At 48.0% G+C, this 115,343-nt stretch carries 106 protein-coding genes, 1 tRNA gene and 4 pseudogenes (2 of these 111 only partly in view); 80 read left to right on the top strand and 31 right to left on the bottom strand.

The window, feature by feature from the left end; translation table 11 throughout:
- The 9 genes from TX85_RS20365 to gntK all read right to left on the bottom strand — a co-directional run.
- On the bottom strand, positions 1-73 hold the 5' portion of the coding sequence (locus tag TX85_RS20365) for a DUF4367 domain-containing protein (protein ID WP_049895116.1). The gene continues 890 nt to the left of window position 1, outside the view; 73 of the gene's 963 nt are visible here — the first part of the coding sequence; it begins with the start codon at positions 71-73; the stop codon falls past the left edge of the window.
- Positions 63-641 carry a sigma-70 family RNA polymerase sigma factor gene (locus tag TX85_RS20360; protein ID WP_049895115.1) on the bottom strand — a complete coding sequence of 193 codons (579 nt, stop codon included), beginning with the start codon at positions 639-641 and terminating at the stop codon, positions 63-65. The genes TX85_RS20365 and TX85_RS20360 overlap by 11 nt, the downstream gene beginning before the upstream one ends.
- 163 nt (positions 642-804) lie before the next feature.
- The gene (gene gyrB, locus TX85_RS20355; RefSeq protein WP_044481593.1) at positions 805-2,715 is read right to left on the bottom strand and encodes a DNA topoisomerase (ATP-hydrolyzing) subunit B; all 1,911 of its coding nucleotides are present in this window, start codon (positions 2,713-2,715) and stop codon (positions 805-807) included.
- 37 nt (positions 2,716-2,752) lie between these two features.
- On the bottom strand, positions 2,753-3,001 hold the full coding sequence (remB, locus tag TX85_RS20350; protein WP_044481592.1) for an extracellular matrix regulator RemB: 249 nt from the start codon (positions 2,999-3,001) through the stop codon (positions 2,753-2,755).
- A 16-nt stretch (positions 3,002-3,017) separates the two neighbouring features.
- A complete protein-coding gene (recF, locus tag TX85_RS20345; protein WP_044481591.1) occupies positions 3,018-4,130 on the bottom strand; it encodes a DNA replication/repair protein RecF in 1,113 nt (370 codons plus the stop codon).
- A 51-nt stretch (positions 4,131-4,181) separates the two neighbouring features.
- Positions 4,182-4,406, bottom strand: a complete 225-nt coding sequence (gene yaaA, locus TX85_RS20340) for a S4 domain-containing protein YaaA (protein WP_044481590.1) — start codon at positions 4,404-4,406, stop codon at positions 4,182-4,184.
- An 18-nt stretch (positions 4,407-4,424) separates the two neighbouring features.
- Entirely contained in the window at positions 4,425-5,567 is a 1,143-nt protein-coding gene (gene dnaN, locus TX85_RS20335) for a DNA polymerase III subunit beta (protein ID WP_044481588.1), read from the bottom strand.
- 260 nt (positions 5,568-5,827) lie between these two features.
- Positions 5,828-7,174, bottom strand: a complete 1,347-nt coding sequence (dnaA, locus tag TX85_RS20330) for a chromosomal replication initiator protein DnaA (protein WP_044481587.1) — start codon at positions 7,172-7,174, stop codon at positions 5,828-5,830.
- A 446-nt stretch (positions 7,175-7,620) separates the two neighbouring features.
- Positions 7,621-9,171 (bottom strand): gluconokinase, encoded by a 1,551-nt coding sequence (gene gntK / locus TX85_RS20325; protein WP_044481585.1) that lies wholly within the window; start codon positions 9,169-9,171, stop codon positions 7,621-7,623.
- A gap of 339 nt (positions 9,172-9,510) precedes the next feature.
- Between gntK and rpmH the strand changes: the two genes are divergently transcribed.
- The 12 genes from rpmH (at position 9,511) to TX85_RS20265 (ending at position 21,199) form a co-directional block, all read left to right on the top strand.
- On the top strand, positions 9,511-9,645 hold the full coding sequence (gene rpmH, locus TX85_RS20320; RefSeq protein ID WP_044481584.1) for a 50S ribosomal protein L34: 135 nt from the start codon (positions 9,511-9,513) through the stop codon (positions 9,643-9,645).
- A gap of 185 nt (positions 9,646-9,830) precedes the next feature.
- On the top strand, positions 9,831-10,181 hold the full coding sequence (gene rnpA / locus TX85_RS20315) for a ribonuclease P protein component (protein ID WP_044481582.1): 351 nt from the start codon (positions 9,831-9,833) through the stop codon (positions 10,179-10,181).
- A 75-nt stretch (positions 10,182-10,256) separates the two neighbouring features.
- Complete coding sequence (locus TX85_RS20310) at positions 10,257-11,156, top strand: YidC/Oxa1 family membrane protein insertase (RefSeq protein ID WP_374705696.1); 900 nt, start codon at positions 10,257-10,259, stop codon at positions 11,154-11,156.
- Complete coding sequence (jag, locus tag TX85_RS20305) at positions 11,153-11,893, top strand: RNA-binding cell elongation regulator Jag/EloR (protein WP_044481580.1); 741 nt, start codon at positions 11,153-11,155, stop codon at positions 11,891-11,893. The genes TX85_RS20310 and jag overlap by 4 nt, the downstream gene beginning before the upstream one ends.
- A gap of 101 nt (positions 11,894-11,994) precedes the next feature.
- On the top strand, positions 11,995-13,374 hold the full coding sequence (gene mnmE / locus TX85_RS20300; protein ID WP_044481579.1) for a tRNA uridine-5-carboxymethylaminomethyl(34) synthesis GTPase MnmE: 1,380 nt from the start codon (positions 11,995-11,997) through the stop codon (positions 13,372-13,374).
- Between the two features lie 532 nt (positions 13,375-13,906).
- Positions 13,907-15,793 carry a tRNA uridine-5-carboxymethylaminomethyl(34) synthesis enzyme MnmG gene (gene mnmG, locus TX85_RS20295; protein ID WP_044481577.1) on the top strand — a complete coding sequence of 629 codons (1,887 nt, stop codon included), beginning with the start codon at positions 13,907-13,909 and terminating at the stop codon, positions 15,791-15,793.
- A gap of 4 nt (positions 15,794-15,797) precedes the next feature.
- Entirely contained in the window at positions 15,798-16,520 is a 723-nt protein-coding gene (gene rsmG, locus TX85_RS20290; RefSeq protein ID WP_044481576.1) for a 16S rRNA (guanine(527)-N(7))-methyltransferase RsmG, read from the top strand.
- A 300-nt stretch (positions 16,521-16,820) separates the two neighbouring features.
- Entirely contained in the window at positions 16,821-17,639 is an 819-nt protein-coding gene (gene noc / locus TX85_RS20285) for a nucleoid occlusion protein (RefSeq protein WP_044481575.1), read from the top strand.
- A gap of 164 nt (positions 17,640-17,803) precedes the next feature.
- A complete protein-coding gene (locus TX85_RS20280; RefSeq protein WP_044481574.1) occupies positions 17,804-18,565 on the top strand; it encodes a ParA family protein in 762 nt (253 codons plus the stop codon).
- Complete coding sequence (locus tag TX85_RS20275) at positions 18,558-19,403, top strand: ParB/RepB/Spo0J family partition protein (RefSeq protein ID WP_044481573.1); 846 nt, start codon at positions 18,558-18,560, stop codon at positions 19,401-19,403. The genes TX85_RS20280 and TX85_RS20275 overlap by 8 nt, the downstream gene beginning before the upstream one ends.
- Positions 19,404-19,520: 117 nt before the next feature.
- Complete coding sequence (locus TX85_RS20270; RefSeq protein WP_044481572.1) at positions 19,521-20,675, top strand: aminotransferase class V-fold PLP-dependent enzyme; 1,155 nt, start codon at positions 19,521-19,523, stop codon at positions 20,673-20,675.
- 23 nt (positions 20,676-20,698) lie between these two features.
- Positions 20,699-21,199, top strand: a complete 501-nt coding sequence (locus TX85_RS20265) for a DUF4446 family protein (RefSeq protein WP_044481571.1) — start codon at positions 20,699-20,701, stop codon at positions 21,197-21,199.
- Here the strand turns inward: TX85_RS20265 and yyaC are convergent.
- Positions 21,171-21,791 carry a spore protease YyaC gene (gene yyaC, locus TX85_RS20260; RefSeq protein WP_044481570.1) on the bottom strand — a complete coding sequence of 207 codons (621 nt, stop codon included), beginning with the start codon at positions 21,789-21,791 and terminating at the stop codon, positions 21,171-21,173. The genes TX85_RS20265 and yyaC overlap by 29 nt on opposite strands.
- A 122-nt stretch (positions 21,792-21,913) precedes the next feature.
- Here yyaC and TX85_RS20255 point away from each other — a divergent pair, with 122 nt between their 5' ends.
- From TX85_RS20255 to TX85_RS20240, 4 genes are all read left to right on the top strand, one after another.
- Entirely contained in the window at positions 21,914-22,159 is a 246-nt protein-coding gene (locus TX85_RS20255; protein WP_044481569.1) for a DUF3343 domain-containing protein, read from the top strand.
- 67 nt (positions 22,160-22,226) lie between these two features.
- Positions 22,227-23,123, top strand: a complete 897-nt coding sequence (locus tag TX85_RS20250; RefSeq protein WP_044481567.1) for a mechanosensitive ion channel family protein — start codon at positions 22,227-22,229, stop codon at positions 23,121-23,123.
- Positions 23,124-23,181: 58 nt separating this feature from the next.
- On the top strand, positions 23,182-23,424 hold the full coding sequence (locus TX85_RS20245) for a DUF951 domain-containing protein (protein ID WP_044481566.1): 243 nt from the start codon (positions 23,182-23,184) through the stop codon (positions 23,422-23,424).
- Positions 23,425-23,614: 190 nt separating this feature from the next.
- Positions 23,615-23,705 (top strand) — tRNA-Ser (locus TX85_RS20240).
- A gap of 360 nt (positions 23,706-24,065) precedes the next feature.
- Here TX85_RS20240 and TX85_RS20235 read toward each other — a convergent pair.
- Positions 24,066-24,263, bottom strand: a complete 198-nt coding sequence (locus TX85_RS20235) for a YjzC family protein (RefSeq protein WP_044481565.1) — start codon at positions 24,261-24,263, stop codon at positions 24,066-24,068.
- Positions 24,264-24,392: 129 nt separating this feature from the next.
- On the opposite strand from TX85_RS20235, the gene TX85_RS20230 reads away from it, so the two are divergent.
- From TX85_RS20230 to TX85_RS20140, 19 genes are all read left to right on the top strand, one after another.
- Complete coding sequence (locus TX85_RS20230) at positions 24,393-25,898, top strand: RCC1 domain-containing protein (protein ID WP_044481564.1); 1,506 nt, start codon at positions 24,393-24,395, stop codon at positions 25,896-25,898.
- Between the two features lie 145 nt (positions 25,899-26,043).
- Positions 26,044-26,328 carry a 30S ribosomal protein S6 gene (gene rpsF, locus TX85_RS20225; RefSeq protein ID WP_044481563.1) on the top strand — a complete coding sequence of 95 codons (285 nt, stop codon included), beginning with the start codon at positions 26,044-26,046 and terminating at the stop codon, positions 26,326-26,328.
- 41 nt (positions 26,329-26,369) lie between these two features.
- Positions 26,370-26,849, top strand: coding sequence for a single-stranded DNA-binding protein (ssb, locus tag TX85_RS20220; RefSeq protein ID WP_044481561.1), 480 nt, complete (start codon positions 26,370-26,372; stop codon positions 26,847-26,849).
- A gap of 20 nt (positions 26,850-26,869) precedes the next feature.
- Complete coding sequence (gene rpsR / locus TX85_RS20215; protein WP_044481560.1) at positions 26,870-27,139, top strand: 30S ribosomal protein S18; 270 nt, start codon at positions 26,870-26,872, stop codon at positions 27,137-27,139.
- Between the two features lie 588 nt (positions 27,140-27,727).
- Complete coding sequence (locus TX85_RS20210) at positions 27,728-28,744, top strand: ABC transporter ATP-binding protein (protein ID WP_044481558.1); 1,017 nt, start codon at positions 27,728-27,730, stop codon at positions 28,742-28,744.
- Positions 28,731-29,660 (top strand): ABC transporter ATP-binding protein, encoded by a 930-nt coding sequence (locus TX85_RS20205; protein WP_044481557.1) that lies wholly within the window; start codon positions 28,731-28,733, stop codon positions 29,658-29,660. Before TX85_RS20210 ends, TX85_RS20205 begins: the two co-directional genes overlap by 14 nt.
- Positions 29,661-29,665: 5 nt before the next feature.
- The gene (gene opp4B, locus TX85_RS20200; protein ID WP_044481556.1) at positions 29,666-30,625 is read left to right on the top strand and encodes an oligopeptide ABC transporter permease; all 960 of its coding nucleotides are present in this window, start codon (positions 29,666-29,668) and stop codon (positions 30,623-30,625) included.
- 26 nt (positions 30,626-30,651) lie between these two features.
- Positions 30,652-31,557 carry an ABC transporter permease gene (locus TX85_RS20195; RefSeq protein WP_044481713.1) on the top strand — a complete coding sequence of 302 codons (906 nt, stop codon included), beginning with the start codon at positions 30,652-30,654 and terminating at the stop codon, positions 31,555-31,557.
- Positions 31,558-31,575: 18 nt separating this feature from the next.
- The gene (locus TX85_RS20190) at positions 31,576-33,441 is read left to right on the top strand and encodes an oligopeptide ABC transporter substrate-binding protein (protein WP_044481555.1); all 1,866 of its coding nucleotides are present in this window, start codon (positions 31,576-31,578) and stop codon (positions 33,439-33,441) included.
- Between the two features lie 810 nt (positions 33,442-34,251).
- Entirely contained in the window at positions 34,252-35,337 is a 1,086-nt protein-coding gene (locus TX85_RS20185; protein WP_049895113.1) for an LCP family protein, read from the top strand.
- A 361-nt stretch (positions 35,338-35,698) separates the two neighbouring features.
- Positions 35,699-36,127: a CBS domain-containing protein gene (locus TX85_RS20180; RefSeq protein WP_044481554.1), complete on the top strand. Its 429-nt coding sequence runs from the start codon at positions 35,699-35,701 to the stop codon at positions 36,125-36,127.
- Positions 36,128-36,227: 100 nt separating this feature from the next.
- Positions 36,228-36,530, top strand: a complete 303-nt coding sequence (locus TX85_RS20175) for a MazG-like family protein (protein WP_187375180.1) — start codon at positions 36,228-36,230, stop codon at positions 36,528-36,530.
- A 6-nt stretch (positions 36,531-36,536) separates the two neighbouring features.
- Positions 36,537-37,454 (top strand): DUF2232 domain-containing protein, encoded by a 918-nt coding sequence (locus tag TX85_RS20170; RefSeq protein ID WP_044481552.1) that lies wholly within the window; start codon positions 36,537-36,539, stop codon positions 37,452-37,454.
- A 14-nt stretch (positions 37,455-37,468) separates the two neighbouring features.
- Positions 37,469-39,451 (top strand): DHH family phosphoesterase, encoded by a 1,983-nt coding sequence (locus TX85_RS20165; RefSeq protein ID WP_044481551.1) that lies wholly within the window; start codon positions 37,469-37,471, stop codon positions 39,449-39,451.
- Entirely contained in the window at positions 39,448-39,891 is a 444-nt protein-coding gene (rplI, locus tag TX85_RS20160; RefSeq protein ID WP_044481549.1) for a 50S ribosomal protein L9, read from the top strand. The genes TX85_RS20165 and rplI overlap by 4 nt, the downstream gene beginning before the upstream one ends.
- Position 39,892: 1 nt before the next feature.
- Positions 39,893-41,254: a replicative DNA helicase gene (gene dnaB / locus TX85_RS20155; RefSeq protein WP_044481547.1), complete on the top strand. Its 1,362-nt coding sequence runs from the start codon at positions 39,893-39,895 to the stop codon at positions 41,252-41,254.
- 264 nt (positions 41,255-41,518) lie between these two features.
- Positions 41,519-42,805: an adenylosuccinate synthase gene (locus tag TX85_RS20150; RefSeq protein ID WP_044481546.1), complete on the top strand. Its 1,287-nt coding sequence runs from the start codon at positions 41,519-41,521 to the stop codon at positions 42,803-42,805.
- Positions 42,806-43,113: 308 nt separating this feature from the next.
- Positions 43,114-43,782, top strand: a complete 669-nt coding sequence (locus TX85_RS20145) for a hypothetical protein (protein ID WP_233500807.1) — start codon at positions 43,114-43,116, stop codon at positions 43,780-43,782.
- A 208-nt stretch (positions 43,783-43,990) separates the two neighbouring features.
- Positions 43,991-45,574 carry a M23 family metallopeptidase gene (locus TX85_RS20140; RefSeq protein WP_044481545.1) on the top strand — a complete coding sequence of 528 codons (1,584 nt, stop codon included), beginning with the start codon at positions 43,991-43,993 and terminating at the stop codon, positions 45,572-45,574.
- Positions 45,575-45,667: 93 nt separating this feature from the next.
- Here the strand turns inward: TX85_RS20140 and TX85_RS25510 are convergent, their stop codons facing one another.
- The 4 genes from TX85_RS25510 to TX85_RS20120 form a co-directional block, all read right to left on the bottom strand.
- Positions 45,668-46,720: an efflux RND transporter periplasmic adaptor subunit gene (locus TX85_RS25510; RefSeq protein ID WP_049895111.1), complete on the bottom strand. Its 1,053-nt coding sequence runs from the start codon at positions 46,718-46,720 to the stop codon at positions 45,668-45,670.
- Complete coding sequence (locus tag TX85_RS20130; protein ID WP_044481544.1) at positions 46,713-49,823, bottom strand: efflux RND transporter permease subunit; 3,111 nt, start codon at positions 49,821-49,823, stop codon at positions 46,713-46,715. Before TX85_RS20130 ends, TX85_RS25510 begins: the two co-directional genes overlap by 8 nt.
- A gap of 71 nt (positions 49,824-49,894) precedes the next feature.
- Complete coding sequence (locus tag TX85_RS20125; RefSeq protein ID WP_222860720.1) at positions 49,895-51,325, bottom strand: sensor histidine kinase; 1,431 nt, start codon at positions 51,323-51,325, stop codon at positions 49,895-49,897.
- Entirely contained in the window at positions 51,249-51,941 is a 693-nt protein-coding gene (locus TX85_RS20120; protein WP_044481542.1) for a response regulator transcription factor, read from the bottom strand. Before TX85_RS20120 ends, TX85_RS20125 begins: the two co-directional genes overlap by 77 nt.
- 188 nt (positions 51,942-52,129) lie before the next feature.
- Here TX85_RS20120 and yycF point away from each other — a divergent pair, with 188 nt between their 5' ends.
- The 5 genes from yycF (at position 52,130) to TX85_RS20095 (ending at position 57,798) form a co-directional block, all read left to right on the top strand.
- Positions 52,130-52,846 carry a response regulator YycF gene (gene yycF, locus TX85_RS20115; protein ID WP_044481541.1) on the top strand — a complete coding sequence of 239 codons (717 nt, stop codon included), beginning with the start codon at positions 52,130-52,132 and terminating at the stop codon, positions 52,844-52,846.
- A 7-nt stretch (positions 52,847-52,853) separates the two neighbouring features.
- Positions 52,854-54,677, top strand: a complete 1,824-nt coding sequence (gene walK / locus TX85_RS20110) for a cell wall metabolism sensor histidine kinase WalK (protein ID WP_044481706.1) — start codon at positions 52,854-52,856, stop codon at positions 54,675-54,677.
- Positions 54,674-55,966, top strand: coding sequence for a YycH family regulatory protein (locus tag TX85_RS20105; protein ID WP_044481539.1), 1,293 nt, complete (start codon positions 54,674-54,676; stop codon positions 55,964-55,966). The genes walK and TX85_RS20105 overlap by 4 nt, the downstream gene beginning before the upstream one ends.
- A gap of 266 nt (positions 55,967-56,232) precedes the next feature.
- On the top strand, positions 56,233-56,973 hold the full coding sequence (gene yycI / locus TX85_RS20100; RefSeq protein WP_044481538.1) for a two-component system regulatory protein YycI: 741 nt from the start codon (positions 56,233-56,235) through the stop codon (positions 56,971-56,973).
- 18 nt (positions 56,974-56,991) lie between these two features.
- Complete coding sequence (locus TX85_RS20095) at positions 56,992-57,798, top strand: MBL fold metallo-hydrolase (RefSeq protein ID WP_044481537.1); 807 nt, start codon at positions 56,992-56,994, stop codon at positions 57,796-57,798.
- Here TX85_RS20095 and TX85_RS20090 read toward each other — a convergent pair.
- Positions 57,767-57,976, bottom strand: a complete 210-nt coding sequence (locus TX85_RS20090; RefSeq protein WP_044481705.1) for a hypothetical protein — start codon at positions 57,974-57,976, stop codon at positions 57,767-57,769. The two genes, TX85_RS20095 and TX85_RS20090, sit on opposite strands and share 32 nt — an antisense overlap.
- A gap of 557 nt (positions 57,977-58,533) precedes the next feature.
- Here TX85_RS20090 and TX85_RS20085 point away from each other — a divergent pair.
- The 14 genes from TX85_RS20085 (at position 58,534) to gtfA (ending at position 77,801) form a co-directional block, all read left to right on the top strand.
- A complete protein-coding gene (locus tag TX85_RS20085; protein WP_044481536.1) occupies positions 58,534-59,796 on the top strand; it encodes a S1C family serine protease in 1,263 nt (420 codons plus the stop codon).
- A gap of 116 nt (positions 59,797-59,912) precedes the next feature.
- A complete protein-coding gene (locus tag TX85_RS20080) occupies positions 59,913-61,700 on the top strand; it encodes a glycerol-3-phosphate dehydrogenase/oxidase (RefSeq protein WP_044481535.1) in 1,788 nt (595 codons plus the stop codon).
- A 1,380-nt stretch (positions 61,701-63,080) separates the two neighbouring features.
- Positions 63,081-64,238 (top strand): iron-containing alcohol dehydrogenase, encoded by a 1,158-nt coding sequence (locus TX85_RS20075; RefSeq protein ID WP_044481534.1) that lies wholly within the window; start codon positions 63,081-63,083, stop codon positions 64,236-64,238.
- A gap of 84 nt (positions 64,239-64,322) precedes the next feature.
- Entirely contained in the window at positions 64,323-66,074 is a 1,752-nt protein-coding gene (locus TX85_RS20070; RefSeq protein ID WP_044481533.1) for a sigma-54-dependent transcriptional regulator, read from the top strand.
- Positions 66,075-66,149: 75 nt separating this feature from the next.
- On the top strand, positions 66,150-67,511 hold the full coding sequence (locus tag TX85_RS20065; protein WP_044481532.1) for a four-carbon acid sugar kinase family protein: 1,362 nt from the start codon (positions 66,150-66,152) through the stop codon (positions 67,509-67,511).
- Positions 67,511-68,506: a 4-hydroxythreonine-4-phosphate dehydrogenase PdxA gene (gene pdxA / locus TX85_RS20060; RefSeq protein ID WP_044481531.1), complete on the top strand. Its 996-nt coding sequence runs from the start codon at positions 67,511-67,513 to the stop codon at positions 68,504-68,506. Before TX85_RS20065 ends, pdxA begins: the two co-directional genes overlap by 1 nt.
- A 68-nt stretch (positions 68,507-68,574) precedes the next feature.
- Positions 68,575-69,465 carry a 4-hydroxy-tetrahydrodipicolinate synthase gene (dapA, locus tag TX85_RS20055; RefSeq protein WP_392391855.1) on the top strand — a complete coding sequence of 297 codons (891 nt, stop codon included), beginning with the start codon at positions 68,575-68,577 and terminating at the stop codon, positions 69,463-69,465.
- 183 nt (positions 69,466-69,648) lie between these two features.
- On the top strand, positions 69,649-71,226 hold the full coding sequence (locus TX85_RS20050) for an extracellular solute-binding protein (RefSeq protein ID WP_044481529.1): 1,578 nt from the start codon (positions 69,649-69,651) through the stop codon (positions 71,224-71,226).
- A gap of 155 nt (positions 71,227-71,381) precedes the next feature.
- Positions 71,382-72,275 (top strand): ABC transporter permease, encoded by an 894-nt coding sequence (locus TX85_RS20045; RefSeq protein WP_199558844.1) that lies wholly within the window; start codon positions 71,382-71,384, stop codon positions 72,273-72,275.
- Positions 72,276-72,290: 15 nt separating this feature from the next.
- Complete coding sequence (locus tag TX85_RS20040) at positions 72,291-73,163, top strand: carbohydrate ABC transporter permease (RefSeq protein WP_044481527.1); 873 nt, start codon at positions 72,291-72,293, stop codon at positions 73,161-73,163.
- 79 nt (positions 73,164-73,242) lie between these two features.
- Entirely contained in the window at positions 73,243-74,355 is a 1,113-nt protein-coding gene (locus TX85_RS20035) for a sialidase family protein (protein WP_044481702.1), read from the top strand.
- Between the two features lie 117 nt (positions 74,356-74,472).
- Positions 74,473-75,321 carry an AraC family transcriptional regulator gene (locus TX85_RS20030; RefSeq protein WP_044481526.1) on the top strand — a complete coding sequence of 283 codons (849 nt, stop codon included), beginning with the start codon at positions 74,473-74,475 and terminating at the stop codon, positions 75,319-75,321.
- Between the two features lie 40 nt (positions 75,322-75,361).
- Entirely contained in the window at positions 75,362-76,318 is a 957-nt protein-coding gene (locus tag TX85_RS20025; RefSeq protein ID WP_044481525.1) for a carbohydrate kinase family protein, read from the top strand.
- 13 nt (positions 76,319-76,331) lie between these two features.
- Positions 76,332-77,801, top strand: coding sequence for a sucrose phosphorylase (gene gtfA, locus TX85_RS20020; RefSeq protein WP_044481523.1), 1,470 nt, complete (start codon positions 76,332-76,334; stop codon positions 77,799-77,801).
- Between the two features lie 405 nt (positions 77,802-78,206).
- On the opposite strand, the gene TX85_RS20015 is transcribed toward gtfA, so the two are convergent.
- Positions 78,207-78,665, bottom strand: coding sequence for a MarR family winged helix-turn-helix transcriptional regulator (locus TX85_RS20015; RefSeq protein ID WP_044481522.1), 459 nt, complete (start codon positions 78,663-78,665; stop codon positions 78,207-78,209).
- A 190-nt stretch (positions 78,666-78,855) separates the two neighbouring features.
- Here TX85_RS20015 and TX85_RS20010 point away from each other — a divergent pair, with 190 nt between their 5' ends.
- Together TX85_RS20010 and TX85_RS26040 are read left to right on the top strand one after the other, a co-directional pair.
- Complete coding sequence (locus TX85_RS20010) at positions 78,856-79,344, top strand: glutathione peroxidase (RefSeq protein WP_044481520.1); 489 nt, start codon at positions 78,856-78,858, stop codon at positions 79,342-79,344.
- A gap of 276 nt (positions 79,345-79,620) precedes the next feature.
- A complete protein-coding gene (locus tag TX85_RS26040) occupies positions 79,621-79,788 on the top strand; it encodes a CxxH/CxxC protein (protein ID WP_018750397.1) in 168 nt (55 codons plus the stop codon).
- 167 nt (positions 79,789-79,955) lie between these two features.
- Here TX85_RS26040 and TX85_RS20005 read toward each other — a convergent pair whose 3' ends face one another.
- Positions 79,956-81,305 (bottom strand): MFS transporter, encoded by a 1,350-nt coding sequence (locus TX85_RS20005; RefSeq protein WP_044481519.1) that lies wholly within the window; start codon positions 81,303-81,305, stop codon positions 79,956-79,958.
- A 114-nt stretch (positions 81,306-81,419) separates the two neighbouring features.
- A pseudogene (locus TX85_RS27720) lies at positions 81,420-81,615 on the bottom strand (alpha/beta hydrolase); the annotation flags it as partial.
- 444 nt (positions 81,616-82,059) lie between these two features.
- Between TX85_RS27720 and TX85_RS26035 the strand changes: the two are divergent.
- Positions 82,060-82,468: pseudogene (locus TX85_RS26035) on the top strand (23S rRNA (pseudouridine(1915)-N(3))-methyltransferase RlmH).
- Positions 82,469-82,554: 86 nt separating this feature from the next.
- On the opposite strand, the gene TX85_RS19995 reads toward TX85_RS26035, so the two are convergent.
- Together TX85_RS19995 and dgt are read right to left on the bottom strand one after the other, a co-directional pair.
- Positions 82,555-83,244: a hypothetical protein gene (locus TX85_RS19995; protein ID WP_044481518.1), complete on the bottom strand. Its 690-nt coding sequence runs from the start codon at positions 83,242-83,244 to the stop codon at positions 82,555-82,557.
- Between the two features lie 13 nt (positions 83,245-83,257).
- The gene (dgt, locus tag TX85_RS19990; RefSeq protein ID WP_049895104.1) at positions 83,258-84,694 is read right to left on the bottom strand and encodes a dGTP triphosphohydrolase; all 1,437 of its coding nucleotides are present in this window, start codon (positions 84,692-84,694) and stop codon (positions 83,258-83,260) included.
- A gap of 822 nt (positions 84,695-85,516) precedes the next feature.
- Between dgt and TX85_RS19985 the strand changes: the two genes are divergently transcribed.
- The 5 genes from TX85_RS19985 to TX85_RS19970 all read left to right on the top strand — a co-directional run bounded on the left by TX85_RS19985 (position 85,517) and on the right by TX85_RS19970 (position 91,073).
- On the top strand, positions 85,517-86,149 hold the full coding sequence (locus TX85_RS19985) for a hypothetical protein (protein ID WP_044481516.1): 633 nt from the start codon (positions 85,517-85,519) through the stop codon (positions 86,147-86,149).
- A gap of 3 nt (positions 86,150-86,152) precedes the next feature.
- Complete coding sequence (locus tag TX85_RS19980) at positions 86,153-87,370, top strand: 7-cyano-7-deazaguanine synthase (protein WP_158297358.1); 1,218 nt, start codon at positions 86,153-86,155, stop codon at positions 87,368-87,370.
- Entirely contained in the window at positions 87,357-88,103 is a 747-nt protein-coding gene (locus tag TX85_RS19975; protein WP_044481515.1) for a TatD family hydrolase, read from the top strand. Before TX85_RS19980 ends, TX85_RS19975 begins: the two co-directional genes overlap by 14 nt.
- Positions 88,104-88,817: 714 nt before the next feature.
- The gene (locus TX85_RS26030; protein WP_071784230.1) at positions 88,818-89,078 is read left to right on the top strand and encodes a restriction endonuclease; all 261 of its coding nucleotides are present in this window, start codon (positions 88,818-88,820) and stop codon (positions 89,076-89,078) included.
- Between the two features lie 249 nt (positions 89,079-89,327).
- Positions 89,328-91,073, top strand: coding sequence for an Imm51 family immunity protein (locus TX85_RS19970; RefSeq protein WP_071784229.1), 1,746 nt, complete (start codon positions 89,328-89,330; stop codon positions 91,071-91,073).
- Positions 91,074-91,175: 102 nt separating this feature from the next.
- Here TX85_RS19970 and TX85_RS19965 read toward each other — a convergent pair whose 3' ends face one another.
- The gene (locus tag TX85_RS19965) at positions 91,176-91,721 is read right to left on the bottom strand and encodes a putative periplasmic lipoprotein (protein ID WP_044481514.1); all 546 of its coding nucleotides are present in this window, start codon (positions 91,719-91,721) and stop codon (positions 91,176-91,178) included.
- 322 nt (positions 91,722-92,043) lie between these two features.
- Between TX85_RS19965 and rlmH the strand changes: the two genes are divergently transcribed.
- Genes rlmH through TX85_RS19950 form a run of 3 tightly spaced genes read left to right on the top strand, consistent with a single transcriptional unit; the run spans position 92,044 to position 94,053 of the window.
- Entirely contained in the window at positions 92,044-92,523 is a 480-nt protein-coding gene (gene rlmH, locus TX85_RS19960) for a 23S rRNA (pseudouridine(1915)-N(3))-methyltransferase RlmH (protein ID WP_044481513.1), read from the top strand.
- Positions 92,524-92,557: 34 nt separating this feature from the next.
- Entirely contained in the window at positions 92,558-93,322 is a 765-nt protein-coding gene (locus tag TX85_RS25500; protein WP_049895101.1) for a helix-turn-helix domain-containing protein, read from the top strand.
- A 29-nt stretch (positions 93,323-93,351) separates the two neighbouring features.
- Complete coding sequence (locus TX85_RS19950; RefSeq protein WP_044481512.1) at positions 93,352-94,053, top strand: transglutaminase-like domain-containing protein; 702 nt, start codon at positions 93,352-93,354, stop codon at positions 94,051-94,053.
- A gap of 107 nt (positions 94,054-94,160) precedes the next feature.
- Here TX85_RS19950 and TX85_RS19945 read toward each other — a convergent pair whose 3' ends face one another.
- Together TX85_RS19945 and TX85_RS28005 are read right to left on the bottom strand one after the other, a co-directional pair.
- The gene (locus TX85_RS19945; RefSeq protein ID WP_233500806.1) at positions 94,161-94,307 is read right to left on the bottom strand and encodes a hypothetical protein; all 147 of its coding nucleotides are present in this window, start codon (positions 94,305-94,307) and stop codon (positions 94,161-94,163) included.
- A gap of 382 nt (positions 94,308-94,689) precedes the next feature.
- Positions 94,690-94,815: a hypothetical protein gene (locus TX85_RS28005; RefSeq protein ID WP_262362702.1), complete on the bottom strand. Its 126-nt coding sequence runs from the start codon at positions 94,813-94,815 to the stop codon at positions 94,690-94,692.
- A 183-nt stretch (positions 94,816-94,998) separates the two neighbouring features.
- Here TX85_RS28005 and TX85_RS19940 point away from each other — a divergent pair, with 183 nt between their 5' ends.
- The 7 genes and pseudogenes from TX85_RS19940 (at position 94,999) to TX85_RS19915 (ending at position 104,545) form a co-directional block, all read left to right on the top strand.
- Positions 94,999-95,373, top strand: coding sequence for a GntR family transcriptional regulator (locus TX85_RS19940; RefSeq protein ID WP_044481511.1), 375 nt, complete (start codon positions 94,999-95,001; stop codon positions 95,371-95,373).
- A 2-nt stretch (positions 95,374-95,375) separates the two neighbouring features.
- Complete coding sequence (locus TX85_RS19935) at positions 95,376-96,239, top strand: ABC transporter ATP-binding protein (protein ID WP_044481510.1); 864 nt, start codon at positions 95,376-95,378, stop codon at positions 96,237-96,239.
- A 1-nt stretch (position 96,240) separates the two neighbouring features.
- Complete coding sequence (locus TX85_RS19930; protein ID WP_044481509.1) at positions 96,241-96,867, top strand: ABC-2 transporter permease; 627 nt, start codon at positions 96,241-96,243, stop codon at positions 96,865-96,867.
- Positions 96,868-96,900: 33 nt separating this feature from the next.
- A complete protein-coding gene (locus TX85_RS19925; protein ID WP_148444391.1) occupies positions 96,901-98,202 on the top strand; it encodes a TraB/GumN family protein in 1,302 nt (433 codons plus the stop codon).
- A gap of 117 nt (positions 98,203-98,319) precedes the next feature.
- Positions 98,320-98,469: pseudogene (locus TX85_RS27080) on the top strand (DNA-binding response regulator); the annotation flags it as partial.
- Positions 98,464-98,712: pseudogene (locus tag TX85_RS19920) on the top strand (FtsX-like permease family protein); the annotation flags it as partial. The pseudogenes TX85_RS27080 and TX85_RS19920, both read left to right, overlap by 6 nt.
- A gap of 364 nt (positions 98,713-99,076) precedes the next feature.
- On the top strand, positions 99,077-104,545 hold the full coding sequence (locus TX85_RS19915; RefSeq protein ID WP_044481507.1) for an S-layer homology domain-containing protein: 5,469 nt from the start codon (positions 99,077-99,079) through the stop codon (positions 104,543-104,545).
- A 60-nt stretch (positions 104,546-104,605) separates the two neighbouring features.
- Here TX85_RS19915 and TX85_RS19910 read toward each other — a convergent pair whose 3' ends face one another.
- Positions 104,606-105,220: a DUF2306 domain-containing protein gene (locus TX85_RS19910; protein ID WP_044481506.1), complete on the bottom strand. Its 615-nt coding sequence runs from the start codon at positions 105,218-105,220 to the stop codon at positions 104,606-104,608.
- Positions 105,221-105,262: 42 nt separating this feature from the next.
- Positions 105,263-105,460, bottom strand: coding sequence for a hypothetical protein (locus TX85_RS19905; protein WP_044481505.1), 198 nt, complete (start codon positions 105,458-105,460; stop codon positions 105,263-105,265).
- A 220-nt stretch (positions 105,461-105,680) separates the two neighbouring features.
- Here TX85_RS19905 and TX85_RS19900 point away from each other — a divergent pair, with 220 nt between their 5' ends.
- Together TX85_RS19900 and TX85_RS19895 are read left to right on the top strand one after the other, a co-directional pair.
- On the top strand, positions 105,681-106,388 hold the full coding sequence (locus TX85_RS19900) for a response regulator transcription factor (RefSeq protein WP_044481504.1): 708 nt from the start codon (positions 105,681-105,683) through the stop codon (positions 106,386-106,388).
- The gene (locus TX85_RS19895) at positions 106,366-107,439 is read left to right on the top strand and encodes a sensor histidine kinase (protein WP_044481502.1); all 1,074 of its coding nucleotides are present in this window, start codon (positions 106,366-106,368) and stop codon (positions 107,437-107,439) included. Before TX85_RS19900 ends, TX85_RS19895 begins: the two co-directional genes overlap by 23 nt.
- On the opposite strand, the gene TX85_RS25495 is transcribed toward TX85_RS19895, so the two are convergent.
- Positions 107,379-108,002, bottom strand: a complete 624-nt coding sequence (locus TX85_RS25495) for a GNAT family N-acetyltransferase (protein WP_049895097.1) — start codon at positions 108,000-108,002, stop codon at positions 107,379-107,381. The two genes, TX85_RS19895 and TX85_RS25495, sit on opposite strands and share 61 nt — an antisense overlap.
- 176 nt (positions 108,003-108,178) lie before the next feature.
- Positions 108,179-108,574 carry a hypothetical protein gene (locus tag TX85_RS25490; protein ID WP_049895095.1) on the bottom strand — a complete coding sequence of 132 codons (396 nt, stop codon included), beginning with the start codon at positions 108,572-108,574 and terminating at the stop codon, positions 108,179-108,181.
- A 138-nt stretch (positions 108,575-108,712) separates the two neighbouring features.
- Here TX85_RS25490 and TX85_RS19880 point away from each other — a divergent pair, with 138 nt between their 5' ends.
- The 4 genes from TX85_RS19880 (at position 108,713) to TX85_RS19865 (ending at position 111,204) form a co-directional block, all read left to right on the top strand.
- Positions 108,713-109,060, top strand: a complete 348-nt coding sequence (locus TX85_RS19880; RefSeq protein WP_044481692.1) for a helix-turn-helix domain-containing protein — start codon at positions 108,713-108,715, stop codon at positions 109,058-109,060.
- 37 nt (positions 109,061-109,097) lie between these two features.
- Positions 109,098-109,820, top strand: a complete 723-nt coding sequence (locus TX85_RS19875; RefSeq protein WP_044481501.1) for a restriction endonuclease — start codon at positions 109,098-109,100, stop codon at positions 109,818-109,820.
- 377 nt (positions 109,821-110,197) lie between these two features.
- Entirely contained in the window at positions 110,198-110,668 is a 471-nt protein-coding gene (locus tag TX85_RS19870) for a hypothetical protein (RefSeq protein ID WP_044481500.1), read from the top strand.
- Positions 110,665-111,204, top strand: coding sequence for a hypothetical protein (locus TX85_RS19865; RefSeq protein WP_044481499.1), 540 nt, complete (start codon positions 110,665-110,667; stop codon positions 111,202-111,204). Before TX85_RS19870 ends, TX85_RS19865 begins: the two co-directional genes overlap by 4 nt.
- An 82-nt stretch (positions 111,205-111,286) precedes the next feature.
- Here TX85_RS19865 and TX85_RS19860 read toward each other — a convergent pair whose 3' ends face one another.
- The 3 genes from TX85_RS19860 to TX85_RS28000 form a co-directional block, all read right to left on the bottom strand.
- The gene (locus tag TX85_RS19860) at positions 111,287-111,967 is read right to left on the bottom strand and encodes an RloB family protein (protein WP_044481498.1); all 681 of its coding nucleotides are present in this window, start codon (positions 111,965-111,967) and stop codon (positions 111,287-111,289) included.
- The gene (locus TX85_RS25485) at positions 111,967-113,241 is read right to left on the bottom strand and encodes an AAA family ATPase (protein WP_049895094.1); all 1,275 of its coding nucleotides are present in this window, start codon (positions 113,239-113,241) and stop codon (positions 111,967-111,969) included. Before TX85_RS25485 ends, TX85_RS19860 begins: the two co-directional genes overlap by 1 nt.
- A 543-nt stretch (positions 113,242-113,784) precedes the next feature.
- Entirely contained in the window at positions 113,785-114,480 is a 696-nt protein-coding gene (locus tag TX85_RS28000) for a toll/interleukin-1 receptor domain-containing protein (RefSeq protein ID WP_044481496.1), read from the bottom strand.
- Positions 114,481-114,632: 152 nt separating this feature from the next.
- On the opposite strand from TX85_RS28000, the gene TX85_RS28095 reads away from it, so the two are divergent.
- Both TX85_RS28095 and TX85_RS19835 read left to right on the top strand, forming a co-directional pair.
- Positions 114,633-114,992: a type 1 glutamine amidotransferase family protein gene (locus TX85_RS28095; protein ID WP_316244900.1), complete on the top strand. Its 360-nt coding sequence runs from the start codon at positions 114,633-114,635 to the stop codon at positions 114,990-114,992.
- 339 nt (positions 114,993-115,331) lie between these two features.
- Positions 115,332-115,343: the start of an ABC-F family ATP-binding cassette domain-containing protein gene (locus TX85_RS19835; RefSeq protein ID WP_044481495.1), read on the top strand. It continues 1,728 nt past the right edge of the window; the window shows 12 of its 1,740 coding nt (coding positions 1-12); the start codon lies at positions 115,332-115,334; the stop codon falls past the right edge of the window.

The following is a 115,343-nucleotide window of genomic DNA, read 5'->3' as shown; positions in this document are numbered from 1 at the left end:
ATGGCATTTTTCCATGGTTCAGGTAATCGTCCAAGCTATTCGTAAAAGCGTCGGCTGAAGTGTTAGGCTTCATTGTAATCCTCCCTTTCAAGTTCCTTTTTTAATTTTTTCATAGACCTAAATAAAATGACGCCCACATTCGATTCGGAGCTATTCATGATCTTGGCGATCTCAACATTCTTAAGCCCGGCTCCAAACCGCAGAGCAACCATCTGCCTTTCTTTATCCGTCAATACGGATAAGGCCTGAATCAAGCTGAGTTCGGACTCCTTGTTGATGACAGCCGCCTCAGGTCCGGATTGCTTCGAATCCTTCTCTTCGATGGCCTCCAAAGAACAAGTATTGTGTCTTTGAGAAGCTCGAAAGTGGTCAGTTAACGTGTTTTTGGCAATCGTGAAAATCCAGACTTCCAAAGGACGCCGGCCTGGCTGAAAGGTATGATATTTCGCCACGATTTTTTCAAAAACTTGACTGGTGATATCCTCCGCGGTATAACGATTGCCGGTTCGGTAACTGACATAATTGAAAATTCGCTCGTAGTAGGCCTCGAAAACCTCGGAAATACTAGTCTTTGATTGTTGTTTGCAAGTCATCTCGGGATTTGCAGCCTCCGTACGGAACCATGCGCGCTGCTGGTGCATTTTTTGCCTCCTTTGTTGCAGAGTGAGGGATTTGATCAAATCGCCAACACCTGTAAATACGTCGGCGTTCTCCATTCATTACATCCAAGTATAAAAAACCGCCGATATGGGATAGTTTGTCAACAGTCCCACATCGGCGGTTTCTTGAACTACAAGTATGATATTAAATATCCAGATTCCTAACGTTACGAGCATGCTCGTTGATAAAATCACGCCGTGGCTCGACATTATCGCCCATCAGCGTATCAAAGATGGCATCTGCTTGAATCGCGTCCGAGATTGATACCTGCTGCATGGTGCGGCTCTCCGGATCCATAGTTGTCTCCCACAGCTGATCCGGATTCATTTCGCCCAGACCTTTATACCGCTGTACATTAAACTTGGCATTCTCGCCAAATTCAGCAATGATCTCGTCGCGTTCCTTCTCGGAACCGGCATAGCGGACAACCTTGTTGCGCTCTACTTTAAAGAGCGGCGGCTGTGCGATGTATACGTAGCCTGCTTCGATAATCTTGCGCATGTAGCGGAAGAAGAAGGTTAACAGCAAGGTCCGAATATGCGCGCCATCGACATCGGCATCCGTCATGATAATCACTTTGTGATAACGAGCCTTGGAGATATCGAACTCTTCGCCAATCCCTGTACCAAGCGCTGTAATAATCGCCCGAATCTCGGCATTGCCAAGGATCCGGTCCAGACGCGCCTTCTCTACGTTCAGAATTTTACCCCGCAGCGGCAAAATCGCCTGGAAATGACGATCACGGCCTTGCTTGGCGGATCCGCCCGCAGAGTCCCCTTCGACAATGTAAAGCTCACTGATGGAAGCATCCTTCGAGGAACAGTCCGCCAGCTTGCCCGGCAGGGCGCTGACTTCAAGGGCACTCTTGCGCCGTGTCAGTTCCCGCGCCTTCCGAGCAGCTTCGCGCGCCCGGGACGCCTGAAGCGCCTTCTCAAGCACACGCCGCGAAACGGCCGGGTTCTCTTCCATGAACTCCTGCAGCTTCTCTGCAAACAGCGATTCTACGACACCGCGTACTTCACTGTTGCCAAGCTTCGTCTTCGTCTGTCCTTCGAATTGCGGCTCCGGAATCTTCACCGAGATAATCGCGGTCAGACCTTCACGCGCGTCATCCCCGGTCAGATTGGAGTCATTTTCCTTGATCATGTTGTTCTTACGCGCATAATCATTAATAATCCGCGTCAAGGCACTCTTGAAGCCGGATTCATGCGTCCCGCCCTCATGCGTATTGATATTATTCGCAAAGGAGAAAATATTCTCCGTGTAGCTGTCATTGTATTGCAGTGCAATCTCTACTTGAATCATGTCCCGCGAGCCTTCAACATAAATCGGATCCTCATGAAGCAATTCACGGTTCTGGTTCAAGAACTTCACGTATTCCTTGATGCCGCCCTCGTAGTGGAAGGACTCTGATGTGCCGGTCCGCTCATCGGTCAGCGAAATATTGATTCCCTTGTTCAGGAAAGCAAGCTCCCGAATCCGGCCCAGCAAGATATTGTAATCGAATACGGTTGTCTCTGTGAAAATTTCTTTATCTGGGTAGAAGGTGGTTGTTGTACCGGTCAGTGCGGAATCGCCCACGATTTTGACATCGTACTGCGGAATTCCCCGGTGGTACTCCTGCTGATAAACATGGCCATCGCGTTGTACCTTGACCACGACCTTCTCGGACAGGGCGTTCACAACCGAGACACCTACGCCGTGCAGACCGCCGGACACTTTGTATCCGCCACCGCCGAATTTCCCCCCCGCGTGAAGTACGGTCATAACCACTTCAAGGGAGGATTTTTTCAGTTTGGGATGCTCTCCGACCGGAATTCCCCGCCCGTTATCAATGACGGTAACGCTATTATCATGATGAACGAAAACATCGATTTTATTTGCAAAGCCTGCCAAGGCCTCGTCAATACTGTTATCGACGACTTCCCATACCAAGTGGTGCAATCCACGGGCACTGGTAGAACCGATGTACATACCAGGACGTTTGCGGACGGCCTCCAGGCCTTCCAGCACCTGTATCTGGCTCTCATCATAAGATTGCTCGTTCATAGACATGCCTTCACCTACTTCTCTATTTTCTGGTTCAACAGAATTACATCATCGACTGGATGCTGCTTTTCTTCTTCAATGTGGCCGAAGATATGGGCGAATAATAGACCATGGTCGGAGTCACGACGATGGATTTGGGCTCTTCCTCTCCGATTCGGAGTACCTGCTTCTCCTTCACTGCATGACTTACAAATAGCTTGGATACCTTCGAGGATTTCTCAATAGACACATCAAAGATGGCTATAACCTCGGAAGACAACACAACCTTCTCTCCGCCCAGATGAATGTACACCCGCAACCCTCCGTTCCTATCGATGAACTTGTCCTTCTTGAACATGAAAAATGCTGGCGTCCTGAAGACGACTGGCATTCAAACTCTCAATGCCGGTCGCTGTAATGAACGTCTGCACTTTGCTTTGAAAGGTCTCAATCAGTTGAGTCTGGCGATAGGGATCAAGCTCTGACAATACATCGTCAAGGAGCAGAATCGGGTATTCACCGATCTCCTCATGAATCAGCTCGATCTCTGCCAGCTTTAGTGACAATGCCGTCGTCCGCTGCTGCCCTTGGGAGCCAAAGCTCTGTGCTTCATTTCCATTGATATAAAAGGCCAAATCATCACGATGCGGCCCCGCAAGCGTCATTCCGCGGCGGATCTCCTGATCTCTCATCTGTGATAACTTTATCATAAATTGCTCCAATAGGACAGCTTCATCTTCTTCATCCGCAACTCCGAAGGAAGGCAGATAGGACAATTGAAGGGCTTCTCCGCCGCCGGTTATCCCCTCATGAATCTGCTGTGCCCACCGTTGCAGTTTTCTTATAAATTGTTTCCTTTTTCTGATAATTTTAACACCATGCTCTGCCAATTGCTCGTTCCATACCTCCAGCATGACCGTTAAATTGGAGCCGGAATGGAACGCTTGCTTAAGCAGATTATTCCGCTGGATGAGCACCTTCTGATACTGCTGAAGATGATACAGATAGCTGGGCTGCACCTGTCCGATCTCCATATCGAGAAAACGGCGCCTCACTCCGGGCGTTCCCTTCACGATCTCAAGGTCCTCCGGTGCAAACATGACCGCATTCAGACTGCCGACAAAATTACTCAGCTTCCGTTGCTCCAATCCGTTCAGACTGGCCCGCTTGCCTTGCTGGGAGAAGCGAAGCTCCAGCTGGATTTTGCCGTATTTGCGCTCCACCTCAGCTTGAACGGAGGCGGAGTCCTTGCCGAAGCAGATGAGCTCCTTATCCTTCGACGTCCGGTGCGACTTCGTCAAGGCCAATACGAGTAATGCCTCCAGCAGATTTGTCTTGCCTTGGGCATTGCGCCCAATCAATAAATTGACGCTGCCGAAAGATTCCATGGACAGCGTCTCATAATTGCGGTAATTCGATAAGGTTAGTGAATTGACATACACGCGATTCCAAAGCCTCCTTCAGACACCGTATGCGACTTCGGATCCGATCTCTTATGCTTCCTCGCTGCGAACGACTTGAAAGGCTCCGGCATCTTCCACTTCTACCACATCACCGTTATAGAGCTTCCGGCCGCGGCGCAGCTCAGCTTCGCCATTCACTTTAACAGCACCATCCTGAATGAGCGCCTTAGCCATGCCGCCCGTAGAAATGCAATCGGCCAGCTTGAGAAATTGATCCAGTTTGATATATTCGCTTGAAATTTGTACGCTCTGCATTGATGCCAGCTTCCTCTCTTAGTTGGTCGTCCGATAAGGGAGAATGAGATACAGGCTCTGGGTATCATCCATCGGCTTGATAATAATCGGGCTCATTGCCCCGGTAAATCCGATATGGAGCTGCTCGCTCTCTACGACCTTAAGCACATCCAGCATATATTTGGAGTTAAAGGAGATTCTTACCTGTTCTCCTGTGAACTCCGCCAGATCCAGTTGCTCGGTTACCTTGCCCAGCTCTGAAGAGCTTGAAGAAATCTCAACGGATCCATTGTCCATGGTCTGCAGACGAACGATATTGGTCTTCTCTTCGCGGGACAGGAGGTAGGCACGGTCGATCGAATCGCTTAGCTTCTTCGTATCCAGAACCAGTTCTGTCTTGTAGGTCGTCGGAATAATCTTGGAGGTATCCGGATAGGTTCCGTCCAGAATACGGGTATAGAACAGGACGCGGTCAATTTTGAACAGTACCTGGTTGTCGGCCACGACGATATCGACAATTGTATTTTGATCCGGAACGATCTTGCTCAGCTCATTGAGTGTTTTACCAGAAATGACAATGTTACTGAATCGAACCTGATCGTCATTGCTCAGTTCAGCGGTTCTGCTGGCAAGCCGGTGGCGGTCTGTAGCCACGAATTTGAACTGATTCTCGCTCAGACTCCAGAGGACCCCGGTCAGAATAGGGGAGGTCTCATTGGAGGAAATCGAGAAGACGGTCTGTTTGATCATATTCTTGAGCAGATCGCCCGGCATCGAAATGACTTGGTTCTCTTCAATGCTTGGCAGCACAGGAAATTCTTCCGGGTCCAAACCAACCATTTGAATATCGGTAGAGCCGGAACGGATTTGCGTCTTGAAGCCTTCTTGAACCTCCATCTCGATTTCGGCTGAAGGCAGCTTCTTAATCATTTCCACAAAAAACTTCGCAGGCAACACAACGCTGCCCGGACGCTCTACTTGGACGATTTGTTTATTCTGGTCTTCCGCAGGAATAAAGGCTTGAATGGAAATGTCGGTATCGCTGGCTGTAAGCGTCATTCCCTGAAAATTAACCTCCAGCTTGATCCCGGTCAGAATCGGGATCGTTGTCCGGCTTGAGATGGCCTTGGCCACATGCTGGATGGATTCATTTAAATCATGCTTTAGTACGCGGATCTTCATAAATTCAACTCCTAAACATAATCTTATTCAATTTCCTCATAATTGCCGAGTGCCCGGCATAAGATGAAATATGTACTCAGGCTGGAGGCTTGTCCCTCCGTTTTTTAGAGTGCGGCGAAAGCCGTGTTCCTCATGATGATGTATATCTTTTAATTAATAGAAGAAGTAGTAGGGGCCCTGAATATGTGGATAAGAGGGCAGACTATATGAAATGAAGCCTATCCACATGTGAATATCATGTGCATAGGCTTATAGCTTATTCAGGATGAGTTTTTGATTTTCTCTGTCAAGTTGTTAATAACTTTATAGAGATCCTGATCGGATTTCAACTGCTGAGATATTTTCTCATGGGCATGAATGACGGTCGTATGGTCGCGCCCCCCGAACGCATCGCCAATCTTGGGCAGCGAGAAGTCCGTTAATTCCCGGGACAGATACATCGCAATTTGCCGCGGGAAGGCGATAGCCTTGGTTCTCTTGCGAGCCTTGAAGTCTTCCAGCCGCAGGTTGTAATATTCTCCGACGCGCTGCTGGATATCCTGAATGGTGATCATCTTCGGCCGGCTGGAAGGAATAATATCCTTAAGCGCTTCGGCGGCCAGATGGGTCGTAATATCCTGATTGATCAGGGAGGAGTATGCGACGACGCGGATCAGCGCGCCTTCGAGCTCCCGAATGTTGGTATCGATCTGGTTCGCGATGTACATCATCGCTTCATTCGGAATGTCCAGATTTTCCGCCTTGGCCTTCTTGCGCAAAATGGCAATCCGCGTCTCCAGATCAGGAGGCTGAATATCGGTAATCAGTCCCCATTCAAACCGGGATCTGAGCCGCTCCTCGAGGGTTGGAATTTCTTTTGGCGGACGGTCACTGGAAATGATGATCTGCTTGCGTTCTTCATGGAGCGCATTGAAGGTATGAAAAAATTCCTCTTGCGTCGATTCTTTGCCGGCAATGAATTGAATATCGTCGATTAATAGAATATCAATATTGCGGTATTTGTTGCGGAAGCTCTCAGCGCGGTTATCTCGGATGGAATTGATGAATTCATTAGTGAATTTCTCGGATGAGATATAAAGGACTTTGCTGCTTGGATTGTGCTCAAGAATGTAATGCCCGATCGCATGCATTAAGTGAGTCTTGCCAAGACCTACGCCTCCATAGAGGAATAGCGGATTATACGCACGCGCAGGCGCTTCGGCGACAGCCAGCGATGCCGCGTGAGCGAACCGGTTGCCGGAGCCGATGACGAAGGTATCGAACGTATATTTCGGATTCAGCATATTGGAACCGTTTTCCTCTACCTGGACGGGTGCAGGAGGCTCTTTGAATACGGGAGTTTGCTCAGGAATAGCGGATTCCTCGATCACAAAGGAAACATCTACCTGCTTGCCAAGGTATTCAAAGACAGTGGTTGCAACAAGCTTCGTGTACCGGCTCTCCAGCCATTCTACCGCAAAGGTGGTGGGTGCCGAGATGACGATCGAACGGTCGCTTAGCGAGACGATCTTAGTTGCTTTAAACCAGGTATCGAAGCTCGGCTTGCTGAGTTTGGTATTAATGATGGATAAAATATGCTGCCATATATCAGACGTATGGCTATCCACAGACGGTCACTCCTTTTACATCTTCCACTTGTGGCATAAGCCATGCAGAAAAGGGTCGAAAAAACAACAATAATGGGGATATTTATCCCCATAAGTCAGAAAAGTGGAATAATTATAAACATGGATAAACTCGAATTGTTCACAATCTTATCCACAGCCTGTTAATAATTATTCCGCTTTAATTTAGATATTCACAACAAAAGCAATATAATCATAGCAAAAGAAGGCCTATATTTCAATGAATTGCTGAACTTTATCCACAAATTCAATAACTTGTGTACAATTTTAATTCACACCACTACATATTGTTTATAAATTGTTTAATATTCGACAGAATCACTTCGGTTCTCAAAAATATTATGCACAGGTTGTCCGGAATTGTATAAAAAGAGGGAAGAACGATCCCGGGTGTACTTGGGATCGTTCTTCCCTCTTTGCTAGATCTACTAGTCGTTGGAGCTGCGCCGTTGAAATTCGGCGATCGCTTCATATTCTTCTTCCAATTTGCGTGAAATGCGGATAAAGATCGGCAGCAGCTCCTTATAGATCGCCGCGTGTTCCTTAGCCGGAATATGCTTGTAGGTGCTGCCCACCATAGAGGTGACGACATCCAGTGAATCGATATCGCCGAGGGCATAAAGGCCGAGAACGGCCGCTCCCAGGCAGGAGCTCTCAATTTCCTCCGGCACGGTGACCTGTTGATCGAAGATGTCCGCCATGAGTTGACGCCATAGGGGGGATTTCGCAAATCCGCCTGTGGCGAGAATCGCTTGAGGTCTGCCGATGATTTCCTCCATCGCAAGGAGAACGGTATATAAGTTGAAGATGACGCCTTCAAGCACAGCCCGAATCATATGCTCCTTATGATGATGGAGGGTGAGACCGAAGAAGGATCCGCGGGCATCAGGATTCCATAAGGGAGCGCGTTCACCGGCGAGAAAAGGGTGAAATAGCAACCCCTCGGAGCCGTGAGGAACATTTTCCGCAATTTTTGTAAGCACGTCGTAAGCACTGATGCCAAGACGTTTGGCCGTTTCTACTTCTGCGGAGGCAAATTCATCGCGAAGCCAGCGGAGCACGCTGCCGCCGTTGTTCACCGGACCGCCGATCACCCAATGCTTATCGGTTAAGGCATAGCAGAAAATTCTGCCCTTCGGATCGGTCCGGGGTTGATCGACAACCGTCCGAATCGCTCCGCTAGTACCGATCGTGACTGCCACTTCTCCCGGACCAATCGCTCCGACTCCCAGATTGGACAAGACGCCATCGCTTGCACCGATTACAAAGGGGGTGGAAGGGAGAAGTCCCATTTTTTCCGCAAAAGACGGGTCGATGCCCCTGGAAATATGGGTAGTAGATACGATTTCGGATAAATGTCCGGCTGTGATTCCAGCCATATGCAAGGCCTCTTCATCCCATGCTTGCTGCTCCAGATTCAGCAGCCCCGTACAGGAGGCGATCGACAGGTCCACCAGATACTGTCCGAACAGCTTGAACCAGATATATTCTTTTAAGGAGATAAATTTGGAGGTCTGGCTGAAGAGCTCGGGAAGCTCATGACGCAGCCAGATCAGCTTGCACAGTGGAGACATGGGATGAATCGGTGTCCCTGTCCGCAGATATAGTTCATGCCCCTCCGGATTGTTCCTTAATTGCTTCGCCCAGGCGACACTGCGATTGTCCGCCCAGGTGAGACAGTTCATCAGCGGTTTCCCATTTTCATCCATAGGAATAACGCTGTGCATGGCCGAACTGAAGGATACGAGCCTCAATTGCTCGGGCGAAGCGCCGCTTTGCGCCATAACTTGACGTATGCAAGACACTACAGCGCTGAATATGTCCTCCGGATCCTGCTCCGCCACGTCGGAAGAGGGGGTATGAAGCGGATAGCCCTCATTGGCAGAGGAGAGGATGGCTCCATTGGCCTCGAATAAGACCGCTTTTGTGCTGGTTGTGCCGATATCTACGCCGATCATCAACGAACGCTCATCAATCATATGTTTTCCCCATTTCTAACTATAGTTTGCCTATGCTCATGCTTGTATACAAGATATTTCACCTTCATCATAAAGGCTTTATTAACAGGTGTAAACCGCGGAAAAGAGCATATTTTTACTTTTCCACATGTGTATAACTATATTTTATGAATGAAAACACTAATTAAGCTGTGGAAAACCCGATTTTTGCCTATCCACAGAGGTTTTGGAGAGGGAGAAGATATGCCGGGATCAGTTGACTTTTTATGGGGGTTATGATTAAATGTATAAAGGCATTTTCTGTGGATATGAAAATGGTAAATATACAGTAAGTGATTCCTGCTTAAGGGGGTGCAATAAATGAAACCGACTTTCAAACCAAACGTGAGCAAGCGCAGCAAGGTTCATGGTTTCCGCAAAAGAATGAGCACGAAAAATGGCCGCAAGGTTCTCGCTGCTCGTCGTCAAAAAGGCAGAAAAGTATTGAGTGCGTAAAGCGTACGTGCATGAAGACCACTGCGGTGGTCTTTTTTTACATTATGAGTAGATGTTAATTTCCCCGGGGTCTTACGCGGCGTCGCATAAGGAATTGGTTTACCGGCCTATGCCGTTGGTCAATAATGATGGAAGGACGATCGGGCCGGCGGGTTGGGGTTGATTGACTTGAGGAGAATGGACCTGTGCATAGAAAGCTCAGATTAAGGAATCGATCCGATTTCGGCCGGGTATACCGATACGGGAAATCGTTCGCCAATCGTCAGCTTGTTGTCTATTATTCGTCCAGGCATGATGTTGAACGGTTTCGGCTCGGGGTATCCGCCAGCAAGAAAATCGGCAATGCCGTGGTTCGGAACCGGATGAGACGCGTCCTGAAGGAGATTGTAAGATTGCATCAGCATGAGATTAAAGACCATGTCGATCTGATCTTGATTGTCCGGAACGGGGCTGTAGGAATGGAGTTCAAGGAGTTGGAAAAAAGCGTGCTGCACGTACTGCGAAAAGCCTCGCTGCTCAAGGCTTTCAGGCAGTAAGCATGCTTGTTTCTTTGTCCATGTAAATATGTTATGATTTACGAGTAATGGAAAGGTTAAGAGAGGGGTTTTCAAGTGTCGCGTATTTTGAAGAGCAACAGGAAGTGGCTTCTGCTCCTGCTTATGATCGGCCTGGTAGTTATGTTGTCGGGTTGCGGTCAACCTGCTGATTATGTCTCAACCACAGCAGACATGAAAGAAAGTACTTCATGGTGGACATCTAATGTAGTGTACTATTTTTCGTTGGCCCTGGATACGTTTGCAGATTGGTTCGGTGGAGCGTATGGACTAGCTATTCTAGTCATGGTACTTATCGTTCGTACTTTGATCCTGCCGCTTACGCTTAAGCAGGTGAAGAGCTCGAAGGCGATGCAGGCGATTCAGCCTGAGCTGAATAAGATCCGTGAAACGTATAAGGACAATCCTGAGAAGCAGCAGCAAGAGACGATGAAGCTGTTCCAGGAAAATAAAGTGAACCCGATGGCCGGCTGTTTTCCGTTGATTATACAGATGCCGGTATTCATTGCGCTATATAACTCTATTTACCATAACTCAGCGATTCGTGAGCACTCTTTCTTGTGGCTTCAGTTGGGTGAGCCGGACAAGCTCTATATTCTCCCGCTGATTGCGGCATTAACAACCTTTATCCAAACCAAAATGATGTCAAATATGCAGCCGCAAACCGGCAATATGCAGGGCATCAATCCGATGAAATTTATGATGTATGTGTACCCTGTGCTGATCTTCGTAATGGCATACAATTTTGCCGCGGCACTTCCGTTGTACTGGATTTTCAGTAACTTGTACACGATCGTACAAAACTTTTTCATTTATCGGAAGAAGAATCCGGTAGTAGCACTCAATAACGATGCGGCTGTAATTCATTCCGGCAACAAGTCCAAAAAGGGCGGTTCGAACTTAAAAGCCGGTCATCCCGGCAAAAGTGGTGCCAAGGAGGCCAAAAAATCGAAATGAGAACGATAGTGACGTCAGGAAAAACCGTTGAAGAAGCTGTAAGACAAGGGTTGGCCAAGCTCGGCGCTACCGAGGATCAAGTCACCGTGAATGTGTTAGAGCAGCCGTCAAAAGGATTCCTTGGACTGATCGGCGCGAAGGATGCGAAGGTTGAATTGACCTTGCAGTCCGAAGCGGTGCCAGGTTCAGTTCCGCCGCAAGTAAGAACACCGGAGACGGAGAAGGTCAGAAATTCTGATTTGGGTTCCAGAGAAGAGATTCGGTCTGGTCCAGAGGTTGACTCAGACCCTTATGAAGCGGCGGCGTCATTTATTCGTGACGTCAGTGATAGCATGGGCATTGAAACTGAGGTGGAGATAGTCCATCAGAAGGATATTACTGTATTAAACATTAGCGGCAACGATCTCGGCGTCCTAATCGGACGCCGGGGGCAGACGCTGGATTCCTTGCAATACCTGGCTAATATTATTGCTAACCGTTATTCGGACTCATATATCCGTATCATTCTGGATGCCGAGAATTTTCGGGAGCGGCGGAGAAAGACGCTGGAGGATCTGGCCGTGAGGCTTGCAGGGCGGGTCGTTCGCACCCGCAAGGATGTCGTGCTTGAACCGATGTCCCCTCAAGAGCGTAAGGTGATTCACTCCAAGCTCCAGGATCATCCAGAAGTAAAAACCTACAGTAAAGGCGAGGATCCGAACCGCCGAGTCATTATTACGCTGAAGCAGAGCAAATGATGAATGAGACGCAATGACGTTTTGCCCTGGCAAATGTCATTGCTTTTCTTTTAGTTGGGGACTCAACTATCAAATTTTTGAATATTCGAGGTGACAACTATATGCTTAGCGATACAATCGCTGCGATTTCAACAGCGGTCGGCGAGAGCGGCATCGCCGTTATCCGGGTAAGCGGCCCGGAAGCCATCGACGCGGTGGGGCGTTTGTTTCGCTCCCGGTTACCGTTAACGGAGGCGGAAAGCCACACGGTACATTATGGCTTTATCATTCGTCCGAAGACCGGAGATAAGCTGGAAGAGGTGCTGGTCTCCGTATTTCGGGCTCCGCGTTCCTTTACGACCGAGGATGTCGTTGAGATCAGTACGCACGGTGGGATTATTTCAGTGAAGCGGGTCATGGACCTGCTGCTGGAGCAGCCCGACATCCGGCTGGCTGAGCCGGGAGAGTTTACGAAGAGAGCCTTCTTGAACGGAAGAATTGACTTGTCTCAAGCGGAGGCGGTCATTGATTTGATTCGTTCCAAGTCAGACCGGGCTTTCTCGGTCGCACTCAAGCAGGTGGATGGCGAATTGTCGCGCAAGATTCATCAGCTTCGGCATGCTTTAGTGGAGACGCTGGCGCATATTGAGGTGAACATCGATTATCCCGAGCATGATGTAGAGTCCATGACCACCGCGTTTATTAAAGCGAAGTGTGACGAGGTCACGCAAGGAATTGAAGGCTTGCTGCGGACGGCAGAACAAGGGAAGGTACTTCGCGAAGGGATTACGACAGCGATCGTGGGCCGGCCTAATGTAGGGAAGTCCTCCCTCCTGAATGCTCTTGCGCGTGAGAACAAAGCGATTGTGACGGATATCCCCGGAACGACGCGGGATGTCATTGAAGAATATGTTACAATTAACAATATTCCATTGAAATTGCTGGATACGGCGGGAATTCGGGAGACGATGGATATCGTCGAACAGATTGGCGTGGAGCGGTCCCGTGCCGCAGTGCTTGAAGCGGATCTGATTCTCCTGGTTCTGAATGGAGCCGAGCCGCTGCATGAGGATGAATTGCAATTAATGGAGCAGCTGCAAGGGCGCTCTGTGCTTGTGTTATTGAACAAAATCGATTTGCCGCAGCAATTGGACCGGGCAAGGGTGTTGAATTATTTCCCGGAAAATGCAGTTGTGGAGCTGTCTGCGAAGCAACTGGAGGGGCTGGATCATTTGGAGGATGCCATCTCCCGACTGTTCTTCGGCGGAGAGCTTGAATCCGGAGATCTGACGTATGTGAGCAATGTGCGCCATATCGCCCTGCTCAAGAAGGCGCGTCAATCGCTTGCGGATGCGTATGAGGCGGCCGATGCGGGCATACCAATTGATATTATGCAGATCGACGTAAGGTTGGGATGGGAGCAGTTGGGTGAAGTAATCGGAGATTCCGCTCCGGATGCGCTGATAGATCAAATTTTCTCCCAATTTTGTTTGGGAAAATAAGGATGGAGAAGTTGAACTAAAAACTCTGCTGTGGGAGGCAATGTATGAAGTGTGCTTACGATAGCTGTTGCTTTATGCTTCAGAAGGAGAGTGTCCCAAAAGTAAACTTTGGAACACCTACACCAACAAAAAAGGATGATTATTCCTGCACTGAAAGTTTGTAGTGCCCTCCGGCACCATAGATGCCGGATGACAAGCCCTGTATTAAAGGTGGATGAATTTGAGTGAGGATCTGCATGAGCTACTATAATAGTGCATCACGGTGCACTATAAAGCCGAATTAAAGAGTCCTGCGTAGGAAAGGCATAAGTGTGAAGGGTGCTGAAGAAGCGAAAGCGTTCGCCTTTGTGAGCGGGTTTCTTCCTTGCTATATTTATCCAATCAAGAAATCCGCGAGCAACAGCGATCGTAAGCACCCTTCACACGTTGCCCCTAGCACGCAGAATCATTAACAAGAGACTTATAAGGCAGACCCTTTGCACGTTGCTTTTATAGTTCAACATGAGAATAAAGAATTGGAGGTTGATTGCATATGGGATATGTTGCCGGCAGCTATGATGTGATTGTCGTTGGTGCGGGACATGCCGGCTGTGAAGCTGCGTTGGCGGCTGCCCGGATGGGCTGCAGCACCTTAATGGTGACGATAAATCTGGACATGGTTGCCTTTATGCCATGTAATCCGTCGATTGGCGGACCTGCAAAGGGACATGTAGTACGTGAAATCGATGCGCTGGGCGGGGAAATGGGCCGGAATATCGATAAGACATTTATTCAAATGCGGATGCTGAATACCGGCAAAGGGCCGGCTGTACATGCCCTGCGGGCGCAAGCCGATAAGTTCTCCTATCAGCATGAGATGAAGGAGACGCTGGAGCGAGAGCCGAACCTGACGCTCCGTCAGGGAATGGTTGAGGAGCTGTTGGTCGAGGACGGCGTATGCGTGGGTGTGGAGACCAAGACAGGTGCTCAATACCGGGCTAAGGCGGTCGTTCTGACAACCGGAACCTATTTGCGCGGAAAAATTATTATGGGCGAGCTGATGTACGAGAGTGGACCGAACAATCAGCAGCCTTCGCTGCGCCTCTCTCATCATTTGAAGGAGCTGGGCTTTGATCTGGTGCGCTTCAAGACAGGCACGCCGCCGCGGGTGCACGGGGATAGCATCGACTTTTCCCAGACCGAAATTCAGCCTGGCGATGAGAAACCTAAATTTTTCTCTTATGAGACAAAGGGATCGGAAAATGAGCAATTGCCTTGCTGGCTGACCTACACGTCTGCCGAGACCCATGATATTATCAATGCAAATCTGCATCGCGCACCGATGTTCTCAGGCGTTATTGAAGGTACTGGACCGCGGTACTGTCCTTCTATCGAGGACAAAATTGTCCGCTTTGCCGATAAGGAAAAGCATCAGATTTTTCTTGAACCAGAGGGTCTGAATACGAAGGAGTATTATGTGCAGGGCTTCTCGACAAGCATGCCGGAAGAGGTTCAGCTGAAAATGCTCCGTTCCGTTCCGGGCTTACAGAACGCCGAGATGATGCGCAACGGTTATGCCATTGAGTATGATGCTGTTGTGCCGACACAGCTATGGCCTTCACTGGAGACGAAGCGTCTGCCAGGACTGTTCACGGCCGGACAGATTAACGGAACGTCCGGTTATGAGGAAGCGGCCGGACAGGGGATTATGGCTGGGATTAATGCTGCCCGTAAGGTACAAGGAAAGGAGGCGGTTATTTTAGACCGTTCGCAAGGCTATATCGGCGTCCTGATTGATGATTTGGTTACAAAGGGGACCAATGAGCCTTACCGGCTTCTGACCTCTCGAGCCGAATATCGTCTGCTGCTTCGCCATGATAATGCCGATCTGCGTTTGACCCCGCTGGGCCATGAGATTGGATTGATTACGGACGAACGGTACCATGCCTTTTTAGACAAAAAGGAGAAGGTTGAACGGGAGATTCAGCGGCTTCAAGTAACCAAGATCAAGCCGTCAGAGATTAATGATCTGCTGGAAGCTATCGGCTCGGCTCCGATTCAGGATGGCAGCAATCTGTTAACGATTCTCCGTCGTCCCGAAGTGGCCTATGATTTGATCGGCGAGCGGTTTCCATCAGAGGCTCCTTTGGATGCGGAAATGCGTGAACAGGTAGAGATCCAGATCAAATATGCCGGTTATATAGAGAAGCAATTGATTCACGTAGAGAAATTACAAAAAATGGAAAAGAAAAGAATACCTGAATCGATTGTCTATGAGGATATTCAAGGCCTGGCAATGGAAGCCAAACAGAAGCTGGCTAAAATCCGTCCGATCTCCATTGGGCAAGCTTCACGGATCTCCGGCGTTACTCCTGCGGATATATCCATTCTGCTGGTGTATCTGGAGCATTATAATCGGGTAACCGCGGCGGGAGGATAAGCTATTGGATGAGATTCAACTCCAATTTCAACAATTGCTGGCTGAACAAGGAATTACTTTAACAGAGCTGCAATTGCGGCAATTTGAGGATTATTATCAGGAACTGGTTAGTTGGAATGAGAAAATGAACCTGACAGGAATCACCGAACGACAACAGGTATATATCAAGCATTTTTATGATTCCTTGTCGCTTTCCTTCTATTTAAATATGGATGAGGTTTCAAACCTGGCGGATATCGGTTCGGGGGCAGGCTTCCCTGGGATTCCGCTTAAGATCTGTTTCCCTCATATTCAATTAACCATCGTGGATTCTCTGAACAAGCGGATTCAGTTCTTGCAGCATGTATGTGATAAGCTTGGACTTGAGCAAGTGCAGCTTCTGCATAGCCGGGCTGAGGATGCTGCGCGTCTGGACCATATGAGAGACCGCTTCGATCTGGTTACGGCCAGAGCGGTTGCACGGATGGCGGTACTGAATGAATTCTGTCTTCCTTTTACCAAGAGTAACGGGGTGTTCGCTGCCATGAAGGGAAGCGACCCTTCCGAGGAATTGCATGAGGCGAAACGCAGTCTGAAGGAATTGAACGCTAAGCTGCGTAAAACCTATTCATTCTCTTTACCGCTGGAAAATTCGGACCGCCATATTATTGTTATCGAGAAAAGCGGTGCAACCCCGAGAAAGTATCCTAGAAAAGCGGGGACGCCGCTTAAGTCGCCGCTTGTATAGTCCATTGAATCAGCCTCTTACCTAAATGTTCCACGTGAAACATCAGGGTAGGGGGTTTTATTTCTGTAATTAGGCATTCAAACCTATTTATTTATTTTTCATATAGAAGAGAATAGGATTATAGTGAAAAAAGTGGTAGAATAGAAGATAGCTGAAATCGATCTATTCTATAGAAGAATTTTGCAAGAATGTTGATTGCTAGACTCTTTAAAGAACCGGGATCGGTACAATAACAGACGATATTGCAACAGAGCAATCGGACGGCTTATGTCACTTTTAAATTAGGTGGTAATCTGTGGAATGAAAGAACAATTCACGAGACTGTTCGGCATGACCGAACGTGCGGAAGTCGATGAAGTAAAACAAATCCCGGTAGGGGACATCGTAGGAAGTCCCTATCAGCCGCGGTCCATCTTTGATGATGAGAAAATTGATGAGCTGTGTCAGACGATCCGAACACATGGGGTTATTCAACCGATTGTAGTTCGCTTCCGGAATGACAAGTATGAAATCATTGCCGGAGAACGAAGATGGCGCGCTGTCAAAAAGCTGGGCTTGGCGACAATTCCAGCTATTCAGCGGGAATTCAACGATTCACAGGCTGCTTCCATTGCCTTGATCGAGAATTTGCAGCGTGAAGGTCTTACTGCAATTGAAGAGGCCTTAGCTTATCAGAACCTAATTGATCTGCACCAATTAACTCAAGAGAGCCTGGCACAGAGATTGGGCAAGAGCCAATCAACCATCGCTAACAAAATTCGGCTGCTTAATCTTCCTGAAGGAGTAAAGAACTCCTTAATGGAACGCAAAATCACGGAAAGGCATGCGAGAGCATTGCTTTCTCTTGATTCGGAAGAACTGCAATTAAAGGTCCTTGAGGAAATTATCCAGAAGGAATTGAATGTGAAGCAAACAGAGGCGCGAATCGCTTTTTATAAGGAAGTAGCCAAGAACAAGAAAGCATCCAGACGCATTTCGTTCACGAAGGATGTTCGGCTGGCCTTGAATACGATTCGTCAATCTATCGACATGGTATCCGGATCAGGAATGGCGATCAAGACATCCGAGAAGGATCATGAAGATCACTATGAAATTGTCATTCAAATTCCGAAAAGATAAAAGAAGGACTACTGACCTTAACTTTGGGCTTGAAGGTCAGTTTCTTTTTTTGAAAACCGCATGAGACATCGCCAGGAATACTGTGGTCTTTTTGTAGCAACAGCTTGGTGATCGCATAATGAAATCTACAAGAAGATTCTTCTATTATACTGAGGTGAAATGGATTGTCTAAAATAATTGCCATAGCAAATCAGAAGGGTGGGGTCGGCAAAACGACGACCTCAGTCAATTTGGGTGCCGGCCTTGCGACAGTTGGAAAACGGGTGCTTCTTATTGATATTGACCCTCAAGGGAATACGACAAGCGGTGTCGGGATTAATAAAGCCGATGTTCCAAATTGTATTTATGATGTGTTGATTAATGAAGTGCATCCGAAGGAAGCTATTATGCAAACAGAAATTGATGGGCTCGATATTATTCCGGCGACCATTCAATTGGCTGGTGCAGAAATTGAGCTTGTTCCTACGATTTCTCGTGAGGTTCGATTAAAGAAGTCCTTGCAGCAAGTCAGACATTTATATGATTACATTCTAATTGATTGCCCGCCTTCACTTGGAATCCTTACGATTAACTCGTTAACCGCAGCCGATTCGGTGCTTATTCCGATTCAGTGCGAATACTATGCGCTTGAAGGCTTGAGCCAATTATTGAATACGGTAAGACTTGTACAGAAGCATCTGAATACGTCGCTGCAAATTGAAGGTGTGCTGCTGACCATGTTCGATGCGCGTACGAACCTGGGCATTCAGGTTATTGAAGAAGTGAAGAAGTATTTCCAACAAAAAGTCTACAAGACAGTCATACCAAGAAATGTACGCCTTAGTGAAGCTCCTTCTCACGGTCAATCGATTATTACTTATGATCCGAGATCCAAGGGCGCAGAGGTGTATTTAGAGCTGGCAAAGGAAGTGATTTCCTATGAGTAAGCGGTTGGGAAAAGGGCTGGATGCCTTAATTCCATCTCTATCCGTTCAGGATGATGACAAGGTGATCGAGATTCCTTTGAATCAGCTTCGGGCGAATCCTTACCAACCTAGAAAGACTTTCGATGAAGAAGCTATTCGTGAATTGGCAGAATCGATTCGCCAGCACGGTGTAATTCAGCCCATCATTGTTCGCAGTGTACTCAAAGGGTATGAGATAATTGCAGGGGAGCGTCGTTTCCGGGCATCGCAATATTGTGGAAATGCAACCATTCCTGCAGTCGTAAGAACATTTTCCGATCAACAGGTCATGGAAATTGCGCTGATCGAGAATTTGCAGCGTGAAAACTTGAATGCTATGGAAGTCGCTGTGGCTTACCAGAACCTGATGGATACCTTCCAGCTTACGCAAGAGGAATTGTCGCTGAAGGTAGGTAAGTCCAGATCGCATATCGCTAACTTTTTGAGACTCCTGTCATTACCGGACGAAGTGAAGGAATATGTTTCACGTGGAACATTGTCTATGGGCCATGCCCGGGCGTTGGTTGGAATAAAGGATAATGGAAAGATTAAACAGCTGGCGAAGCAATGTATCGAGCATGAGTGGAGTGTACGGGAGCTTGAGGATGCTGTCCAGCAGTTGGACAAGCATAAGCAAGATAAAGTGAAGGCTGTAAGCAAGAAGCGTGACCCTTACATGGAAGAAGTGGAAGAGAGCTTGCGGGAGCGCTATAAGACGACCGTAAAGATCAAGTCTAATAAAGAGAAGGGCAAGATTGAAATTAACTTTTATAGCAAACAGGATTTGCAGCGCTTGCTTGATTTATTGAATCTCAATTGAATCTGGATGTAAAAATGACATACTCACTTGATGGACATGTTAATGGAGTGTCTGTGAATGGGAGTATGTCATTGTTACGAATGAACCGATTAAAGGGTCCAAAAGGTGGGTAACGATATGAAAACTGGATCTCCCATATACCTTGATCATGCGGCCACTTCATGGCCCAAGCCAGAGCGTGTAAGCCAGAGTATGTTGGAAATACTAAACGGACCGGCAGCCAATTCCGGCAGGGGAAATTATCGGATGGCTATGAATGCGGGAAGATCCATCCTGCAGACCCGAACCGCACTGGCTCAATTACTGCAGGTTGATAATGCTAACGATATTGTATTTACCTCTAATACAACTGAAGCATTGAATTTGGCTATTAAAGGCTGTCTGCGTGAAGGAGACCATGTCGTCGCAACGATGGTCGAGCATAACTCTGTACGCAGGCCGTTAGAATATCTCAAGCGCATTAAAGGAATCCAAGTAGATTATATTCCGGTAAGCGCGCAAGGAATATTAGATTTAGCTGAACTGAAGGAACGGGTTACCCCGCAGACCAGACTCGTCGTCTGTGCTCATAGCTCTAATCTGCTGGGCTCGATTCTCCCCGTGGAAGAAATCGGAAAAATTGCTCATGCTGCAGGGGCGCTGCTGCTGATAGATGCTGCTCAGACCATTGGCTGTTATCCGGTGGATGTGAAGCAGACAGGTGCTGATATGATTGCTTTTCCAGGGCATAAGAGCTTGCTTGGTCCGCAGGGGACCGGAGGGCTGTACATTCGCCCGGATCTGGAATTGGAGCCATTGCTTCACGGCGGCACTGGGAGTCAGTCAGAGGCTGTAGAAATGCCAAAAGTGCGTCCAGACCAATACGAAGCCGGAACGCTCAATACGGTAGGCATTGCCGGTTTAGGCGCAGGTGTCAGGACGGTTATGGAGTACGGGATAGAGAAGATTTATCAGCATGAATGGCAGTTAACCCAACAGCTGATGCAGGGCTTGCTTGAGATTAAAGGACTAACGTGTTTGGGTCCGGAATTAGGCGTGCCGCGCACCGGACTGGTAGCCTTTACGCTGGAAGGATGGGATGCCGCCGAAGTCGCATTCCGTCTGGACCGGCAATATCAAATTTCCGTTCGGGCCGGATATCATTGTACTCCGCTTGGCCATATGAGCGCAGGGACTACAGGCCGCGGAGCGGTTCGGGCTAGTGTCGGGTATTCAACTACGGTGCAAGAGATAGAAGCACTGATATCAGCAATGAAGCAGATTGCACAGTGATATTTTAACTAGGGGAGATTCAAATGCAGGAGTGGAATGCACTTTTATTGGACCAAATGATCTGGATCGTAATGGGATTCGTGGTGATCCTCCTCTGGCTGCTACTCTGGAACCTGATTCAGGGCAGCAAGCTTCGGGGAATGCGTAAACGATACAATCAAATGATGGCTGGAACAGGGATTGAGGATCTGGAAGGCTTACTAATTGATCTGAAGAATCAGCAGGCTCTCCTTGAAGAGAATCAGAACGATCATAACCTGCAGCTTGAACGTATTAATCACTTGCTGCCGAAGCAAAAGGCGAAGATTGGAATCAAGCGCTATAATGCATTTGGTGAACGTGGAAATGAGTTGAGCTTCTCCGCCGCCTTCGTGGATGATCAGAAAAATGGAATCATTATCACCGGCCTATACAGCAGAGACGGTTCTTATGTCTATGCTAAACCGCTGGAGCATGGGCAGTCCAGCTATGCGCTCTCCTCGGAAGAAGAGGAAGCTATTGCCCTTGCCGGTAACGAGGCCTAAATCCGCAGTGCCATTCTTGGATCGCCGTATATAAGGAATTGGAAATTATTTCCGATAATCGCATAACTAGACTAAGCCGGGTATTTTGCAGCACGAAATACTCCATAAAGCCGCCGACATTGACGATGCCTGTTAGATGGATATCGCCGACCGGCGGTAATTCTTTATTAACGCCTGCTCCCGGGCGGAGAGGGCCTTGTACAACTTGAATGGAGCCAACGCTGGAGGTTTGACCCAGGCAGGCATCAATCCCTATAATGAAAGGATTCCGAAAGCTTTGATTGATTTTTTCCAAGGTATCTTTTAAATTCATAGCATGGACCGGTTCTTCAAGCGTCCCGAACAGATGGAACAGCTTGCCCGACTGATTCAGCTTCGCAAGTGAGGTTCCAACGAGGGGGCCGAGGCAGTCGCCTGTGGAACGGTCTGTTCCAATGCAGATAACGATCATTTCTTGCCCATGGCTAATCTTGGTGAAGTGAAGAAGAAGACGGTGAATAATCGCGGCATGGATATCCGGTTCGGTATGAGGCATTTTCAGATAAGGGATTTCTTGTGATGGTGCTGTTATGGCTGGTTGAATAGATGACATGGAATCTTCCTTCCTTAATCAAGAATGAAGTAGCCCTTGGAATATTAGTAGATAGTATATGGAAATCATTGAGAATATATACTCGGACTAAAGTCTCGGATTGAAACAGAGGAGGAGAATGGATGGAGAACAGCCTAGTGATGGCATTTGACTCCACACAGCAGGCGCTGCGGGCAGAGATGCTGTTAGAATATGCGGAGATTGAGATTGATCTGTGCCCTACGCCGAAGGAGATTACCGCAGGATGTGCCTTATCCATTCAGTTCGGTTCAGAGAATCTGGAGAGGGTCACGGAGATTGTTCATGACCAATCCGTGGAGATCAGGGGGATTTTCAGACGATCCGCTTCCGGGTATGAAGAGCTATAAGTTGAACTATAAAAGCTACGTAAAAAGGGTAGTTCAGCTTAGATAGCTATGAAGGAGGAGAGGCGGAATGAGGTTTGCAAATTGGCGTTTGCAACAATCGACGGGTGTCATCGATGAGGCTATGAGCTTCAAAAATAAGGTCTGGGATTGGTTAACGAATACGGGCATGTGGGAAACTGTGCTGTTCTCAGCCCTTCGTATCTTACTGATCCTTATCCTGACCCGCTTTGTGATTAAACTGTTGTTCCGTGTAATAGACCGTTCCTTGGAACGTCAGGAGAAGGGGCGGATGCAGGTCAATCCTCGGAGATTTATAACGGTAGGGGAGCTGCTGAAAAATGTGGTCTCGTTTGCAGGGAACTTTGTGATGGTCATGCTGATCCTGGGGGAGCTAGGCGTGCAGCTGGCGCCGTTAATTGCCGGAGCCGGGGTGCTTGGGCTGGCGATTGGTTTTGGTGCGCAAAATCTGGTGAAGGATGTGATCACAGGCTTCTTTATCATCCTGGAGGATCAATTTGCCGTAGGTGATGTCGTTCAAATCGGCACGCTGAAGGGGACGGTTGAAATGATCGGCCTTCGCTCCACGAGACTGGTTAGCTGGACCGGGGAGGTGCATATTGTTCCGAACGGCTCGATTACGAATGTAACGAATTACTCGATTGGAACGGCGCTTGCTGTGGTCGATTTGCCCTTCAGCAATAGCCGAAAGCTGGAGGATACCATCGAGCTGCTAAAGAAGGCTATGCTGGAGCTGAAGGACAGCAGCAGCCTGGCTAATAGGGTTCCAACCGTACTAGGTGTACAATCGTTGACAGCAAGCGAGTATGTTATTCGCATAGCAGCGGACTGTCCGCCGGGAGTACGTGCTGATCTGGAGCGTGAGATTCAGATGTATGCGAAGGAAGCACTCGAAGAAGAGGAGGCTCTTCGTCTTACTGCCGAGGCCGAAAAGACTGCTGAATAGATCAACATATGGTACGCTGTATTTAAGGTTGTTAAATGATGAGAAGGGGGAGAGGACGATGGAACGTAAAGTTTTTCAATTAGGTGACATTGTATTAATGAAGAAAAACCACCCTTGCGGGAGCAATGAAATGGAAATCATTCGAATGGGGATGGATATCCGGATTAAATGTGTCGGCTGCAAGCATAGCGTTTTGGTGCCGCGGGCCAAGTTCGAAAAGAATATGCGGAAGGTAATCCGGTCTGCTGCCGAGTCCTCCGCGGATCCTTCTGACGCTGACGCCGGGACTGAAAACAGCTAATCCGACCATAGTGTGAAGGGTTGTGAAGTAAAGGCTTTCAGCAAGAAAGGTTATTAGCAACTCTTCCCACTATTGCTAACGGACATTTTGAACGATTAGCCGACTTTTTCGTTTCCATACGACTGGCGTTGACTATGAATTCAACTTGCAATCCTAAAAAAATCATGATACAATCATTCTTGCTTGCTGTGGAGAGGTACCCAAGAGGCCCAAGGGGGTTGACTCGAAATCAATTAGGCGTCGCAAGGCGTGCGTGGGTTCGAATCCCACCCTCTCCGCCATTTTACTTCTATATAAGAACATGACCTTTGCCGTTAGGCAGGGTCTTTTTTTATGTCTATGCAAGCCAAAAGGACCCTTTCGGGTCCTTTATGGTTGACGGTATGCTTAATGGGAATTCTTCTCTCACAACCCAAGAAACTTCGATGTGTGCGTATGCAGCTCGAATGAGTGAAGAGGGGTCTTCCTTATCCGAGATCTTGGCTTCTGTCACGAAGTGAATAAGACTCCAGAAATGATGTTACCATCGGACACCTCCAACGGAACCACACCTCTCTTTGCATCACCGTCTGATTGTATTATGTGCAGAATACAGGGTTCTATACACGAAAGTTTTAAAAACAGTTCTTTCAGCAAACAGCTTAGTGTACGCGTGCTTTCTCGGCCTTTTTCCACTTTCTGTCCTTATTCGAGGTTTCCGGAAACGTCTCTCCGCGCTCCAAGGTAACCCGCTTGGGGTTCTGAATTTGGGTATGGAAGCTGCGCGCTTCACTGACTTCTACATAAACGCCCGGGTTCGGCGCTTTGTCGCCCGGCTCGAATTCCGTTTGCTCGCCCACTTTGTTGTTCCTCCTTTCTGCCCCGAAGAGGGGAATCAAATATATTGTTTGTAATGCAGGGTTAATCATGTACAAGTAAGAACCGATAATTATTTACATACATAAATTTGGCAGAGGGGATGATTGAACATGGGAAAACGCACGAGGGGAATGATCATTATGGTCATCATAGCGCTCGTTATTCCGCTGATATCGGATAATCAGGTACAAGCCATTGGTGCAGGAATTGGAATCTTCGCTCAACGAAATGAAGACAACTCCATTCTGGTGGAAGGATTGGCTGAGGCCTCATCTTTGAACATCGAGTTAAGGGACGAGGATGAAAAGGCCTTCTTCTCCGCTACAGTACAGGTAAATAAAGAGGGGTATTATTACCTTGTCACGCCTGCTTTTAAAGAAGAGGTGTTCAAGGAATCCAGGCTCTCCAAATACAATTACGGTATAGGGGTTTATGTGACCATACCGGGAGGAGCACAGGCTGCGACGACTTTGCCGGATTACCGGGACCGTTACGAAACGCCAAGCCGCTATGAAAAATATCGAGAGGGCTATCAAGAACCAACACCCGTAAAGTTTGAACAATATGGAGTAGGATCCCAAGCCATCATTGCCAAGGATCCAACCCAGTTGAAAGCTGTAGATTCACCCGTATCCGTAGCCGCCAGTGAAGCCCATACCTTGGCACTCGGGAAGGATGGTCAGCTTTATGGTTGGGGGAAGAATACGAACCACGAAATTAGCGAAAGCGAAATGCCGGTTCTTCCGCCGACGCTCATTACCACCAACTCAAAGATCCGGAAAATCGAAGCGGGGGAGAAATTCTCCTTATATATTACAACGGATGGAGAACTATACGGTTGGGGAGATTTGAAGGATCTCGGCATAAAGACCGTTACCGGGACACCGACCAAGATTACTTTAATTAGTGAGCCGATTGCCGATATGAATGCTTTTAATCGAGGAGTAGCACTCCTGACTAATGACGGGAATGTTTATCAGTTAGGCGGAGTTGGTTGGGCTAATGAGGATGCGCGTGAATTCATACATAATCATTACAGGAAAATATTAATCCAGGATGCAGTATCGGTATCCATGAGCAACCTTAAAGGCTACGCTTTAAAGAAGGACGGAACCTTATGGAGTTGGGATAATTCCATTGTGGAAGGGCAGACGACCAAAGCTGAACAAATTGCCGGGTTCAAGGATATCCAAAAGTTTGATGCAGCCAATACAAATAATGAATATATCGTTGCCATAGACAAAAATGGCGAGTTATGGGGATATGGAGACAATTCAGCGAGACAGCTTGGTCAGAAGGTTCCTTCCCAATTGAACAAACCGACGAATATTACGAATATGGCACTAAGATACAACAAGCAAACAGGCTGGAGCGCGGCCGGCAAAAGCCTGAATTATACCTCGGTTACATTAACGGTAAACGGCGTCCTGCTGCTTACCCAAAACAAGGAATTGTTGACGTACAATACTTATCCGCGGCTTGGAGACTTGAACAAAAACGTAAGCTTTATTGAAAATACGAGCCGGAATATCTTTTGGATCAGCGGAGGAAAATTATGGGTTTGGGGATATGACAATACGTATGGTCAACAAGGTATTGGAGTCAAAGTAAAGTAACTTTAAAGTAGAGATTTTCAGCAACCTAATCTAGGTTCTTGCACGGCGGTTCCCGATTTGATATACTACTATGGTGCGAGTTTAGACTCGCTCCTTGCTCCATGTGTAACAGGATGGGGCCATAGTCCATAAGGAGGTGAACCAAATGCGCAAATACGAATTGATGTACATTATTCGTCCTGATCTTGAACAAGAAGCTGTTCAAGCGGCAGTCGAAAAATTCCAAGGCATCATCCAAAACGGCGGCGAAATTACAAAGCATGACGTGATGGGCAAACGCCGGCTTGCGTATGAGATTAACAAGATCCGTGATGGAGTTTACGTTCTCGTAAACTTTACTGCAGCTCCAGAAGTAGTTGCTGAGCTTGAGCGGATTCTGAAGATTTCCGACGAGGTTATCCGTTATCTCATTACTAAAGACGTTGCCTAATCCGTAACTGAGTAATTTAATGCCCGAAGGAGGGGATTTGATTGTTGAACCGTGTCATTCTGATTGGACGACTTACCCGGGATCCGGAGCTGCGTTATACACCATCCGGTGTGGCTGTAACTCAGTTTACCATTGCGGTAGACAGACCGTTTACTTCGCAAGGTGGAGAACGTGAGGCGGATTTCATTCCGGTAGTTACCTGGAGACAGCTTGCGGAGACTTGCGCAAATTACTTGCGTAAAGGTCGCTTGACTGCTGTGGAAGGGCGAATTCAAGTTCGGAATTACGAGAATAACGAAGGTAAGCGTGTATACGTCACTGAGGTTATTGCTGATAATGTCCGTTTCTTGGAATCGAACCGCGAAGGTGCATCAGGTGGCGGAGGACCGCGTGAGGAAGCTCCATTTGCTGGCGGCGGCAATGCCGGGCGCAGCAATAATAATAACTCCTCCCGCAACAACGATCCATTCTCCGATGACGGGAAACCGATCGATATTTCGGATGACGATTTGCCATTTTAATTTGGAAAGGACTGAAAAGCATGAGCTTCAAACAAAGAGAAGGCGGAGACGACAAGAGACCGGCTCGCCGCGGCGGCCGTAACAAGCGTCGTAAAGTGTGCTACTTCACTGCGAACAAAATTACTCACATTGACTATAAAGACATCGAGCTGTTGAAGAAATTCATCAGCGAGCGTGGTAAGATTTTGCCACGTCGTGTAACAGGCACTAGCGCAAAATACCAACGTCTGTTGACCGTTGCTATCAAGCGTTCGCGTCAAATCGCATTGCTGCCATACACTACTGAATAGTATAAGCTGCTCAAATAAAAAGCTGACCTGTACAGAACGTACATGGTCAGCTTTTTTGTGTTTAAAGCAACAGCTTTTAAAGGCTGAATCTGTTGCTCTTCGGTGGACTCCTTACACTTTAATCCAAAACAGTATAAATTAATCACTTCAATATTCTAAGCCCATTTTGATCGGTTTTTAAGGTTAAAAAATGTCCTCCATCCGTGGACTATCGTCTCTTTAGGGGATCTAAAAATGAATGAATATACATTACATGAATTTTACAATTCAAGTAACCTTTTAAAGAGATAAATAAAAAAAGGTAGGCGATAAAGTGGAAAAGTACTTGGAATATTAGCTGACATAGAGTATATTATTTATTAAATTCAAGCAATCCCAAATTTTTACGTGATGATTTAGAACAAATCAATGTAAAAATTTTTTTAATTCAATTTTGACCAGTGGTTATTTATTCATATTAATGAATATTAATAAACTATTGAATACCTCCTCTTATAGACATTCATCGGCTAATTACTACATCAAAACCTTAAATCTATTAATTATCGATTAAATTCGTCAAAATTCTTCTTTGTTAGGGTGATTAATTTGAGCGAAGAGTTGTTGAAAATTGAGAATTTAACCACCTCTTTTCGGATTGATGATGATTATTATGCAGCTGTGGATGACGTTTCACTCACGGTTAGAAAGAATGAGATCCTAGCGATTGTAGGAGAGTCGGGTTCTGGCAAAAGTGCGCTTGCCTACTCGATTATGGGCCTGCATACCCGGGCAAGAATGGAAGGGCGTATCTATTTCGGGGAGCAAAATCTCGTTGGAATGCCTGCGAATCAACTGAACAAATTGCGCGGGAAGGATATCAGCATGATTTTTCAAGACCCCTTATCTGCACTTAATCCTCTAATGACCGTCGGTAGACAAATTGAAGAAGTCATATTGCTTCATCAGCCTGCATCAGGTAAAGCGGAGCGGAAAAGGCAGGCGATTGAGCTGCTTGACAAGGTTGGCATTCCTCGTCCTGAAGTCACCTACCTGCAATATCCGCATGAGCTTTCCGGAGGGATGAGGCAGCGTATTGTCATAGCCATTGCTATCGCAAACGGACCGAAGCTGCTCATTGCTGACGAACCGACAACCGCACTCGATGTAACGATCCAATTGCAAATTCTCGATCTGATTCGAGAACTGAAGAATGACATGGAAGCCGGGATTATCTTAATCACTCATGATCTTGGGGTTGTCGCCGAAATGGCCGACCGCGTTGCGGTCATGTATGCCGGACAGATTGTTGAGGTAGCAGATATCTATACCCTGGTGACTAACGCAAAGCATCCCTATACCAGGTCTCTGCTGAACTCGATCCCGACCGTAAACGAAGTGAAGTCTAAATTACATGTTATTCAGGGGATTGTCCCGTCATTAAAAAATCTTCCTCGGGAAGGCTGCCGCTTTGCTCCGCGGATTCCCTGGATCGAGTCCGAGAAGCATGAAGCACATCCGGAGATGCATGAAATAGCGGAGGGACATTTTGTCCGCTGTACATGCTACAGACATTTTTACTTTCCGGCTCATTCGGAGGAGGATAGCGAACATGTCCATTCTTGAAATCAAAGATTTGAAGGTGCACTATCCAATTCGGGGAGGCATCTTTAGAACTGTTGTTGATCATGTAAGAGCGGTGGATGGCGTTAATATGACGATTGAGGCAGGTCAAACCTACGGCTTGGTAGGAGAGTCGGGCTCCGGGAAAACAACGATGGGCCGGGCTGTGATCGGACTAAATCATATTTCCAGCGGAAGCATCAAATTTGAAGGCAAGGAAATTGGGCATATCAAAGGCCGTAGCCGCTTTGGACGAGATATTCAGATGATATTCCAGGATCCATACTCGTCTTTAAACCCGAAGAAGCGGGTAGGGGATATCATTGCAGAGCCGCTGCGCAATTTTGAAAAGCTGTCTCCGCAAGAGGAGAAGAAGCGCGTCCACGAGTTGTTGGAGCAAGTGGGACTAAGCCCGGAATCCTTTTTAAAGTATCCCTATCAGTTCTCGGGAGGGCAGCGACAACGTATCGGGATTGCAAGAGCGATTGCCTTAAGGCCTAAGTTGATCATCGCCGACGAGCCCGTCTCTGCTCTGGATGTATCGGTGCAAGCGCAGGTCCTGAACTTTATGAGGGAGATTCAAAGGGAACTCAACCTGACCTTTTTATTTATAAGCCATGATCTAGGGATTATCCGACATATGTGCGACAAAATCGGGATTATGTACAAGGGACGATATGTGGAGGAGGGGACGGCCAATGATATCTTTGAAAGTCCTCAGCACATCTATACCAAGCGTTTGATCGCAGCGATTCCAGATATTGATCCTAGCCATCGGGAGCAGCAGGTAGAGTTCCGTCGCTCTGTCCAAGAGGAGTACAAGGAAGCTCACCGGAGATATTTTGACGAGAACGGATTGGTTTATCCCTTAAAGCCGGTTTCGGACACACATTTCGTGGCGCTGCCTCAGAAAGGTTGAAAGATATGTGGAAGACAATTGTTCGAAGAGTACTCATTATGATCCCTCAGATCTTCATTTTAAGTATCGTGCTTTTCTTAATGGCAAAGGCCATGCCGGGGGATGCCCTTACCGGATTGATTGATCCGAGCCTCGACCCGGATGCTCTTGCGGCGATGCGAGAGAAGCTGGGGCTGAATAATCCGTGGTATGTGCAGTATTGGGACTGGATATCGAATGCGGCGCAAGGCGACCTGGGCAACTCGTTCAAGTATAAAATGCCGGTTACCGAGCTGATTTCCCAGCGTGTCTCCAATACGTTGTGGCTGGCGCTTGCAACGCTCATTCTGACCTACTTGATCGCCATTCCTCTCGGCATCATTAGCGGCCGCTACAATGATACTTTTTTCGATCGCATTATTTCGGGATACACCTATATCGGCTTCGCAATGCCGCTGTTCATATTTGGCTTGCTGATGCTGTGGTTCTTCGGATTTTACTTGGGATGGTTCCCTACTGGAGGCTCTGTGAATCCTAGAGCAACGGAAGGGGTTGGGTATGTCTTAAGCAAGATTTATCATCTGCTGTTGCCTGCACTGAGTATGGCGCTGATCGGAGTAGTTAGTACCGTGCAATATCTCAGGAACGAAATCATTGACACGAAGCAGAAGGATTTTATTATCACCGCCAGAGCAAAGGGAGCCTCCGAATCCCGTGTCTACAACCGTCATATTTTTAGAAATTCCTTGCTCCCGATCGCCGCATTTCTAGGCTTTGAAATTACCGGACTTATTGGGGGGACGGTATTTATCGAGTCCATATTTGCCTATCCGGGAATGGGGCAGCTCTTTATCCAATCGATTGTGGGGCGTGACTTTAGTGTAGTTATAGCCGTTGCATTGTTGTTTGGGATAGCATCGATCGTTGGTGCGCTTATATCGGATATTATTCTAAACATTGTGGATCCTCGTATTCGCATAAAATAATTTAGGAAAAATTCGGGGTGAAAGAAATGGCGAATGCAAATGCGGAATTGATCCAGCCAGAGGACTATAGCAAGAGCCCGTCAGGCTGGCGCGTACTGTGGCGAGAATTGGTTCGGGATAAGGTAGCCCTAGTCTCTTTACTATTTTTGGGCCTCATTATTGTGGTGGTCTATGGGGTATCCCTATTCCTTGATCAGAAGGAAGTGGTAAAGGTAGACCTCTTCGCCCTATACCAGCCGCCTTCCGCAGATTTCTGGCTAGGTACGGACTACGGCGGACGGGATGTATTCGGGCAATTGATCATCGGTGCCCGCAATTCCATCACGATCGGTGTAGTAGTCACCTTGCTGGCAGGATTAATCGGACTTGTGGTTGGACTTGTAGCCGGTTATTTCGGTGGTCATGTAGACAACGGGATCATGAGAGTGGTGGACTTCTTCATTATTCTCCCTTTCACCATGATCGTTATTATCTTCGTAACCATCGTTCCCAAATATAATATTATTCAATTTTGCTTGATTATGACCAGCTTCTTATGGATGAGCAAGGCGAGGTTAATTCGTTCCAAAACCTTGCAGGAAAGAGAACTGGAATATGTACAGGCATCAAGAACCTTAGGCTCTTCTAATTTAAGAATTATGGTCATGGAGGTGCTGCCGAATTTAACCTCGATTATCATCGTTTCAATGACTCTGAGTTTGGCGGGAAATATTGGACTTGAATCAGGACTTTCCTTCCTTGGATTTGGTTTCCCTGAAAGCACGCCAAGTCTGGGAACCCTGGTTGGCTATGCCAGAAATCCTCAGACACTGGAGTCCAGATGGTGGATTTGGTTACCTGCATCATTACTGATCTTGGCAATGATGTTGAGTATAAATAATGTCGGCCAAGCGCTGAAGCGCGCGACAGATGCAAGACAAAGAAAAGGATAAAAAGGGAGGAATCTATCCATGAAAAAGTCGAGTTGGTCAAGGTCATGGCAAGTCGTGTTAATGCTAACCTTAGTGTTGGCTTTGGCGGCATGCAGCTCCAATGGGGGAAACAATTCAGCAAACCCGGGAACTGGAAATAACACGCCTTCAGAGAATACGTCCAATCAAGGTGAGAACAGCACCGACGACGGCAAGCCAAAGGCGGATGCTGACGGCAATTTTAATATCGCTGATTTTTCCAACGTGAAGACAAACCGCGGAGAGCCGATTCAAGGCGGCAGCATCACCTTCGGTTTGGTAGGGGACTCCCCGTTTGAAGGCACGCTTAATTTCAACTTCTATTCCGGAGCTCCGGATGCGGAAGTCCTTGAATGGTTCGATGAAGGCTTGCTGACTTGGGATTCCAACTATGTGTATACCAATGATGGAGCTGCTACCTATGAAGTATCGGAAGACGGACGGACCTTTACCTTCACTATCCGCGATAACGTGAACTGGCATGACGGTGTTCCGGTAACGGCTGAAGACTGGGAGTTCGCTCATGAGGTCATTTCCCATCCGGATTACAATGGCCCTCGGTATGGCTCTGATTTCACCAATATCGAAGGGGTTGTAGAGTATCATGAAGGCAAGGCAGACAAGATTTCAGGGATTAAGGTGCTTAATGATAAGCAACTTCAAATCACCTACATTAAATCTACGCCTTCCTTGCTGACAGGCGGGGTTTGGATTTATCCATTAGCCAAGCATATCTTCAAGGATATTCCAGTAGCTGATATGGCCGCTTCTCCACAAATTCGTCAGAACCCGATCGGTATTGGCCCGTTCAAGGTGGAGAGCATTGTTCCGGGCGAATCGGTTGTCTATAAGAAGAATACCGATTACTGGCGCGGCGAGCCGCTCCTGGATGAAGTGATTCTGAAAGTAATCCCTGCAACGACTGTTGTTCAAGAGTTGAAGAGCGGCGGGGTTGACCTCGTAAGTGATTTCCCGGTTGACCAATATCCGGATAACGCGGATATGTCCAACGTCGAATTCCTGGGTATTATCGACCGTGCCTATTCCTATATCGGCTTTAAACTTGGAACATGGGATGCCGAGAAAAAAGAAATTGCTATGAATCCAAATGCAAAAATGGCGGATGTAAACTTGCGTAAAGCCATGTGGCAGGCGGTCGACAATGACCAGGTAGGCAAGAAATTCTACAAAGGTCTTCGTTGGGGCGGAACGACACTAATTCCACCTTCACATCCTGATTTCCACGATGCTTCCAATCCAGGCGTAACCTTTGATATTGAAGCAGCGAAAAAAACTTTGGACGATGCGGGCTATGCCTATGACGGCGAATGGCGTACAAACCCGGACGGATCTCCGCTGGAAATCAATTTTATTTCGATGACAGGCAGTGACATTTCCGAGCCGTTGGCTCAATACTATGTACAGTCCTGGGCTGCCATTGGTCTGAAGGTTAACCTTGAAATGGTAGAATTTAATACGTTCTATACCAAGGTTGGCTCAGAAGGTACAGATGACCCGAACGTAGATGTGTACATGGGTGCATGGACAGTAGGTATTGACGTAGATCCAACAGGTCTGTACGGACACGATGCGCTGTATAACTTCCCGCGTTGGGAATCTGAAGAAAATGATCGTTTGCTGGCAGAGGGCGTATCTGAGAAAGCTTTTGATGTTGAATATCGGAAACAAGTTTATAAAGAATGGCAGCAATATATGGTAGAACAAATTCCGGTATTCCCTACCTTATATCGTTCCCTCTTGTCTCCGGTGAATGAACGAATCGTCAACTATGCGATTGGCGATGGAACCGGCTTCTATCGTTACAACATCGGTGTAACTGAAGATAAGCCTGTCGTCGCAAAATAATTTTTCGTTCAACTCATTTAGAACCCTTCAAGGGCACTAAAAAGGGGCTGTCCCAAAGACTTGATCTGCGGGAGGGCCCCTTCGGCATGCAAGCAGGAGACTATGCACAGCCTTGGGCTAAGCGCGAATGGAAGCTTTCGTGATAGCTTATGCACGACGTCATGACCTACCGCGCCTAAAGTTGCGCCTCCCCTCACGATGCTTCAACCTTGCGCCGAAACTTTGCCTGTCCTGCCAGTACGGAAGTCTTTCTCCGAAATTAACTTGTCCCACCGCATTCCGGTTTTGCCCCGAACTTCAAATCGCCTACAGGACGGTATGACTACTTCATTCTGCTCATGCTCATCCGGTCGCAATATCGCAATTTAATGAAATTACTTCCCTTAAAATCTTCATTCGACGCACGAACCCACTTTTAGTGAAAAAACTTACCTTAGATCGCCAGTAACTAGCCAAACCCGTGTATTAGTCAACTTTAAGTACAAAAATTTCACTATATACGCATTTCTATTATTTCCACTGAATTTAAGGTAACTTTTTTCACTGCATGCGTAAGAACCACATTTTCATGTGATCGACCGATCAAAGGGCAACGCAGAATCATCAACTTGCCTGCTTTGTATTTCTGTGCTCTAGCGGAATTAGAGGCCGTCATTTAGGGATTTGACCCCTGCACTGCCAATATCCGACGCGGTAACTTTGTTGAATCGAAAATCGTCTGTATGGTATAGTACGAAACGGTAGGATATTTACATGTGAGGACCATATCAGATTCTTCATGAGATACATTACCTGGATGGAGGCATATATATGAAAGAAAGCAAAAAACGGACGTCCCCGAAGAAGAGAAGCGGTATGCAAAAAGCGTTGATCGTGCTGCTCGTTCTCGTAATTGCCGGGGCAGGCGCATTTGTATTCCGCAAGCCGCTTGCTGTTATGGCATTTGATTTGTTCTTATCCGGTCAGGTGGAGAAGAAGCTGGAGCAATCCTACTCTCCGCTTGAAGAAGAGCAGCAGCAGCCGGTGATTGTGGTAAAAGAGGAGAAAATGGAGCCGTTCAGCATGCTCTTGCTTGGGGTAGACCAACGGGCAAATGAACCGGCCCGCTCAGATACGATGATCTATGCGGTTGTCCGGCCGGAGGAGTCGAAGGTGCTGTTGGTGTCGATTCCGCGGGATACGTATACCGAGATTATCGGCAAGGATAAGGAAGACAAGATCAATCATGCTTACGCCTTTGGCGGCGAGAAGATGACGAAGGATACGGTAGAGAATTTCCTTGGCAGCCCGGTAGATTATTATGCGGCGATCAATTTTGAAGGCTTGAAGCAGGTTGTCGATGCATTGGGCGGTATAGAGCTTCCGATTACGAAGGACATTGTGAACAAGCAGAAGGATCACGAGAAATTCACGATTAAAGCAAATAAACCATTGTATGAAGGACAAGAGGCGCTTAACTACGTTCGATACCGGGAGGACAGCGACTTCAACCGGACCAAGCGGCACCAGATCTTCCTGAATGCGATTGTGGACCGGATGCTGAAGCTGGATCAAGTGTCCAAAATCCCAAGTTTGATGGATATGATGGGTGAGAACTTCAAGACGGATATGCTGCCAAGCGACATTATTGAACTGTCGAAGAAGGTGCTGCTGGGCCCATCTCCGACGATTGAGGGCTTTACCATTATGGGAGAAGGCTTCCGTAAGAATGGGATATACTATGATGCGGCTGACGAAGAAGATCTGGAATTCGCAAAGCAAATGATCGCCAGCTGGAGCAATCCGGACACCGAGCCGCAGGAGTTGCTGCTCCCTGCAGATGCGGAGAAGGATGCAGCATCTTCGAGCACAAACAATGCGAGCAATACGTCAGCAACGGACACAACCAGTCAATAATCGGCAACATTCGAAATCCCCTATACAGGCCTTGATATGTTAGACTGAATATAGCACTTATAGAGGAAGTTCAAAAAGTCATCTTTTGATCACGAAGTAATTCAGGAGGTTAATTCGGCATCGAATCTTGCGTTCACCCTCGAAGTCCGGTACTCATGTAGAGTTTGCCTACACTCCGTTCCTCCTTCTTCGGGTTCTCGCAACCTTCTCGGTGCTGAAAAGCTGACTTTTTGAACACATGCTTATCTAAATAAATGATCTCTCGGCAGTCCGGTATACCGGCTGCCGATTTCGCGCCATGGCCTCAAGCGCCGCTCATATGCAGAACAGGCACGCGAATTAAATGAGGAGGGCTTTTTAAATGAATATTGCGTTTTTCTTACTTCCGAAGAATGATGTTGTGACCGTTACAATGGATTCGACGCTGAGGCAAACGCTCGAACGGATGGAGTTCCACAGGTACACAGCCGTACCTATTCTGGGACGGGATGGAGTCTACGTCGGGACCGTCACCGAAGGCGATCTCCTGTGGTACATGAAAAATTCTGACGGCAAGGTGACATTTGAGAACGCTTCAAAATTTTATCTGCGGGAAATCCCGCTGAAGCTGAACATCAAGCCGGTATCCATTGATGCCGATATGGAGGACCTGATCAATCTGGCGAAGGTTCAGAACTTTGTGCCCGTCGTCGACGATATGGGCCGGTTCATCGGCATTGTCCGCCGCAGTCAGATTATTGAGTACTGTGAGCGATTTGTGTCCAGAAATACCGGAGTGCCCGGGATGTAATATTCGATGCGTAATCGGCCCCTCGTTGCTTCTCTTGAGGGGCATGCTTTATGCTATAATGTAGAATAATGCTTTTTTGGGAGGGTGAAGGCTGCCGTCTATGCAAAAGGAAATGGATATCGCCAAGCGTGCGAAAGTGATTGAATGGTTGAAGACCGAGGTTGTCGATCACGTATCCCGATTATTCAAGGCCTTGTGGGAAGGCAGCACGACACGCATCATGGACAGCCTTGCCAGCCTGATGGTTAGCAGTTACATACTGGGACGCCGGCTGGGTATATCTTATCGGGATCTGGATGAAGCGGTTCTGGATAAGCTGAAGAAGCATAAGCAAGAAGGACACCAGTTGGAAGACTGGTATCAAGATATCTCCACACTGGAAGAACATATGCGTAAGAGGTGAACCCACTTGAAATTCCGCTGGACATCGGTGGCCTGGAGCATCGTGTATTTGCTGCTTCTGCTGTCACTGGCAACACCGCTGACGGTCGTCACGACTTTCTTTTTGATTGTGCCGGTCGTCGTGCTTTATGCGACACTATCTTTTCGGGGACTGGCGCTGCATCTTGTTCCGGTCTGGCTGATCGCTGCGCTGATCTTCGGTCCGGCCATATTGCTGCAGGCGGTCTATTTCCTGATTCCTGCCGTCATTATGGGGCACCTCTATAAAAAAAGGACTTCCGCGCTCAAGGTCTTATTCATTGGGGCGGGCTCCATTACGGCCTTGTTCCTGCTGCTGCTGCTGATTACGACCATCTGGTTTGATTTCAATCTGGCAGTCATGATCGAGGAAATGCTGAATTTAGCCATGGCGCCTTTGCAAAATATGACGGACACCTCGCTTGCCGGCGGGGCAGTTTGGACTCCGGAGCTGAGCCAGCAGCTTTCGGTATTTACGGTCCGCATGATTCCGTTCACGATTATTGTGTGCTCGCTGGTGCTGGCAAGCCTCACCCATGCGATTGTCCGTCCGACCCTGGCAAGTATGGGTCATATTGTCCCCAAGCTGCCGCCGCTTCGCGACTGGCGTTTCCCGCGCTCCTTGATCTGGTATTACTTGGTTGGATTGATTCTTCAGCTATTTTCAGGCTCGTCCATCCCGAATACCTTTATAGGTACAATCCTGTTGAATATGATGCCTTTGCTGCAGTTCTTGTTCTTGATTCAGTCGGCCAGCCTGTTCTTCTTCTTGGCGTACCACAAGAAGTGGAATCCTGCGATTCCGGTTTTGCTTGTCATAGCGGCTTTATTCCTTGCACCGTTGCGCATTGCCGGGATGCTTGATATTGCGTTTCCGCTGCGAGAGAAGCTCACGAGACCAAAATGATAGGGTGAAAAGGCATGCCAAGTTTACTGCAAAAACGCTGGCACGGATACCAGACCGTATGGATGTTCCTGCTCCAGCTTCTGCTCGTCATTTTCGTCAGCTTCTACAACTGGATTCTCGGACTTGTTGCACTCTGTCTGGTCGGAGCACTGGCGTATTTTATGCTGCAGGCGGAGCGCCGCTTCCGCAAGGAGCTGGTGAAGTACGTCACGGATTTGACGTACAGGATCAAACGGGTGGAGGGCGAAGCGATCGGACGCCTGCCATTCGGTATCCTACTGTTCAGCGACGATCGGGTCGTCGAATGGCACAATCACTATGTCGCGGGAGTCTTCGGCAAGGACACCGTTGTCGGCCAGCCTTTGCCTGAGCTGCTGCCCAGCTTGCCGTTTCCGGCAAGAGATAAGAAGGATATCAAGCCCGGCAAGCATACGATTGAGGTCGTGGCGGGCGGACGTTACTACGAATTGTCGGTGGATCATGAGGAACGCTTGATCTACTTCCACGATATTACCGAGCTTGCGCTTCTGCGGGAGCGGTATGAGAATGAGCGCGTGGCGCTGGGGATTATTCTGCTGGATAATCTCGACGAGGCTGCGCAAGGCATGGACGATCAGCAGCGGACCGCGCTGATCGCCCGCGTCGCACAGGCGATCACGGAATGGGGGAAGCAGTATCGGATTTATCTGCGCCGACTGTCTTCCGAGCGGTATCTGATGATCCTGAATCAGAGATCGCTGAACGAACTGGAGCAGAGCCGGTTCGTGATCCTGGACGAGGTCCGCGAGATGACCGCGGACCTGAAGGTGCCGATGACGCTCAGCATCGGCCTTGCCTTCGGCACCGAGCGCTTCAGCGAGCTGGGCGAGCTGGCCCAGTCGAGTCTGGACATGGCGCTCGGGCGCGGGGGTGACCAGGCCGCAGTGAAGGCTGGTCAGCGGCTCTCGTTCTACGGCGGCAAGACCGGCGCCGTAGAGAAGCGGACGCGCGTGCGTGCGCGCGTCATTGCGCATGCGCTGCGCGATCTGATGCAGGAGAGCGATCGCGTGATCATTATGGGCCATCGGATGCCCGATCTCGATGTGATCGGGGCATCCATCGGCGTCATGAAGGCCGCCGATATGTACAAGGTGGAGGCCCATATTGTGCTGGATGAGTCGAATCCAGGCATCGAGCGCTTGATGGAGCGGATCCGCCAGGAAGAACCGCTGATGCGCCGGTTCATCTCGCCGGAGCAGGCGCTTGGCATGATGACCCCGCATACGCTGCTGGTGGTCGTGGATACCCATAAGGGCTCGATCACGATGGAGCCGAGGCTGGTTGATGTGGCCCGCCGGGTGGTGGTCGTCGATCATCATCGGCGCGGAGAAGAATTTATCAATGATGCTGTGCTCGTCTACCTGGAGCCATATGCTTCATCCGCATGCGAGCTGGTCACCGAGCTGCTGCAATACATTCATGAGAAGGTGGAATTAAGCCCGCTTGAAGCTACGACGCTGCTTGCGGGGATTACCATCGATACGAAGCATTTTGCTCTGCATACCGGATCGCGGACCTTTGAGGCCGCCGGATTCCTGCGCCGCATGGGCGCCGATACGTCCTTGGTGCAACGGGTGCTCAAGGAGGATTTGCAGGAGTATATCGCGAAGGCGGATATTATCAAGCATGCCCGCATGATTCATAACCATATTGCGCTCGCCGTGACCGAGGAGAACCGCAAGATACCGCAGCTATTGATTGCTCAGGTTGCAGATACGCTGCTTAACATGACCAATGTACTCGCCTCGTTCGTCATTAGCGAGCGCCCTGACGGGTTGATCGGGATCAGCGCCCGTTCACTCGGCAGCATGAATGTGCAGGTAGTCATGGAACGCCTTGGCGGAGGCGGGCATTTAACGAATGCTGCAGTACAGCTGGAGGGTACCCAGGCGGAAGCAGAGCAGAAGCTTCTGGCCGTTCTGGATGAATTTGAGAAGGAAGAGGGGTTATTCGAATGAAGGTTATCTTTTTGAAGGATGTTAAAGGACAAGGCAAGAAGGGTGAGATCAAGGAGGTATCGGAGGGCTACGCACAGAACTTCCTGATCCCGCGCGGGCTGGTTCGTCCGGCTACCGATGGCAACGTGAAGACACTGGAGAACCAGACCGCCGCAGAGGCCAAGCGCAAGGAGCGCGAGAAGGAAGAAGCAGCGGAGTTGGGCAAGAAGCTGGAAGAGATGACGGTAACCTTGAAGGCGAAGGCTGGAGAGGGCGGCCGCCTGTTCGGAGCGATTACGAGCAAGCAAGTGGCGGAAGCGCTCGAAAAGGCCGGTGTCAAAATCGATAAACGGAAGATTGAAATGCACGATCCGATTCGTTCGCTTGGCGTTACTCAAGTACCGGTTAAGCTTCATCCGGAAGTGAAATCGACGGTCAAGGTTCAGGTCACGGAGGAATAAGATGAGCGTAGATCCTTATTACGACCGCATCCCTCCGCAGAATCTGGAAGCAGAACAAGCGGTGCTTGGCGCGATCCTGCTTCAATCCGAAGCGCTTATTACGGCCATGGAGCGGGTTCGTACCGAGGATTTCTACGATAAGCCTCACCAGCTCATTTATGAAGCGATGGTGCAGCTGGGGGAGGAAGGGCAGCCGATTGATCTGGTCACGCTGACCTCTCGTCTGCAGGATCGCGGCGAGCTGGAGGAGACGGGCGGGGTCAGTTATTTGGCCAAGCTTGCACATGCTGTTCCGACTGCGGCAAACGTGGATTACTATGCCCGAATCATCGAAGAGAAATCGATGCTCCGGCGCTTGATTCGTACAGCAACACAGATTGTCAGCGACGGCTACACGGGAGGCGAGGACGTCTCCGGTATGCTCAGCGATGCCGAGCGCCGGATTCTGGAGATCTCCAACCGCCGCTCCGGCAGCGGCTTTATTGCCATACGCGATGTATTGATGGAGGTGTTCGACCGGGTCGAGCAGCTTCACCAGAACAAAGGGAACACCACCGGCATTCCGTCGGGGTTCGTCGATCTGGACAAAATGACGTCCGGCTTTCAGCGGAATGACCTGATTATCGTAGCCGCCCGGCCATCCGTGGGTAAGACCGCCTTTGCGCTGAATATCGCGCAGAACGTTGCGGTGCGTGCCAAAGAGACCGTGGCGATCTTCAGTCTGGAAATGTCGGCGCCCCAGCTGGTACAGCGGATGATCTGCGCCGAGGCCAATCTGGACGCAGGCGTGATGCGGACCGGTGATTTCAAGAACGATGATGATTGGTCCAAGCTGACGATGGGCATCGCGGCCTTGTCCGAAGCGGAGATTTACATTGACGATACACCCGGTGTCACCGTGGCCGATATTCGGGCCAAGTGCAGACGGCTTAAGAAGGAGAAGGGGCTAGGCATGATCGTGATCGACTACCTTCAGCTCATTCACGGCCGCGGCAAGCCCGGCGAGAACCGTCAGCAGGAGGTCTCGGAAATATCCCGGACGCTCAAGCAGATTGCCCGTGAGCTGGAAGTGCCGGTTATCGCCTTGTCCCAGCTCAGCCGGGGCGTGGAGCAGCGGCAGGACAAGCGTCCGATGATGTCTGACCTGCGGGAATCCGGTTCGATCGAGCAGGATGCCGATATCGTTGCCTTCCTGTACCGGGACGATTATTATAACCAGGAGACCGAGAAGAAGAACATTATCGAGATCATTATCGCCAAGCAGCGGAATGGTCCGGTAGGTACCGTAGAGCTGGTCTTCCTGAAGAACTTCAATAAATTTGCCAATTATGAGCGGGCACATAGCGATGCTTTCGCCGGATAGTCTATTTTTCCGAACAAATCGATATTTATCCCTTAATTTCCGAACAATCATTCACGCCAGTGGGTGATTGTTCGTTTTTTAATTTGACTTTAAAAATGGAGACTGGTAAACTGGTATTGCTGCTTTGATGCGCTAAATTAATGCAAATGGTCAGAGCGGCAGGATTCAGTTGCAGTCACAATTACGGGTGAAGCGGCCAAGCGGCACAGCGTCATCTTAATTCAAGCAAATACAGGTGCGAAGGCACCGGGCGGGGGAATGTACATGTCAACGGTAGTTGTTGTAGGAACCCAATGGGGAGACGAAGGTAAAGGTAAAATCACGGATTATCTGGCGGAGAGCGCAGATGTGGTGGCCCGTTATCAAGGCGGTAACAACGCCGGTCACACCATTCTTATCGATGGCAAGAAGTACAAACTCAGCCTGATTCCTTCGGGCGTGTTCTATTCAGATAAGAAGTGCGTAATCGGCAACGGGATGGTTGTGAATCCGTCCGCGTTGATCGATGAAATAAACTACATTCACGAAAATGGCTTTACGACAAAGAATCTGGTGATCAGTGACCGTGCTCATGTCATCATGCCGTATCATATGGTGCTGGATGCCCTGGAGGAAGACCGCAAGGGACCGAACAAGATCGGTACGACTCGCAAGGGAATCGGCCCGGCTTATATGGATAAGGCGGCCCGCAGCGGCATCCGGATTGCCGACCTGATGGATCCGGAGGAATTCGAGCTCAAGCTGCGTCACCTGATGAACGAGAAGAATCATGTGATTCAGCAGGTCTACGGTGCAGAGCCGCTGGATGTTGAAGAAGTGCTGCAGAAGTATCTGGAATATGCGGAAGTGCTTCGTCCTTATGTCACTGATACCTCTGTGGTATTGAATGAGGCGATTGACGCGGATAAAAAAGTGCTGTTCGAAGGGGCGCAGGGCGTGATGCTGGACATCGACCAAGGCACCTATCCGTTCGTTACCTCATCCAATCCATCGGCTGGCGGCGTCTGCATCGGCTCCGGGGTAGGGCCTTCCAAGATCGATCAGGTGATCGGGGTGGCAAAATCCTATACGACCCGCGTCGGAGACGGACCTTTCCCAACCGAGCTGAACGATGAGATCGGCGATTTCATCCGCGAGACGGGCCATGAATACGGCACCGTTACCGGACGTCCGCGCCGGGTCGGGTGGTTCGACAGCGTCGTTGTCCGCCATGCCCGTCGTGTGAGCGGGTTGACCGGACTGTCATTGAACTCGCTTGACGTGCTTACAGGTCTCAAGACGGTTAAAATCTGCACCGGCTATAAATACCGCGGTGAAGTTATCACTCACTATCCGGCAAGCCTTAAGATGCTGGCGGAATGTGAAGCCGTGTACGAAGAGCTTCCGGGCTGGAGCGAGGACATCTCCGATGCGAAGACGCTGGAGGACTTGCCGGAGACGACACGCAACTACGTGAAGCGCGTATCGGAACTGACCGGTATTCCGATTGCGATCTTCTCGGTAGGCCGCAACCGCAGCCAGACGAATCAGGTTCTGCCAATCTACGAATAATAAAGTAACCATCATAGGCCGCTTCCTGTGAACCGTTATTTTCTACGGTATGCAGGAAGCGGCCTTTTTGCTGTATTTCACAAATCTGCTCTGCTCGTAGTCGGATGGGAGAAGTAGTAGAAAGAGTCTATCTTTCTGACTAGCCTGCTCATTTGCTCTTAGGGGAGGTTATATCTCCACTTTGCCGTCCATACTGGAAATAGAGTAGACAGATGCGCAGCCGAATCACTAGCTTCCGTTCTATCCAGCGGATGCTTGGAAGCTAGAATGAACCGGCTGACGGCGGGATTGCAGAAGGAGGAAAGTTAGTGAAATGGTTGCTTAAATTCGCAAGACTGGGGCTGGTTGTGGTTATGGTCACACTGCTGACCGTGCTCACGGCGGGGTATGTGGTAAATACGTACATTCAAACGCTGCTTGGCAGCTATAATCTGCCTATAGCCGGCCAGGCGCCAAGCCTGGGCAGTATGATGAAGGGAATGCTGGGATTCGGCTCGCAGGGTGCTCCTGATCCGAAGGATCAACCCGCACCGGACAGTAACGGACAGACAGGGCTGGATGCGGCAGGAGCTTCGGGAACAGACCGCTTGGGAGAGGACAGCACCTCGGAGAATCAAGAGGAAAACAGGGATACCGACAGCTCGCCGGTGGAGGGCGAGGCAGAGGAGGAGGCTCCAGAGGGCTCCGTCCCGGTCATGGGCGGCATTGCAGGGGAGGCAGCAGGTGCGGGACAAGACCAGCAGGTATTGGTAAGCCCGGACGATCTGCTCGCGAAGAAGGACGAGCTAAGCGACAGTGAGAAGGAAGAGGTATTTGCCACCTTGATGAGCAAGCTTCCTCAGGAGGAAATGCTGAGAATGAGCGAGCTGATCGAAGGGGGATTAACGGAGACGGAAATGATCGAGATCGAACAGATCCTGTCCAAGCATTTAAGTAAAGAAGAGTATGCCAAAATCTTGAATTTATTAAAAAAATAGCGTTCACATTCACAGGATTGTAAATAAAGAATCAACGGAAGAATTTGCATAAAAAGCCGGGGGCCTAAGTATAATAAAGGCTTCCGGCCTTTTTGGCATGAGTTGAAATGTTAAAGCTGACTGTGTTACTCTTAACAAGGATCATAAAAGGTTAAAAATTTGACATCATTTCATGTCGATTTCAGTTGAATTGTAAAGGAGAACAGCAATGAAAGGTTTCAGGGGGATGCGCTGGCAGCTATGGCGCAAGGATAAAGACACCGATCAAAATAATCAAAGCCACCCGGACAGCCAACAAAGCAAGTTCAGACCGATATCAGAACTGACAAGACGCTTGAACATGACTCCCAAGCTTCGGACGATTGCAATCAGTGCGGTTGCCGTTTTTGTACTGGGCGGCGGGGGTTATTTTGCAACAGTAGAATATGTGGAAGCACATACGGTAGCTTTTTACCGTGTATACGTCGGAGAACAAGAAATAGGGACTATAGAAGAGGAGCAGCAGCTTCAGGCGTTGTTCCAGGAGAAGCAAGAGGAATACAGCGAGAAATATCCGGAAGTGGAGATGGCCGTACATACGGAGGGCATCAAGGCGGTTCCGGATCAGGCTTATAAGGCTGAGGTCAACAGCGAAGAGACGCTGGACAAGCTCTATGGCATGCTTACCGGCTATGCCAAGGGTGTTGAACTGAAGGTGGACGGCAAGACGATTGCCATTGTTAAGGACCAAGAGACCGCTGATCAGATTCTAGAGCAGATTAAGACCAAGTATGCTCCCGAGCTGAAAAGGGCCTCTGTTCCTGCGTTCGTAAGTAAGGTGGCCAAGACGGGCGGCAATAGTGCGGCCTTATCAAATGCTGCCGCAGATACCGGGGCAACAGAGGACCCGGACAATGCGCTGGAGAAGGTCTCCATCAAGGAGCAAGTGGATGTCCAGGATGTGGATACCGCTCCCAATAAAGTGATGGCGGCCAGTGATGTGGTAGCAAAAATTTTAGAGGGCGACGAAGCTGCGATTACGTACGAGGTGCGCGAGGGAGATACGATTTCTTCGATTGCAGCAAAATACGGAGTAAAACAGCAGGAGCTGTTCAACCGCAATCCCGGGATAAAGGAGCGTACGCTTCAAATCGGCACAGAGCTTCAGATCCAGGCGGTACAACCGGCGCTTACGGTTACTACGGTAGAGCGAGTCTCTGAGCAGCTGGTAACCGAGCCGCAGGTCATCATCCAGAAGAGCGATGAGATGCGTGAAGGCGAGACAAAGGTACTGTCGCTAGGCGCGAGCGGGCTTAAGACGATGAAGTATCGTGTGACGAAGGAAAACGGGGAAGTCGTCGAAGAGGAATGGCTGGGCCAAGAGGTGATCAAGGAATCGAAGCCGAAGGTTGTTCTGGCCGGTACGAAGATTGTTCGGGGAATCGGTACGGGTGATTTTTCCTGGCCGGTGTCCGGGGCGAAGCTGACGAGCAGCTACGGCAAGCGCTGGGGCAGGACGCATAAAGGCATTGATCTTGTCTCCTCGAACAAGAACATTCTATCCGCCGATGATGGGATTGTTACCTTTGCCGGCACGAAGTCCGGATACGGCAATTGCATTATTGTCGATCATCAGAACGGGTATCAGACCCTGTACGGCCATTTGAGCAAAATCTCGGTCAAGAAGGGGCAGATCGTGGAGAAGGGCACCAAGCTGGGCGTCATGGGCAATACGGGACGCTCGACGGGTACGCATCTGCATTTTGAAATCCATAAGGATGGCAGTGTTCAGAACCCGTTGAAATACTTGTAATCAATAGGCAGATAGCACCTGGCCCGAGCCCCCGCGTCCGTGAAAAGGACGGGGAGCTCGGGCCAGTTTTTTGTATGAACGGCAGCGTTGTGCTTATTTCGCAGGCACGGCGTTCACAGCCTGTTGATCCTTCAGTTGATGTTGTCCCGAGACAACCACCTGTTCCTCTTGCTTCAAGCCATCGGTGACCTCCTGGTACATTCCGTTCAGGCGGCCCAATTGTACCTGCCGTTTCTCCACCTTGCCGTCGGCGAAGGTGAAGACGAAGGTATTGCTCTCTTCCCGAATGATTGCGGTGGTCGGGATGGTAAGCACCTCTTGCTCCACTTCATCAGTAAGCCGCAGTTGAACCTTGGTTCCCGGTTTCAACGCCAGCTTTGCATTATCGCTCTGCAATTCCAGTGTATAGGTCCGCAACTGGGTGTCCATAATGTCAGCGAGATAGACGATCTTGCCCGTATACAGCTGTCCTGGCATGTCGGGAGCATAAAATGACAATTCTTCTTTGCCCTCGATCAGTTTGCGGTTCTCTTCGGTGATGCTTGCCGTCAGCTTGATCGGGTTGATTTGCTGAATCTTCCCGACAATCCCTTGACTGACTGTCATGCCCGATTCCACTGAGAAGTCGGTCAGGACCCCGCTAATAGGGGCGGTGACCTTATAGTTCTCTAGCGTACGCTCCAGTTGTTGCATATCAATTTGGGCCAGTTGAATTTGATCCTTTAACGGCTGTAAGGCCTCGGGATCGTTCTGGTTAGCAAAATGGGCGTCTTTCAAGCTTTGTTGTGCTGTGCGCAGCGCAATCTGGGCCTTCTGCTGCTGCAGCTTTACGTCAGTGGGGTCCAGCTCAAACAGTAATTCACCCTTCGTTATCTGATCGCCCCGCTTTTTTAACGATTTCAGCACTTCGCCGCTAGCTTTAACGACAATATCCCGCTCTTCTGAGGAGATGACCAGGGCAATCGTCTCCTGGGGTTCCCCGATACTTCTTACATCAGCTTGGCTGATCTTCACGGACGGCGTTTGCACGATCTGCTGAGCTTCTGTTTCAGGACTCTCCGATTGGGTGCATCCCGCTATGGCGATGGACCCAAGAGCCAGCAAGACACATCCTATGGCGAGTTTATTCCACTTGGTTCTATTCATCGGCGGTCAATCCCTCCTCGTTGTTAGCGATTGATGCGGTATCCCGATTTCTGTGGAACAAGCGCCCAATCGATTGTTTAGTTGCCTCGATGATTTCATAAATGACAGGAACAACAACCAGCGTCAGCAGCGTTGATGAGACCAGCCCGCCGATAACGACAACAGCCATTCCCTTGGAAATAATCGCGCCCCCTTCGGTTAGACCGAGGGCGAGCGGCAGCATGGCGACCATGGTCACAACAGCGGTCATGATAATCGGCCGCAGGCGTAGCCCCCCGGCTTCAATCAGCGCATGCCGAACGGTGTATCCGTCCTCGCGCAACTGCTGCGTCCGGTCGATCAAGAGAATGGCATTGGTGACGACAATCCCGATCAGCATCATGAAGCCGATTAATGAAGTAATACTGATAGATTCGCCGGTGACGAGCAATCCGATAAGCCCGCCGATGACAGCCAGCGGCAGCGAGAACAGAATGACGAAAGGAGCGCTCGTATTGCCGAAGGAGATGACCATGATCAAGTAAACGATAAATACGGAGGCTGCCATCGCTACAAATAATTGAGAGAAGCTCTCCATAATATCCTCATTGACCCCGCCAAGTTCTCGGGATACACCGTCTGGAAGCGGCACTTGATCCAGAGCGGCAGCAACCTGTGAACTGATCCCGCCTTTGTTCTTACTGTCAATCTTGGCCGAAATGGTCACGACTTGTTCCTGATTATTGCGCTGAATGCTGGAAGCTGCATCGATGATATTCAAGCTCGCTATTTCTTTCAAATATACGATCGACCCATTTGTCGATGGGAAAGGGATATCACCAAGCTTAGACAAGGTGTCCAGTCCGGTTTTCTCCAACTCCACCGTCGTCGTATAAAGCGTGTTATCCAGCTTCAGCTCGCCGATTTTATCCTTCATCAGCCAACTGCCAACCATTTGCTGTACACTTGAGGCGCTTAGCCCGTATCGCCAAGCTTTATCCTGGTCAACTTCTATTTCCAGTTCTTGTTTGGCATCGCTTAACGAGTCCGTAACCTCGGTCAGTTCGGGGAATTCCTGCAGCTTCTCTGTTAATAAAGCAGCAGCCTCCGTTAACTGGTTCAGGTCGTCCCCTTTCAGCGAGTACGCAAAGTCTGAGGTTCCTCCTCCGCTTTCCAGCGATCTTACGTCAAGCTCGGCCTCTTCAGGCAACTCAGCGAGCAGAATCGCTTTATAGTCTTCCTGGACTTCCTTCACCTTACTGCCTTCGCGAACCTCGGTGAAGATCTGCGCGCGGTAAGGAACCGGATCGGATGAATTGTTATACCCGATGAGTGATTCAATAAACGTAAATTGCGGTTCTCCACTGGCATCCCTGGCTTCTTGCAGGATGTCTTCCAGATTCTTCACCTTGACATTCATTGTGTCCAGCGAGGTTTCATAAGGCATTTTAACAACATAGTAAAAAGCCCGTGGGGGTTCTTCCTCTGGAATCAAGGTAACCGATAGGAACGGTATTGTGCCGATAATCGACGCAATAAACAGAAAACCCGCTGCCAGCAAGGTTTTGATCCGGTGGTGCAGCGACCACTCCAGAACCCTGCGGTAAGTCGCCGACAAGCGTCCTCCGTTGTTTTCGGCATGTTTGATTGTCGCTCCGCGCAGAACCATCAGTTTGGCCAGCATGGGAATTACAGTCAGGGCCACGAGCAGGGAGGACAGCATAGCGGTGGACAAGGTGATGGCAAACGGCTGAAACAGCTGGCCAACCATGCCGCTGATCATCCCCAGCGGAGCAAATACACCGACAGTAGTCAGCGTAGAGGAAGTAATGGCTGCTCCAACTTCGCGTGTAGCCAGCTTGATTACGGATTCATCTCGCTCCTGCGCCTTTTGCAGGTGGGAATATATATTTTCGATAACCACGATACTATCGTCTACGACCCGGCCGATTGCAATGAACATACCGCCCAGTGTCAGAATGTTCAAGGAAATGTCCAGAAGATGCATGACGATCAGTGTAATCAAAATGGATAATGGAATTGAAACCAATACAATCAGCGTCATGCGGATATTGCGCAAGAACAGCATAATGATTAATGCGGCGAGCAGCGCGCCAGCCAGTCCCTCATGTACCATACCGCTAATGGAAGAGCTGACTTGCACCGAATCATCGTAGACTGTTTTGAACTGGATGTCCGGAAGCTCCTGCTCCCACTCTTGAATCAGGGCTTTAATTTCACCAGCAAATTCCACGACATTGGCATCGCTCGTCTTATAAAGCTGAACCCCGATGGCCGGTTGTCCGTTAAGGCGGGCCACAAAGTTCGATTCAGATATCGACTCAATTTGGCCGAGCTGACCTAGCCGTACACGGGTTCCCTGCGGGGTGAGCAGGTCCATATTCTTCAGCGTATATATGCTGTTGGTATTGCTTGTTACCCGGGCCATCAGCGGGCTGCCGTCAATTTCTACCGCCCCGGCGGGCAAGGAAGTCATATTCTGGCGCATTTGGGCTGATACCTGAGCGGGAGACAGTCCAAAGGCATTCAACTTGTCTGCATCCAGGCTGATGCTAAGGGTTGTCTCTCGCGACCCGATTTCGTCCATATGATCATAGCCATCGATGGCTTCAAACCCTGGCTTGATCTCATTGGCGAACCATTGATCCAGCTCGGTTTGACTCATACCGTTCTCCGCAGAGAGCGCCAGATAATAAGCCGGAATGGAGGCGAAGCCATAGGTAGCTGCTTGCGGGGCTCCAGCAGCATCAGGGAGGCTGACCTCTTCAAGCAAGCTGTCGATATCCAGCTTCTTCTGTTCAGGATCAGCGTTTTCGGTCAAATAAACAATAATTGTCGAGAAGTTGTCGCTGGAGGTGGAGTCAATGGACGTGACTCCATCCATGCCAGCAATCCTCTTCTCTATGGGCTTGGTAACTTGCTCCATGACATCACTGGGGGAGCCTGGATATTGCGTTGTTATAAAGACAACGGGAACGGAAATATCCGGCATCACCTCTGTTTTTAATTGCCCAGTAGAATACAGGCCCCCGATGAACAACATAAGGATCATGATGATCAGGGCGCCTGTATTTTTCATGGAGAAGCTGGTGAGTTTGTTCATGGCAATCCTCCTATCTTGGGATAGACTACCAAATAAATATGAACTGAATGTGAATAATGAGGGTTGAAAGTTCAGGGGCTATAATAGGGAAGGTTTACAGTGATCTCCGTTCCTCCTCCGGGTTCACTCTGAACGTTGATATGGCCGTGATGCAGGTCAATAATTTTTTTGGTGATGGCCAGTCCAAGGCCGTTGCCTTGATGAGCGCGGTTGCGAGAACGATCCGCTTTATAAAACCTTTCAAAGATTTGTTGTTGATCCTCTGCAGAAATACCGATACCTGTATCTTTGAATGTGATGGAGACGTGGTGGAAGCCCATAACAGCGGAAATAGTAATTGCTCCACCTTCGGGGGTAAACCGGATACAATTCCCGATCAGGTTAATCCATACTTGATTCAACTGGTCGTGATCGCCGTAAATTTTGATGAGCGGCAACTGTAAGGTGATGCCGATCTGCTTAGCCGACCACTGAGGTTCAAAGGCAACGACAGCTTGTCGGATTTGTTCATCAAGACGGAATGTTTCAGGCTGGAAGGGATGATGCCTGGATTCAAGGGAAGCCAGCTTCAGCAAATTTTCGCTCATGCGCGACATTCGCTCGCTTTCTGAAATAATGATATTTAAATAGCGGTTTCGCGCTTCCTCATCCACTTGCTCTTCTCTCAACGCTTTGGCAAAGCCTCGAATCGAGGTGAGCGGCGACTGAATTTCATGAGATACGTTGGATACAAAGTCCTGCCGCATCTGCTCTATCTGCCAGAGTTGCTTGCGCATTTCGTCAAAGCTCTGAACCAGGACGCCAAGCTCATCTTTGCGTCTAACTTTCAAGTCCGTACTGAAGTCGCCCTTGGCCATCCTCCGGGTAGCTTCTGTCATTTTGCGCAGGGGATAGATTAAAAAGCCGGCCTCCACAATAAAGAACAAGCTGCCGCCCACCAGGAAAATGGCCATCATGGTCAGAAGCATGCCCCCCAGCGGGTAGCCAAGCTGATTGTTAGCAAAGGACTCCAGGAACATGGCGTATGTTTGACCCTCATGTTCGAAGCTTAACCCGACATAGGAGAGGCCGCCGCTATCTTCATCTTCCCCCCGGACAATTTGTCCTTGCTGGACCTCACGAATCTGCTCCTCGCTAACGGGAATATTATGCTGGTCGCCGTACCTTTCAACCTGCAATTGCTCATCATAAATCTGCACGCTAATCATGTTGACCATCTCTCGAATATCTTCCATCACCAAAGCCCGGTTCTCCAGTCCGACACGTTCGAAGAGGCGAATCAAGCTTTGTCCTATCGTAATCATGTATTTCTCGGATTGTTCCTGGAACGACCGATTATAAAGATAGCCGGTAATCATGGCCGAGGCGAGCAAGCTGACCATTATAGCCGTCAGGAACATGGCGACGATACGGATATATAACGATTTAATCATTTTCCACCACAAGCCGATAACCCAGGCCGTAGACGGTGCCGATCTGGAACGCCGGAGGGATATCGCCACTGCTGCCGGCAAAGCGCTCCCGCAGCCTTTTGATATGGACATCGATCGTACGGTCGTCCCCGGCATAATCTGCTCCCCAAATTTGCTCGATCAATTGCTCACGGGTGAAAATTTGCCCCGGGTAGCTGCCCAGCTTAAACAGCAGCTCGAACTCCTTGGGCGGCAAGGCTAGCTCCTTATGGCCATAGGTTACTTTATAAGTTTGGCGGTTCAACTCGATGTTTCCAACCTGTACGCGGGATGAAGCGGCAATTTTGTAGCGCTTGAGCAGCGCTTTGACACGCACGACCAACTCAGGCGGATCAAATGGCTTAACGAGATAATCATCGGTGCCAAGGTTGAAGCCTTTTACTTTTTGGCCGGTTTCGCTTTTGGCGGTGACCATCAGCAGAGGCGTGTCCGGATATAACCGCCGCAGCTCACTGCAGAGCTCCCAGCCATCCATCATAGGCATCATGATATCCAGCATTACCAAATCCGCCTTGTACTGTTTCATTTTTTGTAATGCGTCTTCGCCATGCTCAGCCTGAAGCAGCTCAAATCCTTCCTTGGCTAAATACAAACCGATTAACTCACGTATATTGGGATCGTCGTCTACGATTAATATAATGGCCATACGGCGATGTCCTCCTCATTATTCTTCTGATGCTAGTGCATTCTCTCAGAAAATCTTATCAGTTCCTTGAAGGGACATGCAATACATTTCCCCCCGTGGCCCTCCGGGCCGATAGCTGATGCGGCTTTGAATATGGTAAGATAGAGAGATAACAAGCCCATGGCTGAAAGTTTGGGGTGAATCTGGTTATGCAAGGTAAGATTTTAGTAGTGGATGATGAGCAGCCCATTGCGGATATATTGAAATTTAATCTGGAAAAAGAGGGCTACGAGGTGGTGCTCGCTTTTGACGGTATTAATGCGGTAGAATTGGCTTTCTCCGAGCAGCCTGACTTGATTCTGCTGGATTTGATGTTGCCCGGCAAGGACGGGATGGATGTGTGCCGGGAGGTGCGTGCCAAGCTGCAGACCCCAATCATCATGCTAACGGCCAAGGATGGGGAAATCGACAAAGTGCTGGGCCTTGAATTGGGGGCTGATGATTATGTGACCAAGCCCTTCAGTACGCGTGAGCTGCTGGCTCGGGTGAAGGCGCATTTGCGGCGGCAGCAGAAGCAGACGGAAGTGGAAGGTACGGAAGAAGCGAGACAGGGGATCAGCCTGTTTGAATTGTTTATAGATACGGATATGTATACGGTTCACAAGAATGGAGAGCCGCTTGATCTGACGCATCGGGAGTTCGAGCTGGTGCATTACCTGGTGAGAAATGCCGGAAAGGTAATGACTCGCGAGCATTTGCTGCAGGCGGTATGGGGATTTGAATATTTCGGCGATGTGCGTACGGTCGATGTGACGATCCGGAGACTGCGCGAGAAGATTGAGCAGGATCCGAGCAAGCCGGAATACATCCTGACGCGCCGGGGACTCGGATATATGATGCGGAGCTCCAAGGCGGGTGCATTCTAGCATGAAGCTGAGGCTGCCATCCCTCTTTCGCACGATCCAGGCGAAGCTGATTCTTGTCTATGTGCTTTTGATCCTGATCGCGATGCAATTGATCGGGGTTTATTTCGTAAGCGCGATGAAGACTTCGCTGACGAGCAATTTCACGAAGGAATTGCAGGAGCGGGCGGAGCTTCTCTCCGTGCTGGCGGCGCAAAACTTAGGCGTGACCGGAGACTCGGCGGAGGAGTCGATGGAGAATCTCCGCGTGCTGGTGAACAATCTGTTCAGCATCAACGGGGCCGAGATTCAGGTGCTTGATGCAAGCGGCAAGGTGCTGACGACATCGAAGCCGTCCCATGCCGACTATGTGGGCACCAAGAATACGCAGACCGTTGTCAATCGGGCCTTGCAGGGCATTCGGGACAACGAGGAATATATCATCGATGAAGATAACATCCGCAAAAAGGTGGTGGCCAAGCCGGTCACCAGTGACGGTAAAATCGTCGGAGCAATATACATCGCCGCTTCCTTGAACGAGCTGTACGATACGATGGAGCGGGTGAACAACATTTTCATCTCGGGTATCCTGCTCGCTTTGGGATTGACGGCCGTTCTTGGCGTAATTCTGGCTCACACCATCACCTCGCCGATCAAGGAAATGACCCGGCGGGCGACGGCGGTGGCCGAAGGACAGTTCCATCAGAAAATGCCGGTGCTTGGCGATGACGAGATCGGGCAGCTCAGCAAGGCGTTCAATTATATGACAAGCCGGCTAAGAGATGCGCTCGCGCAGAATGAAGAGGAGAAGGAGAAGCTGGCTTCGATCCTTACGAATATGAGCGACGGCGTGATTGCCGCCGACGAGAACGGTACGGTGATTCTGATGAACCGCCGGGCCGGAGAAATGCTGTGGATCGGAGAGGAGCCGACAGTAGGAAGCGATATGATCTCGCTTCTCCATCTATCTGACGAGGAGCGCGAAATTATCCGGCGGGGAATTATGCATTCTACCCTGCTGGAGAATGAGACCCCGGAGGGGGATGTCTTCCTCATTCGGGTGACCTTTACTCCGATTCATCGGCGGGAGACCGGCATCGTCGGAACGATTGCGGTACTTCAGGACGTCACCGAGCAGGAGAAGCTGGAGGCTTCGCGCCGGGAGTTCGTGGCGAATGTGTCGCATGAGCTGCGCACGCCGCTGACGACGATCAAGAGCTATACTGAGGCCTTGGAGGACGGGGCGATGGAGGATCCGGAGCTGGGCTTGAAGTTTGCTTCGGTCATTCAGAACCAGACGGACCGCATGATCCGGCTGGTAACCGACCTGCTGCATCTGTCCAGACTCGACTCCAAGGAAGCCCAGCTGCGCAGGCAAATGACGCCCGTGCTGGAAATGCTGGAGGATGTGGCTGACCGCTTTTCCTTCCAGATGCAAGAGAGAGGCATCAGGCCGACCCTCTTTGTGGCGAATGGTGTGGATTCCGTATGGATCGACCGCGATCAGATCGACCAGGTGCTGGACAACCTGTTCTCCAATGCGATGAAGTATACGCCGGAGGATGGAACTATCGCGATTGAGGCTCGAATCACGGAGGACCATATGCTAGCGATTTCGCTTCAGGATAATGGGATCGGTATTCCGCGCAAGGATCTGGACCGGATCTTCGAGCGCTTCTATCGGGTGGACAAGGCCAGATCGCGCAATATGGGCGGCACAGGCCTCGGACTGTCGATTGCCCGGGAAATTGTCCGGGCCCATGGCGGGACGATCTCGCTGCAATCTGAGCTGGGGAGCGGCACACGCGTAACCTTTACGCTGCCGCTGCAGGAACAAGGAGGCGATGGGCGATGAAAGAATCGGTGAAATCGCTGGTGCTCACGCTGCTTGTGCTATGCAGCCTTGTCCAGAGCTATTTCCTGATCTACCGGCTGCCGGGCAGTGACCCGGTCGTCAAGACAGAGAGCGATTATATCAAGACAGAAAATATGGGCCAGGAATCGGATGCGGAGAGCATGCTGTTCCCTTCGCAGATCGCGATTCATCTGGGCGAGGACCGCCATACGATTTTCTATCCGGAATCGGCCTTTTATAACCTGATCTACTCCCGGCTGAAGGGCCGCCAGTTTGACGGCTTCCAGCGCTATGCGCTGGACAATATCAACTGGAATGAGATCCGCAGCGGCCATACCGGACTTGAACTGGAATTCGACGAGGGTATTCCTGTCGTCCTGCTGCAGCGCGTCATGCAAATTGTACCGGACCCGCTGTTTGACGGGGAGACTGTCAGTCGGATTCTGATCTATAACACAGATACGGACGATCAGGTGCGAGTATTCTTCTTCAGCTCGCAGGGCGATGTGGTGTATGAAGCGACCAAGGCAGACTTAACCGTGCAGGATGTGCGTCAACAGGCGGACTTCGGCAAGGAGTGGGTTCCATACACGCTGGAGAACGGAAACTATATTCCCGAGCAGCCGATAAGCATGGTTGAAGCCGGACTGAACATGGATACATTCACAACGGATCAAATGCAGAGCAGTCTGTTCTTCGACCCGAGTATTACCCGATATATTCGGGAGAAGGACGGCTCGGAAATTTACACGGACAGTAAGCGAAGCTTGCAGGTGCGGCAGAACCGCAACTGGATTAATTATACCGATCCTGCGGCTCCATCCGCGGGAGAGAACAATCCGGGACGAGATGTCCTCTCAGCGGTGGATTTCGTGAATGAGCATGGCGGCTGGAACGGGCTGTTCCGGCTGGATCAGACGAATGGATCCGGCGATGGTCAGCATACGATTGTGTTCCGGCAGTATTACGGTACAGGTCCCTATGGAAGCTTCCCGATTGTCGATCTGCCGTCCTTCCACTACAGCGAGATTACGCTGAATATGAGGCAGGGTACGATTACCAGCTATGAACGTTCTTTGATCTATGCAGATGAAGGCGAATGGCGAAAGGAAATTGTTGAGCTTCCCGGCGGAGATGATCTGCGGGAGCGGATCGCTGCCTTGAAAGAGGGCTCGTCGATCCTGAAGCTGTATCCGGCCTACTTCCCTTCCTTGACCCAGGAGGGACTGCTATTGAAGCCGGTCTGGGCCGTAGAGCTATCCAATGGATCGACAAGAATTTTATATTAATGCTGCAATAAATCTATAAAAGTTAAGTCTAGAAGGCTACGTAGGAAAGCATAAGTGTGAAGTGTTAAAAGCTTTCTGAAAGAAAGCTGCTTCGGAAGCATAAAGCGTTAGCGTTCGCCTTTGAGAGTGGATTTCTACCCTGTAATGGCTTAGTTCAGTCAAAGAAATCCGCGAACAACAGCGATCGAAAGAACACTTCACACGTTGCTTCCTTCACGAGCAAGCATCAATTTAACTTTTATAGATATATCAGAGGAGGTGTTCGGATGGATTCTGGACGGGCGAAAAATGTATTGATTTATGCCTTCCTGCTGCTCAATCTGGTGCTAGGCTATCAGCTATGGAACGATCTGCAGGAGCAGGCGGACTCCAGTCCGGACTTCTCCTCTCTGGAGACAAGCATTCAGAATGCCATGGATGCCAAGGGGATCCGGGTGTTAGCCAAAATACCGGGTGAGACGCCCGAGCTCGGCAAGATTTCGTACCGCTTTCTAGAGGGCGGGCAGAACGGCAAAATGATCCAGCTGGACAATCCGGTGGACAGCAAGCTGATCTTCAGCCCGAAGGAGCTGGCAGCGGCCCTGAAGCAGCAGCTGCCGAATCTGACAAGCTATCAATATGACGAAATCGCTAGCGGACCGGGAGAGTTTGTACTGCATCCGTTAGTGGATGGACAGTGGCCGCTGTTCAAAATTGACCTGAAGCTGTATTACAGCAACCAGAAAATTATTTCTTATCTGGAGCAGGGAATTGAAATTGCGGATGCGGAGGATGGCAAGCGTCAACGCGTCCTGTCGGCCTCGAAGGCACTCGGCAATTTGATTGAGAATTTCCTGCCGGAGGGCTCGGTCGTCACACAGATTGATCTCGGTTATTACGGTGAAGTGTTCGATTCGGATGCCCACCTGCCGGCTGCGCCAGCGTGGCGCTTTCTTCTGGAGAGCGGCAAGGAGTACTATGTTCAAGGCATCAGCGGGGACGTCATCAGTCCGAACACAGAGAAGTAGAAGGGGTAGTGGAGGAACATGGGACTTAAATTCACGGTGCTGTCGAGCGGATCAACAGGGAATGCAACGCTCGTAGCGAATGGGGAAGTTACACTTATGATCGACGCGGGCTTCAGCTGCCGGCGAATTGACGAGCTGCTGCGGGAGCGCGGGGTGACGGGGACGGAGCTGAACGGGATCCTGATTACCCATGAGCATTCCGATCATATCAAGGGGCTTGGAGCCGTGGCACGGAAATATAACCTGCCGGTCTATGCCAATACGGAGACGTGGAAGGCGATGGAGAAGTCGATCGGACAGATTCCGGAGGAGAACCGCTGTCTGCTCGGCACCGGAGAGACGCGCGACTTCGGATCGCTTCGCGTCGAATCGTTCGCCATCTCGCATGATGCCGCCGAGCCGGTTGGTTACAGCTTCTATGACGGCAAGGAGAAGCTGAGCGTGTGCACAGACCTGGGCTACGCGAGCGATAAGGTCAAGGCGGCCATCGCCGATTCGGATGTGCTCGTGCTGGAGGCGAATCATGATGTAGAGATGCTTCGGATGGGACGGTATCCCTGGAACATCAAGCGGCGGATTCTCGGCGATATGGGACACTTGTCCAACGAGGCGACCGGCGAATTGATGAGCGAGCTGATGAATGGCCGGCTCAAACGGACCTATCTGGCTCATCTAAGCCGGGAGCATAATATTCCGGACCTGGCGCGGATGGCGGTTCGTTCCTCGATGGAGGATCGAGGCTGCTTTTATAAGGACAGTGAATTCCAGCTAAGAGATACTTATTACGATCGGCCTACACCGTGGGATACGGTGGCTGATCTATAAATTGGTCAAGCTCTGCCGCCTTTTGTTCGATCTCTGCGCGGCTGAGAATCCCCTTTTCAACCAATAGCTCCATAATTGCGCTGAGTGTTACCAGTTGATGGTAATGCTCTTCTTTTATATCCGCCAGCTTGGCGATCATATTGACCTCATTCATTGGTGAACCGAAGGGTGAATTCATCGGGATTTGTTCCTCCTTGTCCTTTGAAATAAATGGGAGCTGAAATCCATTCATTCCCGAAATTTTCCTTCATGGAATGCCACCGGAAGCAGCCGGGATATGTTAGAATGAATCTATAAATCTATCGTTATATTTCTAGTGTAGTCTGGCAGTGCTCGAAACATTCCCGAGAACGCAAAAAAGCCGAAAAAAACCTCTCATACAATGCGTGTTCAAAAAGTCAGCTTTTCAGCACCGAGAAGGTTGCGAGAACCTGAAGAAGGAGGAACGGAGTGTAGGCGGACCCTACATGAGTACCGGACTTCTAGGGTGAACGCAAGATTCGACGCCGAATCAACCCCTTGGAACACTTCGTGATCAAAAGATGACTTTTTGAACAACCTCTTACAGGCAACCTTCGGACGGTTTATTGCGTTAAGTAGATAAAGAGTAAATCGGGAATATGGCTTTGCCGTTGTCGCATAGAGTGGGATGTGCAGCATTTGCGGGTAATGTATTAAGCAAAGATCGGTGATATACATCGAGACCGGAAATGCATTTGAGGGGGAGAAGCGGATATGGGACTGTTCGATGATGATTTCTATTCCACCAAGGTAGCGAGACCCAGACAGGGCATGCGGCTGCGCAGGTCCAAGGAGGAGCCGCACCACTGGAAGGCGCATGCAAGATCCGGTGGCTGGGCACCGTGGAAGGTCTCCCTGTTGTCCTCGTTGTGCGGAGCCTTTGTTGCCGTGCTGCTGTTCAGTTTGTTTACCGGCTTGCCTTCATCTTCCCCATCCTCCTCTTCACAGGGACATCTCACGACACTGGGCGCGACAGACCCTTATGAACGGATCAGTACTGCGGCCGCCAAAGTTGCCCCTGCGGTCGTGAGCATTCTCAATTATAACGATGATACGGTCAACGCGGAGCAATCGGCGCTGGGCTCGGGCGTTATTTTCAAGAAAACAAAAGATAAGGCATATATTATAACCAATACACATGTGATTGCGGATGCCTCCAATCTGGAGGTTATTACGAGTGACGGCAGTTCCCATAAGGTCAAGGTGGTCGGTCAGGACTCCATTAACGATATCGCGGTTCTGGAGATTGACGGAAAGGGCATTGAGTCGGTGATTGATCTGGGGGACTCCAGCAAGCTCCGTTACGGAGAGACGGTCATTGCGGTTGGCAATCCGCTCGGACTGGGGGGAACGCTGACATCGGGAGTTGTCAGCTATACGAACCGGCTGATTCCGATCTCGCTCAATCAGGACGGCATTTACGATTGGGAGCAGGAGGTCATTCAGACCAGTGCAGCGATTAATGAAGGTAACAGCGGCGGCGCATTGGCTGATCTGAACGGACATTTGATCGGGATCAATACGATGAAGATTTCCGATATGGGCGTGGAAGGACTGGGCTTTGCGATTCCGGTTAACGATGTGATGAAGACCGTGGATGATCTGATGCTGCATGGCAAGGTGGTTCGTCCTTATCTCGGGGTCTACACGCTTGATCTAAGTAATCCCTATGCGGGGATTACCCGTGAGCAGCGGGAGGATCTCAAGCTGCCGGCTCATGTGAGTGACGGGGTGATCGTGCTTGAAGCGCACGGACCGGCCAAGGATGCGGGACTCCAGCTTAATGATGTGATTATTCAGCTCGACAAGCAGACCATCGATTCGACGAAGGAGCTGCGGAGATATTTGTACGACAACAAGAAGATCAACGAAGAGATGGAGGTCTCGTTCTATCGGGACGGCGAGCTGCGGAGCACAACCGTGAAGCTCTCCGACAAGCCGAGCGATACGGAGATCGCCGAAGAAGAAAGCAAGTAGAAGCCATTGTAATTGTAAATGACCCTAAGGATCCTATTACATGAACAGCGTTGGACATTGACGTCTCAGGTGTAATGGGGTCCTTTTCTTATGGAATTCGAGAGGAGGAATGGAGGATGAATTCTTCATTTTCGGCGCAAGGAAGAACCGGGATGCTGCATATGATGGCCCAGGCCCCGCACGATGTGCTGGTGATCGGCGGTGGAATTACGGGGGCGGGCATTGCGCTGGATGCGGCGAGCCGGGGCATGCGGGTCGCTCTTCTGGAGATGCAGGACTTCGCGGCAGGAACCTCCAGCCGTTCGACCAAGCTGGTGCATGGCGGCCTCCGCTATCTGAAGCAGCTGGAGGTGGGTATCGTGGCCGAGGTAGGCCGGGAGCGGGCCATTGTCTACGAGAACGGGCCGCATGTAACGACACCGGAGCCGATGCTGCTGCCGATTTACAAGGGAGGCACCTTTGGGCAAACGAGCACCTCGCTGGGGCTAAAGGTGTACGATTGGCTGGCCGGGGTGAAGGGATCGGAGCGCCGCCGCATGCTGTCTCCTGCCCAGACGCTGGAGCGGGAGCCGCTGCTTCGTCAGGAGGGGCTGCAGGGCGGCGGATTGTACGTGGAATACCGTACGGATGATGCCCGGCTGACCCTAGAGGTGTTGAAGGAAGCAGTAGGTCAGGGGGCGCTGGCGGTCAATTACGCCAAGGTGACGGGATTTCGCTATGATGCGGAAGGAAAAGCCTGCGGGGTTCAGGTGCTGGATCGTGTATCCGGTTCCACGCTGGAGCTGCGGGCGCGCCAGATCGTGAATGCGGCGGGACCATGGGTAGATGCTCTGCGTGACATGGACGGCTCCCGCCAGGGCAAGGTGCTGCAATTGACCAAGGGCGTGCACCTGGTGTTCGACCAGGTGCGGTTCCCGCTGCGGCAGGCGGTGTATTTTGACACGCCGGACGGGCGGATGGTGTTCGCGATTCCGCGAGAGGGCAAGACGTATGTCGGGACGACGGATACGGTCTACGGCGCAGAGCGGGATATCGCGCGTCCGCCGGTGGAGCAGGCGGACGTTCGGTATTTGCTGCACGCGATCAGCGGGATGTTCCCGTCGCTCGGCCTTGCGGAGCAGGACGTGGAGTCCAGCTGGGCGGGCGTGCGGCCCCTCATCTACGAGGAGGGGAAGGCCCCGTCGGAGATTTCGCGGCGCGACGAAATCTGGACCTCGCCGTCCGGCGTGCTCACGATCGCCGGCGGCAAGCTGACCGGCTATCGGCATATGGCCGAGGCGGTCATGGATCGGGTCGCAGCAAGGCTGAAGCAGGCGCATGGCCTGCGTTTCCACGCGTGTGTGACCCGGGAGCTGCCCATCTCCGGCGGGCAGGTGGGCGGCGGTGACGGGTTTGCCGCGTTCGTGCGCGGCAAACGGGACGAAGGCGCCGCTCTGGGGCTGTCGCCGGAGCTGGCAGAGCATTGGGCGCGCCGGTACGGGGCCAATGTGGATCGCCTCTTCGCATTGGCGAAGGAGGCGATGAAGCGGCGCGCGGCGGCAGCGGCCTCTATGGCGGGTGCCGCTGGCGGTGATCTCGCGGCGGCGCCTGTAGAAGCCGCCGCATCCTCCGCTGCTGCGAAGCCAGCCGGCGCCGATGCCGCGCTGACTCTGCCGCTGGAAGCAGAGGTGCCGCTGCAATATGCGATAGCCGAGGAGATGGCGGTGACGCCAGGGGACTTCTTCATCCGCAGAACGGGCGCGCTGTTGTTCGACATCGCCTGGGTTCGGCGCTATCAGGATCAGGTTATCCGCTATATGGCGAAGACCTGCGGCTGGCCGCCGGAGACGGAGGAACGCTATCGGAAGGAGCTGGAACGGGAGCTGCGGGAAGCGGCGGGGAATTGGACCGGGCAAGAAGGCTGAGCGTGAGGTAGGAGGTAAGAGCGTTGATGAGGTGTCGGCAGCAGATCGGTAATGTCCGGAATCGGCTGCAAGGCAGTCTGGAGAGATTGCGGCACTGACAACGAACGCGAGGAAGGATGCGGATAACAAAAGGCGGCAGGAGCGGTAAGCTCTTGCCGCCTTTTTAATGACTTCATCCCGTTGGAGCATTTTTTGACGGTTGATCTGAACGCTGTTCCTTATTAAGCACTGCTGCAGCACCTTGTTTTAATGCTTTATCCACACAACGGTTGAATTTAGGCATCGTGACATTCACGAGCTCAGCAAATTTTAGAGATACTCAATCCGTCAACGCAGAATAACAATATACGAACACGCTTAACAGGACGATATTCTTCTTTTCGAGCTTGACTGATGCGTTGTAACTAGAGCAATTCAAGCAACAATGCAAGCAACAACGCAAGCAATAATGCAAGAAACAATGCAAGCAACAACGCAAGCAATAATGCAAGAAACAATGCAGACAGCATGCAAGCATCACAATCAATACATTTGCTCAGAGGGGAAATGCTTGGTCTAACGGACATTACGTCTCCTTAAAGGCCACTATGGATGAAGCCAGGAATGTAACGGACATTTTGGCAGCTTAGATAGGTGAGTTGCGTGAATCAGAGCCGATTGAGCGTCCTAAATGCCGAAAATGTCCGTTACCCTTCGAAAATGCGCAAAAAAGTCGGATAACGGTTGAAAATGTCCGTTAGCAGGTCCAAAATATTTTGTTAGCAACTCCAAAGATACTCCTTTCTAGCGAGTCCAATGCATCCGTTAGTCCAAAAGCTGTAGGTTGTACACTTAGACCTATGAAATTTAGAAATGTCGAGGTTTTAGTGGCACTTTCTACTGCACTTTCTCCAATTGATCGTCAAGGTGATCCAGCGATTAGCTGAATAGGCCTAAATGAGAGGAAACAAGCAACAGGCGCAAAATACAAGATGACATTGCAACGAGTAATAGCAACGAGTAATAGCAACGAGTGCATAGGAACGGGTATATAGCAAAGGATATATAGCAAAGGATATATAGCAAAGGATATATAGCAACGGACACATCACAACGGGTAGTCTGCCCTTGGGGTATAACCTCTGTCGCCATATCCCGTCTACTAGAAAATAGATTTGGAGAATGAAAATCCTGACCACTCTGACCACCCACTACTCAACGGAACCGTCTGCTTAGTTGCCATGGCTCTTACAAACTCACTTTATATATGATGAATGTTGCAATATACAACAGTATTTTGTTAATCATTACTACAATCTTATAAAGTGTTGTATTATAAAAACGATATGTTATAATTAAAGCGATAGTTGAAGTACCAAGACATCTAGAGGAGAAGATAAGATGGAACAGTATTTCTTTCAAACGGCTCGAAGCATTGTCGCGGGCTGCGGCTCCTTGGAGCGGATTGTGGAGCATCTGCAAAGGCTAGGCTCTCTTAAGTCCGTGCTGCTTGTATCCCAGCCCTTTCTTCAAAGCAATGGTACGCTGGATGAGGTTACAAGTCTCTTGAAGAGCGGCGGTATTGCCGTTCACTGGAATACCGATGTTCAGCCGGAACCGACCATCACGCAGCTTGAAGAGCTCTACAGCACGATAGCTGAAGTTCCTTGCGATGCCATGATCGGAATCGGCGGAGGCAGTGTTCTGGATGTTGTGAAGCTGCTGTCAGTCATGAAAACGAATAGTCTCTCTGTCCGGGAAATGCTGGGGACGGATCTAATCCCGAATCCCGGCGTTCCGACGGTACTGATTCCTACGACCTCGGGCACAGGCTCGGAAGTGACGCCTAACGCCATTGTGACTTTGCCGGAGGAAGAATTGAAGATCGGCGTAGTCAGCCGCTATTTGCTGCCTGAGCTTGTCATTTTAGATCCGCTGCTAACGCTTGGTTTGCCGCGTGATATTACAGCTTCGACGGGAATGGACGCTTTTACTCATGCGCTGGAATCGTTTATTTCCAATAAGGCTAACCGTTTTAGCGACATGTTTGCGCTTGAATCCATCCGCAATATTTCTGCAAGCATACTGCAGGCCTATCACCACGGAGAAGACAGGGAAGCGCGGGAGGCGATGCTGATCGGCTCTATGTATGGAGGAATGGCCCTCACCTGTGCCGGAACGGCGGCAGTGCATGCCTTGGCCTATCCGATCGGCGGGAAATTTCATGTACCGCACGGAGTGGCAAATTCCATGCTTTTGCCTCACGTGATGGAATTTAACTTCGATGCCATTGTGGAACGGCTGGCTCTTGTTGCCGAAGCGATGGGACTTCAGACCGGAGCGGGCAGACAGCGCGATGCGGAGCGGGTGATTGAGCAAATTCGGCTATGGACGAGTGAGATGAATATTCCTCAGGATTTGGCGCTCTTCGGGGCTGCTCGCGAGAATATTCCGGAGCTTTCGCTCGCGGCTTCACAGGTAACCCGTCTGATGGGCAACAATCCGAAGAAGATGACGCTGGAGGATATTGGCGCGGTATACGGCAAGTTGTTTCATTAAGGCTCCCTTGGAGAACGGTTTATTACTGCCTAAAACAAGGCGACTGGGTTATAATGGCATAAAAAAACAAGGATGAATCGTTGTATGAAAATTAAAACAATTGTCATTGCTCCTTACCCGGGGTTGTCCGAGTTAACGCTGAGTTTGCAGCAGGAGCTGCAAGAATTTGAAATTGTCGTGGAGCATGGAGATCTGTCGAGGGTGCTGCCATTGATTGGCCGCATTCATGCGGAAGGCTACGATGTCATTATCAGCCGGGGTGGAACGGCGAAGCTGCTGCAACAGCATTCCTATCTGCCGGTAGTGGAAATTCCCGTTTCGGGATTCGATATATTGCGAATTCTGACGCTGGTAAAAGGCTATAATGCAAAATGTGAAATGATCGGATTTCCTAACATTATCGAAGGCTTCATGTCCGTATCCAGCTTGATGGAGGTCGATATTTCATATACGGTTATCCATCGGGAGCAGGAGGTCGGCGCTGCCCTGGCAGATGCCAAGGCGCGAGGCGTCCAGGTTGTCATTGGCGACAGTATTACAGTTAAAATGGCCGCGGAGAACGGACTCCAGGGCGTGTTAATCACCTCTGGCAAAGAGTCTTTGATGGAAGCGTTCTCTCGGGCGGGTCAGCTCTATAAATCAGCTGAGAAGCTGAAGTTGAAAAATGAAATGTATGAGTCCATGTTGAGCATGCTAAAGGGTGGATATGCGGCAACGGACCAAGGCGGCAAGCTGGAATTCGCCAACACGTCGTTCAAGCATCTGCTGAAGCTTCCTGAAACGGCGGATACGCTGTATACCATGTACCCGGGTCTGCGTGAAATGCTCAGAGATGTAAGCCGGGGAGCGGACTTTGATCGGACGACATCCGTTTATGAGCCTGATCAGGGTTTGTATCTGCGGGCGCAATTGCTGCCTGCTGCGGATGAACGCCAATTGTATATGCTGCTCGCCTCAGAGGAAGAGCCGGAGCACAGCGGCCTTGCGGCCAGCTACCTGCTGGCGGACGCTCCCTTTTTCTCCTATCAGGAGGAAGCGGGGCAAGAGACGGGCTTTCAGTCTTACCCTGCCGTCGTATACGGCGAAAAAGGCAGCGGCCGTAAGCGCTACGTCATCAATGCGAACCTCTCGGAATCAAGGGACGGTATCCTTTGCCTTCATATCCGCAGACCGACAGAAGAGGTGCTGAAGGCCATGATGGAGCTGATGCTGTACGGTGGCGGGCGCGTTACCATCATAGAAGGGGCGGAATTGCTATCCGCCAAGCAACAGAGAGAGCTGGCGGAGTTCATCGTCAAGCGCAAGATGAAGACGGTGCTTCTGTTTGACAAGGATCCGGAAATCCTTGCTGAAGAAGAACAGCTAGCCGGAAAGCTGCTGCGCAGCTTTCAGAATCAGAGCATCTCGCTTCCGGCCCTGCGGGAGACGCCATGGCTGGAGCGGAGCATCCGCGCGTGCCTGATCTGGACGAATGAACGGCAGGGCAAGCAGATTGCGGGGATCCGAGGGGAAGTGATGGAGGCGCTTCTTGCGCATCCATGGCAAGGTAATTTTACCGAACTGCGTACGGTCATGGAGCTCTTTGTAATGGCGGCGGAAGGTCCTTTCATTGAACCGGAAGCGCTGACGCTGCTGGAGGAAGGAAGCCGGAAAGCCCGCAGCGGTTTGTCACCGGCTCCTGGCAAGGAGGAACTGAATCTGCGTCAGCCGCTGGAGGATATTGAGCGGGACATCATTCGGACCGTGCTGGAGCAGGAGGGCATGAACCAGTCGCTGGCAGCCAAGCGGCTTGGGATTAATCGCTCGACCCTATGGCGCAAATTAAAAGAAAAATAACATTGAAGGACTGCTGCCCAAAGCAGTGTTCTTTCTTACTTGTATGGTTGCTGTTGTATGGAGGGGGGTTAGAAAATGAACATCGCCGTCATCGCGGATGATTTGACCGGGGCGAACGATACGGGTGTGCAAATGGCCCGGCAGGGTCTGGCCACTTCTGTACTGCTTGAGCTGAAGACGGGCGGCGGGAAACAGGAGGCGGTTGTGTTTGATACCGATAGCCGCTCCCTTCCACCCCTGGAGGCTTATCAGAAAGTCAAGGATGTATGCCTGTTTCTGGGACATGGCGGGGAAGCCTCACCGCCCGTCATTTATAAAAAGTTTGATTCCACGCTTCGCGGAAATATCGGCAGTGAGCTGGATGCCGTCTATGAAACACTGCAGCCTGATTTTATCGTGATCGCCCCTTCTTTTCCAAGAGCCGGCCGCACGCTGACGAACGGAATTATGTATGTGAACGGGAGGCCGCTGCACGAGACGGAAATGGCTCATGATCCGAAGCATCCCGCAACAGAGTCGGCGTTCTCAGCCATTCTGGAGCGGCAAAGCCGTTACCCGGCAGCTTTTATTTCGCTGGAACGGCTGAGAGGCGGGCGGGCTCTGCTTGATGAACTGATTGCGGGTCATCGCCAATCCGGCATTCCCTATCTGGTGTTCGATGCGGAGCATGAGGATGATTTGAACCTGATCGCATCTTTGTTCCCCGTTGAACCCCAAGGCCCGAAGGTGGTATGGGCCGGATCCGCAGGCTTGGCGGGTGCGCTGACAGCGCAAATTCTTCGCAGTATGAGAGAAGCCTCGGAGCAAGCGGGTGTGGTCCTAGAGAAGTCTCTCCAAATAGAAGCAGCACCTATTCAAAATTCCTTGTATTACCATTCGAATAATGTGATTATTGTCGTTGGCAGCGTTAACCCATGGTCGCGGCGCCAGTTAACCGAGCTGGTGAAGGAAGAACGTGTCTATGCGATTGTTGTTGAATCAGACAAGCTGCTCTTCCCGAGCTCCTATAGGATGGAGTTGGACCGGGTCCGTGAGCTTGCCATCCGTGTTATCTCCCGGGAGGGAAAGCATGTGGCACTCTATACATCCGGCGATCCGGACGAGGTCGAACGGGTTCGCAGGCTTGGGCATGACAACGGCCTGAACGCAACGGAAGTCGGCGAGCGCATCAGTGCGGAGCTTGGCCGATTAGCTGCCGATATTATCACCGAATGCGGAATCCGCCATATGGTGCTGACCGGAGGAGATACCGCGAAGCAGGTCTGCCGCCATTTAAGCGATGTCGAGATCAAGCTCATTGATGAAGTTGAGAACGGAGTTCCGCTTGGACGGACACAGGGCGAATCGGGCAGATACATTATTACGAAAGCAGGAGCCTTCGGAAGCGATCAGGTTCTGGTGCGCTCCGTGAATACACTACAGAAAGGTGTGACATAATGAAGCCGATTATTGCCATTACAATGGGAGATGCAGCGGGTATTGGACCCGAGATTATTGTTAAGGCGTTATCACACCCGAATGTTTACGAGATATGCCAGCCGGTTGTCATCGGCGATATGGAGAGCTTGAAGCGGGCAGCCGCCGTCTCCGGCCTGGGGGATCTCACCATTCGATCCATAGCGGAAGTCAAGGATGCGCTGTTCGAGCAAGGCAGCATCGATTGCATCGATCTGCAGCTTCTGCCGGAAGCGGTGCCTTTCGGGCAATTGTCAGCTGCGGCGGGAAATGCAGCGTTCCATTATATTGCCAAGGCCGTTGAGCTTGCCAAGGCTGGCGAGGTCCGGGCAATCTGTACGGCACCGCTGAATAAGGAAGCCCTGCATAAGGGGGGGCATCTTTTTCCCGGGCATACCGAAATTTTGGCCAAGCTGACGGAAACCGAGGATTTCTCGATGATGCTGTCCACGGATCGCCTCAAGGTCATCCACTTGACGACGCATGTCGGGTTGATTAAGGCTGTAGAGCTGATTACGCCGGAGCGGACTTACAAGGTACTGAAGCTCGCGGATCAAGTGCTGCGAACAGCGGGGAATGCCAATCCGCGTATCGCCCTGTGCGGCATCAATCCCCATGCGGGAGAGGGCGGCTTGTTCGGCAACGGGGAGGAAGAAGAGAAGCTGGTTCCTGCCGTAGAGAAAGCGCAGGCGGAAGGGATGGATGTTTTTGGTCCGGCTCCGGCTGACACCCTCTTTTACCGAGCCATGCGGGGAGACTTCGATATCGTCGTCGCCTGCTATCATGACCAGGGACATACGCCGGTCAAGGTACTGGGCATTGAGGCTGGCGTAAATATCACGGTGGGATTGAAGGGCGGCATCATCCGTACCTCCGTGGATCACGGCACGGCTTTTGATATTGCAGGAAAGGGCATTGCGGATGAAAGAAGTATGCTGGAGGCGATTCGCTCCGCGGTCGAGCTTGCCCCGAAGTAAGCGTGTCGAGGGACATTTTGTTCTTTGAACTTCAAGATGCATGAAACAATAGGAGAGGGCTGATGACAATGCTGGAAGTGAAGGGAATTATACCTGCGATGGTCACTCCGCTGGATCAGCGGGAGGACATTAATGAGAAGGCGCTTCGGGAGATGGTGAACCGTTATATTGAAGCTGGAGTGCACGGACTTTTTTGCCTGGGAACCAACGGTGAATTCTTTAATTTATCCTTTGAAGAAAAGCTGGAGGTAGCACAAATTGTGGTCGATGAGACCCGCGGTCGCGTACCCGTATATGCCGGGGCAGGCTGTGCCGGAACGGACGAAACCCGCCGTCTTGCGCAAAGACTGGAACAGGCGGGAGTTGATGCGCTTTCCGTGATTACGCCTTATTTTCTGACCTACACGCAGCCGGAGCTTCAATATCACTTTGAAGCCGTTGCAGGAGATACCTCACTGCCCATCGTACTGTACACGATTCCTGCCCGCACGGGCAACACGCTTAGCGTGCAGACGGTGGCCAAGCTGGCGGAATTGCCGAATGTGGTTGGTATCAAGGACAGCAGCGGCAGCTTCGATAACATTTTACAATTGATTGATCGTACGCCGGAATCCTTCTCCGTGCTTGCCGGAACGGATTCGCTCATCTTGTCCACGCTCATGGCGGGAGGCACGGGGGCTATAGCGGCAACAGCCAATATTTTCCCTTCTGCAGTGACGTCGATTTATGAGCATTGGCGCGCCGGAGAATATGAGCAGGCGGAGCAGGCACAGCGCGTTCTCCGGGATTTGCGTGCATCCTTCTCGCTGGGCACCTTGCCTTCCGTACTGAAAGCGGTGCTGGATGAGATCGGTTTATCGGCGGGTCCGGCCCGGCGGCCCGTGGCTCCGTTAACGCCTCAGGCACTGGAGGAAGTGCGCCGGATGGTGACCGGTTACGTAGAAAGAGGCCTACTGTAAATATTTTGTGAAATGTATTGCATTTTGCAACTTATTTTTAAAATAGGTAGCACAAAAAAGACATTGTGCGCAACTTTCCATGAGTTATAGCTATTTTTGCATTAATATTCTACTTCGGTCGTGAGATACTATTCTTAGAAAGACTCCTAGTATTTCAAATCACAGTATAAGGGGGAACACAGGGTGAGAAAAAAGAAAGCGTTTTATTTGGTCTTCGCGGCCTTGCTTACAGCAGGGAGCGTACTGGCCGGTTGCTCGCCGCAAAAGGCTGACACAAACACTACGGACAGCGGGAATGGGAATACGAAAGGAACCACCAGCAGCTTTTCTTATTTGATGCACGATAAATTTATTAACTGGCTGCACGAGGACAAGTGGTATCCCTACGTAGAAGAGGCGACTGGCACGACCGTCGAATTTGTTCCCGGCGGATCCAATGACGATGAGTACTATGCTTCCGTCGACCAGAAGATTATTAGCCGCACCTTCCCTGATTCCGGCATTGTTTCTGTGTCGCAGGCTACCGTATACGGTGCCCAAGGCGCATTCGTCGATCTGGCACCTTACATTGATGAATTCGGACCTAATATCAAGAGCTATATTGAAGCGAACCCAACCTATAAGACCTTAATCACCAATGATGACGGACAAATCTTTGGATTGGTTGCCGAAGCTCCACGCTTTGCAGACTTTATCTTCTATCGCGCCGATCATTTTGAGAAGGCCGGTGTTACCGAAGTGCCGCAGACGATCGAAGAATTGACGGATGCCATGCGCAAATTGAAAGCGCATTATGGGAAGGATGATAAGAACTACTATCCGATGGTCGGCCGTGAAGGCTACATCCGCTTCCAAAGCGCGTTCAATGCAGCCGCTAATTATGATGACGGCGTATCCAGAGGCGTGTATGGCAACGGCAAAACAGGCACGGATCTGTATTCCGAAGGCTACAAGAAAATGGTGGAATGGTACAAAACACTTTATGATGAAGGCTTAATCGATCCGGAATGGGTAGCAGGCTCCGGCACAGAGGAGAGCTGGGAATCGAAAATGCTGACAGGACAAGGCTCCCTCAGCTACGATTACCTGACTCGTCCATCCTGGTTCATGGATAACGGCGGACCGGAGAACGATCCGGATTATAATATCGCTATCCTGCCTTATCTGAAGGACCTGAACGGCAATCCTTCCGTTCAGACGACAGAAACCCAGTACAACACCTTGAGAGCCATGGTTGTTAACAAAGACAGTGAAGACAAAGCGGAAACGATCATCAAATTCCTGGATTATCTCTATTCTGACGAAGGCCAAACGCTCGTATCGTGGGGCGTAGAAGGCGAAAGCTACAAGGAAGAAGGCGGACAGAAGCAGTACATCGTGGACTTCTCTGAGCAGGAATCAACGCCTGCAGGCGAACCGCGCTGGTCCTTCCTGAATGACCGTCTCACCTTCGTCAAGCCGATTGATAACGATGCGTTCTACTCCTGGAACACCGAGCTTGTACGCAATGCAGCACTTGAGCTGTTCACAGACGAGAGCTTGAAGACCGGCGTACAGGTGACTTATACAGCGGATCAATCGAAGAAATTAGCCGATCTCTCCGCCAAGGTCAATGAGGCGGTTACCTCGGGCGTGACGCAATTCGTTACCGGCAAACGCGCAATGAGCGAATGGGACGCCTTCCTGGGAGAAATGGAAGCGGCTGGTTACAAGGACATCGTAGCCCTTCAGCAAGAAGCTTACGACGCTATGTATAAATAAGCATCAGTTTTCGGCCGCGCCATCCTCCCAAAGGACGGCGCGGCTCCTAACTACAAGGTACAATTCAGATAAAATTGGTGGTGGAGAAAATGATAACAAGTGAAAGAATGACGCCTCTTCCCCGGAAAACATGGGTTCAACGTTTTCTCACCTATATGAAGACAAACAGGCTGTTGCTGCTTATGCTGCTGCCTGGCTTGATCAGCTTGGTCCTGTTCAAGCTGGCTCCACTGGGCGGTATGGTCATCGCATTTCAGGATTTCAGTGCTTTTCGCGGGGTGCTGGGGAGTCCCTTTGTCGGTCTGGCCCATTTTCAGCGCATCTTTGAGGACCCTTATATTTGGACCCTTGTCAAGAACACGGTCCTACTGGCTTTTTATTCCCTTCTGTTCACGTTCCCTGTTCCGATCCTGTTCGCCTTGCTGTTGAATGAGGTTCGGGTTCGCTGGATTAAAGGAAGCGTGCAATCGCTGAGCTTTTTGCCTTATTTTATTTCTTCGGCTGTTATGGTCAGTATTCTGTATACGTTACTCTCGCCGTCGACCGGCCTTGTTAACGATATTTTGACCCGCTTTGGTCTGGATACGATCTATTTTATGGCTGAACCGGGATGGTTCCGCACCAACTATGTATTGCTACAGGTCTGGCAGACCTTCGGCTATTCGGCGATCGTATATATTGCCGCCATGGCTGCTATTGATCCATCCGTCTATGAATCGGCTTCGCTGGACGGCGCCAGCCGCTTTCAACAAATGCTTCATATCACATTGCCTTCGCTTAAGCCGACGATTGCCATCATGCTGATTATCAGCGTGGGCAACATCTTTACGGTCGATCTGGACCGGATTTTGCTGATGTACAATCAAAGCGTTTATGAAACCGCCGACGTCATTCAGACTTATGTGTACCGTCTGGCCTTCGCCAGCTCGGGATTCCCGGAATACAGCTACGGCACGGCCGTCAATTTGCTGAAATCCGTTGTCGCCTATGTTCTGGTTGTCGGCACTAACAAGCTGTCCACTAAATATTCCGATACGCGACTATTCTGAGAAAGGAGAAGGACGATGAGAACGAAGATCAGCCTGTTCGACATCTGCAACAATCTATTTCTGTTATTGGTCGCTCTTGTCTGCACGTATCCTTTCCTCTATATATTCTTTCTTTCCATCAGTGACGGAAGAAGCATCGCCTCAGGGGACGTCGTGTTCTTTCCGAAGAATCCGAACCTTGAAGCCTACCAATATATTTTGACGAATTCGAACCTGGGCATTTTCCGGGGGCTGCTGAACTCGGGTATCTATACGGTGGTCGGCACGCTCGTTGCGCTTATAATTACGTATATGACAGCTTATGTGTTGTCCCGGAAACAGATTAAAGGCCGCTTTGTGATCATGAGCCTGTTCGTATTCACCTGGGTATTTGAAGCGGGAATTATTCCGGCCTATATTGTCCTGAACAAGCTTGGCTTTGTCGACAACTGGCTGGTCATGATCATTCCCAATGCGATCAACGTGCAGTTCCTGATTATTACGAAAACATTCCTGGACGGCCTGCCGCCTGAGCTTGAAGAAGCCGCCAAAATTGACGGCGCCAACGATTTCCAGATTATGAGCCGGGTCTTTCTCGCCATTTCAAAACCGATCCTGGCCACCATCGGCGTCTTCTATGCCGTGTTCATCTGGAACCAATACTTGATGCCGCTCATTTATTTGCAAAGTCCTGACCTGCAGACGATCCAGGTGATGCTGAAAAGACTGGTCATCAGCTCGGGCGATTCAAACACCGCCTTCCGCACGATTATCCAGAACGGCGTGATGCTGAATCCGGGCAACCTGAAGGCTGCTGCGATCTTCGTTGCCATGATGCCGATTGTACTGGTCTACCCATTTGTACAGAAGTATTTCAAGAAGGGGATTCTGATCGGTTCCGTGAAGTAAGCTCGACTTGAAGGCAAGGAATCCGACGGTGAGCCCCAAAATTTACGAACAGAAGGAGCGCGTTATGTTAAACAATCCGATGATCGAAATCAATGACCTTACCGAGGACGGAAAGCTCTATTTCAACCGCCGCCTCGGCCTGGTAGAATCCCTTTTGCCCTGTGATTTTGAGACTAGCCATGCCTGCGATCTTCAGGAGCTCCCGAATGGCGATTTGCTCTGCGTCTGGTTTGCCGGCTCGGATGAAGGGAACTCCGATGTCAGCATCGTGATGTCCCGCCTGAACGCTGGCTCGGACGCCTGGACGCCTGCCACGAGAATCTCAGACGATAACGGCTACAGTGAGCAAAATCCTTCTCTGTTCCTGCATCCAAACGGCGAGCTGTGGGTGATGTATACGGCCCAGCGGGCCCGTACGGCTAACGAGCCGCCGGAGTTCAACCTGCAGTACACCTCCAAGATCTACCGCAAGGTTTCCAAGGATAACGGGTATACTTGGGGAGATGCCGAGGTGATGTTCTCGCGGGAGGGCTCGTTCTGCCGCCAGAAGATTCAGGTTCTCACGAGCGGAAGATGGATCTTCGAGAACTGGATTTGCTTCAATGACGATACCCGCAACGGCAGCGATATTACGGTCATGAACATCTCCGATGATCAAGGCGCTACATGGCGCAGCGTCGAGGTTCCCGGCAGCCGCGGCCGCGTGCACTGCAACGTGATCGAGATGTCTCCGGGCAAGCTGATCGGACTCTTCCGTAGCCGCGCAGCGGATAATATTTATTTTGCGAAATCGGATGACAACGGAGAGACCTGGACGGAGCCGGTGCGTACCGAGCTGCCGAACAACAACTCCAGCATTTCCGCCATCAAGCTGGCGAGCGGCAAGCTTGCTATTATCTATAATGATCTGCGCTTCAATGACAAGCCGGATATTACCGTCTGGCCGTTCGAGCGCTGCCCTGTTACGGTAGCTATTTCAGAGGATGAGGGCAGAACGTGGCCGTACCGCCGCCATGTAGAGACCGGCGAAGGCTTCAGCGGTCATAAGAACCTGATTCGCAACCGCCGCTACGAGTATCCTTGCATCATGCAGGCTGCGGACGGAAGTCTGCATGCAGCCTATTCCTTCGGCAACCGCCGCACGATGAAGTTCATCTCCTTCACGGAGCAGTGGGTGACCGGCGCCGAATAACCGGGCTAAGCCCCGCCACAGCCCCAGCTTGGGGCTTTTCTTATCAATTGACAAAGAAAAAACGGTGCGATAGAGTGAGAGCATCAAATTTACGGTACCTTTTGGGGTGAAGCAGAGATGGAAGATCATATCGTACAGCATTTTCACTCACCGACAAAAACACAAATGGAGCAGGCCCCCTTCATTACCTGGGCGGGCCACCGGAAATGCGGCAAAGACCATGTCGTAGGCCCGCGCATCCTTGAGAACTATAAAATGGTCTTTGTCCTCAGCGGCAAGGGCTATTTAACCCAAGGCGATCATGTCAATAAAATGCTGAAGCAGGGGGATATGTTTATCCTGATTCCCAGGGAGAAGCATTTTTACTATGCCGACCCCGAGGATCCGTGGGAAATCATGTGGGTCTCCTTCAACGGCAAGCATGCTTCCTACTATCTGAGCCTGATGGGGCTGGATATTAATCATTGCTGCCTGGCGGGCATCACGACGCCTACCATCATTAACAAGATGCTGCTGCTGATCCAGGAGCTCCCGGAGGCGAGGGACGGGCAGATGTTGTGCATCAGCTATCTGCTGCATATTTTTCACCTGGTGGAGCAGGGAGCCAAGCATTACGGAGAGACCGGCACACGTACAGGCTCCGAAAGCGTGGTGCAGCAGGCCGTTCTTTTTATCGAGCAGAATTATTACATGCATATTGATGTGGACATGCTGTGCAAGCACGTCAACTACAGCCGTTCGTACCTTTCCCGTTACTTCAAGCGGATCACGGGGATGTCAATCCCGGAATATATCAGCAAAATCCGCATTCAGAATGCCAAGGTGCTGCTGCAGGAGACGGACCTCAACATTCAGGAGATTTCGGCTTCTGTCGGCATTACGGACTCCCTCTATTTCTCCAAGCTGTTTAAAAATGTAACGGGAACCTCTCCCATGTCCTACAAGAAAAACAATCAGGGGCGCTGAGTTGAGGCTGTATCTATCGAAGATGAATGGGGGAATACCCATGTTTGATTTTGAGAATAGTGTGCAATTTGCAGAAAAAGACCTGGATCTTTTAACGGTCGGCGAATTGCTGGTGGACATGATTTCAGAGGATTACGGCGTTTCCTTTGAGAACGGCACCTATCACCGATATTTCGGCGGCTCGCCGGCGAATATCGCCATGAACACGAAGCGGCTGGGCATCCGTCCGCTTGTCGCCTCCGCGGTGGGAAGCGATGGGCTTGGACAATTTTTGCTGGAGCATTTAAGCCGGTCCGGGATGGATACGAGCTGCGTACAGCAGGTGGATGAAGCAACCAGCCTGGTGGTCGTGACCAAGAGCAAATCCACGCCGGTCCCGATCTTCTATCGGGGAGCCGATTACCGCTTGGCCTACACGGAGGAATTGCGTGCAGCGCTGCTCCGGACGAAGATCGTTCATTTCTCCTGCTGGCCTCTGTCCAGACAGCCGGTAAGATCGGCCGTGGAGCAAGTGATCCGGGACGCCCGCCAGAACGGGACTCTCGTCTGCTTTGATCCCAATTACCATCCGGCATTATGGGAGAAGGGAGAGGATGGGATTGAGTATATCAAGTCGATCCTTCCTCTTGTCGATATCGCCAAGCCGTCCGAGGACGATGCCGAGCGGCTGTTCGGGAAGGACACGCCGGAGAATCAGCTTCAGCGGTTTCTGGATCTCGGCGTGAAGCTGGTCATTCTGACTTTAGGGAAGGACGGCGCGCTCGTCTCGAACGGGCGGGAGACGGTGAAGCTGGAGACGCTGGCTACGCAGGTTACGGATACCACGGGAGCAGGGGATGCCTTCTGGTCCGGGTTCTATGCGGCGCTTGTTAAGGGGTATCCGGTTCGCCGGGCACTGAAGTTCGGGCTGGCGGTCAGCGCGTACAAGCTGCAATATACAGGGGCGGTCGTAGAGCTGCCGGCACTTGAGACATTCCAAGAGAAGTACCCAATCTAGGAGGGCGAGAGTCATGGCTGTTCACAATCAAGTACAACTGATTACGTATCCCGACTCGCTGGGCGGGAGCCTGCAGACCTTAAAAAAGGTGCTCGATGAGCATTTTCATGATATTTTCAAGGGCGGGATTCATATCCTTCCTCCATTTCCCTCCTCGGGAGACCGGGGCTTTGCTCCGCTTACTTATTTTGAGATCGAGCCTGCCTTCGGCTCGTGGGAAGACATTAAGGCGATCGGGGCGAAGCATGATGTGCTGCTGGATGTGATGGTCAATCATATTTCCCGGCAGTCGGCGTATTTTCAAGATTTCCTCAAGCAGGGAAGACGCTCCCCCTATGCGGATTTATTCCTGACGCTGGATAAAATCTGGGAGGACGGGCAGCCCGTTCAGGCCGACATCGATAAAATGTTTCTCCGCCGTCCCTTGCCGTATTCCACGTTCACGATTGAGGAGACCGGGGAAGAGGAGAAGGTGTGGACGACCTTCGGGAAAACCGATCCTTCGGAGCAGATTGACCTCGACGTTCATTCGGATCAGGTCAAACGTCTGCTGACCGAGATCTTCGAGAACTTCCGCAACAACAACGTCAAGATTGTGCGGTTGGATGCCGTGGGCTACATCATCAAGAAGCTGGGAACGAGCTGCTTCTTCGTCGAGCCGGAGATTTACGGCTTTCTGGACTGGATCAAGGAGCTAGCCGACTCGCTGGATATCGAGCTGCTGCCTGAGGTCCATGCCCACTACAGCATTCAATATAAGCTGGCGGAGCACGGCTTCTGGATTTACGATTTCATTCTGCCTTATCGCATTCTGGATACGCTCGTTAATAAAAATGCGGAGGCGCTGAGGGAATACCTGATCACGCGTCCTGCGAAGCAGTTCACGATGCTGGACTGCCATGACGGCATCCCCGTCAAGCCTGATCTCGACGGATTAATCGACACGAAAGCAGCGCGCAAGCTGGTCGATACCTGTCTGGAGCGCGGCTCCAATCTAAGTCTGATCGTCTCTGACGAGCATAAGGATGCGGACGGATTCGACGTGCACCAGATCCGCTGCAGCTATTATTCCGTGCTGAACAGCGACGATGATGCTTATCTGGCGGCCCGGGCCATCCAGTTCTTCGCTCCGGGCATCCCACAGGTCTATTACGTTGGGCTATTAGCGGGAGAGAACGATGAAGAAGGGGTTCGCCGCACAGGAGAAGGGCGGGAGATCAACCGTCAGAACTTTAGTGTAGGCGAGATCGAACAGGCGCTTGGCAAAAGCGCGGTCCAGCGCCTGCTTGCGCTGATCCGGTTCCGCAACGAGTACGACGCCTTTAACGGTGACTTCCGTGTACTGGAATCGGCAAGCCATGAGGTCTGGCTGGAGTGGACTAAGGGGGAGCTGCGCTGCACGCTGCAGCTTGATCTGAGCACGAACCGGACGGTCATCGATTATGTGGAGGCAGACGGGACAACGGTTCAATTCGTAGTGTAGGGAAGGGGAACATAAGGGGGGCTGTCCCGAAAGGTCGTCAAATCAAATGCCCAGCGTTGCCGGACTTTTGTACGAAATATCAACCACCCCCGCTTGGTGGACGGTTCCATGTCGCAGTTTTGTACGAAAAGTCGCACAACATCCCTCCCGCACCGTCTGAATTCAGGATTTTGAACGAAATATCGTATAAAAGCGCCCGTGAAGCGAGGGGACGAGGGCATTTTGTATGAAATATCGTTCAAACTCTTCCGGTCAATGGCATTAAGGAGCAGTTATATACGAAAATTCGTACAAAAAGCATTTTCGCCGCGCCGCGGCCACTTCCTACAAACATAAAAAAAGCCGGATGGAAATATCACCTTTTCCTTCTGGCTTTTTTGTGTTCAGGGACAGCCTCTTGTCTTTTTAGAGCGCGGCTTCTGATTCAAGCTTATGCAGAAAGCCGCGGATTTGGGCAAGCTGCGCCTGGACGTCCTCGGGATTGACCTTGGTATCCTGATAGATTTTGCAGGGGATTTCCTTGGCCTGGTGCCGAAGCTCCTGCCCCTTCCCGGTCAGGGTGATGATGACGTTGCGCTCGTCCTTTGGGTCGCGGGTACGGCTCAGCAGCCCCATAGCTTCCAGCTTCTTTAGCAGCGGCGTCAGTGTCCCGGAATCGAGGAACAGGCGGCTGCCAAGCTCCTTGACGGTGACCGCATCCTGCTCCCATAGCGCCAGAAGGGTAATATATTGAGTATAGGTCAGTCCCAGCTCCTGCAGCAGCGGGCGGTACAGCTTCATGATGCCCCGGGAGCAAGCGTAGAAGGCGAAGCAGAGCTGATCGTCGAGCTTGAGGGAGATGCTTGTGTTGTTGGTCTCGGACATGTTGATGATTCACCTGCCTGCTATTGAATTGGATACAATTCATTTGTTTGGTCGAATTATAGCACGAGCTTCGGTCGGGGTCAAAACGGAATCAAGACGATGTGAGAGGGTGCTGCGAATATTTGACTTCGAAAATTAAATTGCATACAATTCAATTAGGAAAAATTAATTCGGCAAAGGAGATGGGATCATGTCTATTTATGATATCGAAGTAACCACCATCCGCGGGGAACAGCAGACGCTGGCACCTTACAAGGGACAGGTGATGCTGATCGTCAATACGGCGACGAAGTGTGGATTTGCTCCCCAGTTCAAGGGTCTTCAGAAGCTTCACGAGGACTACGGCAATCGGGGGCTGGCGGTTCTCGGCTTTCCGTGCGGTCAATTTGCCAACCAGGAGCCGGGGGACAATGAGGATATCGCTTCCGCTTGTGAGTTGAATTTTGGCGTGACCTTCCCGTTGTATGCGAAGATTGAAGTGAACGGGGATGGAGCGCATCCGCTGTTCAAGCATTTGACGAAGGAGGCTCCGGGGGTGCTCGGCTCGAAGGCGGTCAAGTGGAACTTCACGAAGTTCCTGATCGACCAGGAGGGCAAGGTAGTGAAGCGGTTCGCCCCCACCGATGAGCCGTCCAAGATCGAGGGCTACATTCAGAAGCTGCTGGCGGAAGGCAAGTAGAAGGGGCAACCCTCACGTTGCTGAAAAAGTTGACCTTTTGAACGCGCACGAATAGGGATTTATTTTAAACTTGGGGTCTGAGTTGTAATCCGAGAGGCGGTACCGGGAGTTTAGTGCCGGATATGGCCTCTTTTTGCTGCAATTGTAAGAAAATGTTCGCGGGATGAAGCGAGGGAGCAGGTTCCTTTTTTGCGCCGAGTATGATAGAACTGATAAAGGACAACCTGAATACGAGAAGCGCGCCGCGGGAGCGGTAGAGGAAAGGATGCTTTGTGCATGTACGTGGTATGCAAGGATCATGTGGAGCTGGCGATTGATATGTTTGTGGACGAGTTCGAGGAGGCCCCGGACGTGGTGGATCTCGAGCACACGAAGTTTATTGATTGGGAGCCGCCGGTCAAGTGCCAGGAATGCGACTGCGAGGCACGGTTTTTGGTGGTGTAAGTCAGACGTAAAATGACGATAAGGTAATGATAGGCGGTAGTCTGCCCCTTTGCGGGTGGAGGCCGCCTTTTTGCTGTCGATAAGAGCTGGATGGGTTGGGAAAAAGTAAGCAGGGCAAGCGCTGGCTTGCCCTGCTTTTATGGAGCGTGTGCGAAGGTTGGCGGAGATTAATTGGGTGCGGTGTCTTGCTCGGCTGGGGCTCGGAAGCTCCGGCGGCCAAGCACGCCTACGATAAAGGCCACTATAGTTAGCGCGGCGGCGAGCAGGTAAAGGTTCACGATGCCGAACCATTCGGCTAGCCCGGCCATGCCCAGCAGCGAGATGCAGAAGACCAGGTGCAGCAGGGAGGCCTGAGCGGACAGCACCTTGGGCAGCATCAGCTTGCCGACACTGCGCTGGATGAGCGTGCGGCGGTTGACGATGGACAGTTCTGCAAACGGGCCCATCAGCAGCACAAGAATGAGGGCGATGTAAGGCTCGGTGTTGACGGCGTATACGGCAGTAAGCAGGCCATAGCCTGCCATGCCGATCAGCATCGCCGACAGGAAGCGGTCGCCGATGGTCCGCACCAACGCCAGCACCAGCAGTCCGCCGCTGACCGTTCCCGCAAAATACGCCGCATTAATGAACCCCCACCATTCCTCGCCTTGCCCAAGCGCGGTCTGCACGAAGGCGAGCGTGAAGGCGCCGACCCAGACCGAGCCGCCCAGCATGTCGATGATGTCCATAAAGGTCAGCAGGCGGAGGCGCGGCATGCGCCAGATCGTCTTCCAGCCTTCGGTTAGCGTGTGCCAGCGCGATGGGCCGGTGGTGGCGGAAGCACTAGAAGAGCCAATGGCAGCGTTCGCTGTGGTGTCAGAAGCGCTAGAAGTACCGTCGGTGCCAGACATGCCGGAAGTTGCAGTGGTGGCATGGGCTGCGGAGTCACCGGACTCAGCCGGTTCCTTCACGCCCAGGGTAAAGGCCGCCGCCAAGCCATAGATCACCGCTGTCACCAGCAATGTCGGACTCGGGCCAAGCATTGCGACGACGATACCGCTCAAGCCCCAGCCGGCAAACTGCACCACCTGATCGCTGACACTGATGAGACCATTGGCTTTGAGCAGGCTTTGCTCATTGGGAACGAGCCGCGGCACAAGCGCATTACGGGTCGGTACCGTCCATCCATCAAGGAAAGACATAACAAAGACGAGTACAAACACAAGAATAAGGGAAGCATCGCTCCCTTGTAATTGCAGATAGACCGCCAGGACGATGAACAGCAGAAACTGGCCGGTCTGCGATAAGAGAAGTAAGGAAGGCAGCCTAAAGCGATTGATCAGCAATGGTGCGATCAGACCGCTGATCATTTGAGCGAAGCTGCGCATCAAGGGCATTAGCGCCGCAGATACGAGCGAGTTCGTCTGGTTCAGCACCAGCACGGTGAGCGCCATAATATAGAGCACGTCTGCGGCATTGGCCGCAGTCTGAGTGGTCCACAGATAATAAAAAGGCCGGGACATCGGCGAGGATTTCATGGTAGTTCGGGTCTCCGTTTCTTGGATGAAGTGTTTTTAATAGATGATGGTATTACTCCCTGATTTCAGGCCGATTCTATAAAGGTATGATCTACAATCGCATTAATAGTGTTGTCCCGGCGGATATATGATCGGCCGGCCGACATCGCGGTTGTCATACCGGATGACAAACCGTCCTGCATTGGCAATACGCTTGCAGAAATCATCTCCACCAAATCATCGAAGTCTGAGCCCACATGATCAGCAAAATCGCGGGATTAGCTAAGTCACCGAATCTTTCCGTACAGAGCGTGACACCGTTAACGTGCAAGAATTTTCACTCATCGTTTCATTCCTCCATTACTGAATAATAAAAAACACAGGCCGGCTGCCTGTGCATTCAGTAATCAAAATAGAGAACAGAAATGAATAGACCCAGGGATCGCATCAAAGGACTCGAGTCTTTAACTTCCGGTACATTTCTATTTCTTAAACAGGGTCACCGCGAGGCAAACCAATATCGATTACTATGCACAGAAAATAGTCCAAAGCTCTCTATTCCATTAATCGCGCACAGAAAAACCAATATCCTAGTTCAGCAAACGTAACCCTCCGATCCTTAAAGTGGCCCTAGTCTACCATGATAGGCATACAACTGTCAAACTATTCGGAGTAGCAGAAAAGGCTACGAGGCCCTTTATGTTATGATAGACAGAGCATGGACAAACTAGGCAAGACTTAGCATAGAATACATCATTAATGGTGGTGCGAATCGTTGAATATACAAATTATTGCGGCAGACAAATTGAAGGAAAAAATCTGACACAGGGTATTGCAGAGAATGCTAAATGATTAACGCCCTATATCAAGCTGACGTTGACGGAGTTTCCGACGAGAAGGCGCCGGAGCAATTAAGTGCAAGTGAGGAAGAGCAGGTGAAGCGCCGGGAGACCGAGCTGTGGACATCAGACAAGATAGCCCAACATAAAATGGCCACCTATGGCCGTAGCCAAATCGCATTTGTCATAGGGCAGCCTGGGTCTGTCCTATGAAGTCCGCCTGCTTCCGACCTCAAGATATCGTTCGGCCGCTTCACGTATCCCCACCAGCTTTTGAGGCTTGTACTGGTTGAGCAGGTTTATCGAGTGGTGAAAATTATGCGGGGGGAACCGTATTATGATTAGGGCGAAATATTTGGATCATTTAAAATCATATAAGAGAGGCCTGAATCAACCCTTCCTTAAATGCTTAAGAAAAGTTATCACGAAAATTAGTACCAATTAAATTTATACCTCTCTTTATCAAAGACTTTTCCATAATGCTTTAATTCAGCCTCATGTAATTTATCGTATGGGTCTGAAGTGTTTAAAAACCATTCGGATACATAATCTTTCACCTTATCTGAGAATTCAAGTCCCCATTCATTATGAATATGAAATGCTCGCATCACATTAACTTCAGGAGTCGGATTTAACGGAACAAAGTCATCTTCTAAAGTAATATCCAAGAGATTAGTATCAAATGCATGAACAAAAGTATCTGCATCAAGTTCAGAAGTTGAAATATTAAAAGCAATAGCATCAAAATTAAAGAAAGTGCTTTTAGAAATGTTAGAGAAAGTTGAAGAATGAATCCCTTCCTTGAATGCCCAATTATCGTATATCGACCAAATATCAAATTCTATATTATCAACTTTAATTTTGTAACCACCAAATCTATTCTTTTGGTAATCAAACTCTTTCAATTTATCATCAAGTTCATCTCTGCTACAATCATCAATAATAATGTCTATGTCTCGGGGTACATTTTCAAAGGCAAAGTTTCTCAAAGCTCCCCCAACAATGATAATGTCCCCAGCCTCACTTAAACATCGAAATAATTCGAAAATTTTGAAGGATTGATCTTTAAGTATTCCTATCCTTTTTAGAGTATTTTCGGCTATAAGCTTCTCCTTAATCACAAAAGCTTTCCTCCTATAGTGTAATGCCTGTTAGTCTTCTATATAAATCAAGAGCATACGAGTCAGTCATGCCACATATAAAATCAGTTACAAGAAGCAATCTATCATAGATACTTGGTTGATCACCATCTCTATCAGAACAATATTTGTTCATAATATCTTTATAATTACCCGAAATCAATAAATAAAGCTTTCCTTCCTCAGTCTTTGAATTTTTTCTATTATCAGAAACAACAGCATTAACGAACATTTCAAGTAATCCCTGTATTACTTTACCGCCGGCATATTCCCTTAAGACAATTTCCTTACTATCAAAGATAGTAAATGATAGCTTTTTCATTGCCCTACGTACTTTTTCTGCATCAGAAGCCAATAATATATCTTCATCAAATTCCCCATTCAAAATCTGATCATGTCTATGTATAAACTCTTTGACTACTGATTTAATCATAAATCCTTGTGCATTAATTCTGAGAGCTTGGACAGCGTTATCAAGCTTATCAGATCGCATACTTTGGTAATTTCTTTCGTATGAATTTACAAATGAATTCAGAATATCCTGTTCTTCTTCCGTACCCTCTTGAAGGAATTCACTTAATGTTTCCTTAATAGTGGTGTAATCAAGCACCCCTTTTTTACACCCATCCTCTATATCGGCAGCAGCGTAGGCAATGTCATCAGCTGCTTCTAAAAGGAACGTAATAGGATGTCTACTCTCCCCAATTCCTGTGTGCTCTCTTACGGCCTCAAATCGATCTGCTTCAGCCTGTAAGTACCCAAATTTTTTATAACTTATTCCTAGATTTTCTTTTTCCCGAACAATATCTTCTTTGTTTCCCTCTGTTGAGGATCGAGGATATTTTAAGATACTTGCTAGTGAAGAAACAGATAGGTTAAATCCGAACTCATCAAATAAATTATTTAACTTTGTAACTAATCTAAACGTCTGTGCATTTCCTTCGAAATTTATAAAATCTGCACACTTTTTCTCTCCTAATATTTTTTTATACTCAGCCCCTTCATTATCAAACCAATATCTAAAAAAATTTTGGATGGCTGATTCACCAAAATGCCCATATGGAGGGTTACCTAAGTCGTGCATAAGTCCAGCAACTGCCAGTAGCGCTCCTAATTTTCCTCTATGTGCCGGGTCAATTTTTTTTGCAGCGATTAGATACTCTTCTACACTTATTCCCAGGGATCTTCCAATTGTTGACACTTCATGTGAATGAGTAAGCCGTGTTCTAATAAAATCACTATTATCGAGAGGAAACACTTGAGCTTTGTCTTGTAGTCTTCGAACAGCCGAACTATGTATAAGCCTAGAATAGTCATCGTCAAAGTCATTTCTTAAATCAAATTCGTTATATTTTGTTCTGTCTTTGACTGCTTTATCTCTTAAACGTATTCCGCATAGAAGCTGTTCCCAATTCATTTTTGTATATTTCAAATTAATCGCTCCCTAATCATTTTATTTTAATTTCTATAAATCCCTAGGATTATCCTGCTTCTACAATCTAAATTTGCGGCGACAAGAGATCTTACATAGGGGTGTTTAAGTTCGGTGAAAAGAACATTTGTGGCCGGTTGAAGGCGTCTTATTATGATCTTGTTTTTTTAAAAGCAAAAACTTTGGCCCAGAGTGTAGATCTGCTCCCTCGAGAACTTTGTTTACAGGCTGAGACTTCTTTTTAAGGAGGTCTTTGTGAATCAATGTAGTGATTGTTCTATTTCGGAAAACCCGTTTTTGTGTCCTCTATATCTATTTGAAATATTATTTATCTTTCCTAACGCTCCTAGTAACGAGTCTATCATGGTGCAGATACAAACGATTATTTCAAAGAAAATTTGATTAGGAAAAAATTCAACAAGAAACAATCCCGAGATGGTTCCTTGAAACCGATAATTTGGATGAATTTGTTTTATCTGGTTAAACCAGTCTGTTGCTATCAACTTCTTTATGGTTACAGGTGTTTTGTGAAGGTTTCCAGTACCCAAATTGTTTCATAATCCTTACAAACTAATAAGAAAATTTCTTCTCCAAATCATTGCCTTTCTTTTCTTAGCTTCAAAAGCTATGTAAATGCAAATAACCTAGTATCTTCTAATTTTCGAGTTTAGTGGAATAATTTATTCTTATATCAATTTATTGTAAGAATTCTTATAAAATTTAGTAAAAGTATTATTAACTTCTATCTTACATTGTAGAGAGGAGGTGGAACATTATGGTACCATTGGATTAGGAGAATATATCTATAAAGGAGAATGACATATGGGAACATCAAAACGAAGAGCTTCCGAAAAAATAAAAAAGCTCTTGTCTGATGGTATTCGGCAAGATATTGAAAAGGCAATTCCTCAGGTTACATCTGAAGTTTTAACAGATAAAAGAATATCAAGAGAAGTGGAAAAAGATCAGCTTAGAATTCTGATAAAAGCAGCCATTGGAGGAATCGATGGGATTCGCCAAGGAGGCTTCTACGGTTTTGAATATAAGGAAATCCTAAATAATCACTTAACAATGACACAATGCATTGAAAAAATATTGGAGTATGCTGAATCAGAATTTAAAGGTGAATTTTCTGAAATTCTATTACAAGCATTTAGAATGGCAATTGCTTTAACTATAAATGAAGAAAAAGGAACCAACGATTTTTTGGTCGAGTTCTGTGTAAACCTGATTTTCTTAATAGTTCAGGAGGAATCTATTGAAGCAATAAGTGATGTTTATATTGATATTAGCCACGAGCAAATTAATTTATTGATAAAAGGACAAGCAAGAAAAATTGTAAATGAAGAGATTTCAACATTGATTACCCAATATTTGCAACATGAATTAGAGTTGAAGAATCTGGTTGCTAAAATTGTAGAGCGTGCAGAACAAGTTGAGCTCGGGGAGTTTTAAATGATGGCATACGATTTCTTTAGTAGTTTAAATGCACATCCGTATGAGGTTATGCTAAAGAATGTTATTTTAAAAGATATAGATACAGAACAAGGAGGAATAATTTTAGATTTGGTGGATGTAATTGCTGCAATTTATTGTTGTGATATAACAATCGCTCGGCAAATAGATCATCGTCGTAGATTTAACATTTGTGTGCCTGTTACAAATCCAGAGATGTGGGGAGAAACTAAGACAATACTTCAAGAGTTGCTTTCTTTCGTAAGTAAAGATGATCTAAGTGTAAATTTTATAAAAGAAGATAAAAAGTTATTGATTGATAGATTATCTTTAAATTTTCCTGGCTTTCATAACGTATCATTATTGTCAGGCGGGTTAGACTCTTTTTGCGGCGCACATCAGAATATCGAATCAGGCTTTAAAAGTATATACTGTGGCTATAAAATTAATAAATTTGAACAGAGTAAACAAACGGCAATTAGGAATTTTGTCGCTGCTAAGCATTCGGATTCATTGTCATATTTTTTTGAAAAATTGAATCTTGAAAAGATTGAGCCGACTCAGGCAACAAGATCTTTACTTTTTTTAGCGCTTGCATGTGCAGTTGCATATACTAATGATGTGAAAGTAATACACATATATGAAAATGGAGTTCTCTCCCTTAATCCTGTCAAAAATGGACGGTTTACAACAAAAACGACTCATCCAAAAACAATTAAACTGTTTAATGAGTTACTCTCCATATTAAAAATAGACTTAAAAGTATCTAATCCTTTTCAATACAAGACAAAGGGTGAAATAATAAATAAATTAGACGAGGGATTTAAAGCAGCGATAGTTAATACGCATACATGCTCTTTATCTCGACAGAATCCTCATATTTTTGAGAAGAAAAAACAATGTGGATTTTGTATACCATGTATACTGCGAAAAATTTCTCTAGCTTCGTATGATAATGAGCAATTTGATGTTGAATACGAAGTTAATTATGGGGCAAAACTAACTGATGTTACAGATGCATATCAGAAAGTGGAATATAAATCATCATTAGAGTATTTTAAAGCATACAAGCAAGATATAGATAATAAGACAATATATCAGACTCTTGGACTGAAGGAAATGTACTATGAAGATAGAGATTTTCTTCAAAAGACCGATGAAATGCTTAGTCTATTCAGCCAAGAAGTTGAAAGGTATTTGGTTAAGTATGACATATATTGATTTTCACGTTCATATTGATCATTTTCCTGAACCAGTAAAAATAGCCAATCAGTATGAGAATAATAAAATATATGCCCTATTCGTAACTAATTTACCGGAGCTATTTGAGAAGCACTTAAATAGTTTTAAAAACTATAAGTATGTTAGATTGGCTATTGGATACCATCCAGAATTGACTCAGGAGTTCCCATTTAAAAGGGAATTATTTGAAAGGCTAGTACCAATGACTAACTATATTGGAGAAGTTGGAATAGATCTATCTCGTGGAAATAAGTATACTCTAAATGAGCAACTGGATAATTTCTCGTTTATAACCCAGGAAAAATATAATAAGGGTAAGATATATTCAATACATTCAAAAGATGCTGAAGATGAAGTGCTTGAAATACTTGTGCATAATAAAGTGAAGCAAGCTGTATTTCATTGGTACTCTGGTAAACTATCCACTTTAGAAAAAATAATAAAGAATAATTATCTCTTATCAATTAATTTGAGTATGCAAAAGTCAAAAAAGGGACAAAAGATAATAAGTCAAATCCCAGAAGAATTATTATTGTTTGAAACAGACGGCCCCTTTATTAGATTTGATGGCAAACTAATAACTCCAATGATAATCCCGCAGATATACTCCATTTTAGAAAATGAAATTAACGGATTCCATACACATGTTATGAGAAATTTCAAACGAATGCTCATAACACGGGAGTTTGAAGCATTGGAAAATTCCAGATAATTATGGCGATCGGAGAGGACACACAATAGAATTGTGTGTGTTTTTCGTTTCATGATAGATTAGGAAACATAAAATCGGGGAAATTATCTACTCCGACATCTAATCCGGAAAGTTACCTCTTCTAATCAAATAACATAATTACTAGATAATAATATTGATACGGTATGCTATTACCAATACAACTATTTTAATGATCTTACACTACAGGCAAGTCATTAAGTCCTTTAGTAGGAGTCTTTTATGAATAAAAATTTTTCAGGAGAAATGCTAGCCTTTCGAAAAAACCTAAATTGAGAATAGTTCCATAACCCTAAGGATCTGGAAATCCCTTCAGGAATTGAAGCGGCGAATTGCTGCAGAATTTCCAATGGAGGGCATCAGAGGAAGTCGTTCAGACTCGGAGAGATCATAGATACAAGTAGCAAGCGTAAAATACTGATCAAAGGGGCCGGGGCACTGGCAAATCAGTAATCTCCATGAATTCGCTGGGCGGACTCCTTGGAAGGAAAAACTCGCACAAAAGGAGTATTTTGAAAGAAATCATCGGGTTCCTATAACTAATTATTGTTTTAGGCGTTATATCTGGCTTGCTGCAAGGTACCAAGAAGATAAGACGTAGAAACTCGAGCAAACGGCAACCAACAGAAAAGGAGAAGAATTCGGCTTCATTTAATTGTTCTTCCGCAACATGTCAATGGGGCAGAGTTTGAAAGATTGTTATCACTATATTTCCGTGATCAAGACTATACCATAAAAGAAGAAGGGATTGGTGGAAGAGATGGAGGTGTGAACTTAGTTATCATCGATAAACGTGAAGAGAAAACCGCAGTACAAGCCAAATGTTACGCTGACCATAATAAGGTACAAGTGATGACCGTTCGAGAACTGGCTGCCAAGCGCAATCATGACGGCATTTTATCTTTACTTGGAGGCCAGATAAATTCTATAAGACCGCTACTGACAGAACACTGTTAGTGGCGGTCTTTTGTAATCGAATATGTGAACGTAAAGGAAATTGCGTAAAGATGATCGATAAGGAACCACCTTTCTTGTCTGTGGATGCTGCTGCGCCGATTGCAGGACCAGGGTAATGCATGGACAGCGAGCAGGAGTAGATCAAATTACTCAATTTACGGGGGAGCAGGGGGATTGCGCTGGATCGCAGATGCATATTATAGGGAGGGTTTGGTAGGATGGAGAAAACGTCTTTATTTCTGGAGGTAGATGAAGGTGGATCAAGCGTTGCGGTTGCAGTTGGAACAGTGGTATGAGGAAGATGAGCATCAGAATATTGTAGACGCTTTGGAAGCTATCCCTGTTGCTAATAGAGATTATGAAATGGTCGGTCAGTTGGGCCGTGCTTATAACAATGTAGGGCGTTATGAGGATGCGTTGGCACAATTTGCCCAAGTTGCCGAGCAGGGGGAGAACGATGCTGCGTGGCATTACCGGTCAGGGTACTCTTATTATTTTCTGGGGAGATTTGAGGAAGGAGCGCAGGCATTTACGAAGGCACTGGAGCTCGATCCGGAGGATGAGCACTCACGAGAGTTGCTTGGCTGGTGTCAGGAACGCCTTGATCGTCAGCAGCAGAATCAGATGATTCGGGAACAGGCGTTGCGGCAAAAAGAACAGACTCCAACGAAGCCGATCTTCGAGGGTCTGGATTTGTCTGAATTTTGGGATAATGGCAGCTATGCCGAGAGTACATATACGATGGACCCGCCTAGCGATGCGTTGATTGCCAGTGTAGAGGAGGAGCTAGGCTACAAGCTGCCAGCTTCCTATATTGCATTGATGAAGCAGCGTAACGGCGGTGTTCCTCAGGCCACCTGCTTTCCTACGCAAATCTCTACCTCTTGGGCTGACGACCATATTGCGATCTCATCGATCATGGGAATTGGGCGAGATAAGGATGAGTCGCTATGTGGGAATATGGGTAGCCGATTCATGATCGAGGATTGGGGATACCCGGATATCGGGGTCGTCATTTGTGACTGTCCTTCGGCGGGTCATGATGTGGTCATGCTCGATTACCGTCATTGTGGCAAGGATGGGGAACCCGAGGTGATCCATGTGGATCAGGAGTCAGAGTATGAAATTACTTTCCTGGCGCCGGATTTTGAGACCTTTATTCGCGGCTTGGTGAGCGAAGAGGAGTACGATACCTCGATGGAGGATAAAGCGAACGATTTGCGCAAGGTGGCTGAAGGTAAGTTCTCACCTTTGCTGGAGGAGCTGTGCAGCAAGGCGGAAGCGGTGGATGCCGAGCAGCTTGAATCGCAGATCCGGGCGGTATGTGCACGTATTGTGGGGGAAAAGGGACATTTCTCCTTCCATGCGGATGACTTGTCGCTGCTGATGTACGATGTGCAGTTCTGGCTGTACACAAATGCTTATCCACGGCCTACGCGGGGGGAATATCTCGATATTTATCCGAAGATGATTGCGTTCGGCGGGGAATTTGGCCAAAGCGGTTATGCTCCTGCCTGGATCACGGACTGGCTCGATAAACGCATGCAAGAGGGCTGGATTAAGAAGGATCAGGGGACTCTGAGCTTGACAGAGGATGCGCGTAAGGAGATCATCGCTCGTCTGGAGCTGGAGGCCGGAGGAAATGCGATGGAAGACGAGGATACGGATGTAGCTCCGTTTAAGCTGGTGGATCAAGGTGAGCGGGGGATGTCGGTCATTTTGCCGGTTGGATCATATTTGACGGAATTGTTTGCGTCGCGGGCCGACGAAGGCTTTGAGGGCAGCGGATATGATTGGGCGTCTCTGGCGTTTGTGTATCTGGCTGAGCAGATGCCCGACCTGCAGGGCATCATCCGCTTCGACCCGGAAGGGTCGATGTTCTGTGCCTATTCCTCCGATAGGGAGGCGCTTCAGGCCTTTGCGGTTGGCTTTAAACAGGCCTGTGAGAATGAAGCACTGATTCGCGATTTATTCTCGCGGGCGGAGTTGGATTAGCACGTATGAAAAAACTAAACAGCAAGCGTCAGGGGCGGGGAGATTCTCCCGGGCGGCTCCTGACACTTGCTGTTTTTTTGCGATTGCAGTGTGGCTTCTGCTTTAATTGAGCGTAATTTCTTGTTCCCAAGTCAATTCCTGATCCTGCTCATTCACGAATACGAAGGTGACCTTGCCTGCCTCGCCCTTCATGTCTTCGGGATAGAAGAAGCCCATAAACTGTCCGTCACCGCTGATATAGAAGCCGTCTTCGCCGGTTTGTCCATGCTCTATGGCCTCTTCAAACGTATTGACAGTGTTGTTATTTTCGGACGACCACTGCATTTCCTGAAGTCTGTAGCCTTCGGGGACTTGCTTCACCTGAAAATCAAAGCTTCCTTTGTTCTCAATCGGCTTTGGCGTCTGATCAATATCAATGAGGATCTCCTCACTAGGCTTGTCATTCTCCGGGTTAGAGTCGACAGGGTCTGTGAGGGCGTTGTTGGCTGAGTCTGTGTTGTTATTCCCTGCTTGTGTCTGATTCGTCGCATTGGATTCGGGTTGATTGCCAGGGACCGTTGTGCCTGTTTGCGAGTTGTTTCCGCAGGCGCTCAATAGTAGTACGGCGCTTAAAGCAGCCATCAACATGATAGGTTTGGGTTTCGTCATGTGGTTTCCTCCAGTTGTGTTCAATGTATTTTATAAACAAAGACAAGACTAGGGCAGAGTCGTGTTATCCAGATACAGCGTGCTGGGGAAGCGAATCACAATCAGGAAAAAGGGACGATATAGGTTATTTACCTCCAGGTCAAAAAAACTAAACATGGGCTGTATGGCTAGGAGCGGGCTAATTGATAGTTTATGCTGGGATTAAATTGTGTATTAGGGCGGTTTTGGCGAACTATACTATAGGCAGGAACAAGGCATTTTTGTGATATGCTAGAGATATATGCGGCGTTATACATAATGAACATGATGGTGGTGCAAATCATTGAATATACAAATTATTGCAGTAGGTAAGCTGAAAGAGAAGTACTTGACCCAGGGTATTGCGGAGTACGCGAAAAGGCTCACCCCGTACATCAAATTGACGTTAACGGAGGTCCCTGATGAGAAGGCGCCCGAGCAACTCAGCGCTAGTGAGGAAGAGCAAGTGAAACGCAAAGAAGGAGAACGAATCCTCGCGCACCTGAAGCCAGACACTTATGTTGTGGCAACTGCCATTGAGGGCGAGCTCTGGACGTCGGACAAGCTGGCCCAGCATATGGAGGAATTAGCCATCTATGGCCGCAGCCAGATCGCCTTTGTCATCGGCGGAAGCTTGGGCCTGTCCGATGAAGTCCTTCAACGTGCCAACCTGAGGATATCATTTGGCCGCTTCACCTATCCCCACCAGCTTCTGCGGCTGGTACTTGTGGAGCAGGTGTATCGGGTGGTGAAGATTATGAGGGGGGAGCCTTATCATAAGTGACGGCGAAACTAGATGAGCTTGGAGTGATTAGAGGATGATGAATTTATATGGAGCGGAGCATCACTTGATGGTGGTGTCAGATTCTATTGATGCGGAAGAGCACCGGCATTCTTTTTTACAGGTGACAATTTCATTAACAGGCGAATTTGACATTGAGGTAGCGGGGCAAAGCTTGAGTGGTCCAGGTATCATTATCAATTCGAACGTTGTTCATCGCTTAAAAGAAGCGGGACACCTGTTGATGCTCCTTCTGATAGACAGCACCTCTGAGATGGCTGCAGGCTTTAAGCGGTATCTGGAGGAGCAGCCGTATCATTTGTTTCCGCAAGGAGAGATGAAGAGCATTCGAGAATTTGTGCAAAAAGAGTATGCTGGCGTTAAGGACTCGGACAGTTATCGTTCTTTTCTGGGACAACTCATGATGCTATTGGGCGTACAACAGGTGAATACAGCTATTGTTGATCCGAGAATAAGAGAGTTTATTCAGCTCATAAAAGATTGCACCGACTCCGAACACTCCGTCAGTCAATACGCCCGGCAATTTGGTTTATCCAACAGCAGAATGTCGCACCTCTTTAAAGAAAATACAGGCATTTCGCTTAGCGGGTACATGGTGCTTCACAAGCTGCAGAAGGCAACCTATTTCATTTTTGAGGGGCTCAGCATTACGGATGCGGCTATGGCAGCAGGATTTGATAGTCCGTCACATTTAGCCGCCACCAGCAAACAGTTGCTGGGAATGACGGCGAAGGATATCCGCAAAGATAGCGTCTTTTTAAAAGTTTCTTGCCTGTATTAACCTTACAATGGGTGCAGGAGGTGTGTTCCATGAGTGCATACTTGAAGGAAACCGCATTGCTGAACTATTCTCACCCATTGATTCAGCAAATTGTTCACAGCCGCCAGTGGGATTCGATGTCCAGGAAGGAACAAATTCTCGGCATATATAACTACGTCCGTGACGAAATCCGGTTCGGCTATAACCGGGCGGATGATATTCCGGCCTCGGAAGTCTTGCAGGATGGCTACGGTCAGTGTAATACAAAGGGTGTGCTTTTTATGGCGTTGCTAAGGGCTGTGGGCGTGCCATGCCGTATGCATGGATTTGCCATCGATAAGAAGCTGCAAAAGGGGGCAATGAAAGGGTGGTATTACCAACTGTCCCCCCAGGAGATCATTCATAGCTGGGTTGAAGTGCTATATGAAGGTAATTGGTTGAATATTGAGGGATTTATACTGGATATCCCCTATTTGACCAAGCTTCAGCAAAAATTCGAGCAGTGTACGGGTTCATTTTGCGGTTATGGCGTTGCAACCGATAATTTTCAAAATCCGGATATATATTGGAAAGAAAATGATACCTACGTGCAAAAAGAAGGAATCGTTCAGGATTTCGGGATTTATGACAGCCCCGATGCCTTCTTCACGGGCCATCCGCAAGGGCTCAGTCCGTTCAAGAAAATAATCTATAGCAGGGTGGTTCGGCATCTGATGAACCGGAACGTCGATCAGATAAGGCAGGGGAGCTGACTGATTCTAAATGTGAAAAGCTGCTTACGATTCTTGGCAGCCACTACTTATTCTTAAAATAGTAAGAAGAGTCAGCCATCATCGGACTGACTCTTCACCACGTCATTTTAGCTTTGCTTTTTTAGAGCAATAATTTCAGCCTCAGACAGTCCAGATGCCTTCACGATAATAGCTGTTTCGACTCCAAGTTTGAGAAGTTCCAGAGCCATCTGAGCAGCTTTTCTGTCCTCGCCTTCAGCTAATGCTCCCTTCAATCATAGAAGCTCGGATACTTTTGTCTGTCTTCGTACAATCGGCGGGCCTCGAAGCAGACACGCAAAAGTGACTTTGCGTGCCTGTATTAACCGTTGTATGCGAATGTAACAGAGTAGCCATGTCACCCGATAGTTTATCCTAAAAACCGTTACGGTGAACCGTATCACAAGTAGGGCGAAATTTTGAGGTCTGGGTAAAAAAGCCTCCCCTGTGGTCTTAACCCTGTCAAGTAGACAGTATAAAAGAAGACAAGATTTAAGCTACGACCGTTTCCCGGTATTCTACCGGGGAACGGTCGTTTAGTTTTTTCTGAAATCGGTTTGGTTGTAAAACAGTATGTATTCGCTCAAGCACTCGCAAGTCCTCTACAATCTGGAATATTCAATCTCCGCTCGCAAATAAGCTATTTCTTCTTCCATACTGGAAAGCTTCTTCATTGACCAGCCGGGCTGCCTCCAATTTTAATTCCAAGGAGTACCTCCAGAAGGTTTGTCCTTTTTTAGCCATGAAAAAATCCCCTCCATTAGGCAAGATTAAGTCCATCTTAACAGATGTCTTTTTTCTCTTGTCTACTAAAAGGGATAATACCACTGTGGAGTTTTTTCTTCCTTTTTTTGTTGACAAAACGACAAAATCGAATCATAGTGTACTTATACAATAAGTACACTATGATTCAATTGGGGGATTAGTGTGGATATCATCATCAGCAGTAACACCAGTAAGCCCATTTATGAGCAGATCACGTCGCAAATCAAAGCCATGATTATGAATGGGGATCTACAAACAGGTGATCCGATTCCATCCATGCGCTCACTGGCCAAATCAATCCACGTCAGTGTGATTACGGTGCAAAAAGCTTATGAAGATTTGCAGCGGGATGGATTTATAGAAACAACTGTTGGACGCGGCAGTTTTGTCTCAGCGCAAAACAGGGATTTTATGCAGGAAGAGCTGCAGAAAAAAGTAGAAGAACATTTAAATCTTGCGGTTGAGACTGCCCGTACCGGCGGAATTAAATTAGAAAAAATGATTGAGCTGTTGACCATTTTTTATACGGAGGAGTAATTATGACTTACAGCTTGGAAATAAAAAATCTGACCAAAACCTATCCCCAGTCCGATTTTCGTCTGGACAATGTATCGTTTTCTATTCCCCGCGGAACGATTATGGGGTTTGTCGGCGAGAACGGATCGGGAAAGACGACAACCATGAATGCCGTTTTAAATACCATTAAGAAAGACAACGGCACCGTGAAAATCCTTGGCCGGGAAATGGGTGACAAGGATACGGATATTCGCGAGCAAGTGGGCGTAGTGTTCGATGCGGTCAACTTCTCCGGGATACTGACACCGGCAAAACTGGCGAAGGTGATGGCGGGTGTATATAAACAGTGGGATCAGGAATTTTTCCTGAAAACTACAGCGAGATTTAATATTGAAATGGGCAAAAAAATCAAACAGTTTTCGCGGGGAATGACGATGAAGCTGGCACTTGCCGTAGCCTTGTCACACCGGCCGCAACTGCTCATTTTGGACGAAGCAACCGCCGGTTTAGACCCTATTGTCAGAGAGGAGATTCTAGGTGTATTTCTGGAATTTGTCGAAGACGAAAACCATTCTATTCTGATGTCCTCACACATCACCAGCGATTTAGAGAAGATTGCCGATTACATCACCTTCATTCATCACGGAAAAGTGATTTTGACGGAGAAAAAAGATCATCTGATCTATGATTACGGTATTGCCCGCTGTAAAGCCGAACAGTTTCAGCTTATCGACCGGACGGACATGATGGCTTATAAAAAGAGAGATTATCAAATCGATGTGCTGGTGGAGAACAGGAAAGCTTTCGAACGAAAGTACAGCGGGATTGTTGTCGATACGGGAACCATTGATGAAATCATGCTTTTGCTGATAAAGGGGGAACGGTAAGATGAAAGGTTTGCTGGCAAATAACTTATATTCTATGCAGGAAAATATCAAGCTGTCACTCTATATCACTTTGCCGATGGCGTTTGTCCCGCTTCTGGAAGCTTCCATGATTTCCATGATCGTTGCCATGCAGGTCTTCATGTTTATCTCCAATATGGGCGCCTCTTTGAAGATGGATGAAACCTCCGGGTGGAACAAGTGGGAAATTACCATGCCGGTCAGTAGAAAGACAATTATCAATGCCAAATATATTTCGTTTATCCTTCTAATCCTAATGGGATTGGCGGTCAGCTTGGTTACAGTGGTGCTTCTAAGCTTGCAGAACGAGTTCAACGATACACTCATCTTCGGCTACAGCTATGGCTTGCCGTTGTCCATTTCAACCGCTGCGATCGCCTATCCGCTTATTTTGAAGCTTGGAGCCGAAAAAAGCGATACTCTGCTGATTACGGCGGGCGGACTGTCGGTGGGACTGCAGCTGCTTGTCTGGTATCTCTTGCATTTGTCCGACAGCACTATTACTTACAGAAGTCCTGTCGTGGGGCAGGTCTCCCTGGCCATTGCGTTAGTGATGTTTGTTTTGTCCTATTTTTTATCTGTACGAATCCATCGGAACAAGGAATTTTAAGGAAGGCGGTAAGCTATCCTTGCAAATAATACTTTGAAAGTAGGGAAGAATGAAATGAAGAAATTAACGGCATTATTGTTAAGCTTTGTGATGTTGTTTGTATTTGCCACTGGCGCACAAGCGCAAGCTGCTACAACTTTCGTACCTATCATGCTTGGTGAAAAGCAGCTTACATTTGATAACGGACAGCCGTTTTTTGAAAATGCAACCACGTTGATTCCAGTTAAGCCCTTCCTGGAAGGACTGGATTATGAACTGAACTGGGAAGCGGAGACCTCTACTCTTTATGCATCGAAAGGCGAGCTTTCCTTTGCCCTGAGACGCGACAATAATCAGGCCATGGCGAACGATGAGGCGCATCAACTGACGGTTGCTCCAAAAATCGTAAACGGTACACTCTATGCTCCGCTTCGTTTCCTGGCTGAAAATGCAGGTTACCGCGTTGGCTGGGATGCCAAAAACCGCGCTGCTGCTCTGGAGCAGCAAGACAGCAAGGGCTTTTTCTGGAAAGTAGAGAAGGACGGCTCGGTAGTGTACTTGCTTGGTTCTATCCATGTTGGCAGCGACGATTTGTACCCGATGCGTCCTGAAATGAATGTGGCGTATGCTAATTCCGATCATCTGGTTGTGGAAGTAAACACTGTTGCTCCAATGGACGAGGAAGAGATGGCTGACATACAAAAAAAATATATGCTGTATGATGATAACACAACTCTGGCTGACCATATTGATGCCACAACGTATGCAAAGCTTCAAGACATTTTAAAGGAACTCGGAGCACCTGAAACAGCATACGATTCTATCAAAGCTTGGTTGGTCTACAGTAGGTTGGTTCTTATCAAATCCCAACTAAACGGTTATGAAGGCGGTCTTGGCATTGATACGTATTTCCTGCAAAAGGCGCTGGCTACCGGGAAGTCTGTACTGGAACTGGAGTCCCATGATTCCCAGTTTTCAATGTTAAACAATTTCTCGGATGAGCTTATAGCTTCTTTGCTGAAGGAAACGGTTGAAACATTCCATCAACCTGATAACAGCGCTGAGACAATGGCGGATGTGTTGCGTACCAGCAGCACTGAGCCAATGGTGAATGTATGGCTTGCTGGAGACGAAGCTGCGCTGACGGAATCGACGGAAGCCATGAAGGAAACACCGGAATATTATAAAGCCGTGATCAAAGACCGCAATGTCGGAATGATTGAAAAAATTGAAGGTTATCTGGACAATGAAAACAAAGAGACATATTTTGTAGTTGCCGGAGCGGGTCATATGCTGGGTGAAGACGGGATTGTAACCAAGCTGAAGGAAAAAGGTTATACCATTACTCGCCTGTAAGTCGCAACGCAATGGTCATCCGAGCAATTAGTACGCGTAAAAGCTAACGAGAGATCCCGGAATCCGTTTTCTTTATATCACTAATGCAATCCAAAGCAACGGTGAAGCCTGCCCGGGAAATCTGTTGCCGAAGATATCGATCAGTTCGCTTTATGCTTGTTCGATTTACAGCTTCCGGACGGAAACCGCTATGAATTGTGCAAGATGGTGAAGGAGCGGCGAGACATTCCGGTCATCTTCTTAATGGAGATCGACGATGAGGTGAACTATGAAAGTGTTTTTTACGGGGTCAAGTCGCTGTTGTTCGGGCTTCCCGTTAGTTTCGTCGTGATGGTTCTGATCTATAGAGCGTTTGCGAACAAATTTAGCTACGGGTTCACCCTCCCTTGGATGAGCATCCTGTCTGTCATTGTCGCCGTATTTGTCATTGTCAGCTCCGCGATTGTTTATTCCGGCGCGAAAATAAAGAAAGAAAATATTATCGATGCATTAAAGCAAGAGAATAAATGATAGCCACTGGCCCTGACTTGGTTGAAGTCAGGGCTTGCTTCGTTTAATCTACAGGTTTCGACAATTGTTGAGAAATTGTATAGATCTTTATATTACAATTGTTGGGCATGCCATATAAATTTGGCGCATGTAATCTCCCGTTACTAGGGTCGGAGAGGACCCAGAGGAAGGCGAAATACGTTGGATTTCTCTGAAAGAATGCAAGGATCGACAGGAAGCTGAGGTGTTTTCCGCTAGTTGAATACTGTGGCCTGTGTGAACCTGACATAGCAGATAAAAGTGAAATAAAGGGGGAGAAGGTCGATTTACATCTAGAGCGTTACTACATACCGACATAACACGATCTCAGAAAGGAATGGGTTGAATGTTAAGCTATAATATTAATTTGCGGAAAATAGGAGTTATGTTCCTGATTTTTACTCTTGTCTTCACAGGATTGGGGGTAAGCTTAGGGACTTCCGTGAGCTATGCTGCATCTTCGGATGTTTATGTCTCTAGCGGCGGTAATGACCAAAACGATGGAACAACGGAAGCGACTCCGTTCGCTACCTTGGATAGAGCTTATAAAGCGGTTAGTGACGGGGGGACGATATATGTCCTGGACGACATCGTGTTGACAGGCAGTGGTGATGTAATTACTGCAATAAATGAGGCCAAGCATGTTTCGATTTCTACTGCCCCTGATGCCGATGAAACCGCGGTGATTAAGCGTGGCATATCAAGCGGAAAAGTATTATTTCAACTAACTGATAAGAGCCAACTAACATTAAGAAATATTATCATTGACGGCGACCTCGAAGGAAGGGCGCTCGATGGGAGATTATTTAATGTCTACTCTGGTTCAACACTGATCATTGATGAAGGTGCTATTTTACAAAACAGCTATTCCCAACATATAGGAAGTGCGATATATATCAATAACAGTAATACCACCGGTACTGTTGTAGAAATGAAAGGTGGGGAAATTAGAGGCAATAAGAGTTCGAAAGCTCCAGGTGGGGCGGTCGCGGTTGATAGTGGAGCATTTATTATGACCGGTGGCCTAATATCGGAAAATATTGGTGGGGGAGTTCAGTCCCGCTATACTACTGGTCAGATCGTTCTTTCGGGTGAAGCACGGATCACGGAGAATACGTCTTCTGAAAAAGAGATGAACGTTTATCTAGCAAATGATAACACCCTTATTCTAAACGGTCCGTTTATTGGGGAAGCAGGTATCACCGCGCCAAATATGACTGGAGGAAGTAAGTTTGGACAAGCAGAAACAGCTGGTTTGACAGGGCTAGAGAATCTGATTGCCGACAATAATCCTCAACTTTTTGCAGTTTATGGTGAAAATAATGCTTTGGTATGGCGACAATTCAAGAATGAATTGAGCTATCCAAGTACCGATGGTGAGATAACGGGAACCACTCCGACACTGAAAGGTGTAACAGAACCTAATGCTAAAGTAACGATTGAGGTCGTGAGTGCCGAAGATCAGTCTCTCGTCATTACTGAAGAGGTAACTGCTGACGAAAATGGGGACTGGGAACTTGCAGTTAGTGAGTCCTTTGAAATAGGCAAATATGCAGTCACTGTTACAGCCAGTAAAAATAAAACTCAGTCTGAACCTGTGACTAGACCATTTGAAGTAGAAGACGGTGTGTACACAGCTGCCCCTGGCGGGGTGGGAGTAAAGGATGGATTGATTTCATGGGTAGATGTAGGCAAGAGCGCTAATCCTGAGAATGGCCAGGTTACCGAATTACAAGATTTGGCCATTAATGAAATATGGGACCGAAATGAAACCGACAGAATTATTCCATATAGCGCTAATGCTGTGAACTATAATCCCGCTATTCAGGTGACTTCGTCTACTACCTATTTCAAAAAAGCTTCTGTAGGTACTACACAGGACACAGAACGGGAAGTGTTCTCGGTTCAAGCAAGTAGCAATTTTGGTGGATTTCCTTGGGACTTGGGTGGTAAGTATACCGCGTCTTCTGCATATGGAGATGGATCGGGGAATCTGATTCGCACCTATTTTGGATCAGATTCGTCTAAAGAAATTGATTCGTCTAAAGAAATTGATGTCACAGGATATGACTTGAAGAAAACACGAGTTATGAATATATGGAGTGCAGTAGACTCCGGGAATCCTGTTAAAGATCAATGGTCTTTTTCTTTAGATGGAAAACAGTTAAATCCAATTAACGGTACTGGAGATCAACATAAAGTTAGTTTTGCTCTTGCTGCTGGTGGTAAAGTATACATCGGTGCAGGTCACTATAGCCGGTTTAACGGCTCCATCTCCGAAGTAATTGTATTCAACAAAAAATTAAGTGAGACTGAGCGCCATAAGGTTAACAGCTACCTCGCTTTAAAGTATGGTCTGACATTGAAAGATGCAGATGGCCAACTGATCGATTATGTCACAAGTAATCACGATGCAGGACAAGCATCTACGATGTGGACTGCAGCTAATAATCAGGGCTATGGTAACCGTATCGCCGGAATCGGACGTGACGATATGGGGGCATTGTATCAGAAACAATCGAAGTCTCAAGATAACGGCGCCAACGTAACGATTTCATTAGGAGATACGGTAGCAAATTCTAATGAAGAGAATGCCGGAAAGATTGCTAACGACAAATCATTTTTTGTTTTTAGCGATAATGGGGCTGGGACCGAGTTCATTAATCCAATCGATAAAGGCAATGAAAGTCTAAAGCATACTGCACGCATTCACAAAGTGGAGAAGACCAACTGGGCAGACAAAGATCCAGTAACAGGGTTACCTGTTCAGATTACATTGCAAGTAGATAAAGTAGAAACAGCTGAACAATGGCCTTTATATTTAGTTGTCAGTGCAGACAATCAATTCGATTATCAAGACAAGTTCTACGAGTTAGTTGACGGTAAAGCAACGCTTGGCAGTGAAGATTTTAATAATGGATCATACTTCACGATTGCAGCGCCAGCCCCCCAACTGACAAGTGCTAAACTTGATCAAGCTACAGCGGGTAGTAATCAAATTGTCTTCACTTTTGATCAGAATGTAGTGCTAACCGATTCAACGGGTTTCTCAATTGAAATGGATGGTACAGAGATACCGATTGGCCAGGTTAGTATTAAAGTTGATCCGGTTGACACCACAAAACTGATTATTACATTACCTTCCGGAACAGACATTGATGGCAAAAAGGTAACTGTGTCCTACAGCGGAAACGGGAACTTGAAGGGGACTAACGGAGTTCCTGTAGATGCTTTTGACAAGGAAATAACAAAGCTGGCGAAGCCCAATGCTCAATTGAATGGGGATATGCTGTCCTGGGCCCCTATAGACCATGCAGACGAATATGAAGTATCGGTGAAGTTAAGTGACGGCACCATTATTACCGAAGCCGTAAATGGAACTGAACTCGATTTGTCGGCATTGGGACTGGAAGCCGGTAGCTATGATGTAACGGTAACAGCGAAGTCGAATAACGATGCCTATGTGGATTCGGAAGCGTCAGATTCAGTAACATATACCGTATCGACAAAGGTTAATAAAACAGAATTACAGAACAAAATTAACGAAGCAGGCACGCTAGATAAGGAAGATTACACCTCTGAAAGCTGGGCTAATCTGGAGCGTGAGCTTACCGAAGCCAACAATGTTCTGAACGATCCAAATGCTACACAGGATCAAGTAGATGCAGCTGTTATAAAGTTAACCGAAGCTCTAGATCATCTGAAGAAGATTAAGGTCGACAAAACGGCTCTTGAAGCTAAGGTAAACGAAGCAGGCACACTCGACGAGAAAGATTACACCCCAGAAAGCTGGGCTAATCTGGAGCGTGAGCTTACCGAAGCCAACAATGTTCTGAACGATCCAAATGCTACACAGGATCAAGTAGATGCAGCTGTTATAAAGTTAACCGAAGCTCTAGATCATCTGAAGAAGATTAAGGTCGACAAAACGGCTCTTGAAGCTAAGGTAAACGAAGCAGGCACACTCGATGAGAAAGATTACACCCCAGAAAGCTGGGCTAATCTGGAGCTCGCGCTTGCCAAAGCAGACAGTGTCCTGAAAAATCCGAACGCAACGGAAGCTGATGTGGATCAGGCACTGACCGAGTTACAAAAGGCGCTGGAAGATCTCGTTGAAATGAACGGACAACTAGAGGAAATAAATCTTGTCGGACTAACCAATAACGGCAATCGGGTTATCGGGTTAACTCCACCATTCAATCCGAACCAAAACAAAAATTATTACGGGACGGTAACGAATGACGTATACGGAATAAGCCTGAATCCAGTGGCAAAATATCCGGACGATACTCAGGTGATAATCACCGTGAACAATGTAGAGTATCCTTCTGACAAGTGGAGTAAGCTGCCGCTTAATGAAGGTGAGAATGAGATCAGAGTCGGTGTCTATAATACAGCCGGTGAGCTGATCAACGAGTATATCTTTACCATCGTTCGTGAGAGAGCCTCCGGTAACGACAACTCCGGCGGTGGCAACAATGGTGGCAACTCGGGGACCAACAATCCTTCAACTCCACCGACTACACCGACCCCTCCAACGACGGACAATACGTTGAAACCGGGGAACATCGTAACAACCGTTAACGGTTCGAATGAATCGTTTGCCACGGGCACTGTAACACCAAATGGAGACCAAGCGACGGTTACGATCGATAAGAACAAGCTGTCCGGCATTCTTGCGGACGGTAAAGGACATAAGCTTGGCATCCGCGTACCAGGTGATCATGGTGATGTCGAAGTTCAAGGTTTGACGCTTGAAGATCTGAAGAAGATTGCTGATACTGGGTCCAGCCTGGACATTGAAGACGTGCTGGCGATTTACCCGGTTCCTGCAGGCCAGCTTGATGTGAACGCGATTAGCAGACAGTTCGGGAACGCGCCGATTAGCAATATTGCTGCTAACATCAAGATCAAACGTTCTGCAGACGATGTGACGAAACTTGCCCGCGAGAAGGCAACTCAAGGCGGTTATGAACTGCTTGTGCATCCGGTTGATCTCGATTTGAGCTTTATGCATGACGGGAAAACAGATAGAGCTGGATTATTGAACGGTTATGCGTCGAAATACATTGCTCTTCCGGAAGGTATTGACCCGAATCGTATTACAACTGGCGTCATCATCAACCCGGACGGCACCGTATTCCATGTGCCAACGGTTGTTACGCAAATTGATAATCGCTACTTCGCACTCATCAATGATCTTCGCAGCAGCGGCTCCTATTCGGTCATCTGGAATCCGAAGGATTTCGACGATGTACAGCATCATTGGGGCAGAGATGATGTGAACAATGTAGCAGCAAGACTGAGTCTAAAGGGGAACGGAGATAACACGTTCTCGCCGAATCGTCAGGTAACACGCTCTGAATTTGCTGAAATTATCGTGTTGGGCCTAGGCTTGATGCGTCAGGATGCACCGCAAAACATCTTCCCGGATGTGCCAGCCTCGGCATGGTATCGTGATGCCGTAGCACTTGCGGATGAATTTGGTATCGTTCGTGGTTATGATAACGGCGACTTCAAAGGAGGTCAGCAAATCACAAGAGAGCAAGGTTTCGCGATGATTGCCCGTGCATATCGTTTGATTCAATCCGAAGAGGAACCAAATCAGGAGCAGATCGCTTCTACATTGGCGCCATATGCGGATGAGGCAAACGTAGCGGCTTGGGCAAGAGCGGATGTTGCTCAACTGATCACTGCGGGAATCATCCAAGGGAATGGGCCTGAACTCCTCAGCCCAAAAGCACAAATGACACGTGCCGAGGTAACCGCACTGATTGCAAGAATGCTCAAAGTAACCGACCTGATCGATAAGTAATAAAGTAATACAAACAACCATTGATGACCTGGAGTCGTCAATGGTTGTTTTTTTAAGAGTTCAAAAGAATAATCTCCTTCTAATCATAAATTCTGACACAAGTAGATTAAGAGACCAACTTAACCAGACTGCTATTGTGTAGGAATTTCCATAAGAAAAATTCATTAGGTTATGTGAAATGGCTACAATGATATAAATAGTAATATTTGCAAAGGAAAGAAAGAAACTTCGAGTGATCCATTGACTATGCAGCATAACTCTTTGTCTTCTGATATACCAAAATCCGAGAATAGTTGTTATAAGCCATAATGAATTTAAAATAAGAAACCCAATTATGCTTGGTAATCCTCCTGTAGCAAAGAAAGAGACATAGACGCCAGGTATGAAATTTAAAATAATGGACATCACATATATTCTGCCATTCCAACGGTGAAAGTTTCTTGATTTATCACGGATTGCTTTTATAACTCCAAGAGATCCGGTAATAAGAGAAATAATAGCAAGTAGGATATGAATACGAATCATTGAAATCCATAAGTTGTGATCTGTTAAAATTTGATCTTTTCTAGAAATAAACTTCTCAAATTGAGGGTCTACCATAAAATTCTTTGAAAATGTGTGAAGTACCCACATCATTGAAATGATTAAGATAATTATACCCGCTTTTCGTTTCATTAAATGAAAACCTCCGATAATACTTAGGAAAACCAACCTGTCCTATTTTGCAAGAAGATTTTTCAGTTTTTGATATTCCGCCTCGTTTAGTTCCCCGTTAATTACTAGGTCTTTAATATGGTCCATTTGCTTATTCCGAGAGTGTATTGCGAATAGGCGAACCGCTACAAAACAGAATAATGTAAGGCAAAACAAAGCGCCGAATGGAAAGAATGAGAAAGTTGGATCTTCAATACCCATTTATAAATCCTCCTTTAAAGTACAAATATGTGCTGATTGCTTCACAATAAAAGAGTAACTTTTGAATATCTCAAAAGAGGGTATAAAACAATCACAAAACAATCACAATTTTTCATAAAACATATTTTTCATTAGAAAAATGATAAACTGAATTTGAAATTTAAATGTTGTTAGGTTTGTAGTATCCAGGGTGTGTCATCGAAGGAAAGGTGGAATTTTCGTGAACGAAGGACAGACGATTCTAGTCGTTGACGATGATAAAAGTATTGTAGAACTATTGAGGGATTTCTTAGAAAGTGAAGGTTATGATGTGGAAACTGCTTATGACACTGCTCAGGCACTTGTCATTTTGAAACAAAGCACAATGGAGTGCATCATTTTGGATATCATGATGCCGGGACAAAGCGGTTTTGAGTTATGCAGGCAGATTCGGATGGAAAGCAATGTCCCCATCCTTTTTTTGAGTGCTCTGAGTGATGATGTAGATAAGATCCGCGGACTAGCACTTGGAGGGGATGATTATATAGTCAAGACCGCGTCACCGGGTGAGATTGTTGCAAGAGTGAAGGCTGTATTGAGGCGTTCGAATTCTAAACAAAGATCCAGGAAGGTCCTGGATTATGGGCGTCTGTCGTTGGATTTGTCTACAAGAGAAGTGTTTATAAAAGGGCAGCCCATTTCACTGACACCAAAGGAGTATGATTTGCTGCAATTGTTTGCCGAACATCCTAAATACACTTTTTCATATGACCAATTACTTGATAAATTTTGGGGAGGGATTGGTGATAAACATACTGTTCGTGTCCATCTAAGCCGGCTTCGCGAGAAAATTGAGGCTGATCCGAATAATCCGCAATTTATTGTGAACGTATGGGGGATAGGCTATCGTTTTAAAGGAGAAGAAAATGAAAACTATTCGTATTCGTAAATTCACCATGCTTAGTTTATTTATTATACTTTTTTTTCCGTGGGTATTTTATGTAGGCGGGCATTTTGTTGAAACCAATTCGTTTCATCTTGGCGTTGCAACCCATTCAAAAACGACTCAAATCGTTGCGGGAATCACGGGTCTACTATTGGCCTTTTTGATTGTGGCTTATGCCATGCGAAGATATATTCTTATTCCGCTAGAGAAAATGAGCCAATGTGCCCGGCAGATCGCAGAGGGAGATTTGGATATCCAGATACCTCATTCAAGGATTTCAGAAATTGCTGAAGTCCATAATGGATTTAATATTATGGTTGATAGTCTAAAAAAATCTTTTCAGAAACAGGTTGAATTGGAAGATGAACGGAGGTTTGTGATTGCTGCTGTTGCGCATGACTTACGGACGCCGTTATTTGCCTTACGGGGTTATTTAGATGGCTTAGAGCAAGGTATTGCTGATTCGCCTGAAAAGAGAGCAAAGTATTTGGCAGTCTGTAAGGAGAAGTCAGTGCAGTTAGATCGACTTGTAGAGGATCTTTTCACGTTTGCGAAGACAGAGTACCAAGAAATGATACTAAGCGAAAATATGATTGACCTGAGCCTTGTTCTCAAGAACTCAATTCAAAGCCTAAGCCCTCAGGCTGAGCAAAAGGATATCTATATTATTGCAGATCATTTGACAAGTCATTGCAATATCAAGGGCGATTCACACTTATTAGAGCGAGCCATAAATAACTTAATAGATAATGCAGTCAGACATACACCTAGGCGCGGTAAAATTTTCATTAATTACGATAGAGATGAAACCTGTGTAATCTTTACGATACAAGATACAGGAGAGGGATTCTCTGCAGAGGATCTTCAAAAAGGATTTGAACCCCTATATCGAGGGGAGGCATCGAGAAATCGCTCAACTGGAGGAGCAGGGTTAGGGCTGACGATTTCACAACGAATTATTAGACAACATGGTGGAGAATTAGTTGTAGAAAATCACCCGGAGGGTGGCGCATTCTTAAAAGGTTGGATACCAATAGTAGTACCTAATGCATAATTCAAATTTTGCTCACGAATCGCTGCCAGCATAACGGTATCATGAAATTCCTTACCAATTAAATATTTTTTAAGTATACCTTCCTCAGAGAACCCTGCCTTTTTTAATACTTTTATTGAAGGTGTATTTTCCGACATAACCAATGCCTGTATTCTATGCAATCTTAAAGCGTCAAATCCGAAATGGGTTACTTCCTTCACGGCTTCCGTTGCAAATCCCATTCCCCAATATTCAGGAGAAAGATAGTAGGATATTTCGGCCATTGATTTTTTTGCAAAGCCACCCAGATCAATTCGTCCTATGACCTTATTTTCTTTTGTAAGCTCCACACACCATGTAATCACTGTTTTTGTTTTAAGAAGTCTACCATTTATATTGTTGAGCCAATTTGATATATGCGGTTCTTTGTTGAACAGGTTAACTCCTCCGCCTAAGAACTGCTGCACCTGAGGATCGTGAATAATTCCTAAATAGGTGTCTATATCATCGCTGCAGAATGAACGTAATGTTAATCTATCGGTTTTAAGGAGCGGGATTGTTACAAAATAATCGTTAAATTCCATATTCATTCCCCTTTTAAAATTCAACATATTACATTGCCTTACTTGCCTCATGTGTCATTTCATCAATCTAAATGCTAGAGATATAATGATTAGATCGCAATCGTAAACTTCACACGAGCGAATTAGAATCATTTTGGAGGGCACGTCTTACTCTCATGAATTTTTAAAGAGGATTACTACTTAAGCTTCGGAAGTATTAATTTTGAACTGACCATAGTTAAAGTATCTGCAGTTTTTTGAATAAGCTTATCCGTATTCTTTTGATCTATAGTAACGCCATCTTCGGAATAACATAGAAGATCAATTCTATTTACTAGATCAGCAATTTCAGGGTCAATATTGGGGGCTTTATGCATCAGTAAAAGGAAATCATCAAAGATAGTATCTTGGCTAGATGAATTGGACCTAATTTCATAAATATATAAAGCACGCGCTATGGACGTTAATGCCAAGTTGCAGAGTATAAGGGATGTTTTGAACTGATGGTTGTTTCTCATAAAATAAGCTAACTGCATATGATAATGAGCTAACTCTCGATAATTCTTTATTTTGTAGCAAAAATCATTTTCCATCAATTCACGTCCTTTGAGAGCAATAAGGCCACACATAAAATGATACATATAAATATTAAATTAGTAAATGATATTTATATATCGGTGTTTACTATTGGAAATCTTGTCTACACTTTTGACTTAGAGAGGGTGTATGACGTGAAGGATAAAGAAGTATTGAAGCTCGTAGGCGCTCGTATTCGATTGTTGCGGAAAGAACGGGGCCTGTCCCAAGAAGCTTTGGGGGAAAAGGGCGGGTTTCACTTTTCATATATTGGCCAGGTGGAGAGAGGGGAAAAGAACATCTCTTTGCTCAATTTAGCCCAAATCGCTGAAGCACTTGAGGTCAATTTGATCCAGCTCTTCTCTTATGTTGATGAGAAAATCGAAGTTACTTCAACAGATAACAGTATTCAAGAGATCGTAGGAATGCTTCGAGAAACTACAGATGAGAAGATAAGACTAGCTAAAAATGTATTGAAGGAAATATTGAACGCGAATACTTAGGGATTTAGAAGGGACTTTTGAAGCTAAAGGAGTATTTATGAAAGAAATCATCGGGTTCATATTACTAATTATTGTTTTAGGCGTTATATCTGGCTTGCTGCAAGGTACCAAGAAGAAAAAACGTAGAAGCTCGAGCAAATGGCAACCAACAGAAAAGAAGAAGACTTCGGCTTCATTTAATCGTTCTTCCACAACATGTAGACCGGACGAGGTTATCCTTACGGCACCTTTGGATCAAATCAATGGAGCAGAGTTTGAAAGATTGTTATCATTATATTTCCGGGATCAAGGCTATACCGTAAAAGAAGTAGGAGTTGGCGGAAGAGATGGCGGTGTGGACTTGGTTATCATCGATAAACGTGGAGAGAAAACCGCAGTACAAGCCAAATGTTACGCTGACCATAATAAGGTACAAGTGATGACCGTCCGGGAGCTGGTGGCTGCCAAGCGTAATCATGACTGCATTTTATCTTTGCTCATTACTACCTCCGATCTTACGGCTGATGCGAGACGGGAAGCCGAACAGTTTAAAGTTGACTACTGGCATGGCGGACTTATAGAGAATAAACTCCGGGCTTGGGGGAAATGGCAGCCGGGGAAAGGGAACAAGAAGCCGCAAAAAGCTACTTCAACTGGTTCTACCGTTAGAGCGGTAACATGTGCCTGCGGCGCACCGATGGTGGCGCGTAAGAACAAAGAGGGAAAGACTTTTTGGGGATGTAGCACCTACCCAGCTTGTAGAAAGACAAAAGCAATGTAATTCATAATTCAAATCAATTGCAGACTAAGACCACAAAAGACCGTCGAGAAGGCAGTTTTCACTGACTTTTTGGACGGTCTCTTCTATGTATTGACCTCTATTTTCATGTTGCTCATCTCCATAACAGTCCGTAGGAAGCTCGGTTGTGCTGCCCTTACAAGAAAGTTCTTCAAAATCCTATCGTTTTAGCCCTTCTTGACTGTTCTATTCCCCACTCTAAATTAGAGTAAATCCGGCCGGAGAACACTAGACCTTAGTTGTAGCCAACATTTCCTTGGGCGAGGTCGGCCATTACATATTGAACTTACCACAGCGTCAAGTGCTCAAATGCTTATCCACGGCCTACGCGGGAGGAATACCTCGATATTAATACTAAATTGAAAGAATACCTGAAAGTAAAAGGTCTGAAGAGAAACTTTAAAATCATTTATGGAGCGGAACCCTCTCAGGGTTTTCTTTCTTTGTTAGAAACGGCCAGAAACATAAAGGTGGCTGAACTTCACACAAGTAAAATATTTCTTGGAAGTGAGGCTATGGGCGTGATTCAAGAAGAGGACAATTCTATGAGAGAGGATGTTGTCATTACTGTAAAAGCAGAGCCCAAAGAGTCTTTGTTGAAAAGGACATTTAGCCAATTATATAGAAGCTTAACATCAACAGAAAGCAGGATTAGTCGAATTCGTTTATATGGATATGATGAAAACGATAACCATTTAAGAATTGACAGTGAGCCACTGAAAAAAGTGGATTATGTGACTGCGGATTTGGACGAGAAAGGAATTGTTAAGACTGATTCCATATTTGAAAAAATGTATGAGGTTCTTGAGATAACGGGTGAAATGCCATGATAGGCGCTAAGTTTTACGGAGAGTGGCTAATTCCAGTTGTTGATTATTATACAACGGTTAAAAAAAATGAAAGAAATTACGAAATAATTTTCCCATTTCTCATAGCAATTGTTGTAATCGTTGTATATTATTTTTTTGGAGATTCTCTCCGAGCCTTAGTAAAACTAAGGGACATACTACCCAATGCACTGGCAATATTAATTGGATTTACAATCTCTTGCATTACGATTCTTGTCTCAAGTGACAATGATACAATACGATATCTTAAAGAAACCAGCTCAGAAGGAAGAATTGTAAGGAAAAAACTTATCTCAATGTATCAATGGATGTTGATAACTTTTGTATATATACTAATTGTTCAAGTGTTTCTTTTGGCATTTATTTTTTTTGTTGCATTTGTTCTTCAAATGAGCAAAAACAATGCGTTTATCGCTACCAGTCTATTTGTAGAAGTTTATTTTATACTTAACATTCTACTATTACTTATTCGAAGCATAACCAATTTTTATTTTGTCTTTTTTGTAAGGGATAAATGATCAAAACCATGAACACAGTACAAGTACAAATATAGGCATCACTTTGTGTTCCAGAGATGCCTATATTTGATAATGAGTTAATCTATTCACTACTGCTCATTTCCAATAATATTCGCTCCATTAATAGGTGAACAGTTGTGAAGGGATTCATTTGGCGAATGTCCGTCTCATAAACTAATTCTTTCTGAGAGTATCTTTCTTCAAGTACATGAGCATGCCTAATTGCATTTCTCAATGTGTCGCCATTTCCAATGATTTGGCGGATGAGTCCTGAATCCGCTTTTGTGTATTCCCGTCCTAATGCATAAGATAACCTTTCCCCGATGACTCTCTTCGAATTGGAGTACTCAGGTTCTACTTGCTCGAAATGCATTAACAGCCACGTTTCAAACAATAAGTTTGTTAGAGATAGCGTATAATCATTGGTTGATGCGAGCATGTCACGAAGGACCTTTTCAATCTCACGTGGTGCATCGCAGTCGAATACCAGGTGCTTCTCATATAAGGAATATTTCTGCATGTTGACTTTATCAAGAAGAAAGCTTTCAGCAAAGTTTAATACCTGTTGTGCATTGCCATTTGCCGGAATAGATTCGATATCCAAGTGAGCGTACTTGTTGCGGTTTTTTTGAATAATTTCAGCAAAATACTCAAAATAAATAACTTCAGTCTGCCCTTCGCAAAAGAGCAGTACTTTTCCTAAATGACTCGGTCGTGTCTCCACTTGTCTAGGTAAAAACGGGTTTAAGCGAGCGATGACCATCACCTCCGATTCTCTGGAAACGAAGTCTGGAGAATCGGGATTGCACCGTACTTTCCACTAAAGTAATCTTTGTGGTAAGTAGCATCTTGCCTGACCATTTTTAGATCCGCTAGCGAATATAGGGAGGAGACTCCGAGCTCATTCTTGTCAACAAATAAAATCTCATCGCGGCGGAACTGCTCTTTATTTAATATCGACGTATCGTGAGTCGTGAAGATCAGTTGCGCATGATTCGTGTTTCGGTCTGATTGAAAAAGATCCACGATGAATTTGGTCAGCAAAGGATGCAACCGTGCCGAAAGCTCGTCAATAACAAAAACGCCCCCGCGCTCAAGCAAGATCAGGACTTCCTGTATAAATGAAAGAAATCGCAAAGTACCCGATGACTCCTGAGCAAGATCGAATGATTTGGTGCCCACTTGATCGCCATTTAAATTAAAGATGGGATGAATCGTTTTAATAAGCGGTCGCTTTATTTTTTTGCCTTTTTGCTCGTCAAATACCTCTTCTGTTTCAATCACGATATTTTCTATTCCAACATCAATGGAACGAATGTATTCTGCCACTTTAGAACGGAATGCATCGTCCTTCAAGAGCCTTGGAGAGTGCGGAATGGCATGTACAGTTCCTTTAATACTTGATTCAAAAATGAGCTCAAAATGGACATTGAATCGGCTTCGGAAGAAGTCTTTAAAACTGTCGATGAGCTTTTTAACATCATCTGTTGCAAAATAATCAAGAACAGAAAGATACAGACGGTCTTCACGGTATTTGGTGAAAGAGCGTAACTGCGCCTTAAACTTTTGGCCGAAAGTGATGCCCGTTGACTGATCACGTTCAAAAACCGAATGATTGTTAACACTGAGCCATTCCGATAAGATGTTGCTGTCTTTCAAGGAAAATCCATATTGGAATACTTGATCTTGATGTACAAAAACCATTTCAAATTCAATACGGGAGTCGATCTGCTCGGATAACAGGAAGGGGCGTATGGGCGGCAGTTTTCTAATTGACTCAATTCCCTCGTTATTCTCGTCTCCTGAGGTATCTTGAAATAAATGACTGAAAATAATCTGTTCAAACCAGTGCATGGCACTGATTAAGTTTGATTTGCCACTTGCATTAGGCCCGTAGATAGCCAGTGTCTTTAGCAAACTGAATGGTGTATTCTTTATAACATGAGACGGATGTTGCGTATACGAAGAAGCACGAAGATCAAGAATGACTTCATCCCGAAAGGATGAAAAGTTTTTAAAGCGAAACATAACAAGCATGAAGATCATCCTCACTAGATTTTTTTGATATTATCTCAATTATACCACGTTTCAGTGGGATTTAGACTTTATCATGCTCATTAATTACGAAAAAATCGTAATTGGATTAACTGGAAATGAAGGTTCGAAGGACTATGAGAGATTTATTTATCGATTAAAATTTCGCCCTATCAGTGATATGCTGAACCGTATCATAAGTAACGGCAAGTTTTTTGGGAAAAACGCGCAGCAGGCTTGGAAAAGGGCTTTGTCGGGCATGGGTTTGGGATTGACCACGATTGGCAAAGTCGACGCAAAGGGGCCTCCGCGAGCTTTTTGGGATCACAGAAAGAGGCGGTACCTTGAAGGGGCTTTGCTCGCGGAAAGCAAAAGCCCCTCCGCTAGTTTGGCGGATGGGGCCAGCTCAAAAAAATGCTTTTGGACTATCAGGTCATACTCGAGCTAGATGCCGGCAACTTTGTGCCTGTCCTTCATGTGGCTTTGCTTTGTTACTTTTGTCTTGCAGAGGACCCTATTGCCGTTGCTCAGGTAGGCAAACAGAGCTTAGAGGGCTACTAGCTCTGCGAGCTTGGCCGCGACGTCTGCCATAGGCTCTTCAGCAGTGTCCAGGCCACTTCGTGATCCGAGCAAGGGACTGATTTCTCGGAGAGCTTCATACGTTGTCTCGTGTACAATCGGAACGAGCTGATCTCGGGCGAGGAGTGCCGAAAGCTCTTTGTCGGCGATGCCCTCTTTTGGAAGTCGGCGTAGAAGCGCAGGGGTAACCAGCACAATCCCGACTCGCGAGTTCGCCAAGCCCTTGTCGATGGCACGTAGCAACGGCACGCCGAGGCCAACGTCCTTCTCGCTGAACCAGACGGAGACACCACGTGACTCAAGCAGATCGTGCAACTCCTTAGCGACCCCCTGCCGGTCATCCCACGCATGGCAAAGGAAGACATCCCGAAGGTCAGGTCGATTTGCCAAGTTTTCGACGCTGTTGCGGACTGGTGTGAGTGCCCTAACTTGTTCAGGCGTGTACCAAACGGATGAACCTGCTCCCGACCAGCGCGGCTTTGAACTGCGGCTGGAACCTCCGCCGCTGCTTCTGCCTCCCCCACTTGTCGGGGACGGGGAGTAAGACGGGGGCGAGTACGTCCTGTAGCCACTATAGCGGCCATAACTTCCACCGCACGCTGGGCAGTTGGCACGGGCACTTGCTGAGCGATGTCCATTTACTGGAGCTGTGCATCTAGCCATGTTCCTACCTCCTAATATGATTTTCCTAGTTCTATATTACTATCAAGAAGGAAAATGATCCATATATTTTACAGTTTGTGTAACATGTTGATTTTCCAGAGAAGCTGGTTAAGTGGTTACATGAGGATATCCAAGACAGAAAATCGCTTGTTATGATTAGCGCTCAACCATCTGGTTACGAAGGTGAGCCAATTAACTTTGATGATATTTCTGAATGGACATGGTTAACTCAAGCTAACCATGAATATTATTCCATTGATTACCCCATGCAGAAGGAAGAGGCCCGGCGATTCAATCAGAACGCTTCTGTCATTTTTTTATGCGGGGGAGACCCTGTTCAGCAGAACGATTTTTTGGCAGAATATGAATTACTGAATGTTATTAAGGACAGCAATGCGGTTGTAATGGGTGCCAGCGCCGATGCTTTGAATATGTCTGCAAAATGGTTAAGCTTGGATAGCACGGGCTACGAAGCTGAAACAGGTAACTATTTACGATGGTATTGGCTTTGATCATTTTGCCTATGAAAGTCATTCTAAACGCGACTAAGCCACATTTGCTCAAGGCTACCTGTTTCCCTTGTCTGAAGAGATTTATGTTCATGCGGCAGAACCAGGAGAGCGCTATGCGTGTAAAGGACGGAAAATAGAAATATTGGGTCCTGTATATTTAATTTCCCACTCAAGGATTCAGAAATTCATTGAGACGCTCTAATTAGGCGAGAGGCTGCCATTTTGGTGGCCTTATTCTATGTGTAGGTAAGATCTATAACTGAATTGAACTTTAGTGGTAAACCGTGTTACTCTGAGAAGCGGCAAGCTCAAAATTTAGCTATAAAGAAAGGTAACACGATGATAAAAGTT

Source organism: Paenibacillus antibioticophila, assembly GCF_000455265.1.
GTDB classification, from domain to species: domain Bacteria; phylum Bacillota; class Bacilli; order Paenibacillales; family Paenibacillaceae; genus Fontibacillus; species Fontibacillus antibioticophila.
The sequence above is the reverse complement of the archived record's forward strand: the minus strand, read 5'-3'. Positions and strand labels throughout refer to the sequence as shown.

Excerpts from the sequence above, each read along its gene's own strand:
- TX85_RS20075 (WP_044481534.1), top strand. The coding sequence starts at position 63,081 with ATGGAACAGTATTTCTTTCAAACGGCTCGAAGCATTGTCGCGGGCTGC.
- dapA (WP_392391855.1), top strand. The coding sequence starts at position 68,575 with ATGCTGGAAGTGAAGGGAATTATACCTGCGATGGTCACTCCGCTGGAT.
- TX85_RS20265 (WP_044481571.1), top strand. The coding sequence starts at position 20,699 with ATGCAGGAGTGGAATGCACTTTTATTGGACCAAATGATCTGGATCGTA.
- yycI (WP_044481538.1), top strand. The coding sequence starts at position 56,233 with ATGGATTCTGGACGGGCGAAAAATGTATTGATTTATGCCTTCCTGCTG.
- TX85_RS19985 (WP_044481516.1), top strand. The coding sequence starts at position 85,517 with ATGGGAACATCAAAACGAAGAGCTTCCGAAAAAATAAAAAAGCTCTTG.
- mnmG (WP_044481577.1), top strand. The coding sequence starts at position 13,907 with ATGGGATATGTTGCCGGCAGCTATGATGTGATTGTCGTTGGTGCGGGA.
- TX85_RS19910 (WP_044481506.1), bottom strand. The coding sequence starts at position 105,220 with ATGAAACGAAAAGCGGGTATAATTATCTTAATCATTTCAATGATGTGG.
- TX85_RS19950 (WP_044481512.1), top strand. The coding sequence starts at position 93,352 with ATGAGTGCATACTTGAAGGAAACCGCATTGCTGAACTATTCTCACCCA.
- TX85_RS20270 (WP_044481572.1), top strand. The coding sequence starts at position 19,521 with ATGAAAACTGGATCTCCCATATACCTTGATCATGCGGCCACTTCATGG.
- TX85_RS19860 (WP_044481498.1), bottom strand. The coding sequence starts at position 111,967 with ATGGTCATCGCTCGCTTAAACCCGTTTTTACCTAGACAAGTGGAGACA.
- TX85_RS19965 (WP_044481514.1), bottom strand. The coding sequence starts at position 91,721 with ATGACGAAACCCAAACCTATCATGTTGATGGCTGCTTTAAGCGCCGTA.
- rpsF (WP_044481563.1), top strand. The coding sequence starts at position 26,044 with ATGCGCAAATACGAATTGATGTACATTATTCGTCCTGATCTTGAACAA.
- TX85_RS25485 (WP_049895094.1), bottom strand. The coding sequence starts at position 113,241 with ATGCTTGTTATGTTTCGCTTTAAAAACTTTTCATCCTTTCGGGATGAA.
- TX85_RS20195 (WP_044481713.1), top strand. The coding sequence starts at position 30,652 with ATGGCGAATGCAAATGCGGAATTGATCCAGCCAGAGGACTATAGCAAG.
- TX85_RS19905 (WP_044481505.1), bottom strand. The coding sequence starts at position 105,460 with ATGGGTATTGAAGATCCAACTTTCTCATTCTTTCCATTCGGCGCTTTG.
- TX85_RS19970 (WP_071784229.1), top strand. The coding sequence starts at position 89,328 with ATGAAGGTGGATCAAGCGTTGCGGTTGCAGTTGGAACAGTGGTATGAG.
- TX85_RS20045 (WP_199558844.1), top strand. The coding sequence starts at position 71,382 with ATGAAGACAAACAGGCTGTTGCTGCTTATGCTGCTGCCTGGCTTGATC.
- TX85_RS25500 (WP_049895101.1), top strand. The coding sequence starts at position 92,558 with ATGATGAATTTATATGGAGCGGAGCATCACTTGATGGTGGTGTCAGAT.
- TX85_RS20180 (WP_044481554.1), top strand. The coding sequence starts at position 35,699 with ATGAATATTGCGTTTTTCTTACTTCCGAAGAATGATGTTGTGACCGTT.
- TX85_RS20205 (WP_044481557.1), top strand. The coding sequence starts at position 28,731 with ATGTCCATTCTTGAAATCAAAGATTTGAAGGTGCACTATCCAATTCGG.
- TX85_RS20015 (WP_044481522.1), bottom strand. The coding sequence starts at position 78,665 with ATGTCCGAGACCAACAACACAAGCATCTCCCTCAAGCTCGACGATCAG.
- TX85_RS19980 (WP_158297358.1), top strand. The coding sequence starts at position 86,153 with ATGGCATACGATTTCTTTAGTAGTTTAAATGCACATCCGTATGAGGTT.
- rpsR (WP_044481560.1), top strand. The coding sequence starts at position 26,870 with ATGAGCTTCAAACAAAGAGAAGGCGGAGACGACAAGAGACCGGCTCGC.
- yyaC (WP_044481570.1), bottom strand. The coding sequence starts at position 21,791 with ATGTCATCTATTCAACCAGCCATAACAGCACCATCACAAGAAATCCCT.
- TX85_RS20080 (WP_044481535.1), top strand. The coding sequence starts at position 59,913 with ATGAATTCTTCATTTTCGGCGCAAGGAAGAACCGGGATGCTGCATATG.
- TX85_RS25510 (WP_049895111.1), bottom strand. The coding sequence starts at position 46,720 with ATGAATAGAACCAAGTGGAATAAACTCGCCATAGGATGTGTCTTGCTG.
- TX85_RS20360 (WP_049895115.1), bottom strand. The coding sequence starts at position 641 with ATGCACCAGCAGCGCGCATGGTTCCGTACGGAGGCTGCAAATCCCGAG.
- TX85_RS20095 (WP_044481537.1), top strand. The coding sequence starts at position 56,992 with ATGGGACTTAAATTCACGGTGCTGTCGAGCGGATCAACAGGGAATGCA.
- TX85_RS19930 (WP_044481509.1), top strand. The coding sequence starts at position 96,241 with ATGAAAGGTTTGCTGGCAAATAACTTATATTCTATGCAGGAAAATATC.
- TX85_RS20190 (WP_044481555.1), top strand. The coding sequence starts at position 31,576 with ATGAAAAAGTCGAGTTGGTCAAGGTCATGGCAAGTCGTGTTAATGCTA.
- TX85_RS20025 (WP_044481525.1), top strand. The coding sequence starts at position 75,362 with ATGTTTGATTTTGAGAATAGTGTGCAATTTGCAGAAAAAGACCTGGAT.
- TX85_RS20005 (WP_044481519.1), bottom strand. The coding sequence starts at position 81,305 with ATGAAATCCTCGCCGATGTCCCGGCCTTTTTATTATCTGTGGACCACT.
- TX85_RS20255 (WP_044481569.1), top strand. The coding sequence starts at position 21,914 with ATGGAGAACAGCCTAGTGATGGCATTTGACTCCACACAGCAGGCGCTG.
- TX85_RS20040 (WP_044481527.1), top strand. The coding sequence starts at position 72,291 with ATGAGAACGAAGATCAGCCTGTTCGACATCTGCAACAATCTATTTCTG.
- rplI (WP_044481549.1), top strand. The coding sequence starts at position 39,448 with ATGAAGGTTATCTTTTTGAAGGATGTTAAAGGACAAGGCAAGAAGGGT.
- TX85_RS19895 (WP_044481502.1), top strand. The coding sequence starts at position 106,366 with ATGAAAACTATTCGTATTCGTAAATTCACCATGCTTAGTTTATTTATT.
- gntK (WP_044481585.1), bottom strand. The coding sequence starts at position 9,171 with ATGATTGATGAGCGTTCGTTGATGATCGGCGTAGATATCGGCACAACC.
- TX85_RS20165 (WP_044481551.1), top strand. The coding sequence starts at position 37,469 with ATGCCAAGTTTACTGCAAAAACGCTGGCACGGATACCAGACCGTATGG.
- TX85_RS20230 (WP_044481564.1), top strand. The coding sequence starts at position 24,393 with ATGGGAAAACGCACGAGGGGAATGATCATTATGGTCATCATAGCGCTC.
- yaaA (WP_044481590.1), bottom strand. The coding sequence starts at position 4,406 with ATGCAGAGCGTACAAATTTCAAGCGAATATATCAAACTGGATCAATTT.
- TX85_RS20250 (WP_044481567.1), top strand. The coding sequence starts at position 22,227 with ATGAGGTTTGCAAATTGGCGTTTGCAACAATCGACGGGTGTCATCGAT.
- TX85_RS25495 (WP_049895097.1), bottom strand. The coding sequence starts at position 108,002 with ATGGAATTTAACGATTATTTTGTAACAATCCCGCTCCTTAAAACCGAT.
- TX85_RS20105 (WP_044481539.1), top strand. The coding sequence starts at position 54,674 with ATGAAAGAATCGGTGAAATCGCTGGTGCTCACGCTGCTTGTGCTATGC.
- TX85_RS19975 (WP_044481515.1), top strand. The coding sequence starts at position 87,357 with ATGACATATATTGATTTTCACGTTCATATTGATCATTTTCCTGAACCA.
- TX85_RS20090 (WP_044481705.1), bottom strand. The coding sequence starts at position 57,976 with ATGAATTCACCCTTCGGTTCACCAATGAATGAGGTCAATATGATCGCC.
- TX85_RS20245 (WP_044481566.1), top strand. The coding sequence starts at position 23,182 with ATGGAACGTAAAGTTTTTCAATTAGGTGACATTGTATTAATGAAGAAA.
- dnaB (WP_044481547.1), top strand. The coding sequence starts at position 39,893 with ATGAGCGTAGATCCTTATTACGACCGCATCCCTCCGCAGAATCTGGAA.
- TX85_RS28005 (WP_262362702.1), bottom strand. The coding sequence starts at position 94,815 with ATGGCTAAAAAAGGACAAACCTTCTGGAGGTACTCCTTGGAATTAAAA.
- rpmH (WP_044481584.1), top strand. The coding sequence starts at position 9,511 with ATGAAACCGACTTTCAAACCAAACGTGAGCAAGCGCAGCAAGGTTCAT.
- TX85_RS19935 (WP_044481510.1), top strand. The coding sequence starts at position 95,376 with ATGACTTACAGCTTGGAAATAAAAAATCTGACCAAAACCTATCCCCAG.
- TX85_RS19865 (WP_044481499.1), top strand. The coding sequence starts at position 110,665 with ATGATAGGCGCTAAGTTTTACGGAGAGTGGCTAATTCCAGTTGTTGAT.
- TX85_RS20185 (WP_049895113.1), top strand. The coding sequence starts at position 34,252 with ATGAAAGAAAGCAAAAAACGGACGTCCCCGAAGAAGAGAAGCGGTATG.
- TX85_RS19915 (WP_044481507.1), top strand. The coding sequence starts at position 99,077 with ATGTTAAGCTATAATATTAATTTGCGGAAAATAGGAGTTATGTTCCTG.
- TX85_RS20175 (WP_187375180.1), top strand. The coding sequence starts at position 36,228 with ATGCAAAAGGAAATGGATATCGCCAAGCGTGCGAAAGTGATTGAATGG.
- TX85_RS20130 (WP_044481544.1), bottom strand. The coding sequence starts at position 49,823 with ATGAACAAACTCACCAGCTTCTCCATGAAAAATACAGGCGCCCTGATC.
- TX85_RS20035 (WP_044481702.1), top strand. The coding sequence starts at position 73,243 with ATGATCGAAATCAATGACCTTACCGAGGACGGAAAGCTCTATTTCAAC.
- jag (WP_044481580.1), top strand. The coding sequence starts at position 11,153 with ATGAGAACGATAGTGACGTCAGGAAAAACCGTTGAAGAAGCTGTAAGA.
- TX85_RS26040 (WP_018750397.1), top strand. The coding sequence starts at position 79,621 with ATGTACGTGGTATGCAAGGATCATGTGGAGCTGGCGATTGATATGTTT.
- TX85_RS20120 (WP_044481542.1), bottom strand. The coding sequence starts at position 51,941 with ATGGCCATTATATTAATCGTAGACGACGATCCCAATATACGTGAGTTA.
- gyrB (WP_044481593.1), bottom strand. The coding sequence starts at position 2,715 with ATGTCTATGAACGAGCAATCTTATGATGAGAGCCAGATACAGGTGCTG.
- TX85_RS20275 (WP_044481573.1), top strand. The coding sequence starts at position 18,558 with ATGAGTAAGCGGTTGGGAAAAGGGCTGGATGCCTTAATTCCATCTCTA.
- TX85_RS20070 (WP_044481533.1), top strand. The coding sequence starts at position 64,323 with ATGAAAATTAAAACAATTGTCATTGCTCCTTACCCGGGGTTGTCCGAG.
- TX85_RS25490 (WP_049895095.1), bottom strand. The coding sequence starts at position 108,574 with ATGGAAAATGATTTTTGCTACAAAATAAAGAATTATCGAGAGTTAGCT.
- TX85_RS20010 (WP_044481520.1), top strand. The coding sequence starts at position 78,856 with ATGTCTATTTATGATATCGAAGTAACCACCATCCGCGGGGAACAGCAG.
- TX85_RS19875 (WP_044481501.1), top strand. The coding sequence starts at position 109,098 with ATGAAAGAAATCATCGGGTTCATATTACTAATTATTGTTTTAGGCGTT.
- dnaN (WP_044481588.1), bottom strand. The coding sequence starts at position 5,567 with ATGAAGATCCGCGTACTAAAGCATGATTTAAATGAATCCATCCAGCAT.
- TX85_RS20140 (WP_044481545.1), top strand. The coding sequence starts at position 43,991 with ATGAAAGGTTTCAGGGGGATGCGCTGGCAGCTATGGCGCAAGGATAAA.
- pdxA (WP_044481531.1), top strand. The coding sequence starts at position 67,511 with ATGAAGCCGATTATTGCCATTACAATGGGAGATGCAGCGGGTATTGGA.
- TX85_RS20065 (WP_044481532.1), top strand. The coding sequence starts at position 66,150 with ATGAACATCGCCGTCATCGCGGATGATTTGACCGGGGCGAACGATACG.
- TX85_RS20150 (WP_044481546.1), top strand. The coding sequence starts at position 41,519 with ATGTCAACGGTAGTTGTTGTAGGAACCCAATGGGGAGACGAAGGTAAA.
- TX85_RS28095 (WP_316244900.1), top strand. The coding sequence starts at position 114,633 with ATGATTAGCGCTCAACCATCTGGTTACGAAGGTGAGCCAATTAACTTT.
- mnmE (WP_044481579.1), top strand. The coding sequence starts at position 11,995 with ATGCTTAGCGATACAATCGCTGCGATTTCAACAGCGGTCGGCGAGAGC.
- gtfA (WP_044481523.1), top strand. The coding sequence starts at position 76,332 with ATGGCTGTTCACAATCAAGTACAACTGATTACGTATCCCGACTCGCTG.
- TX85_RS20030 (WP_044481526.1), top strand. The coding sequence starts at position 74,473 with ATGGAAGATCATATCGTACAGCATTTTCACTCACCGACAAAAACACAA.
- opp4B (WP_044481556.1), top strand. The coding sequence starts at position 29,666 with ATGTGGAAGACAATTGTTCGAAGAGTACTCATTATGATCCCTCAGATC.
- TX85_RS20085 (WP_044481536.1), top strand. The coding sequence starts at position 58,534 with ATGGGACTGTTCGATGATGATTTCTATTCCACCAAGGTAGCGAGACCC.
- yycF (WP_044481541.1), top strand. The coding sequence starts at position 52,130 with ATGCAAGGTAAGATTTTAGTAGTGGATGATGAGCAGCCCATTGCGGAT.
- noc (WP_044481575.1), top strand. The coding sequence starts at position 16,821 with ATGAAAGAACAATTCACGAGACTGTTCGGCATGACCGAACGTGCGGAA.
- TX85_RS28000 (WP_044481496.1), bottom strand. The coding sequence starts at position 114,480 with ATGGCTAGATGCACAGCTCCAGTAAATGGACATCGCTCAGCAAGTGCC.